Annotated in this window: 100 protein-coding genes, 2 tRNA genes and 2 pseudogenes (1 of these 104 only partly in view); 56 read left to right on the forward strand and 48 right to left on the reverse strand. The window is 69.8% G+C overall.

Translation table 11 applies throughout. The features are described from left to right. A pseudogene (locus FV226_RS01130) lies at positions 1-396 on the forward strand (peptidase inhibitor family I36 protein); the annotation flags it as partial. 19 nt (positions 397-415) lie between these two features. Here the strand turns inward: FV226_RS01130 and FV226_RS01135 are convergent. The 3 genes from FV226_RS01135 to groES form a co-directional block, all read right to left on the reverse strand. Beyond that, positions 416-3,871 carry a DNA methyltransferase gene (locus FV226_RS01135; RefSeq protein ID WP_246691452.1) on the reverse strand — a complete coding sequence of 1,152 codons (3,456 nt, stop codon included), beginning with the start codon at positions 3,869-3,871 and terminating at the stop codon, positions 416-418. A gap of 304 nt (positions 3,872-4,175) precedes the next feature. Continuing rightward, positions 4,176-5,828, reverse strand: a complete 1,653-nt coding sequence (gene groL, locus FV226_RS01140) for a chaperonin GroEL (RefSeq protein WP_147751053.1) — start codon at positions 5,826-5,828, stop codon at positions 4,176-4,178. An 84-nt stretch (positions 5,829-5,912) separates the two neighbouring features. Further along, the gene (groES, locus tag FV226_RS01145; protein ID WP_055886789.1) at positions 5,913-6,200 is read right to left on the reverse strand and encodes a co-chaperone GroES; all 288 of its coding nucleotides are present in this window, start codon (positions 6,198-6,200) and stop codon (positions 5,913-5,915) included. A gap of 209 nt (positions 6,201-6,409) precedes the next feature. On the opposite strand from groES, the gene FV226_RS01150 reads away from it, so the two are divergent. Next, on the forward strand, positions 6,410-7,408 hold the full coding sequence (locus FV226_RS01150; RefSeq protein ID WP_147761467.1) for a magnesium transporter CorA family protein: 999 nt from the start codon (positions 6,410-6,412) through the stop codon (positions 7,406-7,408). A gap of 6 nt (positions 7,409-7,414) precedes the next feature. Here the strand turns inward: FV226_RS01150 and FV226_RS01155 are convergent. The 4 genes and pseudogenes from FV226_RS01155 to FV226_RS01170 form a co-directional block, all read right to left on the reverse strand. Then, a pseudogene (locus tag FV226_RS01155) lies at positions 7,415-7,765 on the reverse strand (DUF559 domain-containing protein). 253 nt (positions 7,766-8,018) lie between these two features. Further along, positions 8,019-10,226, reverse strand: coding sequence for a glycine--tRNA ligase subunit beta (gene glyS / locus FV226_RS01160; protein WP_147761468.1), 2,208 nt, complete (start codon positions 10,224-10,226; stop codon positions 8,019-8,021). 93 nt (positions 10,227-10,319) lie between these two features. Next, positions 10,320-10,763: a DUF3828 domain-containing protein gene (locus FV226_RS01165; RefSeq protein WP_147761469.1), complete on the reverse strand. Its 444-nt coding sequence runs from the start codon at positions 10,761-10,763 to the stop codon at positions 10,320-10,322. Then, positions 10,760-11,698, reverse strand: coding sequence for a glycine--tRNA ligase subunit alpha (locus tag FV226_RS01170; protein WP_147761470.1), 939 nt, complete (start codon positions 11,696-11,698; stop codon positions 10,760-10,762). The genes FV226_RS01165 and FV226_RS01170 overlap by 4 nt, the downstream gene beginning before the upstream one ends. A 213-nt stretch (positions 11,699-11,911) precedes the next feature. On the opposite strand from FV226_RS01170, the gene FV226_RS01175 reads away from it, so the two are divergent. Then, on the forward strand, positions 11,912-12,175 hold the full coding sequence (locus FV226_RS01175; RefSeq protein ID WP_147761471.1) for a hypothetical protein: 264 nt from the start codon (positions 11,912-11,914) through the stop codon (positions 12,173-12,175). Between the two features lie 21 nt (positions 12,176-12,196). On the opposite strand, the gene FV226_RS01180 is transcribed toward FV226_RS01175, so the two are convergent. Continuing rightward, entirely contained in the window at positions 12,197-13,051 is an 855-nt protein-coding gene (locus FV226_RS01180) for a S49 family peptidase (RefSeq protein WP_147761472.1), read from the reverse strand. Positions 13,052-13,268: 217 nt separating this feature from the next. Between FV226_RS01180 and FV226_RS01185 the strand changes: the two genes are divergently transcribed. Beyond that, positions 13,269-13,544: a hypothetical protein gene (locus FV226_RS01185; protein ID WP_147761473.1), complete on the forward strand. Its 276-nt coding sequence runs from the start codon at positions 13,269-13,271 to the stop codon at positions 13,542-13,544. Between the two features lie 72 nt (positions 13,545-13,616). Here FV226_RS01185 and FV226_RS01190 read toward each other — a convergent pair whose 3' ends face one another. After that, on the reverse strand, positions 13,617-14,378 hold the full coding sequence (locus FV226_RS01190) for a methyltransferase (RefSeq protein ID WP_147761474.1): 762 nt from the start codon (positions 14,376-14,378) through the stop codon (positions 13,617-13,619). Positions 14,379-14,380: 2 nt separating this feature from the next. Then, the gene (locus FV226_RS01195) at positions 14,381-14,611 is read right to left on the reverse strand and encodes a DUF2007 domain-containing protein (protein WP_147751062.1); all 231 of its coding nucleotides are present in this window, start codon (positions 14,609-14,611) and stop codon (positions 14,381-14,383) included. A gap of 163 nt (positions 14,612-14,774) precedes the next feature. Here FV226_RS01195 and FV226_RS01200 point away from each other — a divergent pair, with 163 nt between their 5' ends. Continuing rightward, a complete protein-coding gene (locus FV226_RS01200) occupies positions 14,775-15,797 on the forward strand; it encodes a polyprenyl synthetase family protein (protein ID WP_187278694.1) in 1,023 nt (340 codons plus the stop codon). A gap of 36 nt (positions 15,798-15,833) precedes the next feature. Here FV226_RS01200 and FV226_RS01205 read toward each other — a convergent pair whose 3' ends face one another. The 3 genes from FV226_RS01205 to FV226_RS01215 form a co-directional block, all read right to left on the reverse strand. After that, the gene (locus tag FV226_RS01205; RefSeq protein ID WP_147751064.1) at positions 15,834-16,706 is read right to left on the reverse strand and encodes a 4-(cytidine 5'-diphospho)-2-C-methyl-D-erythritol kinase; all 873 of its coding nucleotides are present in this window, start codon (positions 16,704-16,706) and stop codon (positions 15,834-15,836) included. Between the two features lie 115 nt (positions 16,707-16,821). Continuing rightward, a complete protein-coding gene (locus tag FV226_RS01210) occupies positions 16,822-18,690 on the reverse strand; it encodes a tetratricopeptide repeat protein (protein WP_147761476.1) in 1,869 nt (622 codons plus the stop codon). Positions 18,691-18,953: 263 nt separating this feature from the next. Next, positions 18,954-20,627: an electron transfer flavoprotein-ubiquinone oxidoreductase gene (locus FV226_RS01215; RefSeq protein WP_147761477.1), complete on the reverse strand. Its 1,674-nt coding sequence runs from the start codon at positions 20,625-20,627 to the stop codon at positions 18,954-18,956. 239 nt (positions 20,628-20,866) lie between these two features. Here FV226_RS01215 and FV226_RS01220 point away from each other — a divergent pair, with 239 nt between their 5' ends. Together FV226_RS01220 and FV226_RS01225 are read left to right on the forward strand one after the other, a co-directional pair. Next, positions 20,867-21,763 carry a uracil-DNA glycosylase gene (locus FV226_RS01220; RefSeq protein WP_147761589.1) on the forward strand — a complete coding sequence of 299 codons (897 nt, stop codon included), beginning with the start codon at positions 20,867-20,869 and terminating at the stop codon, positions 21,761-21,763. An 87-nt stretch (positions 21,764-21,850) separates the two neighbouring features. Continuing rightward, entirely contained in the window at positions 21,851-22,768 is a 918-nt protein-coding gene (locus tag FV226_RS01225; protein ID WP_147761590.1) for a neutral zinc metallopeptidase, read from the forward strand. Between the two features lie 199 nt (positions 22,769-22,967). Here FV226_RS01225 and FV226_RS01230 read toward each other — a convergent pair whose 3' ends face one another. From FV226_RS01230 to FV226_RS01240, 3 genes are all read right to left on the reverse strand, one after another. Beyond that, a complete protein-coding gene (locus FV226_RS01230; protein ID WP_147761478.1) occupies positions 22,968-23,834 on the reverse strand; it encodes a flagellar motor protein MotB in 867 nt (288 codons plus the stop codon). A gap of 34 nt (positions 23,835-23,868) precedes the next feature. Then, positions 23,869-24,726 carry a flagellar motor stator protein MotA gene (motA, locus tag FV226_RS01235; protein ID WP_147751068.1) on the reverse strand — a complete coding sequence of 286 codons (858 nt, stop codon included), beginning with the start codon at positions 24,724-24,726 and terminating at the stop codon, positions 23,869-23,871. A 226-nt stretch (positions 24,727-24,952) separates the two neighbouring features. Beyond that, positions 24,953-25,027 (reverse strand) — tRNA-Val (locus FV226_RS01240). Between the two features lie 337 nt (positions 25,028-25,364). Between FV226_RS01240 and gltX the strand changes: the two genes are divergently transcribed. Then, positions 25,365-26,708 (forward strand): glutamate--tRNA ligase, encoded by a 1,344-nt coding sequence (gene gltX, locus FV226_RS01245; protein WP_147761479.1) that lies wholly within the window; start codon positions 25,365-25,367, stop codon positions 26,706-26,708. A gap of 2 nt (positions 26,709-26,710) precedes the next feature. On the opposite strand, the gene FV226_RS01250 is transcribed toward gltX, so the two are convergent. The 3 genes from FV226_RS01250 to FV226_RS01260 are packed head-to-tail and all read right to left on the reverse strand — an operon-like array spanning position 26,711 to position 29,751. Beyond that, positions 26,711-27,052, reverse strand: a complete 342-nt coding sequence (locus FV226_RS01250) for a DUF1491 family protein (protein ID WP_147761480.1) — start codon at positions 27,050-27,052, stop codon at positions 26,711-26,713. Between the two features lie 56 nt (positions 27,053-27,108). Next, positions 27,109-27,822 (reverse strand): peptidoglycan-binding domain-containing protein, encoded by a 714-nt coding sequence (locus tag FV226_RS01255; RefSeq protein WP_147761591.1) that lies wholly within the window; start codon positions 27,820-27,822, stop codon positions 27,109-27,111. 33 nt (positions 27,823-27,855) lie between these two features. After that, on the reverse strand, positions 27,856-29,751 hold the full coding sequence (locus FV226_RS01260; protein ID WP_147761481.1) for a PAS domain-containing sensor histidine kinase: 1,896 nt from the start codon (positions 29,749-29,751) through the stop codon (positions 27,856-27,858). A gap of 321 nt (positions 29,752-30,072) precedes the next feature. On the opposite strand from FV226_RS01260, the gene FV226_RS01265 reads away from it, so the two are divergent. Continuing rightward, positions 30,073-30,417, forward strand: a complete 345-nt coding sequence (locus FV226_RS01265) for a hypothetical protein (RefSeq protein ID WP_147761482.1) — start codon at positions 30,073-30,075, stop codon at positions 30,415-30,417. A 102-nt stretch (positions 30,418-30,519) separates the two neighbouring features. On the opposite strand, the gene FV226_RS01270 is transcribed toward FV226_RS01265, so the two are convergent. Next, positions 30,520-31,641 carry a DUF2336 domain-containing protein gene (locus FV226_RS01270; RefSeq protein ID WP_147761483.1) on the reverse strand — a complete coding sequence of 374 codons (1,122 nt, stop codon included), beginning with the start codon at positions 31,639-31,641 and terminating at the stop codon, positions 30,520-30,522. Positions 31,642-31,787: 146 nt separating this feature from the next. After that, entirely contained in the window at positions 31,788-32,807 is a 1,020-nt protein-coding gene (locus FV226_RS01275) for an aldo/keto reductase (RefSeq protein WP_147751074.1), read from the reverse strand. A 197-nt stretch (positions 32,808-33,004) separates the two neighbouring features. Here FV226_RS01275 and FV226_RS01280 point away from each other — a divergent pair, with 197 nt between their 5' ends. From FV226_RS01280 to FV226_RS01295, 4 genes are all read left to right on the forward strand, one after another. Further along, the gene (locus FV226_RS01280) at positions 33,005-33,898 is read left to right on the forward strand and encodes a protein-methionine-sulfoxide reductase heme-binding subunit MsrQ (protein ID WP_147761484.1); all 894 of its coding nucleotides are present in this window, start codon (positions 33,005-33,007) and stop codon (positions 33,896-33,898) included. A gap of 76 nt (positions 33,899-33,974) precedes the next feature. Continuing rightward, the gene (locus FV226_RS01285; RefSeq protein ID WP_147751076.1) at positions 33,975-34,295 is read left to right on the forward strand and encodes a hypothetical protein; all 321 of its coding nucleotides are present in this window, start codon (positions 33,975-33,977) and stop codon (positions 34,293-34,295) included. A 42-nt stretch (positions 34,296-34,337) separates the two neighbouring features. Next, positions 34,338-34,901: a Uma2 family endonuclease gene (locus tag FV226_RS01290; protein WP_147761485.1), complete on the forward strand. Its 564-nt coding sequence runs from the start codon at positions 34,338-34,340 to the stop codon at positions 34,899-34,901. Positions 34,902-34,967: 66 nt separating this feature from the next. Beyond that, positions 34,968-35,981 (forward strand): adenosine kinase, encoded by a 1,014-nt coding sequence (locus tag FV226_RS01295; RefSeq protein ID WP_147751078.1) that lies wholly within the window; start codon positions 34,968-34,970, stop codon positions 35,979-35,981. A gap of 4 nt (positions 35,982-35,985) precedes the next feature. On the opposite strand, the gene FV226_RS01300 is transcribed toward FV226_RS01295, so the two are convergent. From FV226_RS01300 to ubiG, 3 genes are read right to left on the reverse strand one after another with little or no spacing between them, the layout of a single operon-like run. Further along, positions 35,986-36,960, reverse strand: a complete 975-nt coding sequence (locus FV226_RS01300; RefSeq protein WP_147761486.1) for an NADPH:quinone oxidoreductase family protein — start codon at positions 36,958-36,960, stop codon at positions 35,986-35,988. A 59-nt stretch (positions 36,961-37,019) separates the two neighbouring features. Continuing rightward, the gene (locus FV226_RS01305; RefSeq protein ID WP_147761487.1) at positions 37,020-37,580 is read right to left on the reverse strand and encodes a YbhB/YbcL family Raf kinase inhibitor-like protein; all 561 of its coding nucleotides are present in this window, start codon (positions 37,578-37,580) and stop codon (positions 37,020-37,022) included. 51 nt (positions 37,581-37,631) lie between these two features. Continuing rightward, positions 37,632-38,408, reverse strand: coding sequence for a bifunctional 2-polyprenyl-6-hydroxyphenol methylase/3-demethylubiquinol 3-O-methyltransferase UbiG (gene ubiG / locus FV226_RS01310; RefSeq protein ID WP_147751081.1), 777 nt, complete (start codon positions 38,406-38,408; stop codon positions 37,632-37,634). A 265-nt stretch (positions 38,409-38,673) separates the two neighbouring features. On the opposite strand from ubiG, the gene FV226_RS01315 reads away from it, so the two are divergent. The 5 genes from FV226_RS01315 (at position 38,674) to FV226_RS01335 (ending at position 46,217) form a co-directional block, all read left to right on the forward strand. Continuing rightward, positions 38,674-39,909 carry an aspartate kinase gene (locus FV226_RS01315; RefSeq protein ID WP_147751082.1) on the forward strand — a complete coding sequence of 412 codons (1,236 nt, stop codon included), beginning with the start codon at positions 38,674-38,676 and terminating at the stop codon, positions 39,907-39,909. 85 nt (positions 39,910-39,994) lie between these two features. Then, the gene (gene ptsP / locus FV226_RS01320; RefSeq protein ID WP_147751083.1) at positions 39,995-42,259 is read left to right on the forward strand and encodes a phosphoenolpyruvate--protein phosphotransferase; all 2,265 of its coding nucleotides are present in this window, start codon (positions 39,995-39,997) and stop codon (positions 42,257-42,259) included. 60 nt (positions 42,260-42,319) lie between these two features. Beyond that, a complete protein-coding gene (prfA, locus tag FV226_RS01325) occupies positions 42,320-43,405 on the forward strand; it encodes a peptide chain release factor 1 (RefSeq protein ID WP_147751084.1) in 1,086 nt (361 codons plus the stop codon). A gap of 196 nt (positions 43,406-43,601) precedes the next feature. Continuing rightward, positions 43,602-44,492, forward strand: a complete 891-nt coding sequence (gene prmC, locus FV226_RS01330) for a peptide chain release factor N(5)-glutamine methyltransferase (RefSeq protein WP_246685336.1) — start codon at positions 43,602-43,604, stop codon at positions 44,490-44,492. A gap of 441 nt (positions 44,493-44,933) precedes the next feature. Next, complete coding sequence (locus FV226_RS01335) at positions 44,934-46,217, forward strand: DUF4167 domain-containing protein (RefSeq protein ID WP_147761593.1); 1,284 nt, start codon at positions 44,934-44,936, stop codon at positions 46,215-46,217. A 245-nt stretch (positions 46,218-46,462) separates the two neighbouring features. Here FV226_RS01335 and FV226_RS01340 read toward each other — a convergent pair whose 3' ends face one another. From FV226_RS01340 to FV226_RS01350, 3 genes are all read right to left on the reverse strand, one after another. Next, entirely contained in the window at positions 46,463-47,194 is a 732-nt protein-coding gene (locus FV226_RS01340) for an RlmE family RNA methyltransferase (RefSeq protein WP_147761488.1), read from the reverse strand. Beyond that, a complete protein-coding gene (locus FV226_RS01345) occupies positions 47,191-48,279 on the reverse strand; it encodes a Ppx/GppA phosphatase family protein (protein WP_147753470.1) in 1,089 nt (362 codons plus the stop codon). The genes FV226_RS01340 and FV226_RS01345 overlap by 4 nt, the downstream gene beginning before the upstream one ends. Positions 48,280-48,429: 150 nt before the next feature. Further along, positions 48,430-48,903, reverse strand: a complete 474-nt coding sequence (locus tag FV226_RS01350; protein WP_147753471.1) for a response regulator — start codon at positions 48,901-48,903, stop codon at positions 48,430-48,432. A 308-nt stretch (positions 48,904-49,211) separates the two neighbouring features. Here FV226_RS01350 and FV226_RS28875 point away from each other — a divergent pair, with 308 nt between their 5' ends. Both FV226_RS28875 and FV226_RS01360 read left to right on the forward strand, forming a co-directional pair. Next, positions 49,212-50,030 (forward strand): cold shock domain-containing protein, encoded by an 819-nt coding sequence (locus FV226_RS28875; protein WP_147761489.1) that lies wholly within the window; start codon positions 49,212-49,214, stop codon positions 50,028-50,030. A 121-nt stretch (positions 50,031-50,151) separates the two neighbouring features. Then, positions 50,152-50,394: a hypothetical protein gene (locus FV226_RS01360; RefSeq protein WP_147761490.1), complete on the forward strand. Its 243-nt coding sequence runs from the start codon at positions 50,152-50,154 to the stop codon at positions 50,392-50,394. A 25-nt stretch (positions 50,395-50,419) separates the two neighbouring features. Here the strand turns inward: FV226_RS01360 and FV226_RS01365 are convergent, their stop codons facing one another. From FV226_RS01365 to FV226_RS01390, 6 genes are all read right to left on the reverse strand, one after another. Beyond that, positions 50,420-51,385 (reverse strand): ABC transporter substrate-binding protein, encoded by a 966-nt coding sequence (locus FV226_RS01365; protein WP_147761491.1) that lies wholly within the window; start codon positions 51,383-51,385, stop codon positions 50,420-50,422. A 76-nt stretch (positions 51,386-51,461) separates the two neighbouring features. Continuing rightward, positions 51,462-52,343: an ABC transporter permease gene (locus tag FV226_RS01370; protein ID WP_147761492.1), complete on the reverse strand. Its 882-nt coding sequence runs from the start codon at positions 52,341-52,343 to the stop codon at positions 51,462-51,464. After that, positions 52,343-53,140 (reverse strand): ABC transporter ATP-binding protein, encoded by a 798-nt coding sequence (locus FV226_RS01375; RefSeq protein WP_147761493.1) that lies wholly within the window; start codon positions 53,138-53,140, stop codon positions 52,343-52,345. Before FV226_RS01375 ends, FV226_RS01370 begins: the two co-directional genes overlap by 1 nt. Positions 53,141-53,321: 181 nt before the next feature. Then, positions 53,322-53,397: transfer RNA gene (locus tag FV226_RS01380), tRNA-Lys, on the reverse strand. A gap of 141 nt (positions 53,398-53,538) precedes the next feature. Continuing rightward, the gene (locus tag FV226_RS01385) at positions 53,539-55,101 is read right to left on the reverse strand and encodes a 2-isopropylmalate synthase (protein ID WP_147761494.1); all 1,563 of its coding nucleotides are present in this window, start codon (positions 55,099-55,101) and stop codon (positions 53,539-53,541) included. Between the two features lie 396 nt (positions 55,102-55,497). After that, positions 55,498-56,199 carry a response regulator transcription factor CtrA gene (locus FV226_RS01390; RefSeq protein WP_147727979.1) on the reverse strand — a complete coding sequence of 234 codons (702 nt, stop codon included), beginning with the start codon at positions 56,197-56,199 and terminating at the stop codon, positions 55,498-55,500. 418 nt (positions 56,200-56,617) lie between these two features. On the opposite strand from FV226_RS01390, the gene fliI reads away from it, so the two are divergent. The 5 genes from fliI (at position 56,618) to FV226_RS01415 (ending at position 60,734) form a co-directional block, all read left to right on the forward strand. Beyond that, entirely contained in the window at positions 56,618-57,973 is a 1,356-nt protein-coding gene (gene fliI, locus FV226_RS01395; protein WP_147761495.1) for a flagellar protein export ATPase FliI, read from the forward strand. Between the two features lie 83 nt (positions 57,974-58,056). Beyond that, entirely contained in the window at positions 58,057-58,464 is a 408-nt protein-coding gene (gene fliJ, locus FV226_RS01400; protein ID WP_147753614.1) for a flagellar export protein FliJ, read from the forward strand. Between the two features lie 123 nt (positions 58,465-58,587). After that, complete coding sequence (locus FV226_RS01405; RefSeq protein ID WP_147761496.1) at positions 58,588-59,640, forward strand: lysylphosphatidylglycerol synthase domain-containing protein; 1,053 nt, start codon at positions 58,588-58,590, stop codon at positions 59,638-59,640. A gap of 12 nt (positions 59,641-59,652) precedes the next feature. Continuing rightward, positions 59,653-60,216 carry a hypothetical protein gene (locus FV226_RS01410; protein ID WP_147761497.1) on the forward strand — a complete coding sequence of 188 codons (564 nt, stop codon included), beginning with the start codon at positions 59,653-59,655 and terminating at the stop codon, positions 60,214-60,216. Next, positions 60,213-60,734 (forward strand): hypothetical protein, encoded by a 522-nt coding sequence (locus FV226_RS01415; protein ID WP_238271330.1) that lies wholly within the window; start codon positions 60,213-60,215, stop codon positions 60,732-60,734. The genes FV226_RS01410 and FV226_RS01415 overlap by 4 nt, the downstream gene beginning before the upstream one ends. On the opposite strand, the gene flhA is transcribed toward FV226_RS01415, so the two are convergent. Beyond that, positions 60,646-62,793: a flagellar biosynthesis protein FlhA gene (gene flhA, locus FV226_RS01420; RefSeq protein WP_147761498.1), complete on the reverse strand. Its 2,148-nt coding sequence runs from the start codon at positions 62,791-62,793 to the stop codon at positions 60,646-60,648. The two genes, FV226_RS01415 and flhA, sit on opposite strands and share 89 nt — an antisense overlap. Positions 62,794-62,993: 200 nt before the next feature. On the opposite strand from flhA, the gene FV226_RS01425 reads away from it, so the two are divergent. Next, the gene (locus FV226_RS01425) at positions 62,994-63,734 is read left to right on the forward strand and encodes a hypothetical protein (protein WP_246691453.1); all 741 of its coding nucleotides are present in this window, start codon (positions 62,994-62,996) and stop codon (positions 63,732-63,734) included. A gap of 13 nt (positions 63,735-63,747) precedes the next feature. Here the strand turns inward: FV226_RS01425 and FV226_RS01430 are convergent, their stop codons facing one another. From FV226_RS01430 to FV226_RS01450, 5 genes are all read right to left on the reverse strand, one after another. Then, entirely contained in the window at positions 63,748-64,989 is a 1,242-nt protein-coding gene (locus tag FV226_RS01430; RefSeq protein ID WP_147761499.1) for a capsule biosynthesis protein, read from the reverse strand. Between the two features lie 88 nt (positions 64,990-65,077). Continuing rightward, complete coding sequence (locus FV226_RS01435; RefSeq protein ID WP_147754430.1) at positions 65,078-65,731, reverse strand: ABC transporter ATP-binding protein; 654 nt, start codon at positions 65,729-65,731, stop codon at positions 65,078-65,080. Between the two features lie 94 nt (positions 65,732-65,825). Further along, complete coding sequence (locus FV226_RS01440) at positions 65,826-66,641, reverse strand: ABC transporter ATP-binding protein (RefSeq protein WP_147761500.1); 816 nt, start codon at positions 66,639-66,641, stop codon at positions 65,826-65,828. Positions 66,642-66,648: 7 nt separating this feature from the next. Further along, entirely contained in the window at positions 66,649-67,458 is an 810-nt protein-coding gene (locus FV226_RS01445; protein ID WP_147761501.1) for an ABC transporter permease, read from the reverse strand. Further along, positions 67,458-68,456, reverse strand: coding sequence for an ABC transporter substrate-binding protein (locus FV226_RS01450; protein ID WP_147761502.1), 999 nt, complete (start codon positions 68,454-68,456; stop codon positions 67,458-67,460). The genes FV226_RS01445 and FV226_RS01450 overlap by 1 nt, the downstream gene beginning before the upstream one ends. Before the next feature lie 115 nt (positions 68,457-68,571). Here FV226_RS01450 and FV226_RS01455 point away from each other — a divergent pair, with 115 nt between their 5' ends. The 5 genes from FV226_RS01455 to FV226_RS01475 all read left to right on the forward strand — a co-directional run bounded on the left by FV226_RS01455 (position 68,572) and on the right by FV226_RS01475 (position 73,025). After that, positions 68,572-69,396, forward strand: a complete 825-nt coding sequence (locus FV226_RS01455) for a 3-hydroxyacyl-CoA dehydrogenase NAD-binding domain-containing protein (protein ID WP_246691454.1) — start codon at positions 68,572-68,574, stop codon at positions 69,394-69,396. 193 nt (positions 69,397-69,589) lie between these two features. Continuing rightward, entirely contained in the window at positions 69,590-70,519 is a 930-nt protein-coding gene (locus FV226_RS01460; RefSeq protein ID WP_147761503.1) for an AEC family transporter, read from the forward strand. 127 nt (positions 70,520-70,646) lie between these two features. Continuing rightward, a complete protein-coding gene (locus FV226_RS01465) occupies positions 70,647-71,879 on the forward strand; it encodes an acyl-CoA dehydrogenase (RefSeq protein WP_147754727.1) in 1,233 nt (410 codons plus the stop codon). Between the two features lie 111 nt (positions 71,880-71,990). Next, positions 71,991-72,707: a BA14K family protein gene (locus FV226_RS01470; protein WP_147761504.1), complete on the forward strand. Its 717-nt coding sequence runs from the start codon at positions 71,991-71,993 to the stop codon at positions 72,705-72,707. A gap of 102 nt (positions 72,708-72,809) precedes the next feature. Further along, positions 72,810-73,025: a hypothetical protein gene (locus FV226_RS01475; protein WP_147754681.1), complete on the forward strand. Its 216-nt coding sequence runs from the start codon at positions 72,810-72,812 to the stop codon at positions 73,023-73,025. Between the two features lie 52 nt (positions 73,026-73,077). On the opposite strand, the gene FV226_RS01480 is transcribed toward FV226_RS01475, so the two are convergent. Then, positions 73,078-75,369 carry an FdhF/YdeP family oxidoreductase gene (locus FV226_RS01480; RefSeq protein WP_147761505.1) on the reverse strand — a complete coding sequence of 764 codons (2,292 nt, stop codon included), beginning with the start codon at positions 75,367-75,369 and terminating at the stop codon, positions 73,078-73,080. Positions 75,370-75,531: 162 nt separating this feature from the next. Here FV226_RS01480 and FV226_RS01485 point away from each other — a divergent pair, with 162 nt between their 5' ends. The 3 genes from FV226_RS01485 (at position 75,532) to FV226_RS01495 (ending at position 78,899) form a co-directional block, all read left to right on the forward strand. After that, positions 75,532-76,926: a pentapeptide repeat-containing protein gene (locus FV226_RS01485; protein WP_246691455.1), complete on the forward strand. Its 1,395-nt coding sequence runs from the start codon at positions 75,532-75,534 to the stop codon at positions 76,924-76,926. Positions 76,927-76,987: 61 nt separating this feature from the next. Next, entirely contained in the window at positions 76,988-78,316 is a 1,329-nt protein-coding gene (locus tag FV226_RS01490) for an alpha-amylase family glycosyl hydrolase (protein WP_147761506.1), read from the forward strand. A 61-nt stretch (positions 78,317-78,377) separates the two neighbouring features. Next, positions 78,378-78,899 (forward strand): SRPBCC family protein, encoded by a 522-nt coding sequence (locus FV226_RS01495; RefSeq protein ID WP_147761507.1) that lies wholly within the window; start codon positions 78,378-78,380, stop codon positions 78,897-78,899. A gap of 12 nt (positions 78,900-78,911) precedes the next feature. Here FV226_RS01495 and FV226_RS01500 read toward each other — a convergent pair whose 3' ends face one another. Beyond that, complete coding sequence (locus FV226_RS01500; protein ID WP_147761508.1) at positions 78,912-79,388, reverse strand: MarR family transcriptional regulator; 477 nt, start codon at positions 79,386-79,388, stop codon at positions 78,912-78,914. 154 nt (positions 79,389-79,542) lie between these two features. Further along, complete coding sequence (gene selA, locus FV226_RS01505; protein ID WP_147761509.1) at positions 79,543-80,964, reverse strand: L-seryl-tRNA(Sec) selenium transferase; 1,422 nt, start codon at positions 80,962-80,964, stop codon at positions 79,543-79,545. 118 nt (positions 80,965-81,082) lie between these two features. Here selA and FV226_RS01510 point away from each other — a divergent pair, with 118 nt between their 5' ends. The 6 genes from FV226_RS01510 (at position 81,083) to FV226_RS01535 (ending at position 86,976) form a co-directional block, all read left to right on the forward strand. Further along, complete coding sequence (locus tag FV226_RS01510) at positions 81,083-81,877, forward strand: thymidylate synthase (protein ID WP_147761510.1); 795 nt, start codon at positions 81,083-81,085, stop codon at positions 81,875-81,877. Further along, the gene (locus FV226_RS01515) at positions 81,877-82,389 is read left to right on the forward strand and encodes a dihydrofolate reductase (protein WP_147761511.1); all 513 of its coding nucleotides are present in this window, start codon (positions 81,877-81,879) and stop codon (positions 82,387-82,389) included. Before FV226_RS01510 ends, FV226_RS01515 begins: the two co-directional genes overlap by 1 nt. 235 nt (positions 82,390-82,624) lie before the next feature. Then, positions 82,625-83,755 (forward strand): FtsH protease activity modulator HflK, encoded by a 1,131-nt coding sequence (gene hflK / locus FV226_RS01520; RefSeq protein ID WP_147761512.1) that lies wholly within the window; start codon positions 82,625-82,627, stop codon positions 83,753-83,755. Further along, positions 83,752-84,708: a protease modulator HflC gene (gene hflC, locus FV226_RS01525; protein ID WP_147761513.1), complete on the forward strand. Its 957-nt coding sequence runs from the start codon at positions 83,752-83,754 to the stop codon at positions 84,706-84,708. The genes hflK and hflC overlap by 4 nt, the downstream gene beginning before the upstream one ends. A gap of 131 nt (positions 84,709-84,839) precedes the next feature. Continuing rightward, the gene (locus tag FV226_RS01530; protein WP_147761514.1) at positions 84,840-86,363 is read left to right on the forward strand and encodes a DegQ family serine endoprotease; all 1,524 of its coding nucleotides are present in this window, start codon (positions 84,840-84,842) and stop codon (positions 86,361-86,363) included. Positions 86,364-86,502: 139 nt separating this feature from the next. Beyond that, positions 86,503-86,976, forward strand: a complete 474-nt coding sequence (locus FV226_RS01535) for a coiled-coil domain-containing protein (protein ID WP_246685486.1) — start codon at positions 86,503-86,505, stop codon at positions 86,974-86,976. Between the two features lie 6 nt (positions 86,977-86,982). Here FV226_RS01535 and serB read toward each other — a convergent pair whose 3' ends face one another. After that, positions 86,983-87,879, reverse strand: a complete 897-nt coding sequence (gene serB, locus FV226_RS01540; protein WP_147761515.1) for a phosphoserine phosphatase SerB — start codon at positions 87,877-87,879, stop codon at positions 86,983-86,985. Between the two features lie 16 nt (positions 87,880-87,895). Between serB and miaA the strand changes: the two genes are divergently transcribed. Further along, complete coding sequence (gene miaA / locus FV226_RS01545) at positions 87,896-88,822, forward strand: tRNA (adenosine(37)-N6)-dimethylallyltransferase MiaA (RefSeq protein WP_246691456.1); 927 nt, start codon at positions 87,896-87,898, stop codon at positions 88,820-88,822. A 6-nt stretch (positions 88,823-88,828) separates the two neighbouring features. Here the strand turns inward: miaA and FV226_RS01550 are convergent, their stop codons facing one another. Continuing rightward, on the reverse strand, positions 88,829-90,001 hold the full coding sequence (locus FV226_RS01550; protein WP_348644081.1) for an NAD(P)-dependent oxidoreductase: 1,173 nt from the start codon (positions 89,999-90,001) through the stop codon (positions 88,829-88,831). Here FV226_RS01550 and FV226_RS01555 point away from each other — a divergent pair. The 6 genes from FV226_RS01555 (at position 89,934) to FV226_RS01580 (ending at position 98,551) form a co-directional block, all read left to right on the forward strand. Next, positions 89,934-91,991 (forward strand): carbon starvation CstA family protein, encoded by a 2,058-nt coding sequence (locus FV226_RS01555; RefSeq protein ID WP_147761517.1) that lies wholly within the window; start codon positions 89,934-89,936, stop codon positions 91,989-91,991. The two genes, FV226_RS01550 and FV226_RS01555, sit on opposite strands and share 68 nt — an antisense overlap. Before the next feature lie 4 nt (positions 91,992-91,995). Next, complete coding sequence (locus FV226_RS01560; RefSeq protein ID WP_147753324.1) at positions 91,996-92,220, forward strand: YbdD/YjiX family protein; 225 nt, start codon at positions 91,996-91,998, stop codon at positions 92,218-92,220. A gap of 112 nt (positions 92,221-92,332) precedes the next feature. Continuing rightward, complete coding sequence (locus FV226_RS01565; protein WP_147753323.1) at positions 92,333-92,767, forward strand: tellurite resistance TerB family protein; 435 nt, start codon at positions 92,333-92,335, stop codon at positions 92,765-92,767. Between the two features lie 34 nt (positions 92,768-92,801). Then, positions 92,802-94,070, forward strand: a complete 1,269-nt coding sequence (locus FV226_RS01570; protein WP_147761518.1) for a DUF898 family protein — start codon at positions 92,802-92,804, stop codon at positions 94,068-94,070. Next, on the forward strand, positions 94,070-95,191 hold the full coding sequence (locus FV226_RS01575; RefSeq protein WP_147761519.1) for a M48 family metallopeptidase: 1,122 nt from the start codon (positions 94,070-94,072) through the stop codon (positions 95,189-95,191). The genes FV226_RS01570 and FV226_RS01575 overlap by 1 nt, the downstream gene beginning before the upstream one ends. A gap of 120 nt (positions 95,192-95,311) precedes the next feature. Continuing rightward, positions 95,312-98,551, forward strand: coding sequence for an efflux RND transporter permease subunit (locus FV226_RS01580; RefSeq protein WP_147761520.1), 3,240 nt, complete (start codon positions 95,312-95,314; stop codon positions 98,549-98,551). Between the two features lie 12 nt (positions 98,552-98,563). Here the strand turns inward: FV226_RS01580 and FV226_RS01585 are convergent, their stop codons facing one another. Beyond that, the gene (locus FV226_RS01585; RefSeq protein ID WP_147761521.1) at positions 98,564-99,247 is read right to left on the reverse strand and encodes an HAD family hydrolase; all 684 of its coding nucleotides are present in this window, start codon (positions 99,245-99,247) and stop codon (positions 98,564-98,566) included. A gap of 158 nt (positions 99,248-99,405) precedes the next feature. Between FV226_RS01585 and FV226_RS01590 the strand changes: the two genes are divergently transcribed. The 7 genes from FV226_RS01590 to FV226_RS01620 all read left to right on the forward strand — a co-directional run bounded on the left by FV226_RS01590 (position 99,406) and on the right by FV226_RS01620 (position 106,027). Continuing rightward, a complete protein-coding gene (locus tag FV226_RS01590) occupies positions 99,406-99,867 on the forward strand; it encodes a hypothetical protein (RefSeq protein ID WP_147761522.1) in 462 nt (153 codons plus the stop codon). A 173-nt stretch (positions 99,868-100,040) separates the two neighbouring features. Continuing rightward, the gene (gene rpiA / locus FV226_RS01595; RefSeq protein WP_147761523.1) at positions 100,041-100,754 is read left to right on the forward strand and encodes a ribose-5-phosphate isomerase RpiA; all 714 of its coding nucleotides are present in this window, start codon (positions 100,041-100,043) and stop codon (positions 100,752-100,754) included. 80 nt (positions 100,755-100,834) lie between these two features. After that, positions 100,835-101,404, forward strand: a complete 570-nt coding sequence (locus tag FV226_RS01600) for a DUF2059 domain-containing protein (RefSeq protein WP_147761524.1) — start codon at positions 100,835-100,837, stop codon at positions 101,402-101,404. 78 nt (positions 101,405-101,482) lie between these two features. Next, positions 101,483-102,670: an O-antigen ligase family protein gene (locus FV226_RS01605; protein ID WP_147761597.1), complete on the forward strand. Its 1,188-nt coding sequence runs from the start codon at positions 101,483-101,485 to the stop codon at positions 102,668-102,670. Next, a complete protein-coding gene (gene gor, locus FV226_RS01610; protein WP_147761525.1) occupies positions 102,667-104,052 on the forward strand; it encodes a glutathione-disulfide reductase in 1,386 nt (461 codons plus the stop codon). Before FV226_RS01605 ends, gor begins: the two co-directional genes overlap by 4 nt. A gap of 55 nt (positions 104,053-104,107) precedes the next feature. After that, complete coding sequence (locus FV226_RS01615) at positions 104,108-104,491, forward strand: RNA polymerase sigma factor region1.1 domain-containing protein (protein ID WP_147761526.1); 384 nt, start codon at positions 104,108-104,110, stop codon at positions 104,489-104,491. 153 nt (positions 104,492-104,644) lie between these two features. After that, positions 104,645-106,027 (forward strand): 3-deoxy-7-phosphoheptulonate synthase class II, encoded by a 1,383-nt coding sequence (locus tag FV226_RS01620; RefSeq protein WP_147761527.1) that lies wholly within the window; start codon positions 104,645-104,647, stop codon positions 106,025-106,027. A 43-nt stretch (positions 106,028-106,070) separates the two neighbouring features. Here FV226_RS01620 and FV226_RS01625 read toward each other — a convergent pair whose 3' ends face one another. Continuing rightward, positions 106,071-108,947, reverse strand: a complete 2,877-nt coding sequence (locus tag FV226_RS01625; protein WP_147761528.1) for an EAL domain-containing protein — start codon at positions 108,945-108,947, stop codon at positions 106,071-106,073. Positions 108,948-109,184: 237 nt separating this feature from the next. Here FV226_RS01625 and FV226_RS01630 point away from each other — a divergent pair, with 237 nt between their 5' ends. Continuing rightward, on the forward strand, positions 109,185-109,541 hold the full coding sequence (locus FV226_RS01630) for a plastocyanin (protein WP_147761529.1): 357 nt from the start codon (positions 109,185-109,187) through the stop codon (positions 109,539-109,541). A gap of 6 nt (positions 109,542-109,547) precedes the next feature. Here FV226_RS01630 and FV226_RS01635 read toward each other — a convergent pair whose 3' ends face one another. Together FV226_RS01635 and glp are read right to left on the reverse strand one after the other, a co-directional pair. Beyond that, the gene (locus FV226_RS01635; protein ID WP_147761530.1) at positions 109,548-110,822 is read right to left on the reverse strand and encodes an efflux RND transporter periplasmic adaptor subunit; all 1,275 of its coding nucleotides are present in this window, start codon (positions 110,820-110,822) and stop codon (positions 109,548-109,550) included. 110 nt (positions 110,823-110,932) lie between these two features. After that, entirely contained in the window at positions 110,933-112,183 is a 1,251-nt protein-coding gene (gene glp / locus FV226_RS01640; protein WP_147761531.1) for a gephyrin-like molybdotransferase Glp, read from the reverse strand. Positions 112,184-112,673: 490 nt separating this feature from the next. On the opposite strand from glp, the gene FV226_RS01645 reads away from it, so the two are divergent. After that, a protein-coding gene (locus tag FV226_RS01645) for a hypothetical protein (RefSeq protein ID WP_246685455.1) crosses the window boundary here: on the forward strand, positions 112,674-112,950 show its 5' end (the start). 1,031 nt of this gene lie beyond the right edge of the window; the window shows 277 of its 1,308 coding nt (coding positions 1-277); it begins with the start codon at positions 112,674-112,676; its stop codon lies off the right edge, out of view.

The following is a 112,950-nucleotide window of genomic DNA, read 5'->3' on the forward strand; positions in this document are numbered from 1 at the left end:
GCCCCGACGGCGCCTCCGCCGAGCGTCGCCGTGGAGCCCCAGGCCGCCCCCGTTGCCGCCGCGCCGATGCCGGCCCCGGCGCCGGTCCCGCGGGTGGAGCGCGCCGAGTACGTCGGCACCTGGGGGCCGACCGAAGCCGCCTGCGGCCGGCGCTCGCGCCGGCGCGGCTACATCCCCGCGACGATCACCCCCGACCGCGCCAGCGCCGGGCGGACGATCTGCAGCTTCCACGACGGCCGCCGCACCGGCAACGCCTGGGTGATGGCCGCCGACTGCGCCGACCGCGGCCGGCGCTGGTCGTCGCAGGTCCGCCTCGTCGTCGACGGCGACCGCCTGACCTGGACGAGCGGAAAGGGCACCGCCTCCTACGTCCGCTGCGGACGCCGGGCGGGCTGAACCGGGCCGCCGCACCGCATCAGGCGGCGCGTCGTCCAAGGAAGCGACCGTCGCCGGCTTCGACGATGTGGCCGTAGAGGCTGAGCGTGGCGAGGATCTGCGCCACCCGCGCCTCGATGCGCCTGCCGCCGCGCTTGAACCCGCGACTGAGGGCGGCCGCATCCATCGGGCGGTCGACTCTGCGAAGGATGGCTACGACCGCGAGGGGCTGTTCGCTGCGGTCCGTGGGGAACGCCGGCAAGTCCCTGCCGATCGCGATCTCGGCCTCGCCGAGATCCAGGTCTTCGGTCCTCGCCCCGATCTCTCCGGCGAAGCGCGGGACCTGGTAGTCGGGCCGAAGCCAACGCACATGGCCCGCCGCCTCCTCGCGGGCCCGCTCCGCATTCAGCGCAACGAGCCGGACCAGGATGTCCGCATCGGACAATCCGTGCGGCCATCCGTAGGCGTCGGCGGTCAGCCGGTCGATCGTGTCGTGCAGCTCCCGCAGGATGAGGACGCGCCCGCGCGTTCTCACGTCCTCGTCGCGACTGCTGAGCGGGGCTCCGGCACGGATCAGGTCGAGCAGCTTGTAGACCTCCGTCAGGCCCAGGTCGGGATTTTCTTCCTGGATGACCTTGCGCGTCGAATCCAGCTCCTCTCCCATCGTGCGAAGCTGCATCCTCAGCTTGGCAGACAGTTCGGGAAACGGGAAAGGGTCGAAGCAACGCGTCTTCGAGTAGACCGAGTCGTTCCCGACGCCGAGCCAGCCGCCGGAGCGCTCGGCCCATGTGACGTGGATGTGGGACGACAGGATGGACAGGGTGGCCGCATCCTCGATCGCCATCACGACGATCTTGTCATCGCATAGGATATCACTGTCGATGAACTGAAAGAGGCGTTTTCTCGCCGTGTCGATCGTGCCGATGTACCGGCCGAGGTTCGCCAACGCGAAACGCATCTCGGGGCGCGGTTTACCGAAGAGCCACCACAAGTCCCGGTACGCCAGAACATCCTTGCTGGGCTCGCGGCCCTTGAGGCGGACCTGGTCGATGGCGTCCTGACGCTCGTCGCGCACCTCGAGCAGACGTTGATAGGCCTCGGGATAGCGCGCTCGGATGTCGTCGGGAGCGAGGCCGTACATGTCGATGACGAGCCTGGAGGGTCTGACGGATCGCAGGTCGAGTCCGTTCCGGTACGGCCGTATGAATTCCTCGATGCCCGCGCGTGTCCCGACCCCGAGCAGGCCAGCCTCCGCCTCGTTCAGGACGAACCTCTTTCCGTGCAACTTCACACCGTCGTGAGAGCAGCCTCGGTTCGCGAGAAGCGCCTTCGACTTCGTGATGTCGGCGCCGATCGTCAGGTCCGCGTTGATGATGCCGTCTTCCTCCACGTATTCGACTGCGATCTGCTCGTCGGAGGTGAGCTTTTCCTGCTTGATCCTTAGAAGGCGTCCCGCCGTCGTTTTTCGATCGCCGACCGTCATCGCGATCCGGACCTGCGCGACGCCGCCCTTTCCGCGATACCAGGGGTGATCGTCGATCGCCCACGCGATGCGGATCGGGCGTTTGAGACCCAGGTGATGGGCGACGACCTTGCGACTGAATCCCTGTGCGATCTTGTTCGTCGTCACGAAGCCGAACCGTTTCAGGATCGGCCCCGCAAGCTGGACGGCCGACCGATCCCACCAGCACATCACGAAGTCCGCGCCGCCGGGGACGTTCGGATAGGCGGCCCAGACGGCTGAGGCATAGCCGTGTCCGTATTCGCCGCGCAGGTCGCTTCCTGCGATGAACGGTGGATTCCCGACGATGAACTCGGCGTCCGGCCAGTCCGGCCGCCGGGCCTTCGGATAGGTCTCGACGGGTCTGCCATCTATCTCGACGATCGTCGGAAGCGGATAGCCGTCCCAGGTCAAGACGGCATCGTAGCCTTCGCCGCGTCCGAAGTTGATGTTCTTGAAGGCGCGCAGGATCGGCTCGGACGGGTGTCCGGTGCGGGTCCGGTAATGCTGCTGAAGGTACCCGATCCACACCACGAGCTCGGCGATCGCGGCGGCGCGCGGGTTCAGTTCCAAACCGAGGAACTGGTGCGGATCGACGGTTTCGCGATCCAGCCCCATGTTCTCGGCCTCGCCCAGGCGCGCCAGCGTCTCCAGCACCTCGCCTTCGAGGGTCTTCATCAGCTCGAGCGCGACGTACAGGAAGTTGCCGGTGCCGCAGGCCGGATCGAGGACGCGGGTGGCGCAGAGCGTGCGGTGGAACGCACGCACGTGGCCGACCGCCGCCTTCTCGTCCCCGCCCTGGTGGGCGGTCTCCGCTCTCATGAGCGCCGCCTGCCAGTCGGCCCGGAGCGGCTGCATCACGGTCGCCTCGACGAGACGCTGCACGTAGACGCGCGGCGTGTAATGCGCGCCGAGCCGTCGCCGCTCCGCCTTGTCCAGGGCCTGCTCCAGCAGCGTGCCGAAGATCGCGGGATCGACCTCCGTCCAGTCCTTCCGGGCGGCCGCCAGCAGCTCCCCGATCTCCTCGCGCGCCAGCGGGAACGCCGTCGCATTGGAGAACAGGTTGCCGTTGAAGAGGCGCAGGTGCTGCTGGAACCCCGAGAAGAAGCGATCCTGCTCCCGCGGCGCGTCCATCTTGGCCCAGAGGTCCGAGAGGAGCGGAGCGAAGACGCCCGGGCTTTCGGCGCATTCTGCCAGCAGTTTGGTGAACTTGCCCTTCGGCAGCAGGTCCACGCCCTCGGCGAACATCGTGAAAATGCAGCGCATCAGGAAGTGGGCGACCTCCTCGGGCGCATGGTCCGCCTCGAGCGCCTTGCTCACGGCGGCGAGCCGCGCGGCGATCTCGCGGGTGACCCTGGCCGCATGCCGCGCCGGATCGAGGCTGCCTGGGTCGGTCCAGATCGCCGCGAGCCGGGTGCGCACCGCCGGGTCGCGCAGGTCTTCGAGAAAGATGCGGAAGCCCTGGCGGTCGGGAAACGGCACGTAGGCCCGCCCGGTCCCGGAGAAATCGGCGAACACCTCCAGCGCGTGGCCGACATCGCAGGTGATGAGGAAGGGCGGTGCCACATGCTCGGGATCCAACAGGAAGACGTAGCCTTCCGCTTGGCGCCGGGCGTTCTGCATCATCACGTCCCAGCCCTTCGCGGCGGCCCGGCGCCCGAGCTGTTCTGGTTCGGCGGCAAGCCGGGAGAGCTGGGCGGCGGAGACCTGCCGCGGCGCGTTCTTCGCGCCGGGAAAGCGCGATTGCTTGGCTTCGAGGATGAAGTGCCCGCGCCGGTAGAGGTCGATGCGCCGGGGAGCCGTACCGCCGTCGCCCGCGCGCAGGCGCACGGCGCGCTCGAAGGCGTAGTCGTTGCGGGCGGTGTCGCCGCCGGCCGGCTCCGGTCGGGGTACGCCGAGCACGTCGCAGAGCTCGCTGAGGAACATCTGGTAGTTCGCGCGCTCCGCACCGCCCTCGCGTGCGGTCCAGCGTTCGATGAAGCCCTCGACGTCCAAACCCGTCTCCCCCCGCCGAACGGAAGGAAATCTCATCCAGGTCGAGAAATCAACCTCAAGTCATATACTGGATTGGCTTCGGAAGATCGCTCTCCCTCGAAAGTACCCGCGGTAACTGAAAATAATCAATGTTTTAGATCGACTTGCTAAAATTTCAGCATATGCGCATATCGCTCGAGGGCCGATCACCAGCGCCATTCTGGAGAAAAAATAAATCTAGAGTCTCCCAAGCATGGCGGACGCAAACGAAAAGAGGGCCGCCTTGCGGCGACCCTCTTTCCGACCTTGCGATGGTGGCTGGGACTTAGAAGTCCATCCCGCCGCCCATGCCGCCCATGCCGCCGCCGCCGCCCATGGAGGCGCCGCTGTCCTTCTTCGGAGAGTCGGCGATCATGGCCTCGGTGGTGACGAGCAGGCCGGCGACCGAGGCCGCGTCCTGCAGGGCGGTGCGCACGACCTTGGCCGGGTCGATGATGCCGGCCTGGATCATGTCGACGTACTCTTCCGTCTGGGCGTTGAAGCCGTAGGTCTCGGAAGAGGTGTTGTCGGTGATCTTGCCGACGACGATGGAGCCCTCGACGCCCGAGTTCTGGGCGATCTGACGGATCGGGGCCTCGAGCGCCTTCAGCACGATCTTGATGCCGGCCTGGACGTCGGGGTTGTCGCTCGAGAGGGCGGCGACCGCCTTCTTGGCGCGGAGCAGGGCGGTGCCGCCGCCGGGGACGATGCCCTCTTCGACAGCCGCGCGGGTGGCGTTGAGCGCGTCGTCGACGCGGTCCTTCTTCTCCTTGACCTCGACCTCGGTCGCGCCGCCGACGCGGATGACCGCGACGCCGCCGGCGAGCTTGGCCAGGCGCTCCTGGAGCTTCTCACGGTCGTAGTCCGAGGTGGTCTCCTCGATCTGCGCCTTGATCTGCCCGACGCGGGCCTCGATGTCGGCCTTCTCGCCCGAACCGTCGATGATCGTGGTGGTCTCCTTCTCGATGCGGATCCGCTTGGCGCGGCCGAGCATCGGCAGGGTGACGTTCTCGAGCTTGATGCCGAGGTCCTCGGCGATCATCTGACCCTGGGTCAGGATCGCGATGTCCTCGAGCATCGCCTTGCGGCGGTCGCCGAAGCCCGGAGCCTTCACGGCCGCGACCTTGAGGCCGCCGCGCAGCTTGTTCACCACGAGGGTGGCCAGCGCCTCGCCCTCGATGTCCTCGGCGATGATGACCAGCGGCTTGCCGGTCTGCACCACGGCCTCGAGCACCGGCAGCATCGCCTGGAGCGACGACAGCTTCTTCTCGTGGATGAGGATGTAGGGGTCCTCGAGCTCGGCGACCATCTTCTCCGCGTTCGTGATGAAGTACGGGGAGAGGTAGCCGCGGTCGAACTGCATGCCCTCGACGACGTCGAGCTCGGTCTCGGCGGTCTTCGCCTCCTCGACCGTGATCACGCCCTCGTTGCCGACCTTCTGCATGGCGTGGGCGATCATCTCGCCGATTTCCTTGTCGCCGTTCGACGAGATCGTGCCGACCTGGGCGACCTCCTCGGACGAGGCGACCTTCTTGGAGCGCGCGATGATGTCCTTCACCGCGGCGGCCGTGGCGAGGTCGATGCCGCGCTTCAGGTCCATCGGGTTCATGCCGGCGGCGACGTACTTGGCGCCTTCGCGGACGATCGCCTGGGCGAGCACGGTCGCGGTGGTGGTGCCGTCACCGGCGATGTCGTTGGTCTTCGAGGCCACTTCGCGCACCATCTGGGCGCCCATGTTCTCGAACTTGTCGGCGAGCTCGATCTCCTTGGCGACGGTGACGCCGTCCTTGGTGATGCGCGGCGCGCCGAAGCTCTTCTCGATCACGACGTTGCGGCCCTTGGGGCCGAGCGTCACCTTGACGGCATCTGCGAGGATGTCGACGCCACGGAGCATCTTGTCGCGCGCGTCGGAGGAGAAACGAACGTCTTTCGCTGCCATGTGCAGGATTCCTTTTCGTTAGTGGGGAAGCCCCAAGACCGGTTCGGGCCTCGAAGGGCGGTTTAAGTCAGGTGTCCGAAGACCTTAGGCGACGACGCCCATGATGTCGGATTCCTTCATGATCAGGAGGTCCTGACCGTCGATCTTGACCTCGGTGCCCGACCACTTGCCGAACAGGACGCGGTCGCCGGCCTTGACGTCGAGCGCGTTGATGCGGCCGGCCTCGTCGCGGGCGCCCGGGCCGACGGCGACGATCTCGCCTTCCTGCGGCTTCTCCTTGGCGGTGTCGGGGATGATGATGCCGCCCTTGGTCTTCTCTTCGCCTTCGATGCGGCGGACGACGACCCGGTCGTGCAGCGGACGGAACTTCATGAGCTGCCCTCTTGTTTGAATTCGCGAAACGGCGTTGATGCCGCGGTGGTCCGCGTCCAACCCTGCCGTTAGCACTCTAGAAAGATGAGTGCCAAGGCTGCGGGCGAGATAGCCGCGGCCCCTTGGCGAGTCAAGTCTGTCGCACCCTGCGACGGCCGTCGCACGCCGGGTTTCTCCCCTGATCGCACGCGCCGACGGAAGATCCTGCCATGCTGAGCCTGCACGGACCGGAGGGCGCGCTCGCGCCGAGCGAGGCGGGCGGCGCCGCCGTCCCGACGCAGGCCGTGTGGATCGACCTCAACGACCCGACGCCCGAGGAGGCCCGCGCGGTCGAGGAGGCCACCGGCATCCGGGTGCCCTCGCGCAAGGCGCTGTCGGAGGTCGAGAGTTCGAGCCGCCTGCGCCGGCTGAAGAACGGCCTGTCGCTCTCGACGCCGATGATCACCTTCGAGAGCACCGATTCGGTCCTGAACCCACTCGGCTTCGTGCTGACGAAGGACCACCTCGTGACGGTGCGATTCCATGAGCTGCGCGCCTTCGCCGAGGTGCGCAAGCGGGTCCACGAGGGCGAGGAGGCCAAGACCGGGATCGCGGTCTTCCTGCTGCTGATGGAGGAGCTCGTCGACAGCCTGGCCGACTCCCTGGAGGACATGGGCGCCGAGCTCGACAGGCTCTCCACCCGCATCTTCGACTTCGACGTGCGCGCCCGGCCCGCGAAATCCGACGAGGCGGCGCCCCCGCGCCGGCGGGACTTGGCGCTGCGGCGCATCCTGCGGGGCATTGCCCGCCGCGGGAAGGTGCTCGGCAAGATCCGGGCGAGCCTGCTCGGGCTCGAGCGCATCGTGCCCTTCGTCGCCGGCGCCTGCGAGCAGGTGCTGGCTCAGGAGGAGACCGACGCCCGCTTCGAGACGATCCGCCGGGACATCGAATCCCTCGACGAGTTCGAGACGCGGCTCTCGGAGAACGTCCAGTTCCTCCTCGACGCGGCCCTGGGCCTGATCAACATCGAACAGAACAACGTCTTCCGCGTGCTCACCGTCGTCTCGGTGGTCGGCGTTCCGCCGACGATGATCGCCTCGATGTACGGGATGAACTTCAAGCACATGCCCGAGCTCGACTGGGCCTACGGCTACCCCTACGCCCTAAGCCTGATCCTCGCCAGCGCGATCATCCCGATCGTGGTGTTCCGGATCAAGGGCTGGTTCTGAGACGCATCAGACGGAGAGCCGCCGCTCGACCGCGGCGAGGATCGTCTCGCGCACGCCGTCGAGGTTTTCGGCGATCTCGGCGTTGGTGATGCGCAGGATCGCGAAACCGCAGGATTCAAGGGTACGGGTGCGCGCCGCATCCCGCTCGCATTCCTGCATCGTGGAATAGGTCGCGCCATCCACTTCCACGATGAGGTTCGCCTGGATGCAGACGAAATCCGCAACATAGCGATCGATGGGGCACTGGCGCCGGAACTTTCAACCATTCAGTTGGCGCCTTCGGAGCACGGGCCAGAGCTTGGCTTCGGCTCGCGTCTGCGTGCGACGCAAACCCCGCGCGTAAGCGATCTGCTCCATAAAGGCCTCACGGCGCGACGGTGGCGGAAATCCCGCGTTTTCCGAGACATGGCTCCTTCTCCCAGGGGGAGAAGGTTGGGATGAGGGGCGTAACGCCACCGAACTGCGCGCGATGTCGACAGCGTCGGCCGATCGACGAGCCCATGTCGCTGTCGGACCGAATCCGGCAGACACGTTGCGACCGGCGCGGTCCTTCCTGACGCCTCACGCCCCTCATCCTGTCCTTCTCCCCCTGGGAGAAGGGACCCGCGCACTATCCCACGATCGCCGAGAAATCCGCGACTTCGCGGGTGGCGGCGCGGAGCGCGTTGAGGAGGGTGAGGCGGTTCTCGCGCAGGCGCGGGTCGTCGGCGTTGACGGTGACGTGCTCGAAGAAGGCGTCCACCGGGGCGCGGAGCTGCGAGAGCGCCCGCATCGCGCCGGCAAAGTCCTCCTTCGCGACCGCGGCCGAGGCCTCGGTCCGGGCGGTCGCCAGCGCCTCGGCGAGCGCCCGCTCCTCGGGCTGGCCAGAGGCGGCGAGCGCGGCGTCGGGCTCGGCGTCGTAGGCGCGGCCGTCCTTCTTCTCCTCGATCCGGAGGATGTTCGAGGCGCGCTTCACCCCCGCGAGCAGGTTCTTGCCGTCCTCGGTGTCGAGGAAGGCGCCGAGCGCCTCGACGCGGCGGACGACCATCAGCAGGTCGTCCTGGCCTGGAAGCGCGAAGACCGCGTCGATCAAGTCGTGGCGGGCGCCTTTTTCGCGGAGGTAGACTTTGAGGCGATCGGCGAAAAAGGTGAGAAGACTTCCTTTGCCATCGACCAAATCCGCAAAACTCGACCCGGGGATACCCGCATTTTTTACAATATCCAAAGTCGTGCGCTGGCTTGGGATACCCTCGTTATGGCTTCGCTTGAAGTAGCTTGATCCGTCTGGAGTCAATGACCTTGCAAGATGAGCGAACGCAAAAGCCTGCGTCAGACTCAGTCTTAGCGAACAATCGACCGCGAGTCGCACGACCCCCAAAGCCGCGCGCCGCAATGCATACGGGTCCTTGCTTCCAGTCGGCTTCTCGTCGATCGCCCAGAACCCGACCAGCGTGTCGAGCTTGTCGGCCAGCGCCACCGCCACCGAGACGGGGTCGGTCGGCACCCGGTCGGACGGCCCGACCGGCTTGTAATGCTCCTCGATCGCAGCGCAGACGCTCGGGTGCTCGCCCTGGAGAGCGGCATAGCGAGCCCCCATCAAACCCTGCAGCTCGGGGAACTCGCCAACCATCTCGGTGACGAGGTCGGCCTTGGCGAGGCGCGCGGCGCGCTCCGCCAGCTCGGGATCGGCGCCGACCAGCGGCGCCAGTTCCTTCGCGAGCGCCGCGATGCGCTGCACCCGCTCGCCCTGCGTCCCGAGCTTCTCGTGGAACACGATGGTGTCGAGCCTCTGTAGTCGGTCTTCGAGGCGGATCGCCTTGTCCGTCTCCCAGAAGAACTTCGCGTCCGAGAGCCGGGCGCGGACGACGCGCTCGTTGCCGGCGGTGATCGCGGCCCCGCCGTCCGAGGCGACGAGGTTCGAGACCAGAATGAAGGCCGGCGCCAGCGCGCCGCCGGCTTCACGCACCACGAAGCATTTCTGGTTGGCGCGGATGGTCGCGCGCACCGCCTCGCCCGGGATGTCGAGGAAGCTTTGGTCGAAGGTGCCCATCAGCACCACCGGCCATTCCACGAGGCCGGCGACCTCCTCCAGCAGGCCCTCGTCCTCCACAAGTTCGAGGCCGCGGGCGAAGGCGAGGTCGCGGGCGTCGTGCAGGATGATGTCCTTGCGGCGGTCCGCGTCGAGCACGACCTTGGCGCGCTCCAGGTTCTGGACGTAGTCGTCGAAGCGCCGCACCTCGATCGCTTCCGGCGCCAGGAAGCGGTGGCCGTAGGTCGTCGCCCCGGCCACGATCCCGCCGACCTCGAACGGCACCACGTCCGGCGTCTCGGTCTCCGGGCCGAAGGTCGCGACGATCGATTGCAGCGGACGCACCCAGCGCAAGGCCCCCGCCTGCGCCGAGGCCGCGCCCCAGCGCATGGATTTCGGCCAGGGGAAGCTCTTGATGATCGCGGGCAGGATCTCGGCCAGCACGTCCAGCGTCGCGCGGCCGGGCCTCTCGATCACCGCGAGGTAGAACTCACCCTTCTTCGGGTCGACGACGGTCTGCGCCTGGTCGAGGCTCGTCAGGCCGGCGCCGCGCAGGAAGCCTTGCACCGCCGCATCCGGCGCGCCGACCTTCGGCCCGCGCCGCTCCTCGCGCACGGCCTCGCCGCGGGCGGGCAGGCCGGCGACGTGGAGCGCCAGGCGGCGCGGCGTCGCGAAGGCCTTGGCGCCGTCGTAGAGGAAGCCGCGCTCGACCAGGGCGTCGGTGACGAGCTTCTTCAGGTCCTCGGCCGCACGCCGCTGCATGCGGGCCGGGATTTCTTCGGAGCGGAGTTCGAGCAGCAAATCGGGCATGCGCGCGGGAATAGACGCCCGCTCGGCGTCCGTCGAGACGAAGCGACGCGGAAGGCGCGGGATGCCACCGCCGATATCCGCTTCGCGATGCGCCTATGGCAGCTTCGACGACAGGATTGTCACCAGATCCCAGGTCTGGCCTGTCATCGACCGCACGTCGGCGATCAGCCAGCGCCCGTCCTCGCGCACGAGATCGTAGCGCAGATCCTGCGGCGTAGAGTTGCGGAAGGTCGCCTGCACCTGCGCGCGTTCATGATCGTCAGAGAGCGCGACCAGCTTCAGAGTCTTTTGCCAATTCGCCTCGGTGTCCTGCCCGTTGACAGTGAACGCGAAATCGAGGCGGCCGACCTCGTTCCCGGCCTCGCGGCGATCCCGCTCGTAGAGCGCGCGCAGACGCTTGGCGTAGAAGCCGACGGCCCCGGTGTCGTCCTTGGCGTAGAAGGCGCGCACGGTCTCGACCGGGTCGGTGGCGGATTGCGCCGCAGCTGGATTGGCGAGGCAGACCAGGGCCAAGGCGGCGAGCGCGACGCGGTTCATGCCGCGGCCGGGGCGCCGCCGGCCTCCGTCAGCAGCCAGGCTGCGCCGCAGGCCTTGGCCAGCTCGCGCACCCGCAGGATGTAGCTCTGGCGCTCGGTCACCGAGATCACGCCGCGTGCGTCGAGCAGGTTGAAGACGTGGCTCGCCTTGATGCACTGGTCGTAGGCCGGCTGCACCATGCGATGGCGGGCGCCCTCGCGCTCCGGCGCGCCGGCGTCGAGGTAGCTGCGGCAGGCCTTTTCGGCGTCGGCGAATTGGCGGAACAGCATCGTCGTGTCGGCCGCCTCGAAGTTGTGCCGCGAGTATTCCTGCTCGGCCTGCAGGAACACGTCGCCGTAGGTCACCTTGTCGGCGCCCGCGCCGCCGTTGAAGTTCAAATCGTAGACGTTCTCGACGCCCTGGACGTACATCGCCAGCCGCTCCAGCCCGTAGGTCAGCTCACCCGCCACCGGCGCGCATTCGAGGCCCGCGACCTGCTGGAAGTAGGTGAACTGGCTCACCTCCATGCCGTCGCACCAGCATTCCCAGCCAAGGCCCCAGGCGCCGAGGGTGGGGCTCTCCCAGTCGTCCTCGACGAAGCGGATGTCGTGCAGGGCGAGGTCGACGCCGATCGCGGCGAGCGATTCCAGGTAGAGCTCCTGCAGGTTGTCCGGGTTCGGCTTCAAGATCACCTGGAACTGGTAGTAGTGCTGCAGCCGGTTCGGGTTCTCGCCGTAGCGCCCGTCCTTCGGCCGGCGCGAGGGCTGCACGTAGGCGGCTTTCCAGGGCTTGGGCCCGAGCGCCCGCAGGGTCGTGGCCGGATGGAACGTGCCGGCGCCGACCTCCATGTCGTAGGGCTGCAAGATCACGCAGCCCTTGGCAGCCCAGAAGCGCTGCAGCGTCAGGATCAGGCCCTGGAACGAGGTCTTTGGGCTGGGATCGGCATCGCTCGGCATGGGGCTTCTTCGTCGTCGCGCGGGGGGAGGGCGCCCGGGGTTTAAGCGTGCGCCGCCCCATTGAGCAACCGCTAGGCCGGTGCGCGTGCGGGCCCGCACCGAATGTGGCGCGAATTCGACGGACAAGCGGAACCGTATCGGCACGGCCAAGTTTATTGCCCGACATCAGGATATCCGGCGCCCGCAGGGGCCGAACGCCACGGAACATCAGTCATGCGCAGCCTCGCCAAGAAGAACGTCACCGTCTTCGCGGTCCTCGTCGCCGCCTCGCTGGTCGCCACCCCCCTGGTGATGAGCGCCAGCAGCGCTTTCGCGACGGTGGAAGACACCGCCACGGTGACTGTGCCGGTCGCGGTGATGCCGGTCGAGGTCGCCCCGGTCGCGGCGCCCGCGATCAAGGCCGAGGGCTGCACCCGTAAAGTGCGGGTGGTCTACAGCGGCTACGGCACGCCGGACGCCACCTGCCTGGTCCGCTGATCGCCGGTTTGGCGGTCCCGCTCAGAGACCAAAGCGCGCCCAGGCGGCGCGCTCCTCCACCGCGGCAATCGTCTCGTCCGCAAGGCCGATCCCGCCCGGTGCCGCGCGACGCAAGAGGCGGCTGACGAACGACCCCTTCGCCTCCGCGACGAGCCGCATCTCGACGGTCTCGCCGAAGCGGGTCCTCAAGGTCGAACGGATGTCGCCAAGCGCGTCGACTAGACCGAGCTCCAACGCCTGCCGACCGGTCCAGATCGCGCCGGTGAACAGGTTCTCGCCGGCCTTCAAGGTCGGGCGCCGCGTCGTGACGAGGCTGGTGAACAGGTCCTGCACGTCCGCTTGGATGAGCAAAAGGCGCTCGACGTCGGCCGGGTCTTCCGGCCGGAACGGATCGAGCATCGCCTTGGCTTCGCCTTGGGTGTGGACGCGGCGCTCGACGCCGACGCGCGCGAGCAGCTTATCGAACCCGAAACCCGCCGAGACCACGCCGATCGAGCCGACCACCGAGGTCGGGTCGGCGACGATGGTGTCGGCCGCGCACGCGATCATGTAGCCGCCGGAGGCCGCCACGTCCTCGACGAAGGCGTAGACCGGCAGCTTCTTTTCCGTCGCCAGGTCGCGGATACGCCGGTGGATCAAGTGCGACTGGGCCGGCGCGCCGCCCGGCGAGTTGATCACGATCGCCACCGCCACCGCGCCCGGGGTTTCGAAGGCGCGCTCGAGGCTACCCGCCACGGTGCCGATCGACAGGCCGGGACGGAGCGGCGAGACCGCGCCGATGGCGCCATTCAACCGCACGACGGCGACGCGCGGGCGCGCCTTGCGGAAGCGCGCCGGCAGCAGGGCACGCACGAAGTCCGGAACGGCGAGGGGCATGGGGGCTCTGCTCGGGAAGAGTTGCGCCTTCCGAATTGGTCATCGGCACCGCTTGCGCAAGGCTTTCGCCAAGGGGCCGTCGTCGCACGACGAAGTGTTTCGCGTGTCGTCGATCGAACCGAAACAGGCCCATCGCCGTTTCAGGCCCGGCGGAGTGGTTTCCGTCCGGGCGGGGGCGCGATCCTCGACCGTGTCACAGGGAGGAGAGGACGTCTCGATGCGATCCTGGAAATTTCTGATGGTCGTGCTCGCGCTGCTCGGCGGCGCGACCGGGTTGAGCCTCTCGGCGAAGGCCGCCCCGATGAGCGTGCCGATCGCCGTCGCCCAGTCCGACGCCGAACCGCTCGTGCAGACCGCCCGCTGGCACGGCCGCCGGCACTGGCACCGCCATCACTGGCACCGGCATCACCGCTGGCACCGCCACCACCATTGGCGCCGCCATCACCATCACCGCCACCATTTCGGGCATCACCGCCGCCTGCGGTTCTACTGAGATGCGCTCGGGCGGTGTCCAGCACGCCACCTGATCCATACCCTAGACGAACTCGGCCGGAGCGAAACGGCTTCATGGCGGCCACGGCCGGCCGCGATGTAGGGCGTCCGCCTCGGCGGTGAAGGCGCCGTCCGCCCCTTGGAGGACGAGGGACGGACGCAGTTCCAGGGCGGCGCGGCTCCCCTTGGTCGCGCTGACGAGGATGCGGATCGCCGGACGATCCGCCCGGGCGTGGACCGGGCGGATCGCGACGCCGCCGAACCGATTGCGCAGGGCGTCGAGGCAGAGCGGTAGCGCGTCGGCCCTGTGGATCAGCCCGAGCCGGCCGCCGGCCCGCAGAAGGTCGGTGCAAGTGCGGATCCAGGCCTCCAATCCGCCGGGGGGAAATGCGTGCGCGGCCGCCTTGCCTGCATCCGGCGACGGGCGGTGGCGACCGGTCTCGAAGAACGGCGGGTTGGTCAGCACGATGTCGGCGCTGCCGGAGACGAGGGTGGCGGCTCGGCGTTCTGCCCCTGGACCGAGCACGTCGGCCTCGACGACCGAGACGCGATTAGCCATCGCGTTGGCCTCGGCGTTCCGGCGCGCCAATGCGGCGAGGTCGGGCGCGCGCTCGACCAGGATGACGCGGCTGCCCGGCGCGCGGATGCCAGCGGCGAGCCCGACGGCGCCCGTCCCGGCTCCGACGTCGCAGATCACGTCCCCGGCCCTCGGTTCGATCAGGCGCGAAAGAAGCACCGCGTCGGTCCCAGCACGGTGGCTCCCGCGCGGCGGCTGCAGCAGGCGCAAGGACCCGCCGAGGAAGTCGTCCGGCGCGGCATCCGAGGTCTGGCGCATGGTCAGGCGGTCGCGTCCCGCAGCTCGTGGCCGAGCCCGGCGTCGCGCAGGAGCCGGCGGGCCTGGGCCGCATGGTCGCCGGGCACCAGCAGGCGGCGGGGGAAGGCGCCGATCGAACCCTCCATCAGGCTCATGTGGTTGTCGGCCACGAGGACCGGGATATCAGCGCCCTCGAGCAGCGATTGCGCGAAGCCGATCAGGACGATGTCATTGGTGCGGATCAGTTCGGTCATCGCGGCCCCGTTCGCGGGTGGAGGGCGCTTTCGTCGCGTGCGCCGATCCATGCGGCGGCACCATATCCGGTTTCACGCGCGCATGTTGCGGTGCCCTGAAGCCCGTGCGAAGGGGTGGCGCATCGCGCGCTGCAATCAAAGATCGGTCTGGAGGCATCGGACCTTGGGTGTCGTCGTTTCCATCGAAGAGGGCCGCGCCGACGCGGAGGCGAGCTTGGCCGACCTCGTGGCCTTGGTCTCGGGTGGCATGGAGCGGGTGAACGCCCAGATCCTGTCGCGCACCGGATCGGACGTGGCGATGATCCCCGAGGTCGCCAACCACCTGATCGATTCCGGCGGCAAGCGACTGCGCCCGATCCTCACGCTCGCGAGCGCGGACCTCTGCGGCTATGCGGGGATCGACGGCGACGTGAAGCTCGCCGCCAGCGTCGAATTCATGCACACCGCGACCCTGCTGCACGACGACGTGGTCGACGGCAGCGACATGCGCCGCGGCCGGGTCGCCGCACGGATCAAGTGGGGCAACGAGGCGAGCGTGCTCGTCGGCGACTTCCTGCTGGGCCAGGCCTTCCGGATGATGGTCGAGGTCGGGTCGCTGCGCGCCCTCGACATCCTCTCGGCCGCCGCCACCGTGATCGCCGAGGGCGAGGTGATGCAGCTCACCGCCGCCAAGAACACCGGCACCTCGGAGGACGAGTACCTCGCGGTGATCCGCGCCAAGACCGCCGAGCTGTTCGCAGCCGCCTGCGAAGTCGGCCCGGTACTGGCCGGGCGCCCGGTCGCGGAGCAGGAGGCGTGCCGCGCCTACGGCATGAACCTGGGCATCGCCTTCCAGCTGATCGACGACGTGCTCGATTACGGCGGCACCAGCGCGGCCCTCGGCAAGAACGTCGGCGACGACTTCCGCGAGGGTAAGATCACGCTGCCGATCGTGCTCGCGGTGCGCCGCGGCACCGAGGAAGAGCGCACGTTCTGGCGGCGGACGCTGGAGCAGGGCGCGCTGGAGGAGGGCGACCTCGAGACCGCCCACACGATCCTGCGGCGCCACCACGCCCTCGAGGAAACGGTGGCGCGCGCCCGCGAGTACGGCACGCTGGCGCGGGACGCGCTCGATCCGTTCCCGGAAAGCCCGATGAAGTCGGCGCTGCTGCAGGTTGTGGATTTCTGCGTCTCGCGCGTCCACTGATCCTCGTCGTGGCGAGCCGGCGCCTGCGCCGGCCCGTCAGCGCAGGTAGGTCGCGACGGTCCACCAACCAGGCTGGGCCGAACCGATGGCCCGGGCCGCGCGCGAGGCCGCATGCCGGTCGGCGAACACGGCGAACACCGTCGCGCCCGAACCCGACATCCGCGCAAGCCGGCACCCGGGCTGGGTACGCAACGCCGTCAGCGCCGTGCCGATCACCGGCGCCACGGTGAGTGCCGGCGCTTCGAGGTCGTTGCGCGCCGGCCTGATCGCCGCGAGCAGCGTGTCGGCGTCGCCGCCGCCGATCTCGGGATGCGCCGCGCCGTCGAGCCTGTCTCCGACCTGAAGTCCGAGCGCCTTGAACACGGGGGCCGTCGGCACCGGCACGCCGGGATTGATCAGCACCGCCGGCAGCGGTGCGATCCCAAGCGTCGGGCCGATCTCCTCGCCGGCGCCCCGCATCATCCGCGCCCGCGGATCGAGGCAGACCGGTACGTCGGCCCCCGTCGCCCGCGCGGCGGCGATCACCGCGGGGTGGTCGAGGGCGAGCCCGTTCAGCTCCGCGAGGAGACGCAGGGCGGCCGCCGCATCCGACGACCCGCCGCCGATGCCCGCCGCCACCGGCAGGCGCTTGACGAGGTCGAACGCCCCGACCTTCAAATCCGGCACGCCGTCCGCGAGGTGCCGCGCCGCCCGGATCACGAGGTTGTCCCCGGTCGGCCCGGCCGGCCCGGCGGTCGGGCCGCTCACCGCGAGCGACAGCGCGGCACCGGGATCGAGGGTCAGCGTGTCGCAAGCGCCGGCAAACGCCACGAGGCTTTCGAGCACGTGATACCCGTCGCCGGGGCGACGCCCGAGGACGTGCAAGGTGAGGTTGATCTTCGCAGGAGCGCGGGTGGTGAGACGTGCCATCGCGTATTCTGGACCGATGTGGACGACGCCTCCAGCGAAGATGCGCCGCAAAGAAATGCCGGCTACCCTGGTTGGCAGCCGGCATGAACGATGGATTGAATCGGTGAAAGGCCGTTCAGCCGCCGCTCTTCTTGTCGGCCGCGCCGGGGGCCTCGGTCGGGGCCGGGGCCCCCTTGGGAAGTTCCGGGTTCTCTGCATTGTGCGGCGCCGCCACCGGGGCCGGCGGGTTCTCGGCGGTGGCCGTCGGCTTGTCGGTGTCCGGCAGGCCGTTCTTCAGCTTCTCGTTGATCTGCACGAAGTCGTCCGGCTCGGGGTTGAGATCCTTGGCGTGCTGCCACTGGAACTTGCCTTCGAGGCGGCGGCCGGCGCGCCAGTAGGCGTCGCCGAGGTGGTCGTTGATGGTCGGGTCGCCCGGCTTCAGCTCGACGGCCTTTTCCAGCTCGCGCACGGCGTCGTCCCAACGGCCGAGGCGGAAATAGGCCCAGCCGAGGCTGTCGACGATCATGCCGTCGCGCGGGCTGGCGTCGGCCGCCTGCTTGAGCAGCTTGAAGGCGTCGTCGATGTTGATCTTCTGATCGACCCAGGAATAGCCGAGGTAGTTCAGCACCTGGGCCTTCGCCGCCGGCTGGCTCGCCGGGACCAGCTCCAGGGCCTTCTTCAAGTCGGCCTCGGCCTTCGGCCACTGCTTGGCGCGCTCGTAGGCGGTGCCGCGGAAGTAGTAGGTGGTCCAGAAGTTCGCCTGCGGCCAGTCGCCGATCAGAGCGATCGCGCGGCTGTAGGTCTCGGCCGCCTCCTCGTACTTCTTGCGCGAGCGCTGGACGTTGCCCAGCGCCGTGATGATGTCGATGTCGTCCGGGTGCGCCTTCATCGCGGCGTCGAGATATTGAAGCGCCTCGTCGCCCTTGCCCGCCTGCTCGAGGTTGAGGCCGATCTGGATGTCGGCGTTGAGCTTCAGCGGCGAGGTGGCGGGGATCTGGGCGTAGGCCTCGTTGGCCTTCTCCGGCTGCTTCATCCGGTCGAGGGTGTCGGCCAGCGTCAGGCGGGCCAGCGCGTGCTCGGGTGCGAGGTAGAGGGCGAGCCGCAGGTAGACCACCGCCGGCAGCTCGTCGCCCTGCGTGGAGCCGGCGGAGCCGAGCCCATACAGCACCTCGCCGGCGCCTTCCTGCGCGTTGGTGACAAGGCGGGCGAGCGGCTTGCCGGCCTTCAGCTTGTCGAGGGCGTCGCGCACGATCGGGTGGCGCGGCATCAGCGCGTCGAAGTCGGAATAGGCCTGGATCGCCAGGTCGGTGCGGCCGGCATTGGCCTCGAACCGGGCGTAGGCGTCGACGATGCGCAGAGTGTTCTTGTCGGCCTCGTAGGCCGCCTTGAGGCGGCGCTCGGCCTCGGCCTGGTCGCCGGTGACGCTGGCGATGAGGCCGGCATGGTAGTCGCGGAAGGTGTTGTAGTAGCGCTCACCCTTGAGCTTGCTCACGGTCTCGAGCGCCCGTTTGCCGTCTCCGGCGCCGGCATAGGCCCAGGCGGTGAGCAGCGTCGCGGTCAGGTCGGCGGCCGCGCCGCGTCCGCTGCGCGAAAAATTCTGGCGGGCGGCGGCCCACTGGCCGGCCTTGATCTGCCGCACGCCGAGCGAGAGCTGCGCGAGCCCGTTGGTGGAGTCGCGGTTGACGAGGCGTTCGGCCGCGCGGAAGGCGTCGGGCAGGGCGCCGTCGGCCAGGAGCGAGACGAAGGCACGCTCCAGAAGGTCGGTGTTGCGCGGGTCGGCCTTCACCGCCTCGCGGTAGAAGCTCGCAGCCGCCGCGGTGTCGCGCGAGGCGCCGGCGATGTAGGCCGAGAGGAAGTTGCCTTCGAGGGACTCCGCCGGCTCGTATTCCGACATCGGGCTCGACTCCCGCGGCTGCACGGCGAGCGCGGGCCCGCACAGCGAGACGCTCGCGGCGAACGTCAGGGCGAGCACCGAACGGGTGCGACGGGGGCGGACATCGGTCATGGGCACCGTTCACGGCTCCTGCGGGCGCCGGCCCATCGCGGCCAGGCGGCGCCGAATTCGGCGGGGACACTGGACTCTTCCCGCCACGCCCGCAAGGCGAAAGGATGGCGCGGGCACGACCGCTCAAGGCCGCAGCACCCGTCGCGATTCTTAGGCTCGCAAGGCCGTGCGAGCGCGCTTTCCTTCCACCGGAGCCCTCCGGGAGAGGCGCGCTGCGTCGGAGACACGCTCTGCGCCGGAGCAGGTCTCCGGCCGCCTCCTGATCACATGTTCGGGTAGTTCGGTCCGCCCGGGCCCTCCGGCGTCACCCAATTGATGTTCTGGTTCGGGTCCTTGATATCGCAGGTCTTGCAGTGGACGCAGTTCTGCGCGTTGATCTGGTAGCGCACGCCGTCCCCGGCCGCCGCATCCTCGACCCACTCGTAGACGCCGGCCGGGCAGTAGCGCGCGGAGGGACCGCCGAACACGTCGTGCTCGGAGGCCTTCTGCAGGCCCATGTCCTTCACCTGCAGGTGGGGCGGCTGGTCCTCCTCGTGGTTGGTGTTCGAGAGGTAGACCGAGGAGAGCCGGTCGAAAGTGAGCTTGCCGTCGGGCTTCGGGTAGACGATCGGCGTCACCTCGGAGATCGGCTTGGTGCAGGCGTGGTCGGGCTTGCCGTGCTTGAGCGTGCCGAAGGGCGAGGCGTTGAGCAGCGTGTTCGACCACATGTCGAGGCCGCCGAGGCCCACGCCCGCGAGGGTGCCGTAGCGCGACCAGAGCGGCTTCACGTTGCGGACCGCCTTGAGGTCGGCGCCGATCGCGCTGTCGCGCCAGCCGGCGTCGTAGGCGGTGAGCTCGTCGCCCTGGCGGCCCGCCTTCAGCGCGTCGGCGATGGCGTCGGCCGCCTGCATGCCGGAGAGGACCGCGTTGTGCGAGCCCTTGATGCGCGGCACGTTCACGAAGCCGGCGGAATCGCCCACGAGGCAGCCGCCGGGGAAGACGAGCTTCGGCACCGACTGCCAGCCGCCTTCCATGATCGCGCGCGCGCCATAGCCGATGCGCTTGGCGCCCTCGAACACCTCGCGGATCATCGGGTGGGTCTTGAAGCGCTGGAACTCCTCGAACGGCGACAGGGTCGGGTTCTCGTAGTTCAGGTGGGTGACGAAGCCGACCGAGAGCAGGTGGTCGTCGAAGTGGTACAGCCACGAGCCGCCGCCGGCCTTGTTCGGCAGGGGCCAGCCCATCGAGTGGCGCACCAGGCCCGGCTCGAACTTGCCGGGCGCGAGCTGCCACAGCTCCTTCACGCCGAGCCCGTACTTCTGGTGGTCGCTGTGGCGGTTGAGGTCGAACCGGTCGATCAGGGTCTTGGTCAGCGATCCGCGGGCGCCCTCGCCAAAGATGACGTACTTACCGCGCAGCTCCATGCCGCGGGTGTAGTCGTCGCGCGGCTCGCCCGACTTGGCGATGCCGAGGTCGCCGGTGGCGATGCCGACGACGACGCCCCGGTCGTCGTAGAGCACCTCGGAGGCCGGGAAGCCCGGATAGATCTCGACGCCCAGCGCCTCGGCCTTGGCGCCGAGATACTTGGCGACGTTCGACAGCGAGCCGACGAAGTTGCCGTGGTTCGACATGAACTTGGGGAAGAACAGGTTCGGCATCGTCACGCCGCTGTTCTTGGTCAGGTACAGGAACTCGTCGCGCTCCACCGCGGTCTTCAGCGGCCGCTCGGAATCGTCGCGCCAGTCCGGCACCAGGGTATCGAGGCCCGACGGGTCGATCACGGCGCCCGAGAGGATGTGGGCGCCGACCTCGGAGCCCTTCTCGACGACGACGACGTTGATCTCGTCGCCGCTCTCATGGGCGTGCTGCTTCAGGCGGATGGCCGCGGCGAGGCCGGCCGGCCCCGCGCCGACGATGACCACGTCGAAATCCATGCCCTCGCGTTCGGGATGCGCCATGCCTGTCGTCTCCTGCCGTGTCTCTTTCGTGCGCCCGGACCGCCCGCTGACGTGGGCCGATCGGTGGATGCGCCGTGTGCTGTCGTTCTGAACCCGTTCCAATGTAGGTTGGCAAGCCGCCGCTGGCAGGGGAGAGCGCGCGCGAGCGGCCAAGTCGCGCATCGCGGCGTCTCGGCGCCGCGCGGCGACGGCACCGATGCCGCGTTGTCTACAGGTGCGTCACGCCCCACATCATGCCCATGACATCGTCGGCGGACGCACAGCGCGACCTGATCGCGTATCTCGATTTCCATGTGGAGAGCGGCGTCGACCTCGCCCTCGACGAGGCGCCGCACGACCGCTTCCAGGAAGCCGACACGCCGGCTCCGACCCTGCGCCGCACAGCACCCGCCCGCGACGCGCCCGTCGAGGCCGCGCGCCGCGCATTGCCGCCGCGCGACGCGGTGTCGTCCCGCAAAGAGGCGCCGCCGGCACCGGAGAAGGCGCCGTCACCGCCCCGCACCTACGGACAATCTGCGTCGGCCAAGCCCGAGGAAGCCGCCACCGATGCCCGGGCCCGGGCCCGGGAGGTCGGGACGCTCGCGGAGCTGGAGGCGCTGCTCGCGGACTTCGACGGGTGCCCGCTGCGCTTCACGGCCAAGAACCTCGCCTTCTCCGACGGAAATCCCGCCGCGAAGCTGATGTTCATCGGCGAGGCGCCGGGCGCCGACGAGGATCGGGTCGGCAAGCCGTTCATGGGCCGCTCGGGCCAGCTGCTCGACCGGATGATGGCGGCGATCGGCCTCGACCGCACGATGGCCTACGTCGCCAACGTGGTGCCGTGGCGCCCGCCTGGTAACCGCGAGCCGACGATCCAGGAGCTCGCCGTGTGCCGCCCGTTCCTCGAGCGGCAGATCGAGCTTGCCGACCCCGACATCATCGTCTGCCTCGGCAGCCCGGCGACGAAGGCGATCACCGGCACCAAGGACGGCATCCTGAAGGCGCGCGGGCGGTTCTACCCCTACGCGATGCCCCATCGCACGGTGCGGGCGCTCGCCACGCTCCACCCGGCCTACCTCCTGCGCCAGCCGATGCAGAAGCGGCTCGCCTGGCGGGATTTTCGGTTGCTGCGCGCCGCCCTCGACGGAAAAGCTTGACCGTTCGAGCGGAACCCTCGCTCGGCCTGTGTCATTACCCTGCGACTCGCGATAACGGCGTCGTGAGAACGAGTGGCGGTCGAAATTATGCGCTGGGACGATTTTCGGAGTTCGGACAACGTCGAGGATCGTCGCGGCGAAGGCGGCGGCGGCGGGATGGGCTTTCCGGGCGGCGGTGCCGGCGGGCTCGGCATCGGCGCGATCGTCGTGATCCTGATCATCAGCTGGGTCACCGGCATCAATCCGGCGATCCTGATGGGCGGCGCCGAGCAGATGACCCGCGGCGGCGGCAGCCAGCGCGAGGAGCAGGCCGACCCGCAGACGCAGACGCAGACGCGGCGCAAGACGGCGCCGACCGACGACAGCGGCCGTTTCGCCTCCAAGATCTTGGGCAACACCGAGGACGTTTGGAGCCAGATCCTCCCGAACCAGACCGGCAAGCAGTACACCCCGACCACGATGGTGCTCTACACCGGCGGCACACGCAGCGGCTGCGGCTCGGCCCAGGCGGCGATGGGTCCGTTCTACTGCCCGCTCGACAAGAAGGTCTATCTGGACACCGGCTTCTTCAAGGAGATGGAGCAGAAGTTTGGTGTGAAGGGCGACTTCGCCTACGCCTACGTCATCGCGCACGAGGTCGGCCATCACGTGCAGGACGTCCTCGGCATCCTCGGCAAGGTCCAGGCCCGCCAGCAGCAGGCCTCGTCCAAGCGCGACGCGAACGCGCTCTCCGTCCGCATCGAGCTGATGGCCGATTGCCTCGCCGGCGTCTGGGCCAAGAACTCCAACGACAAGTACAATTCCCTGGAGCAGGGTGACATCGACGAGGCAATGAACGCGGCCAGCGCGATCGGAGACGACAAGCTGCAGAAGCAGAGCCAGGGCTACGCAGTGCCGGACTCGTTCACGCACGGCTCGTCCGAGCAGCGCCAACGTTGGTTCATGAACGGCTATAAGAGCGGCCAGACGAAGTCCTGCGACACGTTCCGTACCGCCAACAACTGAGCGTTGCCGGAATTTTGTCTTGGGACGTGAGGCTTGGTCGCTCTTCGTTCGCAGCGAGCCGGTGGTTCCACACTGAAAGTGGCTGAAGATCAGGTTTCAGAGTGGTGGTCGAGGCATGGCACCGCACCGTGGACGCCGTGCCCAGATCAGTTCGGTCCTATCGGGCCGAGCATTCAACAGAGGCGATGCGGCTCGTCCGTCAGCGAAGGATGTTCGGGGGCGTCGCTGGGCTCGCATTGAGCAGCGTGACCGTCACCCGCCGGTTCGGGGCGATGTAGGGGTTGTCGGGGAAGACCGGCTCGGTGTCGGCGCGTCCCACCACCGACGCGAAGTTCTCGTTGGGAACCCCGGCGCCCGACAGAATCTCGCGTACGGCGAGCGCACGCCCGGCGGTGAGGTTCCAGGGTTCGCCGGCCCGCGCCGAACCCGGGCGGGTGGCGGACGTGTAGCCGGTGATGGACAGGCGGTTGGGTAGCCGGCGCAGGGTGGGCGCCAGCGCTTCCAGCACGCGACGGGTCCGCTCGTGGGGGTCGACCGAACCCTCGCGGAACATGGAACGGCCGTCGTCGTCCACGAGGGAGACGTTCACGCCCTCCTTGGTCGGCTCGATCACGATGTTGCGCGACAGCTCGGCGATGTCGGGCATCTTCTGGAGCGCCTGCCGCAGGCTGGCCATGGCGCTGTAATTGGGCTGCACGCTGGCGGCCGGGCGCCTGGCATCGAGGTCGCTGGCGCCGCCCGCACTGGTCGGGCGCGCCCTCTCATCCTGCTCGGCTGAACCCGTCGCCTTCTCGCGGGGCGTGGACGGCTTGTTGCCCGACGTATCGAGGGAGGTACCATAGAGCATTCCGCCAGCGCCGCTGGTAGCGGGGCTCAAAGCCGCCGGCGCGAAGTATTCTGCCAAACCGGCCTTCTGCTCCTGCGTCGTCATGCTAATCAGCCACATCAACAGAAAGAACGCCATCATGGCGGTCACGAAGTCCGCGTAGGCAATCTTCCAGGCCCCGCCGTGGTGCCCGTGCGCGGCCTTCTTGACCTTCTTGATGATGATCGGCTGGAGCGCCATGATCGTCGCGTCCCTTCTCGAGATGGGGTCAGATCTAGGCGGGCAGGGCGGCGGTCGCCGCTTCCACTTCGTTGAAGGTCGGGCGGACGTCGCTCATCAAGGCCTTGCGGGCGAATTCCACCGCCATCACCGGCGGCTGGCCGGCGATGTGGGCAAGGAGACCAGCCTTGAGCGAAACGTAGTATTTCGACTCCGCCTCGAAGAGGCTCTTGAGCGACTGCGCCATGGGCCCGAAGAAGCCGTAGGCGACGAAGACGCCGAAGAAGGTGCCGACGAGCGCGCCGCCGATCAGATGGCCCAGCACCTCCGGCGGCTCCTTGATCGCCCCCATCGTCTTGATCACGCCGAGCACGGCGGCGACGATGCCGAGCGCGGGCGTACCGTCGGCGAGCGACTGCATGGCCGAGACGATACGCTCCTGCTCCTGGTGGTGCGTCTCGAGTTCCTCATCCATGAGCGCATCGATTTCGTGGACGTTGTTGGCGCCCAGCGTCACCATCCGCATGTAGTCGCAGACGAATTCGACCGCGTGATGGTTGGCTGCAAAGGTCGGGAAGGCGTTGAACAGCGTCGACTCGCTCGGCTCTTCGATGTGCGGCTCGAGCGCCATCAGGCCTTTCTGCTTCGCGAGCTTGAACAAGGAAAACTGCATTCCCAGAAGCTCGACATAGGCTTGCTGGTTGTATTTCGGCCCCTTCACGAGCGTGCCGAACATGGCGGGCACGGCCTTGAGAACCGGCCCGGTGTTGCCGATGATGAAGGCCCCGATCGCCGCACCGAGGATGATGACGAACTCGAACGGCTGCCAAAGCACTTCGAGGTGGCCGCCCATCGCCGAATAGCTGCCGAAGACGCAGGCGAAGACGATCAGGGTGCCGACGATCAGCCGCATGATGTGCCATCCTTGGCCGGCAGCAGGGACAGCCCGCGCGAAGCCGTTAACGATCCGACAAATCACCGAGGAAGGTTAATGGCGGGTTTCGCGCTTTGGCCGGAGGCTGGATCGGGCAACGCAGCGCTCGCCTCCCAACCACCTGTGAGGGCTGAGACACAAGGTTCGGTGGCTTCGGCGCACGACAACGTAGGTCGGACGAGCGGCCAAACTGATCTAGAGGAAATGGTGGACGGTGCAGGGATCGAACCTGCGACCTTTCCCGTGTGAAGGGAACGCACTACCGCTGTGCTAACCGTCCATCCCGCGCGGCGAGCCCTTGGGCCGCCGCGATCCCGATCGACCAGCGCTGACGCCGTCGATCCCGGAACGAGGGCCTTCTAGGGCCGGCTGCGCGGTGGCGTCAAGCTGCAGAACCGATGCGATCACCGATCGACATCGACGACCGCACCGGTTCCGGCCGGATTTCCGCTCCGCGCTTGTCGGCCGCCGCGGCGCCCCATCCAAGGAACGCCGGGTTCCGGCTGCCTGGAAGCGTCGCCGACCGCGCAATCCGTCGCCACGTGTTTCCGCCGTCTACGCGCGACATCCCGGTCGGGCTGTGGCGGAGAGGGGCAATTGGAGGTTAAGACGCCGCCATGGCTCCTCTTGTCCGCTTCGCGCCGTCGCCCACCGGCTTCCTCCACATCGGCAACGCGCGGCCCGCGCTGCTGAACGCGCTCTTCGCCCGCGCGAACGGCGGTCGCTTCCTGCTGCGGCTCGACGACACCGACCGCGAACGCTCGACCGAGGCCTTCGCCGAGGCGATCGAGACGGACCTCGCCTGGCTCGGCATCGTGCCGGACCTGCGCGCCCGCCAATCGGACCGGACGGCGGTATACGACGACGCCGCCGACAAGCTGAAGGCGCTCGGCCGGCTCTATCCTTGCTACGAGACGCCGGAGGAGCTGGAGCGGCGGCGCAAGCGCCAGCTCGGCCGCGGCCTACCCCCGATCTACGATCGCGCGGCGCTCGCGCTGAGCGACAACGAGCGCGCCGCCATGGAGGCGGAAGGCCGCATCCCGCATTGGCGCTTCAAGCTCGAGCCGCGGGCGGTCGCCTGGGACGACCTCGTCCGCGGCACGGCGCACGTCGATTGCGCCTCGCTCTCCGACCCCGTGCTGGTGCGCGCCGACGGCAGCTACCTCTACACGCTGCCCTCGGTGGTCGACGACGCCGACCTCGGCGTCACCCACGTGATCCGTGGCGAGGACCACGTCACCAACACCGGCGTACAGGTGCAGATCTTCGAGGCGCTGGGGGCTGCGCTTCCGGTCTTCGGTCACCACAACCTTCTGACGACGGCGGATGGGGAGGGGCTGTCGAAGCGCCTCGGCCACCTGTCGCTGCGGTCGCTGCGCGAGGCGGGCTACGAGCCGGCCGCCGTGCGCTCGCTCGCCGTGCTCAACGGCTCGGCCGAGGCTGTGCGCGCGGTCGCGACGATGGACGCGCTCGCCGAGCTCGTGAACCTCGCCCACATCTCCCGGGCGCCGGCCAAGTTCGATCCGCACGAACTCGACGGGCTCAACGCTCGCATCCTCCACGAGATGCCGTTCGCGGACGCCGCCGAGCGCCTGGACGCGCTCGGCATCCCGGCGGGCATCGCCGAACCTTTGTGGCTGGCGGCGCGGGCGAATCTCCACCGGATCGCCGAAATTCGCGACTGGTGGCAGGTGGTGGCCGGGCCGGTCGCGCCGGTGATCGCGGACGCCGTCGTGACCGACGCGGCGTTGGCGACGCTGCCGCCCGAGCCCTACGGCCCCGAGACCTGGAAGGCCTGGACCACCGCGATCCGCGAGCGGACCGGCGCCAAGGGCAAAGCCCTCTTCATGCCGCTGCGCCTGGCGCTCACCGGCCTGGAGCACGGGCCGGACCTGGCTGCCCTGCTGCCGCTGATCGGGCGCGATCGTGCGGCGCGGCGACTCGCGGGCGAGGCGGCCTGAGGCTATTCGGCGAGATCGAGGAGGTGCCGGCCTTCGCGGTCGTCGACCTCGATGATCCACAGGTCGGAATCGAAGCGGATCTCCTTGGTCAGGCGCTCCTCGGCATCGAGCGGCGTGCCCTCGGTGACCATCGCCACGAAACGGCGGCCGCCGGAATCCTCGCCCTCGAACAAAGCCTGCGGCGCCGGCCCGTAGAGGTCGGCGCGTCCGTCGAGGCGATCGACCTTGACGAAGATCGCGCCCGCCTCCGCCGCCCCGCGCCGCCGCTGAACCGCGGAGATGCCCTCGACGGCGAGGCGCCTCAGGTGGGCCGAGACCCAGAAATCGGAGCGCAGGCGCGGCATGGGACCTCCCAGTGCGGATGCGCGCCGGGCATGCGCCGCGCCGGACCGCGATGCAATCAGGCCGGGGGCAGGGCAGCGCGGGCGGCGAGCTCGCGCAGGGTCCGGCCGGCGGGTTCGCCCTTTACCGGCAGCTTGCGGTCGCGCTCGAACTTTTCGATCGCCGCGCGGGTGGTGGCGCCCATCAGCCCGTCGGCCTTGAGCGGCCCGTAGCCGAGCTTCGTCAGAGCCTTTTGCGCCTGCATCACCGAGGGCTGCGGTTTCGGTGCTGCGGCGGCCGCCTTCGGCGTGACCGAGGCGGTGGTCTCGCCGGACCGGATCAGGTCGGCGATCGCATCCCGGTTCGCAGGCTTGGCGGATTCGGCGGTCTTGGCCGGCGGCCGTGACGGCTCGGCGGGCCGCGCGGCTTCGGCCGCCATGTCCGGCGAAGCCTTCGGGACCGGGTCCTTCCGTAGCGCGTCTTGGCGAAGCGCGTCCTGGCGAATCGCGATCTTCGGCAGGATCGGCGCCGGGTGGCGGCCGGTCTGGTAGCCCAGCGCGTTCATCGAGACCATCACCACGGCGCCGAGCGCGACCACCCCGCCGAACAGCGTACCGGGGTTGCGCCGGCACATGCGCAAGGTCCCGCTGGCCACGGCCCCGAGCATCACCCGCCATTCCGAGGCGTCGGCATCGGTGATGGCTGCGCGAGGTGGTGTCGGGTGGCGGGCGGCCTTGGCCGGGCGTGCGCTGCGGGCCTCGCCGGCGACGGTGATCTCGCGATGGTCGCGCATCTCGGACATTCTGTCTCCCCGTTGCGTTTCGGATCAGCCGGCGCGGCGCAGGCGCGCGGCTTCGTCGGGCTCCCGCACCACCGTCGGCCCGCTGTCGAACAGGCCGAGCGGCAGGCGAACGACGGCGCCGGTGGCTGGCGCATTGCGGGTCGTGCGCACCCGGGCGGTCAGCGGCGCGGTGCCGAGCGCGCTTTCGGGCTGGCGGCAGGCCTTCGGCAGGCTGACGGTGACGGTCGTCCCCGCATCCGGCGCGCTCTCGATCGTCATGGCGCCGCCGTGCAGGCCGACGAGACCCTGCACCACGGACAGGCCGAGGCCGGTACCCTCGTGGGTGCGCTTGTAGCCGCCGGTCCCCGCCTGGAAGAACGGCGTGCCGAGCCGCGGCAGGTCGGCTTCCCGGATGCCGATGCCGGTATCCGAGACGACGAGGTCGAGGCCGGTCTCGGTCCTGCGCAGCGCCACCTCGACGCGGCCGCCGGCGGGCGTGAACTTCACCGCGTTCGAAATCAGGTTGATCAGCACCTGCCGGCAGGCACGCGAATCCGCGGTGATCTCGATAGAGCCGTGCGCGGGCGTCGGCACGAGGACGATTCCGGCCTCGTCGGCCTTGAGCTTCATCAAGTCGCAGCAGCTGCGCACGAGAGCTGCCGCGTCCACCGTCTCCGGCGCGTAATCGAAGTTGCCGCTCTGGATCCGGCTCATGTCGAGCAGGGTGTTGACGACGCTGAGCAGGTGCTGCCCCGAGGCGCCGATGATGCCGGCATATTCCCGCGCCCGCTCCGGCCCGAGCACCATCGCGCCTTCGCCGGCCAGCACCTCGGAGAAGCCGATGATGGCGTTCAGGGGCGTGCGCAGCTCGTGGGTGACGTTGGCGAGGAAACGGCTCTTCACCTCGTCGGCGCGCTCGGCCTCGGCGCGGGCCCGCTCCAGTTCCTCGGCATGGCGGCGATGCTCGGTCACGTCCCGGGTCACGGCGACGACGCCGACCGGGCCGGACGGACCCTGCGCGATCCGGTGCGCCCGCATCTCGACATGGATCAGCCGCGCACCGTCCTGCCGCCGCGCGGTCGGGTCGACGTTGAGGCGCAGCTGTACCGTGGCGGGCTTGCCCAACGCCGCGACATCGCTGATCGCCTGCAGGAAGGCGGGGCGGTCGGCGACGTGGACGCGCTCCAGCAGGCCGTGGCCGCGCAGGCGCAGGGCGTCGGTGCCGACGAGGGTCTCGGCCGAGGCCGACGCCTCGATCACCCGGCCGTTGGCGTCGTGCCAGGTGACGAGGTCGTCGATCGCGGCGAGCAGCATCCGGTCCCGGGCCTCGTTGTCGCGCATGCGCTTGCGCCATTGGCCCTCGTTGCGCATCTGCTCCAACACCTGCGCGGCGACGTGGCCGATGGCGGTGATGGCGAAGACCGGCAACGCCACGGTGGCCGAGAGCGCGACCGTCGGGCTGGTGACGATCCAAGAGCCGGCGAGCGCGACGCCGAGCACGCCGAGCATCGCCAGCAGGGACGCGGCGACGGTCGCCCGCTTCGAGCCGGAGACCACCGCTTCGAGCGGGATCGCCACGAGCCAGACGGTCGCGGCCGACTGCACGCCGCCGGTGAGCCCGGCGAGGCAGACGATCAGCCCGGTGAGGCCGGCGGAGGAGACCGCGTGAGCGACCCAGAGCGAGCCGGTGCGCGAGAGCAGGACGGCGGCGAGGACCGGTAGGAACAGGCTGGCGATGGCGAGGACTTCGATGCCCGAGGGCACGCCGCGCCACAGCAGGTAGGGCGGCAGCCCGGCCATCATCACCGCGCCGGTGGCGAGGCGCGAGACCAGGAAGCGCTCGTGGCGGAAGCGCACGGCCGCGTCCTCGATCGCGGATTCATGCACGAAGCTCGCAAGGCGGGCGTCGAGCAGCGCGGGCAGCCGGTGTTGAATACGCAAGACAGATACGCGCAACGCACAAGACCCAAGACCCGGGGCAGCCAACAACGCGGCATCCCAGGAAATACTCGGCCTTCGCGCCCCCCGGTTCGGTGACGAACGACTAGGAGCCGACCGTCGCAGACCCGGCTTAAACGAGTGTTGCGCGCCGGCTTCCGATCACCCGGATGCTTTCCACAACGTAACCGTGACTGTGCGCCGTCGTCCCGAATGCGGTTCGTTCACCATCGACGCCGATTTCCGCGCTCAGTTGACGGCGGGTTCAGGAAGTCGGCGCCACCCTCGGCCAGTCCAACCCGTCCGCCGTCCGGATCACCGTTTATGTCGTTCCTGTTGCGAGCCGCCCTGGTGATCGGCGCGTTGTCCTATTTCGCGGCGACGCGCGACCAGCCCTCGACGTCCGCGATCGGACCCGCAGCGACGGCGACGGCGACGGCGGCCGTGCGCGATCCGGCTGCGACGGTCCTGGCGACGGGATCGACGGTGCTCGCGACGGTCGGGTCCGCCTCGGCGGCCTGGAGCGCACTGCCGGCGGAGTCCCGCCAGCGTTTGGCGCAGGATGCCATGGCCGAGCTCGGCAGGCACGTCGGCACGGCAAGCGTCTCGCGCGACACCCTGGCGGACTCCGACCGCAAGGCCGCCTGGCGCGGTGCGGAGGGGCACTGACGACGCGGCGCGGACTGAGCTGCGACGCGCGAAGCCGGCTCTAACGCCGGCGGCCCATCAGCAAGCGAAAGGCCCGGCTCGTCACCGACCTCCGGGCGGGCTTCAAGACGACTTGCGCGCTCGTCCCGGCAGGGTCGTGCGGGCGGCAGGCCGTTCGACGGCACTTGCCCGGACCTTGCCCGTGTCCGGCGCATGGTGCGGCTGGTGCGCGTCGGCCGTGGCGGTGCGCTCGCGCAGCGGCCGGTCGAGGATCGCCGAGAGCAGGTCGCGGGCGGCCGGGCGATCGGTGGTGCGGAACAGGCGGACGAGCTCGAACACCCGCTCGGCCGAGCGCGACACCGCCTCGTCGAGGGTCAGGAAGACGTAGACCGCCTCCTCCTCGTGCAGGTCGGCGGCGCGCAGGCATAGGGTCAGCAGGTCGTAGCGCGAGCCCGGGTCCGGCGCGGCGCGCAAGAAGTTCGCCGGTAGCCCCAGGCCGTCGGACAGCGCGGCGATGAAGCCGGGCACGTCGTGGGCGGCGGACAGTCCGAGCAGCATCGCGCCGAGGTCGCGTGGCGGGGGCGGGCAGGGGCGAAGCGCCGCCGTGGCGGCGATGGCCTCGCGGATCGCATCGCGCCGGATCGGGTCGGCATGCAGGTAGAGCGGCGCGAGGTCGTCGGCCGCGAGGTCCGGGCGCGCCAGAAGCAGTCCGGCGAGGTCCGGGTCGGCGCGACCGCGGCCAACGAGGTGGCGGGCGCTGTCGCTGCGCAGGGTGATCGCGAGGTTCCCGGCCAGCGCCCGGTCGATCGCCGGATCGCCGCGCTGCGCCAACTCGGCGACGACTGCGCGGGGCAGGCCGGGCCGCCCGGCCATCGCCGAGCCGAGGTCGGCGCCGTCGAGGAGCGCCGCGTCGATCAGGGCGGGCGAGAGCGTGACGGCTGTCCCCAGGACGATGTCGCGGACGCGGCCGCCGCGGGCGGCGAGGGTGGCCAGAACGGATTGCGGCGTGTCGGCGAAGGGCGCGAGCTTCTCCGCGACGATCGCCGCCGTCTCCTCGTCGACGATCGGGATCAGCCCGCCGGCGAGGGATGCGAAGGACTCGATGTCCGACTTGTCGCGGTTGGCCGCCTGCACGAACAGATCGGTCTGGACCCGCAGGATGACGGGCTTCAGGTCGAGATGCGCGATGCGCGACAGTTCGATCAGCCCGGACAGGTCGGGCGCGACCTCGACGGATGGGGGCATGGCACTTCGGATACGCAGGAACTGCAACGACCATCACGCTAGGGCCTTTTGCGTGAATCGACCTTTAATCCTCCTTCCCGACGGCCGTGTCGTCCTGCGCCAATCTTGCCTGCGCCAATATTGGACCCGATCGATCGATACGTGCCTCAGGCCTTGGTCCCGCTCACCGTGACGCGGCCCTCGACCGGGTAGGCCGGATCGTTGTAGCCGGGCGTCGAGGGGTGGCCGGTCACGACGAGGCCGTCGACCAGGGCCTCGTCCTCTGGGGTGAAGGCGTAGTCGAGCCCGCCGAGGTAGTCGGTCCACTGCGCCAGCGTGCGCGGACCCGCGATGACCGCTGTCACCGCGCGGTTGTTCATCACCCAGCCGAAGGCGAACTGGCCGGCGGTGATGCCGCGGGCCTCGGCATGGTCCTTCAGGGTGCGGGCGATGCGTAGCGATTCCGGGCGCCATTCCGTCTGCATCATCCGCGTGTCCTGGCGGCCGGCGCGGGTGTCGGCCGGAGGCGGGGCGTCGGGATCGTACTTTCCGGTCAGCACGCCGCGGGCGAGCGGCGAGTACGGCACCACCCCGAGGCCGAAATGCGCGCAGGCCGGCAGGTGCTCGGTCTCGGGCATGCGGTTCAAGGCGTTGTAATAGGGCTGGCTCACCACCGGCCGGTCGATGCCGTAGGCGTCGCACAGGCGGCAGATCTCGGCGATGCGCCAGGAGCGGTGGTTCGAGACGCCGAAATGCCGGATCTTTCCCTGTCGGACCAGCGTCTCCATCGCCCGCACGGTCTCGTCGAGCGGCGTCGCGTGATCCTCCCGGTGGAGGTAGTAGATGTCGATGAAGTCGGTGCCGAGCCGGCGCAGGCTCTCGTCGGCGGCGCGGAGCACGTGGACGCGCGACAGGCCGCGGTCGTTGGGTCCGTCGCCCATCGGGTTCGCCACCTTGGTGGCCAGCACCCAGGCATGCCGGTCGGCGGCGATCGCCCGGCCGGTGATCTCCTCCGAGACGCCGGCGTTGTAGACGTCGGCCGTGTCGATGAAGTTCACGCCCGCCTCGCGGGCGCTGGCGACGATGCGCGCGGAATCGGCCTCGTCGGTGGCGCCGCCGAACATCATCGTGCCGAGGCAGATCGGCGAGACCTTGAGGCCGGAGCGGCCAAGCGTGCGGTAATCCATCGGATGCGATCCTGCGTCGTTGGGTTGCGGGGCTATCTCGGCCGCGCTCCGGTGCGGTCAACCGTCTTCGCGCGTTCGAAACCGAAAACGGCCCGCATCCGTAACCGTGGGGCGAACCCAGCGAATGGATCGCGAGCGTTCCCCGCCGGCCGTTCCGGGCCGCGAACCGTCACCGACAGCCGATACGAAGAGCCGCCATGTCCGACGCCCGGTCCCACGCCCTGCCGCTGCCCTGGCTCGACCGCACCGGGCGCCTTTCGCTCCTGAAGCTCGCGGCGTTCCTGCTCGCCGTCGCGCCGGCCTGCTACCTCGCGGGCGCCTACGCGACGAACACCCTCGGGCCCAAGCCGATCACGGCGCTGATCCACGGCACCGGCGAGTGGACCATCCGCTTCCTGCTGGCCTCCCTTGCGGTCACGCCGCTGCGACGGGTGGCGAACTGGCCGAAGCTGATCAACGTCCGCCGCCTTATCGGGGTCACCACCCTGGCCTACGCGCTGGCGCACCTGACGCTCTACGTGGTCGACCAGAACTTCGACCTCGCCAAGGTCGTGTCCGAGATCGCACTGCGGTTCTACCTGACGATCGGCTTCGTCGCGCTCCTCGGCCTGATCGCGCTCGGCGCCACCTCGACCGATGCTGCGATCCGGCGGATGGGAAAGAACTGGACGCGGCTGCACAAGGCGGCCTACGCGATCGGCATTCTCGGCCTGCTGCACTACTTCCTGCAATCGAAGATCGACGTCTCCGACCCGGTGTTCTGGACCGGGCTCTTCGTGCTGCTGATGGGCTGGCGCCTGATGCAACGCGTCCGCCTGCCGATGCGGCCGTGGTCGCTGGCGCTGCTGGCGGTCGCCGCCGGCCTCGCGACGGCGGGGATCGAGGCGGCGTGGTACGGGATCAAGAGCGGCATCCCGGCCGACCTCGTGCTCGGCGCCAACCTCGACTTCTCCGACGTGATCCGCCCCGCCTGGTGGGTGCTCGCCATCGGCCTGCTGCTGCCGGTGGTCGCCCTGGTTCGCGGGATGCCGGCTGCGCGCAAGCCCGCGCCGCGGGTGGAGCGGCCGCACCGCGTCCAACCGGCCGGATGACCGCCTTGCTCCCGGAGGCACGCGGACGCACAACCCGGCCGGCCCCGACGCGGGCCGAACGGAGCTCGACCTGTCCATGCGCGGTTTCCTGAGCCGATCCCTGTTCGCCCTGGCGCTCGTCGCCCCCAGGGCGGCACTCGCGGCCTGCCCCCTGCCGGAGCCGCCGCCGGCCTCGGCCAAGCCGGAGAAGCCGGCCCTGCCGGCAAAGCCCGCCTGCCTCGACGCCAAGGGCGGATGCCCCGGCTGGGAGGCCTACAGCTACAACGACGCGATCAAGGCCTACAACCTGCAGCTCCAGGCCTTTCGGCCTCTGGCCGAAGGCTACCTGCAGAAGCTCAACGCCTACGTGAAGGCGAGTGCCGACTACGCGCAGTGCGAAGTCAAGTCGATGCAGTAGCCGCCGCTTCGCGACGGCGTCGCCGACTGCTAGGATCGGCCGATGAGCGCTCAGCCCAAGCTTCGGCCCGATCCGGGAATGACCGTGGATCAGTTCCTGACCTGGGCCGAGGATCGACCTGGCCGCCACGAAATTCTGAACGGCGAAGTCTTCGCCATCTCGCCGCAGCGCGCACGGCATGCCCGCGCCAAATCTAGGATCTTCGTAGCCTTGCACGCCGCGGTTCGTGCCGGCGGCCTCCCGTGCGAGTTGTTTCCGGACGGCATGACCGTGCGGATCGATCCGACCACTGCTTTCGAGCCGGACGCCCTCGTCGTGTGCGGCTCCCGGATGGATGCCGACGCGGTCGAGGTGAACGATCCGTTGATCGTCGTCGAGGTGATCTCGCCGAGCACCAAGGCGATCGACACCGGCGTCAAGTTCGCCGGGTATTTCAGCCTCGCCAGCGTGATGCACTACCTGATCGTCGATCCCGTCAAACGCCTCGTCATCCATCACCGCCGTGGCGCCGAGGTGATCGAGTCGCGGATCGCGGCCGACGGCGTGCTCCGGCTCGATCCGCTCGGCCTCGACGTGCCGGTCGCCGAGATGTTCGCCGACGCCTGAGCCGCCTCGCTTGACCCGTTCGGACGCCGGTGCGAGAGCGCGGGCAGATTTCGAAGGGACGACCGAATGACCGCTCAGCTCGACCTCCTGGTGCTCGGCAACGCCATCGTCGACGTCATCGCCCGCACAGACGAGGGCTTCCTCGCAGACCAGGGCGTGCCGAAGGGCGCGATGGCGCTCATCGACGAGCCGCGCGCCGAGGCGTTGTTTTCCGCGATGGGGCCGGCGACGATCGTGTCGGGCGGGTCGGGCGCCAACACGGCGGTCGGCGCCGCGCTGCTCGGCGCCAAGACCGGCTTCGTCGGCAAGGTCCGCGACGACGAGCTCGGCCGCCTGTTCAGCCACGACCTGAAGGCGACCGGCGTCGCCTTCGGCGTGCCGGCCGCGACCGACGGCCCCGCCACCGCCCGCTGCTTCGTGCTGGTGACGCCGGACGGCGAACGCACGATGAACACCTATCTCGGCGCATGCCAGGGCCTGTCGCCCGCCGACCTCGACGAGGCGGTCGTCGAGAGCGCCCGCGTCGTCTACCTCGAAGGCTACCTCTGGGACCCGCCGGCCGCCAAGGACGCGTTCCGCAAGGCGGTGTCGATCGCGCACGGTGCCGGCAATGCGGTGGCGCTCACCCTCTCGGACGCGTTCTGCGTCGGCCGCTACCGCGACGAATTCCTCGGCCTGATCCGAGACGGCAGCGTCGACATCCTGTTCGCCAACATCGGCGAGCTGCAGAGCCTGTACCAGACCGACGACCCGGACGCGGCGCTCAAGGCCTTGCGCGACGAACGCGACGGCCGCGGCAAGCACCTCCTCGGCCTCGTCACGCGCTCGTCCGAGGGCGCGATGGTGGTGAAGGGCGGCGAGATCCGCTCGGTCGAGGCGTCGCCGGTGCGCGAGGTCGTGGACACCACCGGCGCCGGCGACCTCTTCGCCGCCGGCTTCCTGGCCGGGCACGCCCGCGGCCTCGACTACGTCACCGCGGCCCGCCTCGGCGCGCTGGCGGCGGCGGAGGTGATCCAGCACATCGGCGCCCGGCCGCAGGGCGACCTCGTGGCGCTCGCCAAGGCGCAGGGCCTGATCTGAGGCGTCAGGGCCGCAGCAGCACCTTGCCCACCGCCTCGCGGCGGCTGAGGATGCCGAGGGCCGCGGCGTAGTCTTCGAGGGGGTAGGCGCCGTGCACCCGCGCGGTCAGCCGACCCTCGGCGACCCAGGCCAGCATCTGGCGCTGGTTTTCGCGGTGCACCTCCGGCTCGCGCTCGGTGAACACGCCCCAGTGGACGCCCATCACGTCGAGTTCCTTGAGCAGCATGATGTTGAGCGGCAGGCGCGGGATCTCGCCGGCGGCGAAGCCGACGACGAGGAGGCGCCCGCGCCAGGTCAGCGCGCGGAAGGCCGGCTCCGAGAACGCGTCGCCGACAGCGTCGTAGACCACGTCGACGCCCTTGCCCCCGGTCGCCTCCTTGAGGGCGTCACGCAAGGTCGCCGGGTCGTAGACGAGGCCGATCTCGGCCCCGTGCTCGCGCGCGACCGCGAGCTTGTCCTCCGACGAGGCGCAGGCGATGACGCGGGCGCCGAGCAGCGCCCCGAGTTCCACCGCCGCGAGGCCGACGCCGCCCGAGGCGCCGAGCACCGCGAGCCATTCGCCCGGCCGGACCTTCGCGCGGTTGCGCAGGGCATGCAGCGAGGTGCCGTAGGTGATCGTCAGGCCCGCCGCCTGCTCGTCACTCACGCCGTCGGGCACGGGGGTCAGCAGGCGCACTGGGACGGTCACCCGTTCGCGGCAGGCGCCGTACTTGGCGTGCACGATCACCCGGTCGCCGACCCGCACGCCCTCCGCGCCGGGGCCGAGCGCCTCGACCACGCCGCAGGCTTCGCCGCCGGGCGAGAACGGCAGCTCCGGCTTCACCTGGTAGCGCCCGGCGATGATCAGCGTGTCGAAGAAGTTGAGCGCGGCGACCGAGACCCGCACCAGCGCCTCGCCGGGGCCGGGCACGGGATCGGGCAACGTCTCGATCGACAGGTCGTCCGGTCCGCCGAGCCGGGTGCAGAGGAGAGCCTTCATCGCGCGCGTTCCGTTGGTTTGGTCATCCGCCCTCGATCGATCGAGGCCGGCTATGCGCCTCAGCGCCGCTGGTAGGTCCCGGTGAGCGAGCCCTTTGCCAGGACGTGGCCTCGCATCGCGTCGAGCAGCGCGCCGCGGCCCGGGGAGGGCGACAGGTCGAGGCGACGGTCGAGGGCGTAGACCTGGAACAGGTAGCGGTGCGCGCCGTGACCGCTCGGCGGGTCCGGCGGCAGCCAGCCGTCCTTGAGGAAGCTGTTCTTGCCCAGATCCACGGGCGCATCCGCGGTCAACGCGCCCTCGGCGAGATCCGACATGGCCGGCGCTAGGTTCCACGCGATCAGATGCACCAGCGGATGCGGCGTCGGGCTGTCGGCATCCTCCGCCAGGATCACGACGGCGGCCGTGCCGGCCGGAAGGTTGCTCCAGGCAAGCGGCGGCGAGGTTCCGTCACCGTCCGCGGTGAAACGGGCCGGCAGAGCCGCGCCGTCGGCGAAGTCTGGGCTCGTCAACGCGATCGTCGCCGGAGCGTCGGGGAATTCGGCGTGAAAGACGGCCTTCTCGAGCCCGGCCTTGAGGTCGGACAGGGCATGGCCCACGGCGGCGGGTATCTTCTCGAGCATCGCGTCTCCTTCGGGGACCGCCCGGTGGTGGCAGGGTTGGGCAGGGGCGCCCTAAGCCGGCTTCTCGGCCGCCAGCATGTAGTTCACCGCCGTGTCGCGGCCCACCCGCCATCCGTCCGTAAGCGGGTTGTAGACGACGCCCGTCGTGTCGGTCACGGACAGGTCGCCGCCCCGGAGCGCAGCCGTCAGCTCGGACGGCGTCACGAACTTCTGCCAGTCGTGCGTGCCCTTCGGCAGCCAGCCGAGGACGTATTCGGCACCGACGATCGCGAGCGCGAAGGAGCGCATCGTCCGGTTCAGCGTCGCGGCGAAGAGCAGGCCGCCCGGCTTCACCGCCGAGGCCGCGGTGCGGACGAAGGCCGGCATGTCGGAGACGTGCTCGATCACCTCCATGATCAGCACCACGTCGAAGGTCCGGCCCGCGGCGGCCACCGACTCGATGGTCTCGGCCCGGTAATCCACGGGCACGCCCTCGGCCTCCGCATGGCGGCGGGCGGCGGCGATGTTCTGCACGGCCGGGTCGAGGCCGGTGACGTCGGCGCCGAGGCGCGCCAGCGGCTCGGACAGCACGCCGCCGCCGCAGCCGACGTCGACCACCGAGAGGCCGTCCAGCGCGAAGGGCGTCTCAGCCGAGCGCCCGTAATGGCGGCAGACCGTGTCGCGAATGTAGGCGAGGCGGACGGGATTGAAGCGGTGCAGCACCCGCATCGGCCCGCGCGGGTCCCACCACGTCGCCGCCAGCGCGTCGAACCGGGCGATTTCGGCCGGGTTCACCGACCCGGTGCGCGCGTGCGCGGCGCCGCCCGCGGCGGTCTCGTCGATGCTCATCCGCTCTCCTTGAGGGTCCGTACCAGGCAGTTGGAAACACGCGCCGGCCCGACCGGTTCGCACGGGCGGCCGAACTTCGCAGCGGAACGCGGCAGCGGAATCGGCGGCGTGTTGACAGGTCCCGACCCCGCTTGTACCCGCCGGACGCCGGTGCGGTACAGCGATCGGCGCGGTCGCTCGGAAATCCCCGCGGGCCGTCCTACACGCCCGGTCCCGATGCGCCCGGATCGGCCGATCGACGAAGTTTGAGAAACGCGGACGCTCCATGCCCCGTCTGGTGATGAAATTCGGCGGCACCTCGGTCGCCAACGTCGAGCGCATCCGCAACGTGGCCGCCCACGTCGCCCGCGAGGTCGCGGCCGGCTACGAGGTCGCGGTCGTGGTATCGGCGATGTCGGGCAAAACCAACGAGCTCGTCGGCTGGGTCAAGGACGCCGACGGCGACTACGACGCCGCCGAGTACGACGCCGTCGTCGCATCGGGCGAGCAGGTCACCTCCGGCCTGCTGGCGATCGCGCTGCGCAAGGCCGGCATCGCGGCCCGCTCCTGGCAAGGCTGGCAGATCCCGATCCAGACCTCGGACGCGCACGGCTCGGCCCGCATCGAGGAGATCGACGGCGCCCGGCTCGACGCCGGCTTCAAGCGCGGCGAGGTGGCGGTGATCGCCGGCTTCCAGGGCATCCATTCCGAGACCGGCCGGATCACGACTTTGGGCCGTGGCGGGTCGGACACCAGCGCGGTCGCGATCGCCGCCGCGATCGGCGCGGAGCGCTGCGACATCTACACCGACGTGGACGGGGTCTACACCACCGACCCGCGCGTCGTGCCGAAGGCGAGGCGCATGGAGCGCGTCACCTTCGAGGAGATGCTGGAGATGGCCTCCCTCGGCGCCAAGGTGCTGCAGGTCCGCTCCGTCGAGCTCGCCATGGTGCACCGGGTGCCGACCACGGTCCGCTCCTCCTTCGATCCGCCGGACGCCGCGCGCCCCGGCACCCTCATCTGCGACGAGGAAACCGACGTGGAACAGCAGATCATCACCGGGATCGCCTTCGCGCGGGACGAGGCGCAGATCACGCTTCGCCGTGTCAAGGACAGCCCCGGCGTCGCCGCCGCGATCTTCGGGCCGCTCGCCGACGCCAACATCAACGTCGACATGATCATCCAGACCGTGTCGGGCGACCAGTCCACCACCGACATGACCTTCACCGTGCCGGCGGCCGACTACGACCGCGCCCGCACAGTGCTCGATCGGGCGCACGACACGATCGGCTTCGCCCAGATCGAAGGCGCCACCGACGTGGTGAAGGTGTCGGCGATCGGCGTCGGAATGCGCAGCCATGCCGGCGTCGCGGCCAAGGCGTTCCGGGCGCTCGCCGACAAGGGCATCAACATCCGCGCCATCACCACCTCCGAGATCAAGTTCTCCGTGCTGATCGACGCGGCCTATACCGAGCTTGCCGTCCGCACGCTCCACTCGCTATACGGCCTGGATCAAGCTTGAGTCTTGCAGGCCCGTCCGACGGGTTCGACCTGAGGTTGCCCGGCGCCGACGTTCGGCGCCGCGCTGACAGGGGATTGACCAGACGATGCCCGCTGCGCCCGGAGGCCCGCGCCTGCTGCTGCGCCGCCTTCGCGAAGCCATGGCGGAGCCGGTCAGCCCCCAGGCGCGCCTGGACCGCATCGTCGTGGTCATCGCCGCCAACGTCATCGCCGAGGTCTGCTCGGTCTACGTCCTGCGCGACGACAACACGCTCGAGCTGTTCGCGACGGAAGGCCTCAACCGCGAGGCGGTCCACCTCACGCGGATGCGTGCCGACGAGGGCCTCGTCGGCCTGATCGCGCAGACGGCCGAGCCGCTTTCGCTCTCCGACGCGCAGACCCACCCGGCCTTCTCCTACCGCCCCGAGACGGGGGAGGAGGCGTATCACGCCTTCCTCGGCGTGCCGTTGCTGAGGGCCGGCAACACGCTCGGCGTGCTCACCGTCCAGAACAAGACCTACCGCGTCTATTCCGACGAGGAGATCGAGGCGCTCCAGACCACCGCCATGGTGCTCTCGGAGATGATCGCGTCCGGCGAGTTGCAGGGGCTGGCGCCCGACGCCGGCACCGCCGCGCGCCGCGCGGTCAGCGCCCGCGGCGTGGTGCTCGCCGACGGCATCGGCCTCGGCCACGTCGTGCTGCACGAGCCGCGTATCGTCGTGAAGACACTGATCGCCGAGAACGTCGAGGCCGAGATCACCCGGCTCGAAGCCGCGATCGAGGCGGTGCGCTCGGCGATCGACGCCCTGGTCGAGCGCGGCGACAAGATCGGCACCGGCGAATCGCGGGAAGTGCTGGAGACGGTGCGCATGTTCGCCCACGACAAGGGCTGGCTGCGCCGGATGCGCGAGGCGGTGGTCTCCGGCCTCACCGCGGAGGCCGCGGTCGAGCGGGTCCAGTCGGACAACCGCGCGCGGATGATGCGCCAGAGCGACCCGTACCTGCGCGACCGCCTGCACGACCTCGACGACCTCGCCAACCGCCTGCTGCGCCGCCTCACCGGCCAGGAGGGCGCGGGCTCAGGCGCGTTCCTGCCCGACAACGCCATCCTGGTCGCCCGCTCGATGGGGCCGGCGGCGCTCCTCGACTACGACCCGTCTCGGTTGCGCGGCGTGGTGCTGGAGGAGGGCGGCCCGACCAGCCATATCGCGATCGTCGCGCGGGCTTTGGGCATCCCCGCCGTCGGCGAGGTCGAGAACGCGACGGCGCTCTGCGATTCCGGCGATGCGATCATCGTCGACGGCGTCTCGGGCGAGGTCCAGGTCCGCCCCGGACCCGAGATCGAGGCGGCCTATGCCGAGATGGTGCGCCTGCGCGCCAAGCGGCAGGAACAATATCGGGCGCTGCGCGACGTGCCCGCGATCACCCGCGACGGCATCCGCATCGGGCTCCACCTCAACGCCGGCCTCCTCGTCGACCTCGGGCACCTGAACGAAACCGGCGCCGAGGGCATCGGCCTGTTCCGCACCGAGCTGCAGTTCATGGTGGCGCAGCGGATGCCGTCGGCGGCCGAGCAGCAGGCGCTCTACGAGGCGGTGTTTTCCGCCACCGGCGACCGGCCGGTGACGATCCGGACGCTCGACATCGGCGGCGACAAGATCCTGCCGTACATGCCCAAGCTCGAGGAGGAGAACCCGGCGCTCGGCTGGCGCGCGATCCGCATCGGCCTCGACCGGCCGGCGCTGCTGCGGGTCCAGCTGCGGGCGCTGCTGCGGGCGGCGGCCGGGCGGCCGCTCAAGATCATGTTCCCGATGGTGGCCACCGTCGACGAGTTCGTGCGGGCCAAGGCCATCGTCGATCGCGAGAAGGCGCACCTGCGCCGCCACGGCCATCCGCTTCCGAGCGATTGCCGCCTCGGCGCCATGGTCGAGGTGCCCTCGCTGCTGTTCCAGATCGACGAAATCGCGAAGGTCGCCGACTTCCTGTCGGTCGGCTCGAACGACCTCATGCAGTTCCTGTTCGCGGTCGATCGCGAGAACCGCCGGGTCGCCGACCGGTTCGATCCGCTCTGCGCCGCCGCGATCCGCGCCTTCCGGCTGATCGCCGAGCGCGCCGACGCGGCCGGGTGCCCGGTGACGGTGTGCGGCGAGATCGGCGGCCGTCCGCTCGAAGCGATGGCGCTGATCGGGATGGGGTTCCGCGACCTCTCGATGTCGCCGGCCTCCATCGGCCCGATCAAGGCGATGGTGCTGAGCCTCGACGCGCGGGCGATCGCCGACGTGATCGACGCCGAGATGGCCCGCTCTCACGACGGCGCCTCGCTCCGCCCGGCGCTCGCCGCCTTCGCCAAGGCCCACGGCATCCCGGTCTGAGCGCACTGCGCGTCAAAACCGGTCTCGTTTCCGTCAGCGTCCCAGAGTAGACCCCGGTCGATGATTCCCTTTCCCCCCGACCGCCTCGACGCCATCCTCGTGCGCCACGACATCGTCACCGGCACCCTCGCGGCTGGCGACGGAAGCTCGGAGAGCATCGTCCAGCTCTCCCGCGAGCTGTCGGACCTCGATCCCGTCGTCGCCGGCATCCATGCCTACCGTGCCGCCGCCGCCAACCTCGCCGAGGTCGAAGCGCTGATCGACGAGCCCGGCGGCGACCCGGAGATGCGCGCGCTGGCCGCCGCCGAGAAGCCCGACGCCGAGGACGCGCTGATCAAGGCGCATCGCGATCTGCAGCTGATGCTGCTGCCCAAGGACGCGGCCGACGAGAAGAGCGCGATCCTCGAAATCCGAGCCGGCACCGGCGGCGACGAGGCGGCGCTCTTCGCCGGCGACCTGTTCCGGATGTACGCGAAGTACGCCGACACCAAGGGCTGGAAGGTCGAGGTGATCTCCGAGAGCGAGGGCACGGTCGGCGGCTACCGCGAGGTCGTGGCGGAGGTGAAGGGGCGTGGCGTGTTCGCCCGCCTGAAGTTCGAGAGCGGCGCTCACCGCGTCCAGCGCGTGCCTGACACCGAGGCGCAGGGGCGGATCCACACCTCCGCCGCCACCGTGGCGGTGCTGCCCGAGGCCGAGGAGGTGGACATCGTCGTCAACGATTCCGACCTGAAGATCGACACCATGCGCTCGCAGGGCGCCGGCGGTCAGCACGTGAATAAGACCGAATCGGCGATCCGCATCACCCACCTGCCGTCGGGGATCGTGATCTTCGTCCAGGAGGAGCGCTCCCAGCACAAGAACCGCGCCCGCGCGATGTCGCTGCTGCGCGCCAAGCTCTACGACGCCGAGCGTACAGCCAAGGATGCCGTCCGCGCCGCCGACCGCAAGTCGCAGGTCGGCACCGGCGACCGCTCCGAGCGCATCCGCACCTACAACTTCCCGCAAGGCCGGGTCACCGACCACCGCATCAACCTCACCCTGTACAAGCTGGAGGAGATGCTCGCCGGCACCGCGCTGGACGAACTCGTCGACGCCCTGGTCACCGAGCACCAAGCCGAGCTGCTGGCCGCCGAAGGCATGTCGTGAGCCCGTACCGCGTAAGGCTGGCCGCAGCGCGGCTCCCTCTCCCATGGGGAGAGGGGTGGGGTGAGGGGCGTGACCTCTCCGGACGGTTCTCATCCCTCACCCTGTCCCCCTCCGCCCCGGAAGAGGGGACCCGCGCCATGCTCGGACAGCGTGCCGCTGTTGCATCCGCTGAATTGCGGGCCTCGGCGAAGCAGCCTTGAGCGCCGCAGCGATCGTGCATCCCGCCGACAGCCGCAGCGATGCGCTTCGGCGTCTCACCAGCACCTTCGTAGCCGAGGGTGTGCCCGAGGGCGACGCCCGCTTCCTGATGCTCGGCGTGCTCGATCTTCGCGCGATCGACCTCGCGCTGCACGGGCAACGTGTACTCGGGCCGGGAGAGGCGAATAGGCTGGAGGTCGCAGCAAGGCGCCGCCTGTCCGGCGAGCCCGTGGCTCGCATCCTCGGGGCGTGGGAGTTCTGGGGCTTGCCGTTCCGCCTGTCGCCGGAGACGCTGGTGCCACGGCCGGACACCGAGACCCTGGTCGAGGCGACGCTCGCCTCGATCCCCGACCACGCGGCGCCGGTCCGCATCCTCGATCTCGGCACCGGCAGCGGCTGCATCCTCGTCGCCTTGCTGAGCGCGCTGCCGAACGCCACCGGGATCGGGCTAGACCGGTCGTGGGGCGCCCTGAGGACGGCGCGCGCGAACGCGCGCGACAACGGCGTCGCCGAGCGCGCCGGCTTCGTCGCCGGCGATTGGTGCGATGCCCTCGGCGCCCCGTTCGACCGCGTGGTCTCGAACCCGCCCTATATCGCGAGCCCGGTGATCACTGGGCTCGACCGCGAGGTGCGCGAGCACGACCCCCTCGCGGCCCTCGACGGCGGCGATGACAGCCTCGGCGCCTATCGGCGGATCGTTGGGGCGGTGTCTCGGGGCCTGCTGGCGCCGGGCGGCTCGCTCCATCTCGAAATCGGCTACGATCAGGCCGAGGCCGTGACCGACTTGGGGGCGACGGCCGGCCTTCGACCGGGCGGCATCGTGCGCGATCTCGCCGGGCACGCACGGGTCGCATCGTTCACCTCGAGCGCCGAAGCGGTGTCCGCGTAGCGGATTCGCGGCAACGATCCTGCGAAAGGCGACGAAATCCCCATCACGTTTTTGCAGGAACGGCCCGTGCGACTTGCGGTTCGTGGACGATCCGTTAAGAGTACCGATCGTAGGTTCGGCATGGGTCATCCTTCGCGGGATGTCGGCCGAGCGCTCCACCGCCGATCAGACGCAGGCTCGGGTTCGAGCAGCGGCGCGGCGGTTTTCGAACCGGACAATCGACACGCGTCTTGGACGCAAGCGTAGGCCCCGAGGGATCGGGACAGACGGCTGGTAGGCGAGCGGTTCGTGGATCAAGTCCGATGATCCCTCCGCGGGCGCCGGCGAGGACCCGCCTGGCGGCGCCTCGGGAGCCCGGCCCCACAGCCCGAACCCCAGACCAGACGCGCTCGCAGTAACGAGGGTCATCTGAGACCGATGAGACCAAACCAGAACCGACGGGTGCGCGGCCGGAACCGGCCGAAGGGCCCGAATCCGTTGACGCGGTCCTACGAATCCAACGGTCCCGACGTCAAAGTCCGCGGCACCGCCCAGCATATCGCCGACAAGTACGCGCAGCTCGCGCGCGACGCGCAGGCGGCGGGCGACCCGGTGGCGGCGGAAAACTATTTCCAGCACGGCGAGCACTATTTCCGGATCATCTCCGGCGCCCAGGAGCAGGGCCGCCCGCAGGCTGGCGCCGGCTACGCCTCCCGCGCCTACGACGACGACATGGAAGACGGTGACGACGAGCAGGGCGGCGAGGCCAACGGCCAGGGCTATGCCGGCTACGCCGCCGAGTACGGCGATCCCGGCCAGCAGCCGCAGCCCTACGACAACCGCGGCGAGGGCGGCCAGCAGGACGGGCGCCAGGATCGCAACCAGAACGATCGCGGCCAGAACGACCGGTTCGGCCAAAACCAGAACCGCGGCGACCGGCAGGAGCGCCGCGACCGCTTCCAGAACAACCGCAACGACCGGCCGCGCTTCGACAACGGCGCCCGCTTCGACAACCAGCGCCCGGACGGCAACCGTCAGGACGGCAATCGGCAGGATCAGCCGCGCCAGGATAACGGCCAGCGCTCCGACTACGACCGTCAGGACGCGCCCCGGCAGACCTTCAATCGCCAGGAGAACGGGCGGCAAGAGAACGGGCGCCAAGAGAACGGGCGCCAAGAGAACGGGCGGCAGGAGTATCCTCGCCAGGAGAACAGGCAAGAGAACCGGCAAGAGAACCGGGCCGAGTTCACCCGCCGGGACCAGCCGCGCGAGGACGTGTCTCGGCAGGACATCGCGCGACAGGACCCGTCGCGCCAGGAGCAGCCCCGCACCGACGCGCCGCGCGACAGCCGCTACGAGAACGGACGCACGGAACAGCCGCGCCGCGAGTCGCGCCAGGACGTCCGCACCGAGGCACCCGTCCGCGCCGAGGCGCCCGTGCGTGCCGAAGCGCCGGTGCGCCCGGACTCCCCGGCTCCCGCCCGTCGCGAGCGCCGCCGCGAGGAGCCGCGCGCCGTCGCCGAGGATGCGGCCGGCCTGCCGGCCTTCCTGATGACGCCGCCGCGGCTTCCGGCCGCCTCGGAGGCGCCCGTCGTCGAGGCGCAGGCGCCGAGCCAGCCCGTGACCGACGGCGACGATGCCCCGGCCCCCAAGGTCCGCCGCCGGCGCCGCCCGCGCTTCGAGGGCATCGAGGCGGAAGGCGGCGCCGAGGGCAAGACGCCGGACGGCACCGGCTCGGGCGAGTAATCGCCTTCACGACTCCATCGAAGGCCGCTCCGGTTCTCCGGGGCGGCCTTTTTTCTTTGGCGCTAAAGCCCGGCGATGGGCACCTACGATCGCACCCAAGAACAATCAGGATAGGCGCGGACTGAGTGGATCAGCCGACGGCGGCGAGCAAAATCGGCGAACGGCGCCAGATCCCACCCCCAGGCGTCGCCGGCTTTCGACAGGACGACGGGTGCCCGTTCGCGCAGCGTCTGAAACGCCGCGACTCAGTCCTCGTCCGCCTCGGCGAGGGCGACGGCCGGGCTCGGCCCGCGATAGCCGGTCGCCAGCACGTAGAGTTCGCTCGAATCGGCCCGGCTGGCGTTCGGCTTAACGTGGCGGACCAGCGCGAAGTCGCGCTTCAGGTCGGAGAGCAGCGCGCCCTCGGTGCCGCCCTGCAGCACCTTGGCGAGGTAGGCGCCGCCCGGCGCGAGGATCTCACGCGCGAACTCGGCCGCCGTCTCCGCAAGGCCGATGATGCGCAGGTGGTCGGTCTTCTTGTGCCCCGTGGCGTTGGCGGCCATGTCCGACAGGACGAGGTCGGCCGGGCCGCCGAGAAGGCCGGTGAGGCGCTTCGGAGCCTCGGGATCGAGGAAGTCGAGGGTGATGAACTCGACGTTCTGCATCGGCTCGATCTCGAGCAGGTCGATGCCGACGATGCGGCCGGTCTCGCCGACGACCTTCGCCGCGACCTGCGACCAGCCGCCGGGCGCCGCACCGAGGTCGACGATGCGCTGGCCGGGCTTGAGCAGCTTGAACCGCTCGTCGATCTCCATCAGCTTGAAGGCCGCCCGCGAGCGGTAGCCCTCGCGCTTGGCCCGCTGCACGTAGGGATCGTTGAGCTGCCGCTCGAGCCAGCTCTTCTGCGAGTGGGTGCGCCCACGGCCGGTCTTCACCCGCTGCTTGAGCTCTCCGCGGACTCCACCCGTCGCGCCCGCTCCGCCACGCCTGTCGGTCACCGGTAGCCCCCGCGGCGCCAGACGCCGTCTTCCCGCATCATGTTCATCAAGAGTCCTTCGCGCAGGCCGCGGTCGGCGATGCGCAGGCGCTCGGCTGGAAACGCCCGGCGGATCGCCTCCAAGATCGCGCAGCCGGCGAGCACCAAGTCGGCACGATCGCGGCCGATGCAAGGGTTCTCGGCCCGCTGGTCGAGGCGCGTGTCGAGCAGGTCGTCGATCGCGCCCGAGACCTCGGCGTCACTCATCCACAGTCCGTCGACGCGGCGGCGCTCGTAGCGCACCAGACGCAGGTGCATCGCCGCGATGGTGGTGACGGTGCCCGATGTGCCGAGCAGGTGGAAGCCGGGGGCGATCGCCGCCGCCGCCGCACGGATCGCGAAGGGGCCCAGCATCTCGGCCACCTCCTCGACCATGCCCTCGAACATCATCCGCGTGACCTCGGAGCCGCCATGGCGCTCGGCCAGGGTGACGACGCCGACGGGCAGCGAATCCCACGCGCGGATGCGAAGCGTCGGGTCGGTCGAAGGGTTGGCGGCCGCGCCGTCGAGCCAAGCGATCTCGGTGGAGCCGCCGCCGATGTCGAAGATCACAACGGATTCGGCCAACGGGTCGGCGAGCGCCGCGCAGCCGGTGACGGCGAGGTAGGCCTCGGTCTGCCGATCGACGATCTCGAGATCGAGGCCGACCTCCGCGCGCACCCGCGCGACGAAGTCGGCGCCGTTCACCGCGAGCCGGCACGCCTCGGTGGCGATGATCTTGGCCCGGCCGACGCCGCGGGCGCGCATCTTCCCCTTGCAGATCCGCAGCGCGTCGATCGTCCGCTCGATCGCCGCCTCGCTCAGGCGGTCGGAGTTTCCGAGCCCCTCGCCGAGCCGGACGATGCGCGAGAACGCGTCGATCACCCGGAAGCCGTGCGAGGACGGCTCGGCGATCAGCAGCCGGCAATTGTTGGTGCCGAGGTCCAGGGCCGCGTAGGCGTTGCGGCGCGTGTCGCGATGCGAGACCACGGGGGCGGAGCCGGGTGCCCCTGCCGGTGGCGCGCCCTGGGGGCGGGCCGGCGCGGTCGCGCCACTCTCGTCCCTCATCGGCGTCGCCGCGCTTTCCCATCCTTGGCCCCGGCGAAGAGCCCGGCCATCATTCGCATCCGACCCTACTCGCTCGGCGGCGAACTGCAACGTCCGTTCGCAGCACCCGGCCCTGCATCCACGGTCGCCCGTGGCGAACGCCCTGTGAGATCAGGCCATCGCCTTGGCGAGGCTCGCGGCGCGGGAGGTGGGACGCAGCAGGCTCTTCACTTGGGAATAGGGGCGCGGCCGGTTGATGACCTCGTCGAGGCGCGACCACAGCGTCTTGGGCGAGAACGGCTTTGCAATGATCTCGTTGACGCCGAGGTTGATCGCCCGGTCGACGACGTTCCGGCGCGGCTGGGCGAGCATCAGGATGATCGGGATCGTCGGGCAGGGCGAGGTCGAGGGCGTGCGGGCCAGCCGGATGAACTCCTCGCCGGAGAGGATCGCGAGGTCCCAGTCGATGATCGTCAGGTCTGGCTTGCTCTCGGCCAGCACGCCGAGCGCCTCGGCCCCGTCGGGCGCCTCCAGCACGCGCTTGATGCCGACGCGCATCAGCATGTCGCGCACGATTCGGCGGATGTAGAGGCTCTCGTCCACGACGAGGGCGGAATAGTCCGGGAAGGTCGGGGTCGCGATCATTCGGGGGGCGGCACGCGGGCCCCGGCGGAGGCGGGAGCCTGTAGCCCTGCATACGCCACCGCCCTTTGCGCTTCCCTAACGGGGCGGCACCGCGTCGCGCCGCCCGGGTGCGCCGACGAGAAAGTGATGGAACTCTCGGTGGATCGACAACAAGGTCCTTGCGGTCAAGCCCCAATTGCGTCAGGACTGAGGCGTTATTCTTGGTTACCGCGACCGGGGGTAATGGGAGTGCGGGGCGTGAGCTGTCTGGGATGGCGCGCACGCGGTATTCGAGACGTGGTCGGCGGACGGTTTTTGGCGAGCTTTCGATGGGACGTGGTCGTGATTTCCGGGGGCCGCAGAAGCGCGGCTTCGATGAGGGTGGCGCAGAGCCGAGATGGCCTGATCAGGCTCCCCCGAGTGGCGGCGGATACGGTGGCGGCGGCTTCGGCGGCGGCGGCGGTGGCGGCGGATACGGTGGTGGCGGCGGCTTCGGCGGCGGCGCTCCCCGGGCTGCGGCCGCCCCCACGGGTCCGGAGCGCGACGCCACGGTGAAGTGGTTCAACAAGGAGAAGGGCTTCGGCTTCGTCGAACTCGGCGACGGCTCGGGCGACGCCTTCCTCCACATCCGCGCCGTCGAGGCGGCCGGCCATGACGACCTGCAGCCGGGCACCCGGCTCACCGTCCAGACTGCGCAGGGCCAGAAGGGCCCGCAGGTCACCAACGTGACGAGCGTCGACACCTCGACGGCCGAGGCGGCTCCGCCCCGGCGCGAGATGCGCGATGCGCGTCCCCCGCGGACGGGCGGCTTCGGCGCCCCCGGCGGCGGCTACGGTGCCGGCGGCGGTGGTTACGGCGGCGCCGGTGGCGGCTACGGCGGAGCGGGTGGTGGCTACGGCGCCGGTGGCGGTGGTGGCCGCGTCGCCTCCGGTCCCTCGACCGAGATGCAGGGCACCGTGAAGTGGTACGACCCGGCCAAGGGCTTCGGCTTCGTGTCGGTGAACGACGGCGGCAAGGACGTGTTCGTCCATCGCTCCGCCCTGTCGCGCGCCGGCCTCGAGTCGCTGGCCGAGGGTCAGACCGTGACGCTCGCAGTGGTCGACGGCCAGAAGGGCCGCGAGGCCCAGAGCATCAACGTCGACGATTGATCGTCGCCGAATCGGACGAACGCGGCGGTATCGCTTTCGCCGCGTTCCCGGTGAGATTGCAGACGGCGGTCCCTTCCAGGGCCGCCGTTTCGCGTTTCGGATCGACAACCGGACAAGCTGCATGCGTTGCACCCTTTCGCTCGTCCTGGTTCTCGGGCTCGCGACATCCGCGCAGGCCGAGGATTTCACCGGCGCCTATGCCGGCGTGAACCTCGGCTACGGTTTCGAGCGTGGGCGGGATGCGAAGACGCCGGGTGCTGTCCCGGGAGCGCGTGCGGGGACGCCCAGCGCCAACGACCTCCCGCCGAGCGCGTCGCTGGCCGCGAAGTCGCTCCGCGCATCGCGCCCGGCCGCCTCGCGCTGAGAGATGTCGGCGCGCACCACGGGGATTACTGCCCCGCCATCGCCTTGATGATGAAGTCGCGCCGCACGAAGCTCGCGTAGTCCGGCTGGGCCGCGAGGTTGCCGAGGGCGATCTGGGTGTCGAGGGCGATCTTCAGGGCATCCGGCGTGATGTCGACGCTCTCGGGATAGACCTTGTCGCCCATCATGCGCTTCACCGCGGCCTCGACGACGGTCGGGTCGAGGTTCGGGAACTCCTTCTTCGCGACCGCGACCGCCTTGGCCGGCTCGGATTGCATCAACCGGATCGCCGCCTGCATGCCGTTGACGAAGGCCTGCGCCACCACGGGATCCACGTCCTTGCGCGCGCTCACCGCCGAGAAGGCGTAGGGCCCGTACTTCTCGGGGAAGCCGAGGACGACCTTCATGCCCTTCGCCGCGACCTGGTCGAGGCCGGGCTCGTACAAAACGGCGACTTTGGCCTGGCCGGCCAGGAACGGGCCGGGCTCGGTGCCAAGCTGCACCTGCGTCAGCGTCACGTCGTCCTTCGACAACCCGTTCTCTTTGAGGAGCTTCAGGAACAGCGAGGTGCTGGTCGTCGGCATCAATCCGGTGACGATGGTCTGGCCCTTGAGGTCCTTCACGTCCGTGAACGCGAAATCCGGCGTCGTCGCGATCCAGACGGCCGCACCGTTGACGACGTTGGCGACGACGCCGACGGGGGCACCCTTCGAGGCCGCCACCGCGGTCCATTCCGGACCGTGGATCGAGAACTGCGCGCTCTTGGAGATCACCGCCGACAGCGCGACACTCGGGGCGCCGGCGGTCTCCTTGGTGACCTCGATGCCGGCCTTCTCGAACAACCCCTCGTCGAGGGCCACGTAGAGCGGCAGGTAGAGCATCGATTGGAAGGCTTGGCTCACCGTCGCCTTCAACGCCGCCGCCGAGGCCGGCGCGGCTCCCAGCAGCCAAGCCGCGGCGACGGTCGCGAGGAGGGGACGGCGCTGGATCATCGGGGCCACTCGTTCTGCAAAGGAAAGGGCAGGGAAGGGGGAAAGGGCAGTCGCGCGCGACGCGGCGGCCTGGAGCTCAGACCTGAACGCTGCCGGCGGTGTCCACCTGCCGCCACGGCAGGATGCGGCGTTCGGCGAAATCGATGACGTGGTAGAGCAGGAAGCCGACGAACATCAGCACGAACAGCCCGACCCAGACGGCGTTGAGGTCGTAGAGCGACGAGGCGTTGTAGATCAGGTGGCCGAGCCCCGCCTGTGACGAGATGAACTCGCCGACGACGGCGCCGACGAGGGCGAAGCCGATGTTGATCCGGAACATCCCGATGATCGCCGGCAGCGTCGAGGGCACGATCACCGAGCGGAAGATCCGGTTCTTCGAGGCCCCCATCGAAGCCAGCAGCGCCTGCAGGTCGGGGTCCGCGTCCCGGGCGGCCTGATACGCCGCGATCAGCGCCACCAGGGCGGTGAGCGAGACCGCGAGCGCGACCTTCGAGATGAAGCCGGTGCCGAACCAGAGGATCACGATCGGCGCCAGCGCGATCTTCGGCACCGAGTTGATCGCCACGATGAACGGCTCGACGATCCGCGCGACCAGCACCGAATACCAGAGCCCGAGGCCCGCTGCGGAGCCGAGGACGGTTCCGATGACGAAGCCGAGGATGGCCTCCACCACCGTGAGACAGGTGTCGTGGACGAGGCTGCCGTCCAGCACGCTCTTCACGAACACCCGCCAGATGCCCGAGGGGGCCCCGACCAGGAATTCAGTGAGCCATCCGGCGTCCACCGCGATCTCCCAGCTCGCAAAGAAAACCGCCACGGCCAGAATCTGGATCAGGCCGCGCCCGAGGGTGGTGTCGACCGCGCGCGCCAGAGCACCCGGTCTGCGGCGGGTCGCGGCCGGTGTCGCCGGGCTCTGCGCCGTCGGCGCCTGGTCTTGCGAAAGGCTTTGGATCGCCATCAGGCCGCCCTCGCTCGGGTCTGGATGTCGAGTTCGCCGCACAGGGTGTTGAAGTATTCCGAGAAGCGCGGATCGCTGCGGGCGCCGATCGGCGACCGATCGTTGAGCGCGATATCGTGCACCCCCTTCACCCGGGTCGGTCGGTTGCCGAGCACCACCACGCGCTTGGAGAGGGCCACGGCCTCGTCGATGTCGTGGGTCACGAGCACGACGGTCTTGTGGAACGTCTCGACGGCGTCGAGCAGCACGCCTTCGAGGTAGAGCCGGGTCTGATAGTCCAGGGCCGAGAACGGTTCGTCGAGGAGCAGGATGTCCGGGTCCATGATCAGCGTCCGGATCAGCGCCGCCCGCTGCCGCATGCCGCCGGACAGAGTCTTCGGGTAGGCGTTCTCGAAGCCGGAGAGCCCGAAGCGGGCGAGGTAGTCCCGCGCCGTCTCGGTCGCGGCCCGGGCGTCGACGCCCTTCATCTCCAAGCCGAGCATGACGTTCTGCAGAACGGTGCGCCAGGGGAACAGCAGGTCCTTCTGCATCATGTAGCCGACGCGCCCCGAGAGCCCGGGCACGATCTCGCCACGGAAGCGCATCGTGCCCTCGTCGGGTTCGAGCAGGCCGGCGATGACGTTGAAGACCGTGGTCTTGCCGCAGCCGGACGGCCCGATGATGCTGACGAAGTCCCGCTCGTAGATGTCGAAGTTCAGCCCGTCGAGCACCGGCACCGCGCCGCCACGAGATGGGAACGCCTTCCGGATGCCCCGCAGGGCGAGCTGCACGTCCCGGCCGTTCGCAAGCGCATCCATCGACGACTCCACCGCTGGGGCGGAGCCGAGCAAGGCCTGGGCCAATCGGAATGCAAAATGCAGATTCGAGGCTGTTCGGGTGGCTTCACATCGACGCTCGCACCCGGAGGGAACCTCGAAACGAAGAAGGGCAAGACGCGTCGCCGCGTCCTGCCCAAGATCGTATAAGTTCGGAATTCTTTGGTGGGCGCACTAGGGTTCGAACCTAGGACCCGCTGATTAAGAGTCAGCTGCTCTACCAACTGAGCTATGCGCCCGATCGCCTGAGCGATCCGCCGCGGTCCACCAAGTCCCGCTGCGATGCGGGCTGATACCAACCGGGCCGGGGGCTGTCCACCCCGCGAGTGAGGTTTTCGCCCGCGGGCGGGGATTTTCCCCCGGCTCAGTCGGTTTTCGGACTACTCCGCCGCCGCGTGCTGCGCATGGATGCGCACGGCGGAGGCTGCCAGCTTGTTCAAGGCCGAGAGGTAGGCCTTGGCCGATGCGACCAGCGTGTCCGGGTCGGCGCCGCGCGCGGTGATCGAGCGCTCGCCCGCCTTCAGGCGGACCGAGACCTCGGCCTGCGCGTCGGTGCCGGCGGTGACCGCGTGGACCTGGTACAGCTCGAGCTGCGCCTCGTGCGGCACGAGCGCCTGAATCGCGTTGAACACCGCGTCCACCGGCCCGTTGCCGTCGGCCTCCTCGGTGAGCGTCTTGCCGTCCAGGGCGACCTTCATCGTCGCCCGCTGCGGCCCGCGGGTGCCGGCGATGACCGAGAGCGACACCAGGCGGATGCGGTCGTGCGCGGTGGCGAGGTTTTCGTCGACCAGCGCCTCGATGTCCTCGTCGTAGACGTGCTTCTTGCGGTCGGCCAAGGCCTTGAACCGCTCGAACACGTCCTGCAGCTGGTTGTCGGACAACTTCAGGCCGAGCTCGTCGAGCTTGGAGCGGAACGCGGCCCGACCGGAATGCTTGCCCATCACCAGGTTGGTCTTGGTGACGCCGACGGAGGCCGGCGTCATGATCTCGTAGGTCTCGGCGTGCTTGAGCATGCCGTCCTGGTGGATGCCGCTCTCGTGCGCGAAGGCGTTGCGGCCGACGATCGCCTTGTTGAACTGCACCGGGAAGTTGGTGGCGTGGCTCACGAGCTTCGAGGCGCGCGTCAGCATCGTCGACTCGATGCCGGTCTCGTAGGGCAGTACGTCGGAGCGGGTGCGGATCGCCATGACGACCTCCTCGAGCGCCGCGTTGCCCGCGCGCTCGCCGATGCCGTTGATCGTGCACTCCACCTGGCGCGCGCCGCCCTCGATGCCGGCCAGGGTGTTGGCGATCGCGAGGCCGAGGTCGTTGTGGCAATGGACCGAGAAGATCGCCTTGTCGGCATTCGGCACGCGCTCGCGCACCGCCTCGAACATCGCCCGGTACTCGCCCGGCGTGGCGTAGCCGACCGTGTCGGGCAGGTTGATCGTCGTCGCGCCGGCCTTGATCGCCGCCTCGACGCAGCGGCACAGATAGTCGATCGGGGTGCGGGTCGCGTCCATCGCCGACCACTCGACGTCGGAGACGAGGTCGCGCGCCTGCGCCACCGTCTTGAGGATGATCTCGACGACCTCGTCCTCGGTCTTGCGCATCTGGTGCGCGAGATGGATCGGCGAGGTCGAGACGAAGGTATGGATACGCCCCTGGCGCGCGTGCCGAACCGCTTCGCCGGCCCGCGCGATGTCGGCGGGGATGGCGCGGGCGAGCCCGGCGATGGTGGCTCGCTGGGCGCGCCGTGCGATCTCGGACACGGCCTCGAAGTCGCCGTTGGAGGCGATCGGGAAGCCGGCCTCGATCACGTCGACGCCCATCGCATCAAGCAACTCGGCCACGGCGAGCTTCTCGTCCAGCGTCATGGTCGCGCCCGGGCATTGCTCGCCGTCGCGCAACGTCGTGTCGAAGATCACGACGCGGTCTTTTTTCGTCTCGGAAGTGCTGGTCATCTCGTGTCAACCCTGTCGCGGCACCCTCCGCAATGCGGACCGGGCTGCCTTCGAAGCCTGAAGATCCGGCCGTGCGATCCCCTGAAGGCCCAGGCGTGCGCCCGGACGGCCCTCAGGGGCGGGTAAGCAGAAGCGTGCGGAGGGCGCGCGTCGGCGACGCCGCGGACGCGGCCTCGATGGCGACGGGTGCTGAGCCGGCGCTGGCCAAGGCTCGTCTCTCCTCGGCGCCGACCTCGGGACCGCACGGAGATGTGCGGGGCCGGCGACGCAGGATTCGTGGATATCCCTCCGCGGCGGCGAAGACAAGCGCGGCCATGGGACGGGCTCTCGCAAAGAAAAAGGCACCCGCGGAGCGATCCGCGGGTGCCTCGGATGGAATGGCCGCAGGAGGACGAGTCAGACGGCGATGCGCTCTTCGGCGTCCATCGGCTCGCGGAGCACGTAGCCGCGGCCCCAGACCGTCTCGATGTAGTTCTTGCCCTGGCTGGCGTTGGCGAGCTTCTTCCGCAGCTTGCAGATGAACACGTCGATGATCTTCAGCTCGGGCTCGTCCATGCCGCCGTAGAGATGATTGAGGAACATCTCCTTGGTGAGCGTCGTGCCTTTCCGGAGCGAGAGGAGTTCCAGCATCTGGTACTCCTTGCCGGTGAGGTGGACGCGGGAGCCGGCGACCTCGACGGTCTTCTGGTCGAGGTTCACGATCAGGTCGGCGGTGGTGATCACCGACTGGGCGTGGCCCTTCGAGCGGCGGACGATGGCGTGGATGCGGGCCACGAGCTCGTCCTTGTGGAACGGCTTGGTAAGATAGTCGTCGGCGCCGAAGCCGAGGCCCTTCACCTTGTCTTCGATGCCGGCCATGCCCGACAGAATCAGGATCGGCGTCTTGACCTTGGCGACCCGAAGGTTGCGCAGCACCTCGTAGCCCGACATGTCGGGCAGGTTCAGGTCGAGCAGGATGATGTCGTAATCGTAGAGCTTGCCGAGATCGATCCCTTCCTCACCGAGATCGGTGGTGTAGGTGTTGAAGTTCTCGGACTTGAGCATCAATTCGATGCTCTGCGCCGTGGCGCCGTCGTCCTCGATCAGAAGTACCCGCATCGTCGATCCCCAGCCCGGCCGGCCGTATCAGCGTTCGGACACGTCGCCGCCATTCGTCCGCCACCGGCCTGTGGACGGACGCCCCATCGTCATTGACGTGAAACGCTATTCGTTAATCGTTAACAAAACCTGATTCTCCGTGGCAAGCGATCGTTTGCATCTGCCTCGGCCTTTTTTCGTCCGGTCTCGGCTGTCCGTCCCGACCGCCCCGACCGCCCGCGGCCGATGCCGTACCTTCAACGCCTGCCAAGTCCTTCACATGTCACGGGCCGCGCGCGTTCGTGGCCGTCGAGCCACATCCGCGACGCATGTCCGGGCCGGATCGAGGGACCCGAACCGGTCGTGCGATCGGCCCCGCTACAAGCCCGATGACCGCAGTGTTAAGGAGGGAGGTAAACGAACCGTTAGGGCATCACGGATGACGCAGGACCAGGGCGGGACCGCGGCTCGGACGCTCTCCGGCATCCGCGCCGGGCTGGAGCGGGTCGAGCCGCTCGAGACCTACGGCCGCGTCGTCGCGATTCGCGGGCTCCTCGTCGAGGTCGCAGGGCCGGTCGCCGCGATGCGGCTTGGTGGGCGGCTGGACGTGGAGGGCGCCGGCAGCGCCGGCTTGATCCCGTGCGAGATCATCGGCTTCCAGGGCGACCGGGCGCTGGCCATGCCGTTCGGCTCGCTGGAGGGCGTGCGCCGCGGCTGCCCGGCCTTCGTGCGCGACGAGGCCGCGGGCGCGATCCGTCCGTCGCCGGCGTGGCTCGGCCGCGTGGTCGACGCGCTCGGCCGACCGGTCGACGGTCTCGGCCCGCTCGCCAACGGACCTGAGATCTATCCGCTGCGCGCCGACCCGCCGCCGGCCCACGCCCGCCGCCGGGTGGGAAAACCGCTCGACCTCGGCGTCCGCTGCCTCAACACCTTCCTGACGATGTGCGCCGGCCAGCGCATGGGCATCTTCGCCGGCTCGGGCGTCGGCAAGTCGGTCCTGCTGTCGATGCTCGCCCGCTACACCGCCGCCGACGTCGCGGTGATCGGCCTCGTCGGCGAGCGCGGTCGCGAGGTGCAGGAGTTCCTGCAGGACGACCTCGGCGCCGCAGGCCTCGCCCGCTCCGTCGTGGTGGTCGCGACCTCGGACGAGCCGGCCCTGATGCGCCGCAACGCGGCCTACGTGACCCTCTCGGTCGCCGAACACTTCCGAGACCAGGGTGCCAAGGTCCTGTGCATGATCGATTCGATCACGCGCTTCGCCATGGCCCAGCGCGACATCGGGCTCGCCGCAGGCGAGCCGCCGACGGCCAAGGGCTACACCCCGACGGTGTTTTCCGAGCTTCCGCGGCTGCTCGAGCGGGCAGGCCCGGGGGTGGGGGAGGGGACGATCTCGGCCCTGTTCACCGTGCTGGTGGAGGGCGACGACCATAACGAGCCGGTGGCCGACGCGGTGCGCGGCATCCTCGACGGGCACATCGTGATGGAGCGGTCCATCGCCGAGCGCGGACGCTACCCGGCGGTGAACGTGCTGCGCTCGGTCTCGCGCACCATGCCGCGCTCGTGCGATCCGGCGTTCCTGCCGGTGGTGCGGCGGGCGCGCAAGCTGCTGGCGACCTACGCCGACATGGAGGAGCTGATCCGCCTCGGCGCCTACCGCGCCGGCGCCTCGCCCGAGGTCGACGAGGCGGTCGCGCTCATGCCGCGATTGGAGGCTTTTCTGGGGCAGGGTAAGGAAGAAGCAACCTCCATCGGCGATGGTTACGCACGGCTCGCGGAGATCGTGGGCGGGTCCTGAGGCGGACGGTGCGGCGGGTCCTGGCCGCGTCGCACGTCCGGTACTACCGGGATCTCGTGCGTTGTGTGGAGTGAGCGTATCCCATGAAATCGCGTGACACGCTGATCCGGCTACGCCGATTCCAGGTCGACGAGAAGCGTCGCCGCGTGACTCAGATCGAGATGATGATGGCCGACTTCCAGCGCATGGCGATGGAGCTCGACCGCGAGGTGGTCCACGAGGAAGCCCGCGCCGGCATCACCGACACCGGTCACTTCGCCTACCCGACCTACGCCCGCGCCGCCGCCGTCCGCCGGGACAACATGCGCCAGTCGGCGATCGCGCTCGAGAGCCAGCTGGCCGAGGCCAAGGCCGAGCTCGGCGAGGCGTTCGAGGACCTGAAGAAGGTCGAGATCCTTGACGACCGCGAGCGCTCGGCCGAGCGCGCCGCCGAGGCTGTCCGCGAGCAGGCGGCGATGGACGGCATCGGCCTATCGCGCGCCCGCGCCTAAGGCCGGGCAGCACGAAACCGTCATGATCCGATGACACTAGACCGTGCAGGCGCGCCCCGCCGGGCGTGCTTGCGGTGCGTCGCGTCCTGACGCATCAGGGGTTTCCCCGAGGTGCCGGTGTCCATGAAGAAGATCAGCGATTTCATCTGGCCGATCGTCGGCCTCGCCGCGGTCGCCGTCTCGGGATACCTGCTCTTCCGTGAGCTGCGCGGCATCTCGATGTCCGAGATCCAGGGCAGCCTCGCCGCCGTCCCGCTGCACCGCTTCCTCCTGGCCGCGCTCTCCACCCTCGTCGCCTACGCCGCGCTCGCCTGGTACGACCGGATCGCGCTGTTGCACCTCGGCGTCACGCACATTTCGACGTTCTTCGTCTCGGTCTGCTCGTTCACCACCTACGCGCTGTCGCACAACATCGGCGCCTCGGTCTTCTCCGGCGCGGTGGTGCGTTACCGCGCCTACACCGCCAAGGGCCTGTCGGCGGCACAGGTCGCGGTGCTGGTCGCCCTGTGCTCCTTCACCTTCGGCCTCGGCACGATCCTGCTCGGCGGATTCGTGCTGGTGGCGCTACCCGACACCCTGACGCGGCTGCAGGGCTACCTTCCGGCGATCCTCACCAATCCGAGCACAGCCCGGACGCTCGGCGCGGTGCTGCTCGGCGCCGTGGCACTCTACGTCGCCGGCTCGCTACTCAAGCTCAAGCCGCTGACGATCCGGTCGTTCAAGCTCGAATATCCGCGCCCCCGCATCATGATCCGGCAGATCATCGCCGCCCCGCTGGAGCTGCTCGGCGCGGCCGGGATCATCTATTTCGCGTTGCCCGAGGCGCATAACCCGGGCTTCCTGGTGGTGCTGGCGGTGTTCCTCGCCTCGTTCTCGGCGGCCCTCGTCTCGAACGCCCCCGGTGGCCTCGGCGTGTTCGAGCTGGTCTTCGTCGTGGCGATGCCCGACATCGCCAGGCCGGCGATCATCGCAGCGCTGCTCGTGTTCCGGATGTTCTATTTCTGGCTGCCGTTCCTGATCTCGGTCGTCGTCGTGCTGCTCTACGAGCGAAACCGACTGGCCGGCGCGCTTCGCGGGACCGGGACGCAGACGGCTCGCGCCCCGGACCCGCCGCTCGTCGCCCAGGGCCTCGATCCGGCGAAGATCGAGCGAGACCTCAAGCGCAAGACGGTGTGAGAAGAGGGGCCCATGGCGCAACCGCTCGACCACGGACGCTTGCGCCAGGCCCTCGAGGCGCTTGGATCGGACCTTGCCGCGCGCGGCGTCTTCATCGAGTTGGCCATCTACGGTGGCGGCGCGCTGATCCTTCAGTTCGAATGGCGCCGATCGACCTGGGACGTGGACGCGGTGGTGCGGGAAGGCTTCGACGAGGCGGTGCTCGCACCTTCCGTCGCCCGGGTCGCCAGGGAGATGGACCTCGATTCCGATTGGCTCAGCAACGCGGTCGGCATGTTCACGCCCCTCGACGAACCGGAGTCCTTGTTCGAGGTGTCGGGTGCGTATCCGTCCGAGGGCCCCCCGGGGCTGAGGACGCTCCTGGCACGCCCGCACTATCTCCTCGCCATGAAGCTCCGAGCCTTGAGCAGTCTCGATCGGGGCACGCGCGACATGGACGACGCCCGCGCGCTGGCCGCCCATCTCGGGATCGTCGACCTCGAAGGCTTGGTCACCCTCTACGCGTCGATCTACGACGAAGCCCCGACCATCGACGCGCGATTGCGCTTCCCGGCCATCCTGGATGCGTCCCCGTGAGACCCGCCACGCTTCACGAGGTCGCCGTCCGCATCCGCGAGGATGGCGACTGGGATCACCACAGCCGTGAGTTCCTCGACGCGTTCTATGCGCTCGACGGCAGGATCGAGCGGCAGACGGCGATGATCGCCGACGATCCCGGCCTCGTCGGCGTTCCGCGCGCGGACGCCTATCTCGGGGCGATGGGCGAACATCTCGCCCGCCGTTGGGGATTGCCGATCCCCGCATGGGTGCGGGAGGACGCGCGCTATCTCACGACGGCTTGGTTCCTGCCGGACGAGCCGAACCTGCGCGATTACCTTCTCTGCGCGAGCCCGGTAGCCTTCCGCGTGCGCTTGATCTTCACAGGTCCGGACCCGCTGCAACGCGCACGCTTCCCCTATCACCGCGGCGTTCGCACCCTGCCGTTCGACTATCCGCCGCCCGACCTCACACCGAGCCGACGTTGCGCAGCCGCGCCCGCGCATGGATCTCCGCCTGGCTCATCACCGGGGTCTCGCGGCGGAAACGCTCGATGATCGAGCGCACGAACGGCCGGGCTTGAACCGAGGTGACGAGGACCGGCATCTCGCCCATCCGCGCCGCGGTCTCGAACCGGTCGCGCACCGTCTGCACGAACTCGGTGAGCTTCGAGGGCTGCATCGCGAGGTAGCGCTCGTCGCGCTCGCCCACGATCGAATCCAGGAAGGCCTGCTCCCAGGCCGGCGACAGGGTGATGATCGGCAGCATGCCGTCCGGCCCCTGGTACTGGGCGCAGATCTGGCGCCCGAGGCGCGCGCGGACGTGCTCGACGATGTCGCGCGGGTTCTTTACCGATCCGGCCACCTCCGCGATGCCCTCGACGATGGCGCCGAGGTCGCGGATCGAGACCCGCTCGGCCAGCAGGAACTGCAGCACCCGCTGGATGCCAGTGGTGTTGATCTGCGAGGGCACGACCTCCTTGACGAGCTCGGCGTGCTCCTTTGACAGCTCGCGCAGCAGCTTCGAGACCTCGACGTGGTTGAGCAGCTCCGAGACGTGCGCCTTGATGATCTCGGTGAGGTGCGTCGAGACCACGGTGGCGGCGTCGACGACGGTGTAGCCCTTGAGCTGCGCCTGGTCGCGCAGGGACGCGTCGATCCAGGTCGCGGGCAGGCCGAAGGTCGGCTCCAGCATATGCTGGCCAGGCAGCTGGACCTGGCCGCCCATCGGGTCCATCGCCATGAACTGGCCGGGGAAGATCTGGCCGGTCCCGGCCTCGATCTCCTTGACGCGCACGACGTAGGCGTTGGCGTCGAGCTGGACGTTGTCGAGGATGCGGACCGACGGCATGACGAAGCCGAGGTCGGCCGCCAGCTGGCGGCGCAGCGCCTTGATCTGGTCGGTCAGGCGGTCCTGGCCCTCGCCGCTGACGAGGGCGAGCAGCGCATAGCCCATCTCGAGCTTGAGGTCGTCGAGCTTCAGCAGGTCGGTGACCGTCTCCTCCTTGGCCGCGGCCGCCGCCGCGACGGCGGCGGGGTCCATCGGCACCCCGGCCTCGTCGAGAGGCGGCGCCTCGCGGGCGGTCTTGGCGAAGCGCCAGGCGGCGTAGCCGGAGGCGCCGGCGAGCGCCAGGAACGGCAGCATCGGCATGCCGGGCATCAGCGCGATCAGCACCATGACGCCCGAGGACATGCCGAGCGCCTTCGGGTAGTTGGCGAGCTGCTTGCCGAGCGCCTTGTCGGCCGAGCCCTTCACGCCCGCCTTCGAGACCAGGATGCCGGCGGCGGTCGAGACGATCAGTGCCGGCACCTGCGAGGCGAGGCCGTCGCCGATGGTGAGGAGCGTGTAGCTCTTGGCCGCCGCGCCGATCGCCATGTCCTGCTGCGCGACGCCGATGATGATGCCGCCGACCACGTTGATGAAGGTGATCAGCAGCGCCGCGATCGCATCGCCGCGTACGAACTTCGAGGCGCCGTCCATGGCGCCGAAGAAGGACGATTCCTCTTCCAAGGCCGAGCGCCGCGCCTTGGCGACCTTCTCGTCGATCAGGCCGGCCGAAAGGTCGGCGTCGATCGCCATCTGCTTGCCGGGCATCGCGTCGAGGGTGAAGCGCGCCGCGACCTCGGCGATGCGGCCCGAGCCCTTCGTGATGACGACGAAGTTCACGATGATCAGGATCGCGAACACGATGATCCCGATGACGAAGTTGCCCCCCATCACGAAGTTGCCGAACGCTTCGATGACGTGGCCGGCCGCCGCCGTTCCCTCGTGGCCGTGGCCGAGGATCAGCCGGGTCGAGGCGAGGTTCAGCGCCAGCCGCAGCATGGTCGCCATCAGCAGCAGCGTCGGGAAGACGGTGAATTCCAGCGGGTTGTCGATGAACAGGCCCGTCATCATGATTAGCACCGACATGATGATCGACACGGCGAGCAGCAGGTCGAGCAGCACCGACGGCAGCGGGAAGATCAGCACCGCGAGGATGCCCATCACCGCGGTCGCAAAGAACAGGTCGGTGCGCTTGGAGAGCGCGTCGAAGCTGGCGCGGTTCGGCATCGAGAAGCCGCCGAGCGCCGACATCCCTCCGGTCCGCTCCGGCGCGATCGCCGTCTCGCTCATGTCCCTGACCCCCGCCCGCGACGGGCGGACCCGGTAAGATTTGCCGGTTGGATGGTTAGCGTCCTGTTAACGCGACGTCCCGACGACGCCATCGGCCAAGCTGGAACCCGGCTCCGCTCCGGCGGCTTGAACGGGCTCGGGATCGGGCCCGCCGCACGAGCAGGCGCGCGATCTGACGTTCAACGACCGGAGGAACCACCATGGCGATGCGAGCCATCACCGCCCTGTTCGACGATTACGACGCGGCGGCCCGCGCGGTCGACAAGCTCGAAGCCGAGGGCATCCCCCACGGCGACATCAGCATCGTGGCCAACAACGCCGAGGACCGGCATGCCGGCCGCCTCACAACCACCGGCGATCCGACCCGCTCGTCGGACCCCGCCGACGCGGGCGTCGGCGGCGCCGGCACCGGTGCGACGCTCGGCACGGTGCTCGGCGGCGGCGCCGGCCTCCTGGCCGGCCTCGGCATGCTCGCGATCCCCGGGATCGGTCCGGTGGTGGCGGCCGGCTGGCTCGCCGCGACCGCGGCGGGCGCCGGCGTCGGCGCCGCGGCCGGCGGCCTCCTCGGCGCTCTGACGGGCACCGGCCTCAGCGAACATGAGGCCGAGACCTATGCCGAAGGCGTGCGCCGCGGCGGCACCCTCGTCACCGCCCGCGTCGAGGACGGCCAGGCCGACCGCATCCTGGCGATCCTCGATCGGCACGGGTCGATCGATCTCGACGAGCGGGCGCAGGGCTGGCGGGCACAGGGCTGGACCGGCGGCATGACCGGCGCCGAGGTCGGAGCCGGCGAGGTCGGGTCGACGGCGATCGGGGCCGCAGCTTCGACCACTACCGGTCTCGACACCGAAAGCGGCCATACCCTGCTGCCAGTGGACGAGCCCCGCACCGCCGGCACCCCGCCGGCGCCGAGCCAGACCTTCGGTTCGGATCGCCGTTGAGCGAAGCTCGCGATCAGGTCATCTGCTTGCGGGCGAACAAGGCGGCGGCGAAGAACAACGCCGCGCCGGCCGCGACGAGACTGCTCATCAGCAGCCGTCGCGGCTGGGTCGAGGACTCCGCCAGGACCGGCTCGACGATCGGGCTGAAGAACTCGATCTGCCGGGCGGCGATGATCCGCGCGCGCTCGTTGGCGGCGATCACCTTGGCGTAGTATTTTTCCGTATCCTTGCGCTCGTTGTCGAGCGCCTCGAACCGTGTCAGCGTGTCGGACAGCAGGCGCTTCTGCTCCGGATCCTGGCTCGCCGACTGGTGTTCGATCCGGTTGATGTTATCGTCGAGGTCCTTGATCTGGGCCTTCATGTCGAGGATGCGGCGCGATTCCGGAGCGAGGTCGCGCAGCGACATCGTCAACTGCACCGAAAGGTTGATGCGCGCGGCCCTAAGCTCGGCGATCACCTTCAGGTTCGTTTCGTTGGCCTTCTGCGCATCGAGCACGCCGTCACGGTTGCGCAGGTCGCGCACCGCGAGGCGGATCTTCGCCAGGCGCTCCTCCGCCAAGCGCATCTCGCGATTGCTCTCGGCGACCGCATCGTTGCGCGCGCGCATGGTGAGCTCGTTCACCATGCGCTCGGCTTCCGTCATCACCGCCTTCGTGATCGCCAGCGACTCGGCCGGATCGAAGGCCGTCACCGTCAGCGACATGATGCCGGAGCTGCCCTCGAGGTCGATGGCGACGCGCTCGCGCCAGTACTTCAAAAACTTCTCGATCGGCTTCTCGGGATCGAAGCGCGAGAGGAAGTCGATCTGGTCGCGGCTGAACCATTCGCGGATCGGCAGCTTGGCCTGGATCACCTCCAGCATCGGACGGCTAAGGACGTACTGGTGGGTGATCAGCACGTCCTGAGCCAGCAGCTCCTTGGGGACGCCGGCATTGGTCCCGACCGCATCCGGCGTCGCCTTCTCGGCGCCGCCGAGGGCTGGGCGTAGCGCGAAGCGGGCCTCGGTGACGAAACGGTCGGAGGCGATCGGGCCGTAATAGATGCCGCCCGCGACGGTCGGCAGGACGAAGCACAGGACGAACAGGATCGGTAGCCACGGATCGCTCTTCACGTGGCTCTGGTAGGAGCGAATGCCCTTCTTGCGGTCGGCGAAGCGGGACAGTCGCGCGATCTGGCTCAGCGACTCCGCCACCGCCTTGGACCGGTCTGCGGTCGTCAGCGGCTGGCCCTGAGGGTTGCGGATCTCGACGTTCATGGACCTGCTAATTCCGTTGTCCGGGCGGATTTGGCGTCCACCCTCTGCGCATTGCGCGGCGAAACGATGTCTGCCCCGTGCGGCGACCTCACGCGTTCAGGCGCCGGTAGACCTCGATCGCGTCGTTGACGTCCTCGTATATGATGGCGCGGCCGTTGATCAGCACGATGCCCTGCGTGCACCACTCGCGGATCGTCTCCATCGAGTGGGACACCATGATGACGTCGGCGGACTTCCGCCGTTCGGCGAAGACTTCGGAGCAGCGCCGCTGGAAGCGCGCGTCGCCCACCGCCGTGACCTCGTCGATCAGGTAGCAATCGAACGGGATCGCCATGCTCATCCCGAAGGCGAGGCGCGAGCCCATGCCCGACGAGTAGGTCCGGATCGGAACGTCGAGGTAGCTGCCGAGCTCGGAGAAGTCCTCGACGTAGTCGAGCACGCGCTTCGGGTCCTCGCCGTAGACGCGCGCCACGAAGATCACGTTGTCCCGGCCGGTCATCATCGGGTGGAAGCCGCCGCCGAACCCGAGGGGCCAGGAAACCCGCAGAGCCCGCTTGATCTTGCCGCTCGTCGGCTCCTCGGTGCCGCCGATCATGCGCATCGTCGTCGACTTGCCGGCGCCGTTGATCCCGAGGATGCCGTAGCTGATGCCGGGCTTCAGCGTCAGCGACACCCGCTCTAGGATCGTGCGGCGATGGCCGTCGGTCTTGTAGATCTTGGTGACGTTCTCGAAGCGGATCACCGCAGGCCGATCTCCTCGACGCGCCTGGGTTGGCAGGCTGCCGAAGGCTGTTGCCCGCCGAAAGCGGCGAATCTGAGGATAGGCCCCGCCCGGCTCAGTCCACGGCCGGCGCGTGCAGCTCGGCGTTGGTGAAGCGCTGCTGCTCCTCCATGACCAGCGCGCCGAGCTCGCGCTTGATCGCGTTGAAGTCCTGACTCGACGGGTCGCGCGGACGCGGCATCGGTACGGTGACGTCGCGTTTGATCCGGCCAGGGCGGTAGGTCATCACCAGTATGCGGTCGGCGAGGTAGATCGCCTCCTCGATCGAGTGCGTCACGAACACGATCGTCTTGCGGTACTCCGACCATATGCGAAGGAGCTCGTCCTGAAGGGTCCGCCGGGTCAGCGCGTCCAGCGCCCCGAACGGCTCGTCCATCAGCATCACCGGCGGATCGAGCGCCAGAATGCGGGCGATCGCCACGCGCTGGCGCATGCCGCCGGACAGGTCTTTCGGATAGCGCTTGCGGAAGTCGGAAAGCCCCAGCGTGGCGACGATGCGATCGACGGCGATCGTGGCCTCCGGCTTGGGCACACCCTTGATATCGAGGCCGAAGCGGACGTTGTCCTCGACCGTCATCCACGGGAACAGCGCGTATTCCTGGAAGACCATGCCGCGGTCCGGCCCAGGCTGCGTCACCACCTTGCCGCCCATGGTGATCCGCCCGTCGGTGAGCGGGGTGAAGCCGGCGATGGCGTTGAGCAGGGTGGACTTGCCGCAGCCGGAGGGGCCGAGCAGGCACAGGAACTGCCCCTCCGGCACCGTGGTCGAAATGTCCTGGAGTGCCGCGACCGCGGCGGTCCCGGTGCCGAACACCTTCACGGCGTTCGCGACGACGATCTCTGCGGACTTGGATTGCCGGTCGGCGGACATGGGTGGCCTATCGCTCGAGGCCGCGATGCCAGCGCAGCAGGTGGTCGTTGAGACGGCTCATCGCGCCGTCGATGATTAAGCCGAGGATGCCGATCGTCAGCATGCCGCCGATGATCTTGTCCGACCACATGTACTCGCGCGCCTCGAGGATGCGGTAGCCGAGGCCGTCAGAGACCGCGATCATCTCGGCGACGATCACGACGATGAACGCGGTGCCGATGCCGATTCGCATCCCGGCGAGCACGTAAGGGCTCGCGGCCGGCAGGATCACCCGGCGGAACATCGTCCAAGAGTTGGCGCCGAGGTTCCGCGCAGCGCGGATGTAGATCGAGTCGACCTGCCGCACGCCGGCGATGGTGTTGACCAGCACCGGGAAGAAGGTGCCAAGCGCAATCAGGAATAGGGCCGGCGGGTTGCCGAGGCCGAACCAGACGATGGCGAGCGGTATGTAGGCGATCGGCGGGATCGGGCGCAGCACCTGTAGCAGCGGGTTGAACAGCCCATAGAGCCTGTCGCTCGTGCCGAGCATCAGACCGGTCGGCACTGCTAGCCCCGCACCGATGACGAAGCCCGCCAGAACCCGCGTCAGGCTCGACACCGCGTCGTGCGGCATCTCGCCTGAGAAGATCCAAGAGACGTAGCTCTCCTGGCCCGGCTCATAGGGGAGGGCGGGCAGCAGGCCCGCATACCACTTCACCGCCACCGAGCTCGGCGGCGGCAGTACGATCGGCGAGAACACGCCGACCCGGCTCAGGATCTCCCAGAGCACGAGCAGGCCGACCGGGACGAGGGCGCCCCGCAGCGAGGAAAGCCGCATCACGGGGTCTTCGATTCGGCCTTGATGCCAAGATCCGCCTTGGCCTTTTCGAGCAGGTCCGTCTTCACCCACTCGGCATCGCTCTTGGGCGGGGTCGTCATCTTACCGAGGCCGTACTTCATCATATAATCGGTGGTGGTCTGCATGTGCCCGGCCGGCACGTCGTAGGTGTAGCTCGCGTTCGCCATGCCGTCGCGGAAGTCCTGGCTCGAAAGCTGGCCCTTGAACACGGACTCGCGCACGTACTTCTCGGCCAGCGCCCGGTCGTCGATGAAGGCCTTGGTCGCGGCCACGAAAAGCTTGAGCACCCGGCCGGCGATCTCCGGCTTCTCGTTGTACATCTTCTCGGTCATCACGAGCGGACGCACGGGGATGCCGATCGGCGTGTCGTAGGGCTTCACCACCTCGACGCCCCATCCGGCGCTGATCGCCTGAGTCGATTGCGGCTCCGACTGGCAGATCACGTCGACGTATTTCTGCGCCAGCGCCTGGTTCAGGTCGGCGTAGTTGTTGAAGTAAATCAGCTGCACGTCCTTGCCGGCGCGCTCGCCCCAGGTCATGCCGTGCTTGTCGAGCTCGGCGAGCAGCATCAGGTCCTGCGTGCCGCCGCGGACGGTGGCGACCTTGAGGCCTTTCACATCTTTTAGCGTTTTCACCGCGTCGAGATCGGGCCGCTTCAGGATGCGAACGCCGCCGTTGGCGAAACCCGCCACCACGTAGAGCTTCACGCCGTTGCCACGCGCCGCCACCGCGCCGTCGGCGCCCGAGGCCGAGATGTCGATCTGGTCCACCGCCATGGCGGGGTAGATGTCGGCGCCCTTGGCGAACTGCTTCTCGTCGATCTTCAGGCCGAACTTCGGGGCGATCTCCTTCATGTAGGAGATCGCCCCGTAGTGGGCAAACTTCAGGTTCCCGAGGCGGACGACGTCGTCGGCCCGCGCGGTGCCGGCGGCGAGAAGCAGGATCGCGGCGGCGGCGGCCGAGGCGCGCTTGAACATCGATGTCCTCCGGGTCGCAGGTCGTTCCGCCTGCCGTTCGCCCGGCGATGTACGCCGGGCGCTGCATTGACTAGGCGAGGCGCCGACTGAAAGTAAAGCGCAGGGAGGCGACGCCGTGACAGCTGTTGAAACGGATGAAACCGGCCGCATAGCCGTGGTCGGCTGCGGTACGCTCGGTGCCAGCTGGGCGGCCTTGTTCCTCGCGCACGGCTTCGACGTGGCGGCCTACGACACCGCGCCCGGCTTCGCGGACCGGCTCCGCGCTTCCGTCGCGCACGCGCTCGGCCAGCTGGGGGAACTCGGACTGCGTGGACGCGGGCGCCTGGAGACCTGCACCGCGATCGAGGCGGCCGTGTCCGGCGCGATCTTCGTGCAGGAGAACGCGCCCGAGGACGAGGCGGTCAAGCGGGCGGTGCTGGCCGAGCTCGACGCGCGGGCGGCGCCCGGCGTGATCGTCGCGTCGAGCACCTCGGCGATGCTGCGCAGCCGGATCGTCGCCGAATGCCGGACGCCGGAACGGGTGATCGTCGCCCACCCGTTCCACCCGCCGCACCTGGTGCCGCTGGTGGAGATCGTGGCGGGCGACCCGGCGACCGGCGAGCGCGCCGCCGCGTTCTACGCCCGGCTCGGGCGGCGCCCGGTGATCCTGCGGCGCGAGATGCCGGGCCACGTCGCCAACCGCCTCGCCTCGGCCCTGTACCGGGAGGCGGTGAACCTCGTCGCCGAGGGGGTGGCCAGCGTCGCCGACATCGACGCGGCCTTGTGCAACGGGCCGGGGCTGCGCTGGGCGGCGATGGGGCCGCACATGACCTATCATCTCGGCGGCGGGGCGGGCGGCATCCCGCACGCTGCCCGAGCTGGAGGCCCGCCGCGACCGCGCGCTGATCGATATCCTGAAGGCCCGGACCGAGGTCGCCGGATCTTAGAGCATTTTCCCTGATCTCTGGATCACGGAAAATGCTCTAACCTGCTGTGTGGTCGCATTCTCTTCACACGAGCCGGCATCCACCTCGCTTGAAAATGCTCTAGCCGGCGCGCCGCTTCGCTCCGGCCATGCGCCCGACGCAACGTGAAGGCCGCAGCGGGCGTGCTATGCGCAAGCCCTCCTCGAACGCCAGCCGGTCCGCCATCCCGTGAACGCCGTGATGATCATCGTCCCGATCTTCGGGATCATCCTGATCGGCTGGGGCGCGGCGCTGGCCGGCCTGCTCTCCGACAAGGTGAGCGAGGGGCTTTCGGAATACGTCTTCGCCATCGCCGTGCCGTCGCTGATCATCGCGACGCTGACCCGGCCGGGCCTTGATGGCGAGATTTCCTGGGGCTACTGGATCTCCTATTTCGGCGGCGCCGGCATGTCCTGGCTCGCCGGGTCGCTGATCGCGCGGCGGCGCGCGGGCATCGAGCGGCAGGGCGCGATCCTGCACGGCTTCGCCGCCAGCCAGTCGAACACCATCTTCGTCGGCGTGCCGACCATCCTCCAGGCTTACGGCGAGGAGGGGGCGTTCCCGCTCTTCCTGCTGCTCGCCGTCCACCTGCCGCTGATGATGGGCTGCGCCACCTTCCTGATCGAGGCGGAGGCCGGGCGTTCGCTCTGGCAGCGCCTGCGCGGCCTCGGCCTCGTGCTGATCCGCAACCCGATCTTCGTGGCGTTGCTGATCGGCATGGCGCTGAAGCAGGGCGGCATCGTCCCGTCCGGCATCCCCAAGGCGCTGATCGACATGTTCGCGGCCACGGCCTCGACCTGCGCGCTGATCGCGCTGGGCGCCGGCCTGCGGCGCTACCGCGTGCTGTTCGACCTGCCCGGTGCGGTGGTGATCGCGCTGTTGAAGCTCGTCGTCCACCCGCTGATCGTGTGGCTGCTCGCGACGAAGCTGTTTGTGATGCCGCCGGCCTATGCCGGCGTCGCGACGCTGTTCGCGGCGATGCCGGTCGGCATCAACGCCTACCTGCTCGCCATGCGCTACCGGACGGAAACCGGCCTGATCGCGGCCTCGCTCCTGGTCTCGACCCTGCTCGCCCCCTTCACCACCATCGCGTGGCTGACGCTGCTCGGCCGGGCGTGACAGCGGCGCGGGCCTGACCCTTCCCCGCGGCGGGCGCGGTGGAAGTCGCGGCCCATCCGGCTATCTTGCGGCGCAACGGCCGGCGAATCGCCGAACCGGCCGAGACCGTTTCGGAGAGGGATCGACCATGAACGCACCGATGCGCGCGCCCGCCGGAAGCGCCGGCCCCCTGGCCAAGGCGTCGGCCGCCTTCGTCTGGGACGACCCGTTCCTGCTCGAGGACCAGCTCACCGAAGACGAGCGCGCGATCCGCGACGTGGCGCAGGACTTCGCCCAGGAGCGGCTGCTGCCCGGCGTGGTGGACGCCTACGCCCAGGAGAAGACCGACCCCGATCTGTTCCGCCAGATGGGCGCACTCGGGCTGCTGGGCGTGACGATCCCCGAGGAATACGGCTGCGCTGGCGCCGGCTACGTCGCCTACGGCCTCGTGGCGCGGGCGGTCGAGCGGGTCGATTCCGGCTATCGCTCGATGATGAGCGTGCAGTCGTCCCTGGTGATGTACCCGATCCACGCCTACGGCTCCGAGGAGCAGCGGCAGAAGTTCCTGCCGAAGCTCGCATCCGGCGAATTCATCGGCTGCTTCGGTCTCACCGAACCCGATGCCGGCTCCGATCCGGGCGGCATGAAGACCAAGGCCGAGAAGATCGACGGCGGCTACCGCCTGTCGGGGGCCAAGATGTGGATCTCGAACGCGCCCTTCGCCGACGTGTTCGTGGTCTGGGCGAAGTCCGACGCGCATGACGGCGCGATCCGCGGCTTCATCCTGGAAAAGGGCATGAAAGGGCTGTCGGCTCCGACGCTGAAGGGCAAGTTGTCGCTTCGGGCCTCGACCACGGGCGAGATCGTGATGGAGGGCGTCGAGGTCGGCGAGGACGCGCTGCTCCCCAACGTCTCCGGCCTCAAGGGCCCGTTCGGCTGCCTGAACCGGGCGCGCTACGGCATCTCCTGGGGCGTGATGGGCGCCGCAGAGGATTGCTGGCACCGGGCGCGCTCCTACACCCTGGAGCGCAAGCAGTTCGGCCGGCCGCTGGCGCAGACGCAGCTCATCCAGAAGAAGCTCGCCGACATGCAGACCGAGATCACGCTCGGATTGCAGGCATCCTTGCGCGTCGGCCGCCTGATGGACGAGGGAAAGATGGCGCCGGAGATGATCTCGCTGATCAAGCGCAACAATTGCGGCAAGGCGCTCGACATCGCCCGCACCGCCCGGGACATGCACGGCGGCAACGGCATCATGGGCGAGTACCACGTGATGCGTCACGCTCAGAACCTCGAGACGGTGAACACCTACGAGGGCACCCACGATGTCCACGCCCTGATCCTCGGCCGCGCGCAGACCGGGCTGCAGGCGTTCTTCTGATCTTCGTCTCGATAAGCGGATGTTTCGACGCGGGTCTCGGATCGCGCGGTACGATTTGCTCCCTCACGCGTTGTGCCACTGACGACGACATCTCGAACGCGTGAGAAACTGATGAAACGGATTGTCTTAGCGTCCGCCTTGATGGCCGGCGCGCTCGCCATGCTTCCCGCGACCGTCGACGCCCGCGGCTTCGGCGGCCGGGGCGGCGGCGGCTTCGGTGGCGGCCATGGCATCGGCGGCGGCGGCGGCTTCGGCGGTGGCCGCGGCTTTGGTGGCGGCGGCTTCGGCGGCGGTCGCGGCATCGGCGGGGCAGGCTTCGCCAACCGTGGCTTCGGCGGTGGGTTCGCCAACCGTGGCGTCGGTGGTGGGTTTGCCAACCGTGGCGTCGGTGGTGGGTTTGCCAACCGTGGCGTCGGTGGTGGGTTTGCCAACCGAGGCGGCTTCGTCGGCAACGGCGGCTTCGCCAACCGCGGGATCGGCCGGGGCTACGGCACCGGCTATGGTCGCGGGTACCGCGGCGGCTACGGTCGTGGCCTCGGCTACGGCGCGGCCGGCCTCGGGCTCGGCCTCGCCACCGGCGCTCTGATCGGCGGCGGCCTCGGTTATGGCTACGGCGGCTACGGCTACGACGACAACTACTACGGCGGCGGTTACGCGCCGGCCGGCTACGGCGGCTACGGCTACGCTCCGGCCTACACGGAGGTGCAGACCGAGGTGGCGCCCGGCCCGCAGGAATCGGTGAGCTACTGCATCCAGCGCTTCCGCTCCTACGACGTGCGCTCGCAGACCTACCTCGGCAACGACGGCGCGCGGCACTCCTGCCCGTAAGGGTTTCGAGGCCGATATGACGAGAAGCCCCGCGACCGATACGGTCGCGGGGCTTTTTGCTGCCCGCCCGGAACGGTTCCGGGCCAAGGGGGACGCCACGCCATGACGACCGACGAGATCCAAGACCTCCACCGTGCCCGCACGGTTCTGGCGCGGCAGCGCAACGCCATGGCCAAGCGCCTCTCCGGCATCGACCTTGCGCCGGTGTCGATGGCCGAGGATTTGACCCGGATCCTCGTCGCGATCGAGGCGGTCGACCGCGCGCTGACCGCCGAGGGCCGGCCCTACATGGCGCCGGAGATGCACGCGGAAGGCTGAGGCTTTCGGGCCGGCGACACGCATTCGGCGCGCCGGCCCAGCGGGATTAGGATCAGGCCGAAGCGGCCTCGATCCGCACGGGCACGGATTTCGCCGCGGGCACCTTGCTGCGCTCGGCATGGTGCCAGAGCGGGATCAGCGGGTTGCACTCGGGGTAGTAGCCGCCGACGCAGCCCGTCGGGATGTCGTAGGCCAGCACCCGGAAGCCCTCGACCCGCCGCACCACCTTGTCGTCCGTCGCGCCGACGAGGTGAACGGTCTGCGCGTCGCGCAGGCCGAGGCGGGCGATGTCGTCGCGGTTCATGAACAGCACCATCCGCGTGCCCTTCACGCCGCGGAATCGGTCGTCGTAGCCGTAGATCGTGGTGTTGAACTGGTCGTTCGACCGCATGGTGATGAGCCGCATCACCTCGGGGTCGGCCTGCTCGGTGTCGGGGTCGGCCGACAGGCTGCGCGGCGTGACGAAGTTCGCCTTGCCGGTGTCGGTCTTCCATGTGCGGTCGGCGGCCGGAATCGGCCGGCGGAAGCCGCCGGGCGTCCACATCCGCGCGTTGAAGTCCTTGAACTGGTCGGGATAGGTCGCCTCGATCGCGTCGCGAACGCTGGCGTAGTCGCCGCCCCAGCGATCCCAGTCGATCCGCGGGTTCGGCGTCAGCGTCGCCTTGGCGATCCCGGCGACGATGCGCGGTTCGGACAGCAGCTCGGGTCCGGCCGGCTCGGCATAGCCCTTCGAGCCATGGATGCAGGCGGTCGAATCCTCCATCGACACCGCCTGCCGCCCGCCGGCCTGCTCGTCGATCTCGATTCGGCCGAGGCAGGGCAGGATGTAGGCGACCTCGCCGTGGATCAGGTGATTGCGGTTGAGCTTCGTCGAAATCTGGACGGTCAGGCGAAGCGTCTTCCAGGCTTCCTCCATCAGCGCGGTCTCCGGCACCGCGCGGATGAAGTTGCCGCCGAGCGCCACGAACGCCTTCACCGAACCGTCGAGGATACCCTCGCAGGCCTCGACGGTGTTGAGACCCTTCTCCATCGGCGGCTCGAAGGCGTAGAGTTCGCGCAGCTTGTCGTTCGGTACCAACTCCGGCTTCTCGGTAATGCCGACCGTGCGCTGCCCCTGGACGTTGGAATGCCCACGGACCGGGCAGATGCCGGCGCCGCGCTTGCCGATGTTGCCGCGCATCAAGAGCAGGTTGACCAAGGCCTGCACGGTCTCGACGCCCATGCGGTGCTGGGTCAGCCCCATGCCGTAGACGCCGATCGTCGCCTTCGCCTTGGCGTAGGTCGCCGCCGTCTGCTCCAGCGCCTTGCGGGTCAGGCCCGAGCGCCGCTCCAGCTCGTCCCAGGACTTTCCGCGGACCGAGGCCGCGAACGCCTCGAAGCCGTGGGTGTGCTCGGCGATGAAGGCGGTGTCGAGCACGCGCTCGGCGCCGCTCGCGATCGCCGCGTCGTCGAGCGCCAGCAGCGCCTTGCAGATCCCGTAGATCGCCCCGAAATCGCCGCCGGCCTTGACCTGCAGGTACTGCGACGAGATCCGCGTCTCGGACTTCGTCAGCATTTCGAGTGGCGCCTGCGGGTTGGTGAAGCGCTCCAGCCCCCGCTCCCGGAACGGGTTGAAGGTGATGATCGGGACGCCGCGGCGGCTCGCATCCTGGAGCGGATGCAGCATCCGCGGCGCGTTCGAGCCGGGGTTCTGCCCGAAGAACAGGATGCAGTCGGTGTGCTCGAACGCCTCAAGCAGCACCGTGCCGACCGGCGAGCCGATGCTTTCTGGAAGCGCCACGGAGGTCGATTCGTGGCACATGTTCGACGAGTCGGGCAGGTTGTTGCTGCCGTGCAGCCGCGCCAGCAGGCCGTACATGTACGACGTTTCGAGCGAGGCGCGGCCGGAGGCGTAGAACACAGCCGCCTTCGGATCGAGCGCCTTCAACTCGGCGCCGATCTCCGCGAAGGCGGCATCCCACGAGACCGGCAGGTAGCGGTCGCTCGCCGCATCCCAGCGCAGGGGTACGGTGAGGCGCCCGAGCTCCTCCAGGTCGTAGTCGCGCCAGCCGGTGAGTTCGGTGACCGTGTGGGCGGCGAAGAACTCGGCGCCGATGCGCTTGCGCGTCACCTCCCAAGCGGTCGCCTTGGCGCCGTTCTCGCAATACTCGAACACCGCCGGCTTGCCGGGCTTGGCCCAGGCGCAGCTGACGCACATGAAGCCGCCGGGCTTGTTCTGGTGGCGCAGCATCAGGCCGCCGGTGACGGGGATCTGCTCGCGCAGGAGGATCTCGGTGAGCGACTTCGCCGACCCCCAGCCGCCGGCCGGCCCCTCGTAGGGGTCGAGCTGCACCGAATCCGTCATCCTCGAAACTCCAACCTTCGCGATCCTCGAGGAAGAACCCTTCGTCGGCGCGAAAGGGTCCGCTCGGCTGCGTGCGGCAAACGCCGCGCACTGGCAGGGTCGGCGCCGGGCGCCTGGCCGTGCTACGGCTCGCGCCGGCCCCCATCGAAAGCACGACCCCGATTGTCCGACCGGAACGAGATCCCGGCGCCGCGCGCCGCAGACGCCCCGCGCGATCCCCGGACCGAGGCGGTCCTCGAACGGATCGCAGCCGCCCAGGGCGCGCCGTTCGGGGCCGGCGAGCACGGGCTCGACCTCGTGCGCCTCGACGCCGGCGGCGCGGCGCTCGCCCGCCGGATCGACGCCGCGCTGCCTCCGCCGGCCTGGTGGGACGCCGAATGCGGCGGCCTCAACCTCGCCGACGCGAACCTCGACCGGGCGCGGATGGAGGGCGCGAACCTCTCGCACGCCAACCTGCGGCGGGCGACGCTGTCGGGGGCGGTCGGACGCTCGGCCGACTTCTCGTATGCGATCCTGGAGGAGGCCGACCTCGGCGAGGCCGACCTCAGCGGCACGGATTTCCGCGGCATCGTCGCCGGCCAGGCGAGCTTCCGCGAGGCGATGCTGGAGGATGCGCGCTTCGACGACGCGGCCTTGCGCTTCGCGAAGTTCCCGAAGGCGCTGCTGGACGGCGCGGACTTCTCCGGCGCCGACCTGTGGGGCGCCGACTTCACCGGCGCGGATGCGGACGACACCAGCTTCAAGCGGGCGCGCCTCGACGAGGCCGACCTCTCGGACGTGAACCTGACGCATGCCGACTTCGAGGGCGCGAGCCTGACCAAGGCCCGCCTCGTGGGCTCGCGCCTACGCGGTGCGAACCTCTCCAACGTCAAGCTCGACGGCGCCGACCTCTCCGGCGCCGACCTGTCCGACACCAGCTTGGTGCGGCTGAACTTCGTCACCTGCAAGCTGCGCCACGCGCGCTTCGCCGGCGCTTGGCTCAACGGCACGCGGATGCGGATCGAGCAGCTCGACGGCATGGTCGGCGAGGAGGCGGCTGGCGACTACGCTGGCGCGCAGGCGAGCTACCTCGCCCTGGAGCAGAACCTGAAGAGCATCGGCAGCCACGACGAGGCGAGCTGGGCGTACAAGCGCGGCCGCCGCATGGGCCGGCTCGAAGCAGGCCAGAAGACCCGCGCGGCCTGGACCGCCCGCGACGGGCGTGCCGTCCTCCGCCATGGCTACCGCTGGACCTCGGACCGCTTCGTCGAGTGGCTGTGCGACTACGGCGAGAGCCTGTCGCGGATCGCCCGCGCCTTCGCCATCCTCATCGTCGCCTTCGCCGCCCTGTTCGGCCTCGCCGGCGGCCTGATCCCGGACGGATCCAGCGAGCCGACCCGCAACGCCGTCGACTGGCTGAGCTACAGCGCGCTCAACATGATGACGGCGAACCCGCCGGAGATCGGCGTGAAGCCGATCGGCCGCTTCACCAACCTGCTCGTCGGCATCGAGGGGGCGGCCGGAATCATCCTGATGGGGCTCTACGGCTTCGTGCTCGGCAACCGTCTGCGCCGCTGATTTCCGCGCGGCCGCCCTATCTGTCGGGCGTGGCCGCGCCGGCCGAGGATCGACGACGAACATGCCCGATTGGATACGCGACACCGTGTGGTGGCAGGTCTACACCCTCGGCTTCGTCGGGGCGGAGCAGACCGTCCGGCGCGGCATGGCGACCGCGCATCGCCTGGACCAGGTCGCCGCCTGGATCGACTACGCCGCCGACCTCGGCGCGACCGGGCTGGCGCTCGGGCCGATCTTCGCGTCCTCCACCCACGGCTACGACACGATCGATTACCTGCGCATCGATCCGCGCCTCGGCGACGATTCCGACTTCGACCGCCTGGTCGCGGCCGCCCATGCCCGCGGCCTCAAGGTCCTGCTCGACGGCGTGTTCAACCATGTCGGGCAGGACTTCGCCGCCTTCCGCGCGGTGCTCGACGAGGGGCCGTCGGCGGCGCAGGCCGGGTGGTTCCACCTGACCTGGCCGGAGGGGACGAACCCCGGCGACGTGCCGGACCACCGCTGCTTCGAGGGCCACCGCGCCCTCGTCACGCTGAACCACGACCATCCCGAGGTCGCCGACCACGTCGTGGCGGTGATGAACCACTGGCTCGCCCGAGGCGCCGACGGCTGGCGGCTCGACGCCGCCTACGCCGTGCCGCGGGCGTTCTGGACCCGCGTCCTGCCGCGGGTCCGCGCCGCACATCCCGAGGCCTACTTCGTCGGCGAGGTGATCCACGGCGACTACGCCGGCGTCGTCGCCGAGACGGGCTTGGATTCGGTGACGCAGTACGAGTTGTGGAAGGCGATCTGGTCCGGACTGAACGACCGCAACCTGTTCGAGCTCGCCCACGCCCTGAAGCGGCACGATGCATTCCTCGAAGCCTTCGTGCCGATGACCTTCGTCGGAAACCACGACGTGACCCGGATCGCCAGCCGGCTCGCCGACATCCGGCACCTGCCCCACGCTCTGGCCGTGCTATTCACGGTCGGCGGCACGCCCTCGATCTATGCCGGCGACGAGCAGGCCTTCCGCGGCCTCAAGGAGGAGCGCGAAGGCGGCGACGACGCGATCCGCCCCGCCTTTCCGCCGTCGCCCGACGACCTCGCCCCAGAGGGCTGGCCGACCTACAGGCTGCATCAGGACCTCGTCGCCCTGCGGCGCCGGAACCCCTGGCTCCATACGGCGCGAACGCAGACGCTGCACCTGACCAACACCGCCATGACGCTGGAGACCCGCGGCGACGGGCACCGGCTCCTCCTCGCCCTCAACCTGTCGGACGAGCCCACCGAGCAGCCGGCGCCCGGTGCGCGCGGGCTGGAAGCCGGCCAGGCCGACCTCCTCTCTGCGCCCGCCGGCCGCATCCGCCTTCCGCCGCACGGCTGGGCGATCCTCGCGGCGGAGGCGTGATCGCGGCGGCTTTCGACCTATGTCGGAGTTGGGGACGGGGCGTTCGAAGCGGACCATGCCAATGAGACCGGGAAGACGCGTCCACCGCAGGCCGTTGCCGGGCCTGCTCCTCGCGACAACCATCGGCGCCGCCGTCCCATCCGAGGCGTTCGCGCTGGAGGTGACCCGCTCGCGCGTCGTCGCCGCGCCGCCCGCGGCGGTCTGGTCGCTGGTCGGCGGATTCTGCGACATCGCGCGTTGGCATCCACAGGTGACGCGCTGCACGCTGTCGTCGGAAAGCGGCGCGCCGGTGCGCGCGCTGGTGGCGTCGGGCGGGCTCGGCACGCTGATCGAGACCGAGACGGCGCGGGACGAGGCGGCGATGAGCTATTCCTACCGCCTGGTCTCGGGGCCGCTGCCGGTGAAGGATTACGCCGCGACGCTCTCGGTGGCGCCGATCGGCGAGGGCGCCGGAAAGGGCGCGACCATCACCTGGACCGCGCGCTTCGAGGCCGAGGGGATGAGCGAGGCGGAGGCGGTCGCCGACATCGCCGGGGTCTACGAGGCCGGGCTCGCCGGCATCGCCAGGGAAGCCGCGCCTTAGGCGTCCCTAGGATCAGTCCTTCGACAGGCTGTCGATCAGGTGGTTCAGGTCGATCCGCATCGCCTGCACCTCGGGCTCCGTCAGGTCGAGCTGGCACATCACGCTCTGGCGCACCTCCGCCGCGTCGGCACGCAGGGCGCGACCCTGCTCGGTCAGGGCGATCTCGACCTCGCGCTCGTCGGTGCGGCGGCGGTTGCGCTGCAGCAGGCCGGCCGTCTCCAGGCGCTTCAGCACCGGCGTCAGCGTGCCGGAATCGAGGCGGAGGCGTCGGCCGATCTCGGAGACGGTGACGCCGTCGGTCTCCCACAGGACCATCAGCACGAGGTATTGCGGGTAGGTCAGACCGATCCGTTCGAGGAGCGGACGGTAGGACTTCGTCATCCGGTGCGCGGCCGCGTAGAGGGCGTAGCAGAGCTGGTTGTCGAGGAGCAGGGGATCCCTGGTCCGGTCGAACTCCGCCCCGGGCGGCTCCCGCAACTCCTCCGTCATGCACGCCATCTCAGTCGTCCACATCGCCACGCACGGAAATCCGTCGCGTTCCCCCGTTGCCCCGATCGCCCGGCATAACACGATATCTCCGGTCGTTGAGAGGGCGGTGACGACTTTCGGTCGAAAAGCGCGTCACGCAGAGCAGCTTACCGTATCAGGCGCCGAGACCGTCGAGGCTCGCGAGCAGCCCCGGCTCGTCCTCGAGCGTGCGCAGGTCGAGGTGTACCGCGCCGTCGGCGATGCGGCCGATCACCGGAACCGGCAGGGCGCGCAAGGCCGCCGCCATGCGCTTCGGCCAGGCGCCGCCGCGACGCGCCCCGTCGCCGGCGGCCTGGGTGAGCACGAGGCAGGCGCTCGGCAGGGTCTCGACCGGCAGCGCGCCCGAGCCGATCTGGCTGCTGCAGGCGGCGACGGCCACCTCCGCCCGGCCGGCGAGGCGGCGCGCCACCTCCGGCGCAAGGCGGCGCGCCTGCGCGTCGATCGCCTCGGCTTTCCGGGTCAGCAGCCGCAGAGTCGGCAAGCGCTCGGCGAGCCGTTCGGGGTTCAGGTAGAGCCGCAGCGTCGCTTCGAGCGCGGCGTAGGTCATCTTGTCGACGCGCAGCGCCCGCTTGAGCGGGCTCTTGCGGATCTTCCGCAACAGGTCCGTCCGCCCGGCGACGATCCCGCACTGGACCGCACCGAGGAGCTTGTCGCCGCTGAAGGTGACGAGGTCGGCATGCGCCAGCGCTGCCCGCACGGTCGGCTCCGGCGGCAGGCCGTGGGCCGCAAGATCCACCAGGCTGCCGCTGCCGAGATCGACGGCCAGCGGCACGCCGCGGGCGCGGCAGAGCGCGCCGAGTTCGTCCTCCCGGGCCTGCGCCGTGAACCCGCGGATCTCGTAGTTGCTCGGGTGCACCCGCATCACCAGGCCGGTTCGCGGGCCAAGCGCCTCGTCGAAGTCGTGCAGGTGCGTACGGTTGGTGGTGCCGACCTCGCGCAGGCGGCAGCCGGCCCGCGCCATCACGTCGGGGACGCGGAACGAGCCGCCGATCTCCACCAGTTCGCCGCGGGAGACCACCACCTCCTTGCGCATCGCCAGGGCGTTGAGGACGAGGAAGACGGCGGCCGCGTTGTTGTTGACGACGATCGCCGCCTCAGCCCCGGTCAGCCGGCAGATCAGCGCCTCGACGTGGTCGTCGCGCTCGCCGCGCTCGCCGGTGGCAAGGTCGAATTCGAGGTTGGCAGCCCCGGTCATCACTGCGGACACCGCTTCGGCCGCCTCCGGCGGCAGCAGGGCGCGGCCGAGGTTGGTGTGCAGCACCGTGCCGGTGAGGTTGAAGACCGGGCGCAGCGAAGCGCGCGACAGCTCAGACAGGCGCCCCTCGACGGCGGCGAGGATCGCGGCCTCGTCCGGGACGCCCTCGGCGCGGGCGCGGATCGCCGCCAAGTCTTCGCGGACGGCGTCTCGGACGGCGGTCCGCCCGAAGGTCTCGATCAGACTGGCAGCAACCTGATGCCCGAGGAGCCGCTCGACGGAGGGCGGACGCGCGCCCTGGATCTGGTCGCGCGGACGGGGGACGGACGCCAGTGAAGTCATGGGCGAAGAGATAGCAGGTCGGACCGCGCCATCCAGTCCCATGTCGGGCTCCGCCCGAATGCCGATCTCGGGAGAGCATGCTTGGCAACACGCGCGAAGGCGGGCAGGAAGGTCGCCGATGGACGCGTATCACAGCCTGCTCACCCGCATCCTCGACGAGGGCTGCGCCAAGGAAGACCGCACCGGCACGGGCACCCTCTCGGTGTTCGGGCACCAGATGCGGTTCGATCTCGATCGTGGCTTTCCGCTGGTCACGACGAAGCAGCTGCACCTGCGCTCGATCGTCCACGAGCTGCTGTGGTTCCTGACCGGGGACACCAACGTCGCCGCGCTGCGCGCCAACGGGGTGACGATCTGGGACGAGTGGGCCGACGCCGCGGGCGACCTCGGCCCGGTCTACGGCAAGCAGTGGCGCTCCTGGGAGAAGCCCGGCGGCGGCACCGTCGACCAGATCGCCTGGGTCGTCGAGGAGATCCGCCGCAACCCCGATTCGCGCCGCCTCGTCGTCTCGGCCTGGAATCCGGCCGACCTCGACCGGATGGCGCTGGCGCCCTGCCACTGCCTGTTCCAGTTCTACGTCGCGGACGGGCGCCTCTCGTGCCAGCTCTACCAGCGCTCGGCCGACGCCTTCCTCGGCGTGCCGTTCAACATCGCGAGCTACGCGCTCCTCACCGCGATGATCGCGCAGGTGACGGGGCTCCGGCCCGGCGACTTCGTCCACAGCTTCGGTGACGCGCACCTCTACCGAAACCACCTCGACCAGGCGCGCCTCCAACTCGCCCGCGCGCCGCGCCCGCTGCCGACGCTCCGCCTCAACCCCGAGATCCGCGACCTGTTCGCCTTCCGCTACGAGGACATCGCGATCGAGGGCTACGACCCCCATCCCGCGATCCGCGCACCGGTGGCTGTCTGATGCCCGCTTCGATCGCCGGCGCGCGGCCGCGGATCATCCTCGTCGTGGCCCTGGCCGAGAACGGCGTGATCGGCCGGGACAACGGGCTCGCGTGGCACCTGCGCGGGGACCTCAAGCGGTTCAAGGCCGTCACCATGGGCAAGCCGATGCTGATGGGCCGCAAGACCTACGCCTCGATCGGCCGCCCGCTGCCCGGGCGGCGCACGCTGGTGCTGACCCGCGACCGCGGCTTCGCGGCCGAGGGCGTCGAGACGGTCCACGATTGGGCGCAGGCGCTGGCGGCGGCCTCGGCCGAGGAACTGATGGTGGTCGGCGGCGCCGAGATCTACCGGCTCGCGCTGCCCCACGCCGACGCGCTGCGGCTGACCGAGGTGGCGGCGAGTCCCGAGGGCGACGTACGCTTCCCGGACTTCGACCGGAGCGTGTATCGCGAGACCTTCCGCGAGGCCCATCCGGCCGGCCCGCACGACGAGCACGCCTACACGTTCGTGGACCTCGAACGCATCCCGTGAAAACCACGATTTCGCACGGATGCGCAGGGGCGTCGGGTCGCGGTTGCCAAAGGGGGCGGCGATGCCCACCTGCCTGCCTTGACAGCAGGCGACGGTCCCTCGCAGGTGCGTAGGCCTCCGCTCGTTCCGGTGGCTGCCTCATCCGGGCAGGTTTGGACACGGTCGCGGGCCGCGTGTGCGGTTCGAACCGTGGGCGCGCGGGCGACCCCACAGCAGGCAGGAGAAGACGGCTAGCATGCCTTGGAGCAATCAGAGCGGCGGCAATGGCGGCGGCCCCTGGGGCAGCGGCGGTGGCGGCGGCGGTAAGACGCCCCCCAATCTCGAGGATCTCCTGCGGCGCGGCCAGGACCGCCTGCGCGGCGTCATGCCTGGCGGCTCGCTCGGCGGCGGCAAGAGCTTCGTGGTGATCGGTGCGCTCGCAGTGGGCCTGTGGCTCGCGACGGGCTTCTACACGGTCGCCCCCAACCAGGTCGGCATCGAGACGATCTTCGGCCGCTACGTCGGCTCGAAGGGCGAGGGCCTGCGCTACAACTTTCCTTATCCGGTCGGCGGCGTGATCAAGCCGAACGTCGGACAGGTGAACTCGATCCAGGTCGGCTTCCGGTCCGCCGGCGGCGCCCAGGCGCGCACCCGGGACATGCCCGACGAGAGCCTGATGCTCACGGGCGACGAGAACATCGTCGACCTCGACTTCGAGGTGCAGTGGCGCGTGAACCCGCTGAAGGCTTCGGACTACGTGTTCAACCTCCAGAACCCCGAGGGCACGATCAAGGCGATCGCCGAGAGCGCGATGCGCGAGGTCGTGGGCCGCCGCAACATTCAGGCGATCCTGACGAACGAGCAGTCGAGCGTCGCCCAGGAGGTCAAGGAGATCACCCAGAACGCCCTCGACGAGTACGGCGCCGGCGTCCGCATCGAGGTGGTGCAGCTCGTCAGCGTCAACCCGCCGCCGGAGGTCCGGCCCGCCTTCATCGACGTGAACGCGGCGCAGCAGGACGCCGACACGGCGCAGAACGAGGCGAAGACCTACGCGAGCCGCGAGGTTCCGCAGTCCCGCGGGCGCGCTTCGCAGATCGTCCAGGCGGCGGAAGCGTACAAGACCAAGGCCACCGCCGACGCGACCGGACAGGCCGCGCGCTTCGACGAGGTCTACGCCTCCTACAAGACCGCGCCGACGATCAGCCGCGAGCGGATCTTCCTGGAGACGATGGAGAAGGTGCTGGGCTCCGTGAACAAGGTGATCATCGACCAGGGCGTCGCCGGATCCGGCGCGACCGGTGCGGCAGGCGTCGTGCCCGTGCTGCCGCTGGCCGAATTCGGGTCCCGCACCCCCGCCCCGGCGCAGACGAATGGAGCGGCCCGATGAACGCACAGGCCATCCGCACCGGCTCGGCGGTCATCGCCGCCGCGCTCGCACTCGCCTTCTACGCCTCGGTGTTCACCGTCGGGCAGATGCAGCAGGCCCTGGTACTCCAGTTCGGCCGCGTCCGCGCCGTCCTGAACCAGACCGGCGAGGACAAGCCGGGGCTCTACTTCAAGCTGCCCTTCGTCGAGAACGTCGTGCTGTTCGACAAGCGCGTCCTCGACCTCGACCTGCCGGTACAGACCCTGCTGACGGCCGACCGCCAGAACCTGGAGGTCGACGCCTTCGCCCGCTACCGCATCATCGACCCGCTGCGGTTCTACCAGTCTGTGAACAACGTCGCGCTGGCCAACCAGCGCCTGGCGAGCTTCACCAACTCGTCCCTACGCAACGTGCTGGCCCGATCGACCCGAGACGCCATCGTCAAGACCGAGCGCACCCGGCTGATGAACCAGATCCAGGAGGACGTGAACCGCGAGGCCAAGGCGCTCGGCGTGCAGATCGTCGACCTGCGCATGACCCGCGTGGACCTTCCGGCGCAGAACAGCGTCGCGGTCTACCGCCGGATGAAGACGGAGCGCGAGCGCGAAGCCGCCGACATCCGCGCCAACGGCGACCAGATCGCCGCGACGATCAAGGCCAAGGCAGACCGCGACGTCACCGTGATCCTTGCCGACGCGACGCAGACGGCCGAGAAGCTTCGGGGCCAGGGCGACGCGGACAAGAACCGCATCCTCGCCGAAGCCTTCGGCAAGGACCCGAGCTTCTTCAGCTTCTACCGCTCGATGCAGGCCTACGAGACCGGGCTGAAGGGCTCCGAGACCCGGCTGGTGATGAGCCCGAACTCGGACTTCTTCCGCTACTTCAGCGATCCGCAGGGCAAGGCGGCCCAGGGCGGCGCGCCGCGAGGCGCCGACCCGTCCGCGACGACAGGCTCGACCGGCACCGTCCGCTGACGATGATGCAGGCGGCCCGCCCTTGAAGCGGGCGGGCCGCCGACGATCTTGAAAGGTGGCGGACGAACCGCCGGCCGTCCTGACGGTCCATAAGAAGCAGCTCCGGAAACGCGTTCTTGAAGAGGTCGATCATGCACCCCGTCGCGAGCGCGCCCGCGCATCCCTTCGCCCGGTTCCGCCGCTCAGCGCGAACGGTCGCCGCCGCGATCCTGATCGCGTCCTCGTCGGTGGCGATGCCGGCCTACGCCAAGGGCCCGGAATCGCTGGCCGACCTCGCGGAAAAGGTGGACGACGCCGTCGTCAACATCTCAGCCTCGACCACCGTCGAAGCGCGCCCCGGCAACCGCGCAGGCCCGCAGCTGCCGCCGGGCACGCCGTTCGAGGACCTGTTCGAGGAGTTCTTCAACAAGCGCGGCGGACGCGGCGGCAACGAGCAGCGCGGCGAGAGCGAGAATCCGCGCCAGCAGCGCAAGTCGAGCTCGCTCGGTTCCGGCTTCATCATCGACGCGTCGGGCATCGTCGTCACGAACAACCACGTCATCGGCGACGCCAACGACATCCAGGTGATCCTGCACGACGGGACCAAGCTGAAGGCCGAGATCATCGGCAAGGATTCGAAGATCGACCTTGCCGTCCTGCGCGTGAAGCCGACGGCGGAGCGGCCGCTCAAGGCGGTGCCCTTCGGCGATTCGGACAAGATGCGCGCCGGCGACTGGGTGATCGCGATCGGCAACCCGTTCGGGCTCGGCGGCTCGGTCTCGGCCGGCATCGTCTCGGCGCGGGGGCGCAACATCGAGTCGGGCCCCTACGACAACTACCTGCAGACCGACGCGGCCATCAACAAGGGCAATTCCGGCGGCCCGCTGTTCAACATGGACGGCGAGGTGATCGGCATCAACACGGCGATCCTGTCGCCGACCGGCGGCTCCGTCGGCATCGGCTTCGCCGTCCCGTCGAGCTCGGCCAAGCCAGTGATCGACCAGCTTCGCGAGTTCGGCGAGGTCCGCCGCGGCTGGCTCGGCGTGCGCATCCAGAACGTGGACGACGCCACCGCCGAAGCGCTGGGGCTCAAGGGAGGTGCCAAGGGCGCCCTGGTGGCCGGAGTCGACGAGAAGGGCCCGGCCAAGACCTCGGGTCTCGAAGTCGGCGACGTGATCGTCAAGTTCAACGGTACGCCGGTGAAGGCCTCGAGCGACCTCCCGCGCATCGTCGCCTCGACGCCTGTCGGGCAGAAGGTCGACGTCGTGGTCGTCCGCAAGGGCGAGGAGAGCACGAAGTCGGTCACGCTCGGCCGCCTGGAGGACAGCGACAAGCCGCAGCTCGCCAACCTGCGACAGCCGGAGCCCGAGAATGCGACCCGCCAAGCACTTGGCCTCAACCTGTCGGGCCTCACCGACGAGCTTCGGCGCAAGTACAGCATCAAGGACGGCGTGAAGGGCGTGGTCGTCACCCGGGTCGACCCGAACTCGACGGCGGCCGACAAGCGCATCCAGCCCGGGGAGGTGATCGTCGAGGTCGGCCAGGAAGCAGTCAACACGCCCGCCGACGTGACCAAGCGCGTCGAAGCCCTACGGAAGGACGCTCGCAAGTCCGTCCTGCTGCTGGTGGCGAGCGCCACCGGCGACGTGCGGTTCGTGGCGATCGGCCTCGACTGATCGACCGCTGAGGCGGCCGCGACACCTGACGCCGCCGCCCATTCCGAGCGGCGGCGTTCTCGTTCGTGGCGGATGGGAACACGCTGACGCCTCGCATGCGCGGACCGAACCGGTCGCCCTCCGTTTCAGATGAGAGCCCGTGCGCGAGGCAGCCGACCCCGTGAATGCCGTCGCCTTCGATACGCTGCAGTTCGCGCGCAGCCTGCGTGAGAAGGCGCACCTCACGCCGGAGCAGGCTGAGGGGATGCCCGACGCCATGTCCGAGGTGTTCGCCAGCGGTATCCCCACCAAGGGTGACATCGTGGACGTCCGGCACGACATCGAAGCGCTTCGGATCGTGACGAAGGCCGACATCGAGGCGCTTCGCGCCGCGACAAAAATCGACATCGAAGCGTTTCGTGTGGAGACGAAGGCTGATTTCGTCGTGATCCGTCATGACATCGACGCTCTGCGCACGTCGACGAAGTCCGACATCGAAGCTCTGCGCCTCTCGACCCGCGCGGACATCGCCACGGCGAAATCCGACATCATCAAGTCGATGTTCGGGATGATCGGGTTTCAGACCGTCGCGATCCTCGGGGCGTTCGTCGCGCTCGTCCGCAGCCTGCACTGATGATGGTCAGGCGACGAATTCGCTCGCCATGTAGCCTTGCAGGTAAAGCAGCGCGCTGAGGTCGCCGTGCTCGATGCGGACCTTCGCCGCCGCCGCCACCGCGGGCTTGGCACGGAACGCGACGCCGAGACCGGCTTCCCCGAGCATGTCGAGGTCGTTCGCCCCGTCGCCGACCGCCAGCGTCTCCGTCGGCGCTAGGCCGAGGCCGTCGCGCAGGGCGATCAGCGTCGCACGCTTGGCCTCGCGCCCGACGATCGGATCGTCGACGAGGCCGGTGAGGCGTCCACCCGCAAGCCCGAGCCGGTTGGCGTGATGCTCGTCGAACCCAAGCGCCTCGGCGATCGGCCCGGTGAACAGCGTGAAGCCGCCGGAGACGAGGCAGCTGCGCGCCCCGTGCGCGTTCATCGTGTGGACCAGCGTGCGGCCGCCCGGGGTCAGGGTCAGCCGGTCGCGGATCAGGGCGTCCACCACCCCGGCCGACACGTCGCGGAGCAGGGCGACGCGCTCGCGCAACGCGGGCTCGAAGGCGATCTCGCCGCGCATCGCGCGCTCGGTGATCTCGGAGACCTGCTGCTTCAGGCCGATCGTGTCGGCGAGCTCGTCGATGCATTCCTGCTCGATCATGGTCGAGTCCATGTCGGCGAGGAACAGGCGCTTGCGGCGGTGCGCGTCGGCCGGCAACACCGCGACGTCGATCGGTTCGCTGCCGAGCGCCGTGCACAGGCGTTCAGTCAGCGCCGCCGCGGCGGCGGGAGCGCCCGGCAGCAGAACCTCGGCGGCGACCTCGCCGTGCAGGATGCGCGGCTGGTGCTCGGTCGCCAGCACCAGCCGCGCCTCGGCCAGCACCGCATCGGTGATGGCGGGGCGGGCCTCGTTTGCTATCAGGGTCGCGACAAGGGTCATCGGAGCCGACGATTTCGTGTTGCCGCTTTCAAATGCGTCGTCGCAGGGGCGGCCGGAGGCGATCCTCATTGCAGGGCCGACCGCCTCGGGCAAGTCGGCGCTCGCGACGGCGCTGGCGCTTCGTCAGGGCGGGGTCGTCGTCAACACCGACTCGATGCAGGTCTACGCCGACCTTCGCGTGCTCTCGGCCCGGCCGGATCGCGTCGAGGAGGCGCGCGTCGCGCATCGTCTGTACGGACACGTCGACGGCGCAGTGAACTACTCCGCCGGGCATTTCGCGCGGGACTCCGCGGCCCTGCTGGCAGACCTCGACGGGCGGCTACCCATCTTCGTCGGCGGGACCGGCCTGTACTTCCGCAGCCTGGAGGAAGGCCTCTCGGACCTGCCGCCGGTGCCGGACTCGGTGCGCACAGCGATCCGCTCCGCCTGCGAGGGCCGGCCGACCGAGGCGCTGCATGCCGACCTCGCCGTACGCGACCCGGCCGGCGCCGCCCGGCTGCGGCCGAGCGACCGCGCCCGGGTGATGCGTGCGCTCGAGATCCACGCCGCCACCGGCCGCCCGATCGATGCGTTCCACGGCCAGCGCGTGCCAGGCCCGCTCGCGGGACGAAGGCTGCAGAAGATCTTCCTGGCACCCGAGCGGGACGAGCTGCGCGCCCGGATCGACCTGCGCTTCCGCGCGATGACCGACCGGGGCGCCCTCGACGAGGTCGCGGCACTTCACGAACGCCGCCTCGACCCGCTGCTGCCGGTGATGCGCGCGCACGGGGTGCCCGGGCTGATCGCCCACCTCGACGGCGCGATCGGGCTCGAGGAGGCGATCGTGCGCGGGCAGGCCGACACCCGCCGCTACGCCAAGCGCCAGTTCACCTGGTTTCGCCACCAGATGGGTGCGGACTGGCGCTGGCTCTCGCCCGAGGCGGCGATGGCCGAGCTGGCCTGAGGCCTTTTACCGTTCCAGGCGCGCGACGAGGCTCGACGTGTCCCAGCGGTTGCCGCCCATGGCCTGCACCTCGGCGTAGAACTGATCGACGAGGGCCGAGACCGGGAGCTTGGCACCGTTGCGACGTGCCTCGTCGAGGAGGATGCCGAGATCCTTGCGCATCCAGTCGACCGCGAATCCGAAGTCGAACTTGCCCGCGTTCATCGTCGCGCCGCGGTTCTCCATCTGCCAAGAGCCGGCCGCCCCCTTCGAGATCACCGAGAGCACCGCCTCCACGTCGAGCCCGGCCTTCTTGGCGAAGTGCACGCCCTCGGACAGCCCCTGGACCAGCCCGGCGATGCAGATCTGGTTGACCATCTTGGTAAGCTGGCCGGAGCCGACCGGACCCATCAGCCGGCAGGCCCGCGCGTAGGCGCCGATCGCGCCCTCGACCGTGTCGTAGGTCGCCTGCTCGCCGCCGCACATCACGGTGAGCACACCATTCTCGGCGCCGGCTTGGCCGCCGGAGACCGGGGCGTCGACGAAGCCGACACCCGCTTCGGTGGCCGCCTCGGCGAGTTCGCGCGCCACCTCGGCCGAGGCGGTGGTGTGATCGACGAAGATCGCGCCCGGCTTCATGCCGGCGAGCGCGCCGTCCGGCCCGAGCACGACGCCGCGGAGGTCGTCGTCGTTGCCGACGCAGGCGAACACGATCTCGGCGCCCTCGGCCGCCGCGCGGGGCGTCGGCGCGTGCGCGCCGCCGTTGGCCGCCACCCACGCCTCCGCCTTGGCGGCGGTGCGGTTGTAGACGGTGACCGAATGGCCCTTCTTGGCCAGATGCCCGGCCATCGGGGCGCCCATGACGCCGAGCCCCAGGAACGCGACCTTCGCCATCATCCGTCTCCGTTTCGTGTCGTGCGGTTTCGTGTGGTGCAGTTTCGTGTGGTGTGTGTGCGGTCTAGGTATCGCGCGTCGCAGCGTCAAACGATGAGCGCACAGGTGGTGCGACGCGTCGCGACAACGCGGCGCGGGTGTCGACTCGACCGAGGGAGGGGGATTTTCCTCGCTCGAAAAGTACGGCATCACCGCGCATGATCGTCGGCCGTTCAGAGCCGGCTTCGGGAGCGGAACGATGGGCGCGATCGGTAGGCACGGCCCCTGGGCCCTGGTCGGAGCGTTGGGGGCGGCGGCGCTCGCCATCGTCGCCGTCGAGCGCGGCGAGGCGGTGAACGCCCTCTGGCTCGTCGTCGCGGCGATCTGCGTCTACCTCATCGCCTACCGCTACTACGCGCTGTTCATCGCCGAGAAGGTGATGCGCCTCGACGCGAAGCGCGAGACGCCGGCCGTCCGCCACAACGACGGGCTCGACTACGTCCCGACCAACAAGAGCGTGCTGTTCGGCCACCACTTCGCGGCGATCGCCGGCGCCGGCCCCCTCGTCGGCCCGGTGCTCGCGGCGCAGATGGGCTACCTGCCGGGGCTGCTCTGGATACTCGCTGGCGTCGTGCTCGCCGGCGCGGTGCAGGACTTCCTGGTCCTGTTCGTGTCGATGCGCCGCGACGGCCGCTCGCTCGGCGAGCTGATCCGCACCGAGCTCGGCACCATCCCGGGCGTCATCGCGCTGCTCGGCACCTTCCTGATCATGGTGATCCTGCTCGCCGTGCTGGCGCTCATCGTCGTCAAGGCGCTGGCGGAGAGCCCGTGGGGCACCTTCACCGTGATGTCGACGATCCCGATCGCGATGCTGATGGGCGTATACACCCGCACCATCCGCCCCGGCCGGATCGGCGAGGTCTCGATCCTCGGCTTCGTCCTGCTGATGGCGGCGATCTTCGGCGGCGGCGCGATCGCCGACAGCCCGGTCTGGGGCCCGGCCTTCACCTTCACCGGCACGCAGCTCTGCTGGATGCTGATCGGCTACGGCTTCGTCGCCTCGATCCTGCCGGTCTGGCTGCTGCTCGCCCCGCGCGACTACCTCTCGACCTTCCTCAAGATCGGGACCATCGCGGGCCTCGCGCTGGGCATCGCCTTCGTCGCCCCGCACATGCAGATGCCGGCGGTGACGAAGTTCGTGGACGGCACCGGTCCGGTCTGGGCCGGCCAGCTCTTCCCGTTCCTGTTCATCACCATCGCCTGCGGCTCGGTCTCGGGCTTCCACGCCCTGATCGCGTCGGGCACCACGCCGAAGCTGATCGCCAGCGAGGCCGACGCGCGCTTCATCGGCTACGGCGGCATGCTGATGGAGAGCTTCGTCGCGGTGATGGCGCTGGTCTCGGCCACGGTCATCGACCCGGGCGTGTACTTCACCATGAATTCGCCGGTGGCGCTCCTCGGCACGACGCCGGAGACGGCGGCCGCCGCGGTGACCAAGCTCGGCTTCGCGACGACGCCGGAGGTCATCGTCCAGACCGCCAAGGACGTCGGCGAGCACACCATCATCGCACGCGCCGGCGGCGCGCCGACGCTGGCCGTCGGCATGGCGCACATCATCTCCAGCGCCGTCGGCGGCAAGGGCATGATGGCGTTCTGGTACCACTTCGCCATCCTGTTCGAGGCGCTGTTCATCCTCACCGCGGTCGACGCCGGGACGCGCGCGTGCCGCTTCATGGTGCAGGACCTCGTCGGCCTCGCGGTGCCGGCGTTCAAGCAGACCAACGCCTGGGTTCCGAGCATCCTGGCCACCGCCATCGCGGTCGGCGCCTGGGGCTATTTCCTTTACCAGGGCGTCACCGACCCGCTCGGCGGCATCAACACCCTGTGGCCGCTGTTCGGCATCTCGAACCAGATGCTGGCCGCCGTCGCGCTGACGCTCTGCACGGTGGTGATCTTCAAGATGAAGCGCGAGCGCTACGCGTTCGTGACGATCATCCCGACCGCGTGGCTGTGCATCTGCACCCTCACCGCCGGCTGGCAGAAGATCTTCTCCGCCGACCCGAAGATCGGCTTCCTCGCCCACGCCGAGCGCTACGCGGGCGCGATCGCAGAGGGCAAGGTGCTGGCACCGGCCAAGGACCTCGGCCAGATGAGCCAGATCGTGTTGAACGACCGGATCGACACGGTGCTGGCCGCCCTGTTCATCGGCCTCGTCGTGGCGATCGCCGGCTTCGGCATCGCCGCCTGCCTGAAGGCGCTCCGCTCCGACCGCTGGACCGCGATCGAGAGCGAAGCCCGCATCGTCGCGGCGGAGTAGGCCGGTGGACGCCGCCTCGCAGAGCCTGCGCGACCGCTGGAAGGCATTGTCGAAATGCGTCTGCGACGGGGCGCGGCTGATGGTCGGGCAGGGCGACTACGCGGCCTACGCCGCGCACGTCGCCCGCACCCATCCCGACCAGGCGCCGATGAGCGAGGTCGAGTTCTTCCGCCATCGGGAGAACGCCCGCTTCGGCGTCGGCAACACCAGCGGGTTCCGCTGCTGTTGACCGTGCGGTGCGTTCGAAGATCGATCGATCGAGGATGCGGCCCGGTCGCGGGACGTAAAACGCTTGACTTGGAGGGGGCGTTTCCCGTGAGTCGGGCGAACGCGAGGTAGGCATGAGCATCTTCCAGGACGCCATTCTGCGGTTCGGCCGGACGATCATGTCCTATGCCGGCGACGGCCTGTTCCTGCAGGCCGCGGTCTCGGCCGCCGCCAACGTGACGATCGCCGACGGCGACGTCGACGAGGAGGAGGTCGAGTCGGCGATCTCGGGGATGCGGGCCAACCCGATCCTCCAGAAGTCGTACGACACGCTGCGGATCGAGCAGGAGCTCTACGAGGGCATCGCCCGCGCCAAGACGCGGGCCGGGCGGATCGAGAACCTGCGTCACGTCGCGGCCGTCGCCGACCGGCCGCTCGACCAGCGCCAGGACATCTTCCTGATCGCCGCCGACGTCGCCGACTTCGGCGGCATCAGCGAGGTCGAGCACAAGGCCCTCGACGAGATCGCCGCCGCCCTCCAGGTCGAGAAGTCCGCGCTGCTGCGCTGACCGCGCGTCCACCGCAGGCTGAGGAGGGGGACCGATGCCGCGCACCGGGGAGATCGCGTTCGACTCACGGCTCCGCGGCCTCACCGGGCTCGCGGTGATCGGGTTCCTGCTCTCGCTCGTCACCTTCGGCATCTACCGCTTCTGGTACATGACCGACCTGCGGCGCTTCTTCTGGAGCCGAACCGTCGTCGACGGCAGCCCGGCGGAATATACCGGCACCGGGCGCGAGCTCTTCCTCGGCTTCCTCGTGGCGCTCGCGCTGCTGATCGTGATCTATGTCGGCCTGTTCGGCCTCGCCGTCGCCCTGCCGGCGCTGGCGCCGTACTCGGCGATCCTCTCCTTCGTGCTGCTGTTCCTGGTCGGGCAGTTCGCGATCTATCGCGGCCGGCGCTATCGGGCGATGCGCACCCTGTGGCGCGGCATCCGCCTCGGCCAGGACGGATCGGGCCTCGTCTACGCCGCGCGCGCCGCCCTGTGGTGGACGCTGACGCTCGCGACGCTGGGCCTCGCCTACCCGTTCATGCGCGCCAGCCTCGAACGCTACCGCATCGGCCACACCCGGGTCGGCACGAGCCGGATGGCGTCTGATGCGCGCGGGCGCTCGCTCGTCGGGCCGTGGCTGCTGTTCTACGCGGTGGCGTTCGGGCCGGTGCTCGCCGTGCTGCTGGCGCTGCTCGCCGCCAACGACTTCACCCTGCCGACCGACCTGATCCTGCCCAAGCCCGGCGGCAAGGCCGGCGACCTCATCCTCAACCCGGCCTATCGCGGCAGCCGCGTCGCGACCCTCGGGATCGCGCTCGGCGTCACGGCCGGGTGCTGCCTTCCGCTCGCGCTCCTGCTGGTTCCGCTCTACCGCGCGCGCGAAGCCAAGGTGTTCATGAACGCCGCGAGTCTGAACGCCGCAAGCCTGGGCCCGGTCCGCCTCGTCTCGACCCTTCGGGCGCGGCAGTTCTACTGGCCCTACCTCGTCTACGCGCTGTCGCTCCTCGGATTCGTCGCGGTGGTCGGGCTGATCGCGCTCCTCGCCGGTCTCGCAGCGCGGGCCGCCGGCGGCGACGGCTTCGCCTGGGCGGCGGCGCTCGGCGGCGGCCTGCTCTATCTCGGCGGCGCGCTCTCCTTCGCGGTGCTGCACGTGCTCATCGTCCAGGCCCGACTTTGGGCCGCGGTCGCGACCACGACCCACATCGCCGACGCGGACGGCCTGAACCGGATCCTGGCGGCGACGCACGGGCCGGGCAGCGGCCTCAACGAAGGCCTCGCCGACGCGCTCGACGTGGGCGGCGCGCTGCAGATCGGGTTCTGATGCCGTCGAGCACCGCTTCCGGCCGCTGGTTCGACGGCCGGAGCGCCGCGCCGCACGACGTGACCCTGCGCCTCGGCGACCGCCTCGAGATCACCGGGCCGGGCGTGCACCGCGACTGGAACCTCGACGACCTGAGGGCGCGCGAGGCGCAGGCGCCGCTCCTGCGCCTCGGGATCGCGGGCGATCCCGGGCAGGTCGAGGTGGTAGACGCGACGTTCGCCGCCATCCTCGCAATCCGCTGCCCCGACCTGCGCAAGCGCGCCGACACGGCCGGCGGCACCTGGCGCCTCGTCGTCGGGTCGCTGGCGGCAGGCGTCGCCATCCTCCTCGCGGTCGCCTTCGGCCTGCCGGTCGCGGCCGGCTTCCTCGCGCCCCTGGTACCGGACGGCGTCGAGGCGCGTCTCGGCGCCGCGGTCGAGGGTCAGGTGCTGGACCTGATGGGCGATCCGCCGGCCTGCGCCGACCCGGCGGGACGGGCCGTGCTCGACCGCCTCGTCGCCCGCCTCGTGTCCGGTCGCGGCCTGCCGTCCGACCTCGCCGTGACGGTGCGCCGGCACAATACGGCAAACGCCCTGACCCTGCCCGGCGCGCGCGTCGTCGTGCTTTCGGAGCTGATCGCCAAGGCGCGAAGCGCCGACGAGTTTGCGGGCGTGCTGGCGCACGAGCTCGGCCACGTGGCCCTGCGCGATCCGACGCGGGCGCTGATCCAGGCGTCTGGCACCTCGTTCCTGCTCAGCCTCGTGCTCGGGGACCTCACCGGCTCGACGGTCATCGTCGCGCTCGGCCAGGCGGCGCTTTCGGCCGGCTACAGCCGCGACGCCGAGCGGGCGGCGGACGCCTATTCCGTCGCCACGATGCAGGCGGCGGGCGGCGACGCCGCCGCGCTCGCGACGATGCTGGAGCGGATCGCCAAGGACGACGCGGAGACCGACCCGGACTTCCTGCGCACCCATCCCTTCACCCGCGAACGCGCCGCCACGATCCGGGCGCAGGCCGCCGCCGCCGCATCCGGCCGGCGCATCCTGAGCGAGGCCGAGTGGGCGCAGCTGCGCCGGATCTGCCCGGGTGCGCCGGATAAGCCGGCACCGAAGCTGCGTCCCGGCCCGGGGCGGCGAGTCTGACGCGGCTGCGGCCTCTTCGCCGTCGCGGCGCAACGACATGATCGCGAAACAAATCTCGCGTTCGGTGGCGTCTGCATTCATGATGCGATGATCTGGCCGCAGCCGGGTCGCGGAGACCAAATGGGCCTCGTCCAGTACGCGCTGAAGTTTCGTATCACCACCTACGTGCTCGCCGTGCTGATGATGCTCGCCGGCGGCGGCGCGATCGTCGTCGCGCCGAAGGACGTGCTGCCGATCGTCGACATCCCGGTGGTCGTGGTGGTCTGGACCTACACAGGGTTGTCCACGCCGGAGATGGAGCGGCGGATCACCACCTACGCCGAGTTCTCGCTCTCGAACAACGTCAACAACATCAAGCGGATGGAATCGACGACGCTTCAGGGCACGGCGATCCAGAAGATCTACTTCGACGGCGAGGTCAGCGTCGACCTCGCGATCACGCAGGTCGTCTCGGCGATGAACTCGATCCGCTCGGCGATGCCGCCGGGCGTGCAGCCGCCGATCGTGCTGCGGTTCTCGGCCTCCTCGGTGCCGGTGATCCAGCTCGCGCTGACATCGACGAAGGAGAGCCTGACCAAGGTCTACGACTACGCGCAGTACCGCATCCGCCAGCGCCTGGTTCAGGTGCCGGGCTCGACCCTGCCGTCGCCCTTCGGCGGCACCCCGCGCCAGATCATGGTCGACCTCGACCTCCAGGCCCTGCGCGCCCTGGGCCTGACCGCGCTCGACGTCACCAACGCGATGACGGCCCAAAACCTCACGGTGCCCTCGGGCCTCGTGAAGATCGGCGAGCAGCAATACCCGGTCCTGCTCAACGCCACGCCGGACGCGATCTCAGCCCTCAACGAGATCCCGATCAAGGTGGTGGCCGGCCAGCCGGTTCTGGTGCGCGACGTCGCCTACGTCCGCGACGGCGGGCCGCCGCAGGTCAACATCGTGCGCTCGGACGGGCTGCATTCGGTGCTGATGCGGATCTTCAAGAACGGAACCGCCTCGACGCTGGACGTGGTCAACAACGTCAAGAAGGTGCTGCCCGAGATCCAGGCCGCGGCGCCCGACGGCATGGCGATCAAGCCGCTGTTCGACCAGTCGGTGTTCGTGTCCGCCGCGATCGAGGGCGTGATCCACGAGGCCGCCATCGCCGCCTGCCTGACCGGCCTGACGATCCTGCTGTTCCTCGGGTCATGGCGCTCGACGATCGTCGTGCTGATCTCGATCCCGCTCTCGATCCTCACCTCGCTGGCGATCCTCGCCGCGCTCGGCCAGACCATCAACGTGATGACGCTCGGCGGCCTGGCGCTCGCCGTCGGCATCCTCGTCGACGACGCCACGGTGGCGATCGAGAACACCTACCGGCTGTTCGAGGAGGGCGAGCCGTTCCGCAAGTCCGTGGTCGAGGGCGCGGCCAGCATCGCCAAGCCGACGCTGATCTCGACGCTGTCGATCTGCGCGGCCTTCGTCTCGGTCTTCGCGCTGGCCGACACGCCGAAATATCTCTTCACGCCGCAGGCGCTGGCGGTCGTGTTCGCGATGCTGACCTCGTACCTGCTCTCGCGCACCCTCGTGCCGGTGCTGATCGACGTGCTGGTCGCCCGCGAATACGTCGAGCGACACGGGGGCGACCACGACGCCGCCCACCCGCCGCCGCGGCGCGGGCGTGTGACACGCGCCCTCGGCTGGCTCGTGCGCCCGGTCTTCCACCTCGCCGGGCGGTTCCGGAACGGCTTCGAGGCCCGCTTCGAACGCTTCCACCGCGGCTATCTCGGCCTGCTCCACGTCGTCGTGCGCCGGCGCGTCGCGACGATCGCCTTCGTCGTCCTCGTCTTCGCCGGCACCGCCGGGCTCTTCACCTTCGTCGGGCGGGACTACTTCCCGCAGGTGGCCTCGAGCCAGCTCACGCTGCACCTGCGCACCCGCCCCGGCATGCGGATCGAGACCGCCGAGCAGGTCTTCGCGGCGATCGGCGCGACGGTGCGCGAGGTGATCCCCGAGGGCGAGATCGAGCAGATCCTCGACAACATCGGCCTGCCCTCGAACAACTACAACTTCGCGTTCTCGGACGGCTCCTTCGTCGGCTACAACGACGGCCAGATGCTGGTGAACCTGCGCGAGGGCCACGGCGACGTCGGCAACTACACCAAGCGCCTTCGCGAGGTGCTGCGCGAGCGCTTCCCCGACGTGATCGTCTACTTCCAGCCCTCCGACATCATCACGCAGATCCTCAACTTCGGCACGCTGGCGCAGATCGACGTGCAGGTGTCCGGGCGCAACGCCGAGAAGGACCTCGCGGTCGCCCAGAACATCGTGCGCCGCCTGAAGGAGACCAAGGGCGCCGTCGACGTGCACCTCCACCAGATCGTCGGCACGCCGCAATTCTTCGTCGACGTGGATCGCCGTCTCGCCTCGGAACTCGGGCTGACGCAGCAGCAGGTGGCGCAGGGGCTCAACGTCTCCCTGTCGGGCTCCTTCCAAGTGACCCCGAACTTCTGGACCGATCCGAAGACCGGCATCCCGTACCAACTCTGGGTGCAGACGCCGGAATACCGCAACGCCTCGCTGACCGACCTTCAGAACACGCCGCTGCTGGTGCGGGCCAACAGCGACCAGCCGGGCGTGCTGACCCTGCTGTCCAGCGTCTCGACCGTGCGCCGCCAGGCGACGCAGACGGTGGTGAACCACGTCAACACCGCGCCGACCTACAACATCTACGCGGCTGTGCAGGATTCCGACCTCGGCTCGGTGGCGCGAGAAATCCGCACCATCGTCGACGAGGAGCAGAAGGCGCTGCCGGCCCCCGACAAGATCACCGTGCGCGGGCAGATCGAGAACATGGACTCGGCCTTCGTGCGCCTCGGCGTCGGCCTCAGCATCGCGCTCGTGGCGGTCTACCTGCTGATGGCGGTGAACTATCAGAGCTGGGGCGACCCGTTCGTGGTCCTGGCGGCGCTGCCGCTCGCCTTCTGCGGCATCGTCGCGAGCCTGTTCGTGACCGGCACCACCTTCTCGATCCCGTCGCTGTTCGGCGCGATCATGTCGGTGGGCATCGCGTCGGCGAACTCGATCCTGCTCGTCACCTTCGCGCGCGAGCACCGCGAGGCGACGGGCTGCTCGGCGATCGAGGCGGCGCTCCTGGCCGGCGAGACCCGGTTGCGCCCGGTGCTGATGACGGCGGGCGCGATGTTCCTCGGGCTGATCCCGATGGCGCTCGGCACGGGCGAGGGCGGCGAGCAGAACGCGGCGCTGGCGCGCGCCGTGATGGGCGGCATCGCCTTCGGTACGCCGGCGACGCTGCTGTTCGTGCCGTTCCTCTACACGGTGCTGCGCGCGGGCAAGGTGCAGGTGCCGGAGGATTACGCGTAGGAACGAAGACGCCTACGCCCGCGGCGGCACCAGCTCGGCAACCGCGTCGGCGAGCTCGGTGAAATGCCTGATCACCCGGTCCGGCCCGAGCCGGTCCACCGGCGTGTCGGTGTAGCCGAAGGTGACCGCCACCACCGGGATGCCGGCGGCCTTGGCCGCATCGATGTCGGCGCGGGAATCCCCGACCATCACCGCGCGCGCGGGGTCGCCTCCGGCCTTGGCGATCGTCAGGGTGATGTGGCGCGGATCGGGCTTGCTGTAGGGGAAGGTCGCGCGCCCGCAGATCGCGGCGAAGCGACCGCCGATGCCGAGCTTGTCGAGCAGGTCGACGGCGTGGAGCTCGACCTTGTTGGTGCACACGGCGAGCCGGAAACCCTCGGCCTCAAGCCGGTCGAGCGCCTCGACCACGCCGGGATAGAGGTGCGAGCGGTCGCACAGGTGCGCGCCGTAATGCTCCAGGAAGTCGGCGAACAGCGCCTCGTGCCGCTCGGGCGTCAGCGCCTTGCCGGCGGCCTCGAAGCCGCGGCGGATCAGCGCCTTGGCGCCGGCGCCGATCAGGTCCCGCGCCTCCGCGAGCGGCAGTTCCGGCAGGCCCTCGCGCAGCAGCAGTACGTTCAGCGTGCCGATCAGGTCGCCCGCGGTCTCGGCCAGGGTGCCGTCGAGGTCGAACACGGCGATCTTCGGCAAGGTGGACATCGCGAGCTTTCGCAAGGGGCGGGGATGGCGCCCTCGCTAGCCGCCCGCGGCGGACGGGGCAAGTTTCCGGCACCCCTCGGGGCGCGGACGACATCCGACGCCCCAGACTTGCCCGAAACCCCCGTGAAAGGAGAGGGCGTCACACCCCGGGACCGTCCATGAACATCCGCCTGCTCGCCCTCGGCCTCTGCCTGCTCGCGCCGGTTTCCGCCGCCGCCGCCTCGTTCGAGTTCGTCCCGGCCCCGCAGGCCGACCTCAACCGCATGTACCGGGTCGACAAGGTCACGGGTGAGGTCACCTCGTGCCAGTACGGGCTGCAGGACGTCGGGGGCGGCATCGGCCTAACGGTCTGCTTCGCGGCGGGCGAGGGGGCCGGCGCGCAGCCCCCGTCGGAATACGGCCTCGTCGCCACGCGCCACACCCGCGAGGCGGGCGTGTTCCGGGTGAACTACCGCACCGGCGAGATGAGCATCTGCTTCGTGCTGGTGAAGAAGGAGCAGGTCGTCTGCACCCAGCAGACCAACCCCTCCGCCGAAGGCGCCGCCCAGGCGCCCCTCGTCGGCAACGTTCCGGGCCGCGCCGGCGCCAGCGCGACGCCGCCGCAGGGCGGGCGGCCCTGACGCGGCGCGGGCGGGGCGCAAGCGGGCGGATCCGTCATCCGAATGCCGGTTTCGGCAGGCGCCGCGGCTTCCCGGCGCGGCGGCGGCCATGCTAGGGCGTGCCGCACCTGAACGGGACGAACCGGCACCCTGCGCATGCACCCTTCCACGAGACCCGACGGCGGGACGTCGTCGTGAGCGGCCCGGACCTGCGCCGCGCGGCGGCCGCCCGCGCCCTCGACCTGGTCGAGCCGGGCATGCGGCTCGGGCTCGGCACCGGCTCGACGGCGGCGGCCTTCGTCGCGCTCCTCGGGGCCCGCGTCCGCGACGGCCTCGACGTCGTCGGCGTGCCGACCTCCGAGGCGACCCATGCGGCGGCGACGCGCGAGGGCATTCGCCTCGCGACCCTGGAGGAGCTGCCCGAGCTCGACCTCACCATCGACGGAGCCGACGAGGTCGACGCCGACCTCCGCCTGATCAAGGGCGGCGGCGCGGCCCTGCTTCGCGAGAAGATCGTCGCCTGCGCCAGCCGCCGCATGGTGGTGATCGCCGACGCGGCCAAGCGCGTGGCGACGCTCGGCGCCTTCCCGCTACCGATCGAGGTCAACGCCTTCGGCCTCGCCGCGACCCGGATCGGCGTCGAGGCGGCGATCGCGCGCGCGGGCTGCGCCGGCGACGTCGCGCTGCGCGTGACGTCCGGCGTCGCGCCGCTGACGACGGATGGCGGCCACCTCATCCTCGACGCCCGCCTCGGCCGCATCGCCGACGCGGAGCGGTTGTCGGCCCTGCTCTGGGCGGTTCCCGGGGTGGTCGAGCACGGCCTGTTCCTCGGGATCGCCACCGCGGCCATCCTCGCCGAGGAGCGCGACGGCCGCGCCGAGGTCAGCGTGATCGGCAGCCTCGCATAAACGCTTTCGCGCCGCCGAGCGGCGCCCCGGGGACGGCATCGGTGTCGCCGTCCCATCCCCCTCGCTCAGGAACGTCCGGAATGTCCGTCCTCTCCCGCCGCCTCCTTCCCGCCCTGGTGGCCGCCCTCTTCGCCGGCCCAGCCCTCGCCCAGGCGCCGAAGGCCGCGCCGCCAAAGCCGGCACCGGCGGCACCGGCGCCCGCCGCGCCGGCCAACCGCGGCGCCCCGACGATCAGCGCGAACCACCTCGCGCTCGCCCGCGAGGTGATGCTGAGCTCGGGCATCGCCCGCTCGTTCGATTCGATCATTCCGGCGTTCGCCGACCAGATCAAGCAGCAGTCGGTGACGCGGCCCGAGCTGGCCAAGGACCTCGACGAGGTGCTGCGGTCGCTCAACCCGGAGATGGAGCTGCAGAAGCAGCGCATCATCGACACCGCCGCCCGCATCTACGCGACCAAGCTGACCGAACCCGAGCTACAGGACATCGCGACGTTCTTCCGCTCGCCCGCCGGCAAGCGCTACGTCGAGACGCAGCCGCAGATCCTCGACGAGATGGTCCAGGCGATGCAGACCTGGACCCAGGAAGTCTCGGAATACGTCATGGTCCGCGTGCGCGCCGAGATGGGCAAGCGCGGGCACCAGCTCCAGTAGGCCGTAGGGCTGTCCGCAGAACGCGCCGTGCATCCGTCCCGACGCCTCTACGCGGCCGGCGCCGTCGCGCTCGCGGCGATGCCCTTGGCGATGGCGCTGGCCAACCGCTCGAGCCCCCTCGTCGTCGCCATCGCGGCGTTGCTGTTCCTGGCCGGGCGCTGCCTTGAGGATGCCGGCGCGGTGCGGCGCCTGCTGTTGCCGCCGCTCGCGACGCCGCCGGGCCTCGCGGCCCTGGTGTTCCTGGCCTGGTGCGCCGCGACGCTCGCCTGGACGCCGTTTCCGGCGCTTTCCCTGCGAATGGCCGGCGAGTTCGTGCCGACCCTCGTCGCCGCCTACCTGCTGGTGCGCCTCGCCCCTGGGCGCATGCCGGGCTTCGCCGCGCCGCTCTCGGCCGCGATGGTGGTGCTCGCCGGGCTGACCATCGCCGTCGGCCTCGCCGCGGGTCTGCCGCTGCAGCGCGCCCTCGGCCAGCGGATGGCGGAGTTCGTCTACAACCGTCCCGCGCTCACGCTTGCCGTCGTCGCCGGCCCGCTCGCCCTGGTACTGTGGCGCCAGGGCCCGCGCGTCGTCGCGCTCGCGGCTTTGGCCTTCGCAGCGCTCGGCATCCTGCGCTCGGTCAGCGGGGCGGCTGCCATGGGGCTTGCCGCGGGACTTGCGATGTTCGTCCTCGGGCGCCTGCTGCCGGCCCGCCTCGCGGTCGGCCTCGCCGGGCTCGGCCTCGGGCTCGCCGTGGCGTTGGCGCCGGTCGAGGGCGACCTGCTCGACCGGTTCATGCCGGAGGCCGCGCATGAACGGCTGGTCCATTCCTCCTCGCGGGCCCGCGTCGCCATCGCGCGGAGCTTCGGCGCAGCCGTCGCGGCGGACCCGTGGGTCGGAGCCGGCTTCGGCACGTCGGCTCGCTTCGCCGAGGCGCCGGTGGCCGCGCGCCTCGATCCGGAGATGCGGACGCTGCTCGCCGTCGGCCATCCGCACAACGCATTCCTCCAGGTCTGGGCCGAGCTCGGAACCGCCGGGGCCGTGCTCGCGGCGGCGGTTCTGATGCTGATGCTCGCACCCCTCGTCGCCTGGCCGGCGGGGGAGCGCGCGACGGCGCTCGCCCTGGTCGCGGCGGCGGCGGCCATCGCCTTCGTCGAGCACAACACCTGGGCGGCGTGGTGGACGGCGGGCCTCGGCGCTGCCATCACCTGGCTGCGGGATGCCAGGAGCCGCACCGCACCTCACACCCTTTCCCGGCCCGAGGCCGGGCCGGATCGGACCCCGTCATGAGCGAGACCTACGACGTCGACCTGTTCGTGATCGGCGGCGGCTCCGGTGGGGTCCGCGCCGCCCGGGTCGCGGCCGGCTACGGCGCCCGCGTGACGCTCGCGGAGGAGTACCGCGTCGGCGGCACCTGCGTGATCCGCGGCTGCGTGCCGAAGAAGCTCATGGTCTACGCCGGACGCTTCGCCGACGAGTTCGAGGACGCGGCCGGCTTCGGCTGGACGGTGGAGGCGCCGCGCTTCGACTGGAGCGTGATGAAGCGCCGGCGCGACGCCGAGGTGACGCGGCTCGAAGGCATCTACGACGCCAACCTGATCCGGGCCGGCGTCACCGTGGTGCCGGAGCGCGCGGTGATCGAGGACGCGCACGCGGTCCGCCTCGTCGCCAGCGACAGGCGCGTCACCGCCAAGGTCATCCTGGTCGCGGTCGGCGCCCACCCGGTCAAGGAGCCGACGGTGCCCGGCGCGGAGCTGGCGATCACCTCGAACGAGGTGTTCGAGCTGGAGACGCTGCCCGAGCGCATCCTGGTGATCGGCGGCGGCTACATCGCGGTCGAGTTCGCGGGCGTGTTCGCGGCCCTGGGCAGCCGGACCACGCTGCTCCACCGCGGCGACCGGCTGCTGCGCGGCTTCGACGACGAGATCCGCGACGCGCTGGGCGACGCCTACGCGAAGCGGCTCTCGCTCAAGCTGGGCCGCAACCTCGCCAAGCTCGAACGGGTCGACGCCGGCATCGCCGCGACCCTCGACGACGGCGAGACGTTCGTCGTCGATCAAGTGCTGATGGCGACCGGGCGTCGCCCCAACGTCGCCGGGCTCGGCCTCGACCGGGTCGGGATCGAGACCGACGCCGCCGGCGCGATCCCGGTCGACGCCTACTCGCAGACGGCGGTGCCCTCGATCTATGCGGTCGGCGACGTCACCAACCGCGCCAACCTCACGCCGATCGCGATCCGCGAGGGGCACGCCTTCGCCGACACCGTGTTCGGCGACAGGCCGGCCTGCGTCGACCATCGCCTGATCCCGACCGCGGTGTTCTCGACGCCGGAGATCGGCGTCGTCGGCCACAACGAGGACACCGCACGCGAAATCTACGGCCGGATCGATGTGTTCAAGGCAAGCTTCCGCCCGATGAAGGCGACGCTCTCGGGACGCGACGAGAAGGTCCTGATGAAGGTTTTGGTCGATTGCGCCAGCGACAAGGTCGTGGGCGTGCACGTCTTCGGCCACGATGCCGGCGAGCTCATCCAGGCGGTCGGCATCGCGGTGACCATGGGCGCGACCAAGGCGGATTTCGACCGTACCATCGCGGTGCATCCGACGGCGTCGGAAGAACTCGTGACGATGCGGGTTCCGCAGGTGACGAAGCACCCCGTCGCCGTCGGCTGACGATCCGCGCGCGATCGGCCCTCGACGCCGCGCATTCCCGGGCCATATCCGCACGATGGGCAAGCGAGACAGCGGCAAACGAGACACCGGCAAGGACGAGCCCGGCAAGGACGAGCCCGGCAAGCGGGGCCCGGACAAGCGGGAGCCGGCCGGCGACGACGCGCAAGTGCGGCGGCAGCGCGTCATCGACGGCCTGCTGGCCGACGCCCTCCGGCCGGCCTTCTCGACGACGGGCCCGAGCCGGGAGATGCTGGCGCCGGACATCCAGGGCGCGATCGACGCGCTCCTCGCCATGGCCACGGCACGCAATAGCCGGTGCCTGACCTACGAGGACCTGGAGGAAGCGCTCCCCGCCCGCGACGTCTCGGCGGAGGACCTGGAGGCGATCTTCTGGATCCTGGCCGAGCATGGCATCGAGGTCGAGGACGGCGAAGGCTGACCCATCCGCCCCGGCGCTCGCCGCGACCTGCGATCCGCCCAGCCCCGCGCCCGCCTCATCTCGCCCAGCCGGACAAACCGCTCTATAAGCCGCGCTTCGCGCCCAGATTCGGCGCGCACGGGAGAGGCGCCGCGAGGTGCGTGGGAGTGTGTGATGGGCGAGCGTTGGACACCGAAGACATGGCGTGACCTGCCGATCCAGCAGGTGCCGGCCTATCCGGATCCGGCCGCCCTCGAAGCGGTCGAGGCTCAGCTCGCGAGCTTCCCGCCCCTCGTCTTCGCGGGCGAGGCGCGCAAGCTGAAGACCGCGCTCGCGCGAGTCTCGACCGGCGACGCCTTCCTGCTCCAGGGCGGCGATTGCGCCGAGAGCTTCGACGAGCATTCGGCCGACAACATCCGCGATTTCTTCCGCGTGTTCCTGCAGATGGCTTTGGTACTCACCTTCGCCGGCGCGTCGCCCGTGGTGAAGGTCGGTCGCATCGCCGGGCAGTTCGCCAAGCCCCGATCCTCGCCGACCGAGACCCTCGACGGCGTCAGCCTGCCGAGCTACCGCGGCGACATCGTCAACGGGCTGACCTTCACGGACGAGGCCCGCATCCCCGATCCGCGCCGTCAGCTCGAAGCGTACCGCCAGTCGGCGGCGACGCTCAACCTGCTGCGCGCCTTCGCCACCGGCGGCTACGCCAACCTCGAGAACTCGCATCGGTGGATGCTGGGCTTCGTCAAGGACAGCCCGCAATCCTCCCGCTACGCCGACGTCGCCGAACGGATGACGGAGGCGCTCGACTTCATGCGCGCCATCGGGATCAACCCGGAGACGCACCAGGAGGTGCGGACCACCGACTTCTACACCAGCCACGAGGCGCTGCTGCTCGGCTACGAGGAGGCGATGACCCGCGTCGATTCGACGACCGGCGACTGGTACGCCACCTCGGGCCACATGCTGTGGATCGGCGACCGCACCCGCCAGCCGGACCACGCCCACGTCGAGTACGCCCGCGGCATCCGCAACCCGATCGGCCTCAAGTGCGGACCGTCGATGGACGCCGGCGGCCTGATCCGGCTCGCCGACGCGCTGAACCCAGGCAACGAGGCCGGGCGCCTCAGCCTGATCTGCCGGTTCGGCGCGGACAAGGTCGGCGAGCACCTGCCGCGGCTGGTGCGGGCGATTGAGCGCGAAGGCCGCAGCGTCGTGTGGGTGTGCGATCCGATGCACGGCAACACGATCTCGGCCGGCCGCTACAAGACGCGTCCGTTCGAGCGGGTGATGCAGGAGATCGAGGGGTTCTTCGGCGTGCACTCGGCCGAGGGCACGATCCCGGGCGGCATCCACCTGGAGATGACCGGCAAGGACGTCACCGAATGCACGGGCGGCGCCCGCGCGCTGACGGCGGACGACCTTCAAGACCGCTACCACACCTACTGCGACCCGCGACTCAACGCGGAGCAGGCCTTGGAAGTCGCGTTCCGCACGGCCGAGCTGGTCGGGCGCGGTCGCACCGCGGTGGAGCGTCCGCGCCTCGACGCGGCCGAATAGGCCAGCGAAGGGTCGCGTCGGCGAGGTACGCCGCCGCGGCCGCTCAGGCGATCGCGCGCTTCGCGCCGTTCCAATGGGCGATGAGGTCCGGCAGTTCGGCGGCCGGGACCGGCCGGCTGAACAGGTAGCCCTGGACCTCGTCGCAACCCTCGGCCCGGAGCTTGGCCAGCTGCGCCTCGGTCTCGACGCCCTCGGCGGTGGTGGTCATCCGCAGGCTCGCCCCGAGGCCGATCACCGCTCGGACGATGAACTCGGTGCCGTCCTCCGCGCAGAGGTCCCGCACGAAGGACTGGTCGATCTTGATCTTGTCGAAGGGGAAGCTGCGCAGGTAGCTCAGGCTCGAATAGCCGGTGCCGAAATCGTCCATCGAGACGCGCGCGCCGAGCATCTTGAGATTGTGCAGGATCGCCGTCGTCGCGCCGGTGTTGGCCACGAGCACGGATTCGGTGATCTCCAGTTCCAGGCGGTGGCCGGCGAGGTTGGTGGCCTGCAGGGCGTCGCGCACCGCCGTCACCAGGCTCGCCGAGGTGAACTGCACCGCCGAGACGTTGACCGCGACCTTGAGGCCGTCGGGCCAGCGGGTCGCCTCTTCGCAGGCGCGGCGCAACACCCATTCGCCGAGCGGGACGATCAGGCCGAGTTCCTCGGCCACCGGGATGAACTCCACCGGCGACACCCGTCCGCGCACCGGATGGTTCCAGCGCAGCAACGCCTCGAAGCCACAGATCCGCTCGGCGTTGAGGCAGTAGATCGGCTGGTAGTGGACCTCGAAGTCCTCGTTGGCGACGGCCTCGCGCAGGTCGACCTCGAACAGGCGCCGTGCCTGCAGCCGCGCATCCATCTCCGGCTCGAAGAACCGGAACGACCCGCGGGCGTCGACCTTGGAGCGGGCGAGGGCCACGTCGGCGTTCTTTAGGAGCTTCTCGCAGCTCGTGCCGTCATGGGGGGCCAGGGTGATCCCGAGGGTGACGCCCAGCGTGACCGTGTGGCTCGACAGGACGTAGGGCGCGCCGAGCACTTCCACGAGGCGGCGGGCGAGGACGGCGGCGTCCTCGGCGGTGTCGATTCCGCGCTGCAGGATCGCGAACTCGTCGCTGCCGAGGCGGGCGCAGGTGTCGATCTCGCGGATGCAGGCCTCGATCCGGTTGGCGGCGGCCTTCAGCAGCTCGTCGCCGACCACGTGGCCGAGGGTGTCGTTCACCGGCCGGAAGTCGTCGAGGTCGAGGCAGAACACGGCGAAACCGCTGCTGCGCCCGGCCTGCGCGATCGCGGCGTCGACCTGCTCGCTGAACAGGATGCGGTTCGGCAGCCCGGTGAGCGCGTCGTGGTGGGCGAGGAAGGCGATTCGCGCCTCCGCCTTGCGCCGGTCGGTCACGTCGTCGAAGGTCGCGACGAAGCCGCCGTCGGCCGTCGTGCGCTGCTCGATGGCGACGACGCGGCCGTTGGCGAGTTCCTGGAAATAGGTGCGGTCGGGACCGGCCGCGAAGATCGCCTCGGCCTCGCGCACCAGGTCGACGCGGCCGGAGCCGGGATGGTGGCCGGCCCCGAGGCTGCGTTCGAGAACGGACACGACCGACATGCCGGGGACGACAGAGCCCGGCGGCAGGTTGTAGATCTCGCCGTAGCGCCGGTTCACCACCATCAGCCGGTGGTCGGCGTCGTACAGGCACAGGCCCTGGCTCATGTTGTCGAGCGCCGCGTCCAGGCGCAGGTTGGTCTGGGTGAGCCCGGCCTCCTGCTCCTTGAGCACGCTGATGTCGCTGCACACGGCGACGAACCCGCCCTCCTGGGTGGCGCTGCGGCTGACGCGCAGCCAGCGCCCGTCGGCGAGCTGGACCTCGCCGTCCCGCGAAAGGGTGCGGGCGCAATCGACCAGCGCAGCGGGGGCGTCGGCCTGGCCGTTGGCGAGCGCGGTCACCGACGAACCGATCTCGACCGCCGAGCGCAGACCGATGAAGAACTGAAGCGCCTGGGCGTTGGCGAGCGCGATCCGCCCGTGGGCGTCGACGACGACGACGCCCTCGCGCGAGCTCTGCAGCGCGTCGGCGAGCAGGGTCTCGGCCGAACGGCGCTGGCTGACCTCGCGCTCCATCATCGCCTGGATGTTGTCGCGCATGGTCGCCATGGCCCGCAGCAGCGCGCCGAGCTCGTCGCGGCCGCCGGTCGGCACGGCGTCGTCGAGGCGTCCGGCCGCGATCCGCGCGGCCACCGAAGAGGCCGCCGCGAGGGGCCCGGTGATCCGGCGGTTCAGCAGGTAGGCGACGAAGCCCGACAGGATCAGCGCGACCGCCATCGCGATCAGGTTGAAGCGCACCTCCTGCGCGACCACCTTCCGGGCGGTCTGGCGGAAGACGAAGCCGTCGCCGGCAGTGTAGTTGACCAGGAGCTCGATCTGCCCGTCGACGATTCCAGCTTGGTGATCGAGGGCGTCCCAGGCGGCGATCTTGGCCGTAGACCCGTCTAGGCCGTGGCGCATCGTCTCCCAAAGCTCGACGCCCTCCTGCACGGCCTTGGCCGAGCGGACCACGCGGTCCGATTGCGAGCGCTCGACGGCGATCCCAAGATCCTCGGTGAGCGTGGAGGCGAGTTCGTTGATCGCGGCATCCAGCTTGGCGGCGGCGGCCGGGTCGCGGGTCACCATGCGACGGGCGAAGGCCGAGCGCATGTTGGCGAAGTCCGCCGCCGCGGCCCGCGCGTAATTGATCGACATCAGGGATTCGTCGTAGGTGCGGTTGACGAGCTCACCCGCCTCCTGAAGCCCCTGGATGGCATAGATCCCGAGGGTACCGGTGATCAGGCTCATCGTCAGGAAGGCGACGAGTATCCGGCCGCGGATCGTCGTCCCGGCATCGGCGATACGCCGCAGCGCGCCGGCCCCCGAGCGTCCGCCGACCTTCGATCCGGTTCGATTCCATCGCATGGAAACGTAGCTTCTTCCTGCCCGCACCGCGTCAAGATAAGCGTGAAATGTTAAGGCGGCATTAGTCGCCGCCACGCGTATCCCCGGCTGGATCGGCGATCGGGCCGAACAGCACCGTCGTAACCATCGCCTCGGATACCGCGCAGGACGGCCGCCAGCGTCAGCCAAATCTTAACGACGACGACCTAACCGTCGAGCATCATCTTCGGAAATGCCATGTCACGGCTTGAGGGATCGATGGTCGGCCGCGTTTTCCGAAGTCCGTTCGCGGCCACAGCGACGGCCCTTGTCGCCGGCCTTCTCGCCGGCGTCGTCTTCGTCGGCCGGCTGGAGGCGAGCGGGCACCTCGTCTCGCAGAAGGGGCGGGCGTTCCAACCGAACAGCCTCGTCATCACGCGCGGCGACACGATCACCATCGTCAACGACGACAGCGACCTGCTGCACCACATCTACATCGAGTCGGACGCCTTCAACTTCGATTCCGGCGACCAGGTGCCCGGCAGCCGCACGCCGGTGACGTTCGAGAAAAACGGCACCTTCGTCGTGCTCTGCGGCATCCACCCGAAGATGAAGCTCATCGTCCGGGTGAACTAACCGCCTTCAGCGGGCGGCCGCCTGGACCGGCTTGGCCTCGCCCTGGCCGCCGTCGCGGATCACCCGCTGCCCGTCGCGAAGGTCGGCGGGCGGCCCGAGAACGATCCGCTCCTGCCCGGTCAAGCCTTGGTCGATCTCGATCGTCGTGCCGAAGTCGCGCTTCACGTGGATCGCGCGCCACTCGGCCCGGTCGTCGTCGCCGACCACCGCGACCTGCGTGCCGCGCTGGTTGAACACCAGCGCCTCCGCCGGAACGATCACCGCCGGCTCCGGGCGCGGGATCTGCAGCGTGACGTAGACGTAGAGGCCGGCGCGCAGGACCCCGTCGGGGTTCGGCACGTCGACTTCGGTAGTCAGCGTCCGCGACGCGCTGAGCAGGGCGACGGAGCTGCGCTCGACCCGGCCCGAGAACGTCCGGTCCGGGATTTGCGGCACCTTGATCGAGGCCTCGACGCCCTTCTTCACGCCGATGGCGGCGTTCTGGGGCACGTTCACGCTGATACGCACGATGTCGTCGCGGTCCATGCCGAGCAGCGGCGTGCCGCTGCCGTCGGCCTTCACCAGGTCGCCGACGTCGACGCTGCGCGTGGTGACCACGCCGTCGAAGGGCGCGACCACGTCCTTGAATCCGGTGAGCGCCTTCAGGCGGTCGACCGTGGCGTCCTGCGCCTTGATGTTGGCTTCGGCGACCTTCACCCCGGCCTCGGCCGCAGCGAGCGTCGCGCCCTGGCTGAGCACGCCGGCTTGCGAGTTGTCGGCGTTCTGGCGCGAGGCCCAGCCCTGGGTCGCCAGCGTCGAGGTGCGGTTGTTGGTGAGGTTGGCGAGGTTGACGTTGGCGCGGGCCTGGTCGACCTGCGCCTTGGCCTGAAGCAGTTGCGCCCGCATCTGCCCAGACTGCGCCTCGGCCTGGGCGAGCTGCTGGTCGAGTTCGGGGGCCGCGATCCGGAGCAGGATGTCGCCGGCCTTGACCCGCGAGCCGATGTCGACCCGGCGCTCGGCGACGTAGCCGGTCGCGCGGGCGAAGATCGCGGCGCGGGCGAAAGCCTGGATGTCGCCGGGCAGCGTCAGGTCGACCGGCTTGTCGCTGCGCTCGACGGCGGCGATGCGCACCCGCGGCACTGCATCGCGCACCTTGCGCTGCGTTTCGGTGGCGGCGGCCGCCTGCTTCCAGTGACCGTAGCCGCCCCAGCCGAGCAGGCCGGCGGCGACCAGCCCGACGAGGAGGAACGGGCGCTTGCCCGGCGGTGGGGGAACGTCGCTCACCGCGGCGTGGGGCTTCATGACGCTCTCGCCTTCCGTCGGCAGCAACGATGCCGGCACACACACTACGATACCCCGCCTTGCGGTGCCGGCCTAGCGCTCGCGGCGCCGCATCGCCGACGATCCGGCGATCACCACAGGGTCGGATAGGGGTGGAACGCGAGCGTGTCGCCGGGCTCGATGCGGGTGACGGGCTCGGGCACGTCGGCGAGGCCGTCGCTGCCGGTGAGCGAGGTGATGGTGCCCGAGCCCCCGCGCGGGAATAGGGCGGCCTCGAAGGCGCCGTCGGCGGCGCGCGTCACGCAGACGCGCAGGAACTCGCGCCGGCCGGATTTTCGCGAGAGCGCGAAGGCGGACCGGACCGGCACGCCCAAAGCCGGCTCGTGCACCGCCCCGCCGAGGTGGTCGAGCAGCGGCCTGACCACGAAGGCGAGGGTGACGTAGGCCGCCACCGGGTTTCCCGGAAGTCCGACGAAGGGCGTCCCGGCGACCATTCCCACCGCCACCGGACGCCCGGGCTTGATCGCGAGGCGCCAGAACGCGAGCGACCCCGCGGCGGCGACCGCCCCCTTCACGTGGTCCTCCTCTCCGACCGAGACGCCGCCGGAAGTCAGGATCAGGTCGTGGGACTCGGCCGCCGCGCGCAAGGCCGCCGCAAGCGAAGCGGGCTCGTCGCGCAGGATGCCGAGGTCGGTCGCGTCGGCCCCGAGGCGCCGCAGCAGGGCGATCAGCATCACGCGGTTGCTGTCGTGGATGCCGGAGGCGGCGCGCAGGCCGCCGGGCTCCGTCAACTCGTTGCCCGTGGAGAACACCGCAACGCGCAGCGCGCGGCGAACGGGCAGGTCGCCGCGGCCGATCGCGGCGGCAAGCGCCAGGTCCTGCGGGCGCAACCGTCGCCCGGCCGGGATCGCCACGCTACCGCGGGCGATGTCCTCGCCGGCCGGGCGGCGGTTGGCGCCGCGCACGATGCCGGCGGGCAGCGCGACGCCGTCGGCGACGACCGCGACGTCCTCCTGCATGAACACCGTGTCGGCGCCCGCGGGCATCGCCGCTCCGGTGAAGATCCGGTCGGCAGCGGACGCATCGAGGGGCGCGGGCGCGGCGCCGGCGGGCAGGCGCCCACGCACCGGCAGCCGCGTCGGCCCGGCTTCGGACAAATCGGAGAAGCGCACCGCGTAGCCGTCCACCGCCGCGTTGTCGAAGGGCGGGACGTCGATCTCCGCGAGTATATCCGCGGCGGCGATGCGGCCGTCGGCGCGGGACAACGGGACGGACTCGACGCCGGCCACCACCGGAAAGCGCGCCAAGATCGTCGCCGCCGCCTCGGCGACGGACATCACCGGCGCGGAGGGATCGAAGCAATCGTCGCTGAGGCGCGTCATCGCGCGTCGTCTCCGTGCCGCGCGGCCGATGGCGCCGGACCGGTTCGGGCGGGAAAATCGGGTGCTGCGCGAGGCGTCACGGGCGGCCGGTCGAACGATGGAGGCCGGGCTTGCGGCATCGCAGCCGTCCGATCAAGCCCCACGGGAACCAAAGCGCGTCCCCGACATCGTCGCACGCCCGCTCTTCGGCCTGGCAAGCGCCAGGCGTCGCAAGCTACGTGCGTAGTCGGCCGAGAGAAACCTTTGCGCCATCCACCCGTATGGTGCGTTGCGCAACAAGCAACAGGGTTCGGTCCGGGTGTCGATGCAGCCAATTCCGGCGCCTGCGATGGGTTGGCGATCGGTTCAAACTAAGAGATATCCTAAAGAAAATCTTACTTCATCATGCCGATATCGAGCGTAGATGCGGAAACATTTTGACACACATTCTGGTCGAACTCCCTATTCCTTCGTTGAACGCAATGGTCGGCTTCGTTCGGAGCCGGCCCGCATGAAACGGCCGGACATCGGGCGCTTCGGCCGACGCTTCGCCGTGATCCTGTCCGGCGAGTTGATCCAGAGCCTCTTCCATTTCGTCCTGAACATCGTGCTGGTGCGCGAGCTCGGGGCGCACGGATACGGGCTGTTCGCGATCGTCTTCACGATCGGCGCGGTCGGCGTCACCTATATCCGCGCCCTGGTCGGGGTACCGGCGACCTTGTTCCTGTCGCGCAGCCTCGGGCGCCCGGCCGAGCGCGGGCACGACATGGTGTTCGGCTCCGGCGCGA

The organism is Methylobacterium sp. WL12 (assembly GCF_008039475.1).
Lineage (GTDB): Bacteria > Pseudomonadota > Alphaproteobacteria > Rhizobiales > Beijerinckiaceae > Methylobacterium > Methylobacterium cerastii.

Excerpts from the sequence above, each read along its gene's own strand:
- FV226_RS01600 (WP_147761524.1), top strand. The coding sequence starts at position 100,835 with ATGTCCGTCCTCTCCCGCCGCCTCCTTCCCGCCCTGGTGGCCGCCCTC.
- FV226_RS01445 (WP_147761501.1), bottom strand. The coding sequence starts at position 67,458 with ATGCGGCTTTCCTCGCTGCGGGGCGCCCTCGTCCCGGTCGGCCTGCTC.
- FV226_RS01495 (WP_147761507.1), top strand. The coding sequence starts at position 78,378 with ATGAGACCGGGAAGACGCGTCCACCGCAGGCCGTTGCCGGGCCTGCTC.
- FV226_RS01405 (WP_147761496.1), top strand. The coding sequence starts at position 58,588 with ATGAAGAAGATCAGCGATTTCATCTGGCCGATCGTCGGCCTCGCCGCG.
- FV226_RS01220 (WP_147761589.1), top strand. The coding sequence starts at position 20,867 with ATGACATCGTCGGCGGACGCACAGCGCGACCTGATCGCGTATCTCGAT.
- FV226_RS01510 (WP_147761510.1), top strand. The coding sequence starts at position 81,083 with ATGGACGCGTATCACAGCCTGCTCACCCGCATCCTCGACGAGGGCTGC.
- FV226_RS01180 (WP_147761472.1), bottom strand. The coding sequence starts at position 13,051 with ATGCCCCTCGCCGTTCCGGACTTCGTGCGTGCCCTGCTGCCGGCGCGC.
- FV226_RS01440 (WP_147761500.1), bottom strand. The coding sequence starts at position 66,641 with ATGTCCGCCGACCGGCAATCCAAGTCCGCAGAGATCGTCGTCGCGAAC.
- FV226_RS01190 (WP_147761474.1), bottom strand. The coding sequence starts at position 14,378 with ATGCGCCAGACCTCGGATGCCGCGCCGGACGACTTCCTCGGCGGGTCC.
- gltX (WP_147761479.1), top strand. The coding sequence starts at position 25,365 with ATGGCTCCTCTTGTCCGCTTCGCGCCGTCGCCCACCGGCTTCCTCCAC.
- fliJ (WP_147753614.1), top strand. The coding sequence starts at position 58,057 with ATGAAATCGCGTGACACGCTGATCCGGCTACGCCGATTCCAGGTCGAC.
- FV226_RS01215 (WP_147761477.1), bottom strand. The coding sequence starts at position 20,627 with ATGGCGCATCCCGAACGCGAGGGCATGGATTTCGACGTGGTCATCGTC.
- FV226_RS01345 (WP_147753470.1), bottom strand. The coding sequence starts at position 48,279 with ATGAGGGACGAGAGTGGCGCGACCGCGCCGGCCCGCCCCCAGGGCGCG.
- FV226_RS01230 (WP_147761478.1), bottom strand. The coding sequence starts at position 23,834 with ATGGCGCTCCAGCCGATCATCATCAAGAAGGTCAAGAAGGCCGCGCAC.
- serB (WP_147761515.1), bottom strand. The coding sequence starts at position 87,879 with ATGACCCTTGTCGCGACCCTGATAGCAAACGAGGCCCGCCCCGCCATC.
- FV226_RS01625 (WP_147761528.1), bottom strand. The coding sequence starts at position 108,947 with ATGCGATGGAATCGAACCGGATCGAAGGTCGGCGGACGCTCGGGGGCC.
- FV226_RS28875 (WP_147761489.1), top strand. The coding sequence starts at position 49,212 with ATGGGACGTGGTCGTGATTTCCGGGGGCCGCAGAAGCGCGGCTTCGAT.
- FV226_RS01360 (WP_147761490.1), top strand. The coding sequence starts at position 50,152 with ATGCGTTGCACCCTTTCGCTCGTCCTGGTTCTCGGGCTCGCGACATCC.
- FV226_RS01300 (WP_147761486.1), bottom strand. The coding sequence starts at position 36,960 with ATGAAGGCTCTCCTCTGCACCCGGCTCGGCGGACCGGACGACCTGTCG.
- FV226_RS01490 (WP_147761506.1), top strand. The coding sequence starts at position 76,988 with ATGCCCGATTGGATACGCGACACCGTGTGGTGGCAGGTCTACACCCTC.
- FV226_RS01185 (WP_147761473.1), top strand. The coding sequence starts at position 13,269 with ATGCGATCCTGGAAATTTCTGATGGTCGTGCTCGCGCTGCTCGGCGGC.
- FV226_RS01175 (WP_147761471.1), top strand. The coding sequence starts at position 11,912 with ATGCGCAGCCTCGCCAAGAAGAACGTCACCGTCTTCGCGGTCCTCGTC.
- FV226_RS01615 (WP_147761526.1), top strand. The coding sequence starts at position 104,108 with ATGGGCAAGCGAGACAGCGGCAAACGAGACACCGGCAAGGACGAGCCC.
- FV226_RS01555 (WP_147761517.1), top strand. The coding sequence starts at position 89,934 with ATGGGCGCGATCGGTAGGCACGGCCCCTGGGCCCTGGTCGGAGCGTTG.
- FV226_RS01275 (WP_147751074.1), bottom strand. The coding sequence starts at position 32,807 with ATGGATTACCGCACGCTTGGCCGCTCCGGCCTCAAGGTCTCGCCGATC.
- FV226_RS01430 (WP_147761499.1), bottom strand. The coding sequence starts at position 64,989 with ATGAACGTCGAGATCCGCAACCCTCAGGGCCAGCCGCTGACGACCGCA.
- FV226_RS01480 (WP_147761505.1), bottom strand. The coding sequence starts at position 75,369 with ATGACGGATTCGGTGCAGCTCGACCCCTACGAGGGGCCGGCCGGCGGC.
- glp (WP_147761531.1), bottom strand. The coding sequence starts at position 112,183 with ATGACGCGCCTCAGCGACGATTGCTTCGATCCCTCCGCGCCGGTGATG.
- groES (WP_055886789.1), bottom strand. The coding sequence starts at position 6,200 with ATGAAGTTCCGTCCGCTGCACGACCGGGTCGTCGTCCGCCGCATCGAA.
- FV226_RS01410 (WP_147761497.1), top strand. The coding sequence starts at position 59,653 with ATGGCGCAACCGCTCGACCACGGACGCTTGCGCCAGGCCCTCGAGGCG.
- FV226_RS01580 (WP_147761520.1), top strand. The coding sequence starts at position 95,312 with ATGGGCCTCGTCCAGTACGCGCTGAAGTTTCGTATCACCACCTACGTG.
- FV226_RS01590 (WP_147761522.1), top strand. The coding sequence starts at position 99,406 with ATGAACATCCGCCTGCTCGCCCTCGGCCTCTGCCTGCTCGCGCCGGTT.
- hflC (WP_147761513.1), top strand. The coding sequence starts at position 83,752 with ATGAACGCACAGGCCATCCGCACCGGCTCGGCGGTCATCGCCGCCGCG.
- FV226_RS01150 (WP_147761467.1), top strand. The coding sequence starts at position 6,410 with ATGCTGAGCCTGCACGGACCGGAGGGCGCGCTCGCGCCGAGCGAGGCG.
- groL (WP_147751053.1), bottom strand. The coding sequence starts at position 5,828 with ATGGCAGCGAAAGACGTTCGTTTCTCCTCCGACGCGCGCGACAAGATG.
- FV226_RS01570 (WP_147761518.1), top strand. The coding sequence starts at position 92,802 with ATGCCGCGCACCGGGGAGATCGCGTTCGACTCACGGCTCCGCGGCCTC.
- FV226_RS01425 (WP_246691453.1), top strand. The coding sequence starts at position 62,994 with ATGGCGATGCGAGCCATCACCGCCCTGTTCGACGATTACGACGCGGCG.
- ubiG (WP_147751081.1), bottom strand. The coding sequence starts at position 38,408 with ATGAGCATCGACGAGACCGCCGCGGGCGGCGCCGCGCACGCGCGCACC.
- FV226_RS01630 (WP_147761529.1), top strand. The coding sequence starts at position 109,185 with ATGGTCGGCCGCGTTTTCCGAAGTCCGTTCGCGGCCACAGCGACGGCC.
- FV226_RS01265 (WP_147761482.1), top strand. The coding sequence starts at position 30,073 with ATGTCGTTCCTGTTGCGAGCCGCCCTGGTGATCGGCGCGTTGTCCTAT.
- FV226_RS01365 (WP_147761491.1), bottom strand. The coding sequence starts at position 51,385 with ATGATCCAGCGCCGTCCCCTCCTCGCGACCGTCGCCGCGGCTTGGCTG.
- FV226_RS01550 (WP_348644081.1), bottom strand. The coding sequence starts at position 90,001 with ATGGCGAGCGCCGCCGCCCCCAACGCTCCGACCAGGGCCCAGGGGCCG.
- FV226_RS01515 (WP_147761511.1), top strand. The coding sequence starts at position 81,877 with ATGCCCGCTTCGATCGCCGGCGCGCGGCCGCGGATCATCCTCGTCGTG.
- FV226_RS01450 (WP_147761502.1), bottom strand. The coding sequence starts at position 68,456 with ATGTTCAAGCGCGCCTCGGCCGCCGCCGCCGCGATCCTGCTTCTCGCC.
- FV226_RS01255 (WP_147761591.1), bottom strand. The coding sequence starts at position 27,822 with ATGCGCGACCATCGCGAGATCACCGTCGCCGGCGAGGCCCGCAGCGCA.
- FV226_RS01375 (WP_147761493.1), bottom strand. The coding sequence starts at position 53,140 with ATGGATGCGCTTGCGAACGGCCGGGACGTGCAGCTCGCCCTGCGGGGC.
- FV226_RS01620 (WP_147761527.1), top strand. The coding sequence starts at position 104,645 with ATGGGCGAGCGTTGGACACCGAAGACATGGCGTGACCTGCCGATCCAG.
- FV226_RS01565 (WP_147753323.1), top strand. The coding sequence starts at position 92,333 with ATGAGCATCTTCCAGGACGCCATTCTGCGGTTCGGCCGGACGATCATG.
- FV226_RS01290 (WP_147761485.1), top strand. The coding sequence starts at position 34,338 with ATGAGCGCTCAGCCCAAGCTTCGGCCCGATCCGGGAATGACCGTGGAT.
- FV226_RS01350 (WP_147753471.1), bottom strand. The coding sequence starts at position 48,903 with ATGATCGCGACCCCGACCTTCCCGGACTATTCCGCCCTCGTCGTGGAC.
- FV226_RS01305 (WP_147761487.1), bottom strand. The coding sequence starts at position 37,580 with ATGCTCGAGAAGATACCCGCCGCCGTGGGCCATGCCCTGTCCGACCTC.
- FV226_RS01285 (WP_147751076.1), top strand. The coding sequence starts at position 33,975 with ATGCGCGGTTTCCTGAGCCGATCCCTGTTCGCCCTGGCGCTCGTCGCC.
- selA (WP_147761509.1), bottom strand. The coding sequence starts at position 80,964 with ATGACTTCACTGGCGTCCGTCCCCCGTCCGCGCGACCAGATCCAGGGC.
- hflK (WP_147761512.1), top strand. The coding sequence starts at position 82,625 with ATGCCTTGGAGCAATCAGAGCGGCGGCAATGGCGGCGGCCCCTGGGGC.
- ptsP (WP_147751083.1), top strand. The coding sequence starts at position 39,995 with ATGCCCGCTGCGCCCGGAGGCCCGCGCCTGCTGCTGCGCCGCCTTCGC.
- FV226_RS01195 (WP_147751062.1), bottom strand. The coding sequence starts at position 14,611 with ATGACCGAACTGATCCGCACCAATGACATCGTCCTGATCGGCTTCGCG.
- FV226_RS01530 (WP_147761514.1), top strand. The coding sequence starts at position 84,840 with ATGCACCCCGTCGCGAGCGCGCCCGCGCATCCCTTCGCCCGGTTCCGC.
- FV226_RS01170 (WP_147761470.1), bottom strand. The coding sequence starts at position 11,698 with ATGCCGAGCGATGCCGATCCCAGCCCAAAGACCTCGTTCCAGGGCCTG.
- FV226_RS01295 (WP_147751078.1), top strand. The coding sequence starts at position 34,968 with ATGACCGCTCAGCTCGACCTCCTGGTGCTCGGCAACGCCATCGTCGAC.
- FV226_RS01315 (WP_147751082.1), top strand. The coding sequence starts at position 38,674 with ATGCCCCGTCTGGTGATGAAATTCGGCGGCACCTCGGTCGCCAACGTC.
- FV226_RS01470 (WP_147761504.1), top strand. The coding sequence starts at position 71,991 with ATGAAACGGATTGTCTTAGCGTCCGCCTTGATGGCCGGCGCGCTCGCC.
- FV226_RS01465 (WP_147754727.1), top strand. The coding sequence starts at position 70,647 with ATGAACGCACCGATGCGCGCGCCCGCCGGAAGCGCCGGCCCCCTGGCC.
- FV226_RS01390 (WP_147727979.1), bottom strand. The coding sequence starts at position 56,199 with ATGCGGGTACTTCTGATCGAGGACGACGGCGCCACGGCGCAGAGCATC.
- FV226_RS01585 (WP_147761521.1), bottom strand. The coding sequence starts at position 99,247 with ATGTCCACCTTGCCGAAGATCGCCGTGTTCGACCTCGACGGCACCCTG.
- FV226_RS01165 (WP_147761469.1), bottom strand. The coding sequence starts at position 10,763 with ATGAACCGCGTCGCGCTCGCCGCCTTGGCCCTGGTCTGCCTCGCCAAT.
- FV226_RS01385 (WP_147761494.1), bottom strand. The coding sequence starts at position 55,101 with ATGACCAGCACTTCCGAGACGAAAAAAGACCGCGTCGTGATCTTCGAC.
- motA (WP_147751068.1), bottom strand. The coding sequence starts at position 24,726 with ATGCGGCTGATCGTCGGCACCCTGATCGTCTTCGCCTGCGTCTTCGGC.
- FV226_RS01635 (WP_147761530.1), bottom strand. The coding sequence starts at position 110,822 with ATGAAGCCCCACGCCGCGGTGAGCGACGTTCCCCCACCGCCGGGCAAG.
- gor (WP_147761525.1), top strand. The coding sequence starts at position 102,667 with ATGAGCGAGACCTACGACGTCGACCTGTTCGTGATCGGCGGCGGCTCC.
- FV226_RS01500 (WP_147761508.1), bottom strand. The coding sequence starts at position 79,388 with ATGACGGAGGAGTTGCGGGAGCCGCCCGGGGCGGAGTTCGACCGGACC.
- prfA (WP_147751084.1), top strand. The coding sequence starts at position 42,320 with ATGATTCCCTTTCCCCCCGACCGCCTCGACGCCATCCTCGTGCGCCAC.
- flhA (WP_147761498.1), bottom strand. The coding sequence starts at position 62,793 with ATGAGCGAGACGGCGATCGCGCCGGAGCGGACCGGAGGGATGTCGGCG.
- FV226_RS01250 (WP_147761480.1), bottom strand. The coding sequence starts at position 27,052 with ATGCCGCGCCTGCGCTCCGATTTCTGGGTCTCGGCCCACCTGAGGCGC.
- FV226_RS01205 (WP_147751064.1), bottom strand. The coding sequence starts at position 16,706 with ATGGCACGTCTCACCACCCGCGCTCCTGCGAAGATCAACCTCACCTTG.
- glyS (WP_147761468.1), bottom strand. The coding sequence starts at position 10,226 with ATGCCCGATTTGCTGCTCGAACTCCGCTCCGAAGAAATCCCGGCCCGC.
- FV226_RS01280 (WP_147761484.1), top strand. The coding sequence starts at position 33,005 with ATGTCCGACGCCCGGTCCCACGCCCTGCCGCTGCCCTGGCTCGACCGC.
- FV226_RS01225 (WP_147761590.1), top strand. The coding sequence starts at position 21,851 with ATGCGCTGGGACGATTTTCGGAGTTCGGACAACGTCGAGGATCGTCGC.
- FV226_RS01370 (WP_147761492.1), bottom strand. The coding sequence starts at position 52,343 with ATGGCGATCCAAAGCCTTTCGCAAGACCAGGCGCCGACGGCGCAGAGC.
- FV226_RS01575 (WP_147761519.1), top strand. The coding sequence starts at position 94,070 with ATGCCGTCGAGCACCGCTTCCGGCCGCTGGTTCGACGGCCGGAGCGCC.
- FV226_RS01210 (WP_147761476.1), bottom strand. The coding sequence starts at position 18,690 with ATGACCGATGTCCGCCCCCGTCGCACCCGTTCGGTGCTCGCCCTGACG.
- FV226_RS01270 (WP_147761483.1), bottom strand. The coding sequence starts at position 31,641 with ATGCCCCCATCCGTCGAGGTCGCGCCCGACCTGTCCGGGCTGATCGAA.
- fliI (WP_147761495.1), top strand. The coding sequence starts at position 56,618 with ATGACGCAGGACCAGGGCGGGACCGCGGCTCGGACGCTCTCCGGCATC.
- FV226_RS01475 (WP_147754681.1), top strand. The coding sequence starts at position 72,810 with ATGACGACCGACGAGATCCAAGACCTCCACCGTGCCCGCACGGTTCTG.
- FV226_RS01605 (WP_147761597.1), top strand. The coding sequence starts at position 101,483 with ATGCCCTTGGCGATGGCGCTGGCCAACCGCTCGAGCCCCCTCGTCGTC.